77 protein-coding genes are annotated in these 92,977 nt (G+C 68.1%); 53 read left to right on the top strand and 24 right to left on the bottom strand.

The window, feature by feature from the left end; translation table 11 throughout:
• Positions 1-401: 401 nt before the first annotated feature.
• Entirely contained in the window at positions 402-1,679 is a 1,278-nt protein-coding gene (locus ACOGW9_RS01525) for an ATP-binding protein (RefSeq protein ID WP_419853897.1), read from the bottom strand.
• Positions 1,680-2,056: 377 nt separating this feature from the next.
• Here ACOGW9_RS01525 and ACOGW9_RS01520 point away from each other — a divergent pair, with 377 nt between their 5' ends.
• The 9 genes from ACOGW9_RS01520 (at position 2,057) to ACOGW9_RS01480 (ending at position 10,264) form a co-directional block, all read left to right on the top strand.
• The gene (locus ACOGW9_RS01520; RefSeq protein ID WP_419853896.1) at positions 2,057-2,917 is read left to right on the top strand and encodes a fibronectin type III domain-containing protein; all 861 of its coding nucleotides are present in this window, start codon (positions 2,057-2,059) and stop codon (positions 2,915-2,917) included.
• Positions 2,918-3,181: 264 nt separating this feature from the next.
• Positions 3,182-3,436, top strand: coding sequence for a helix-turn-helix domain-containing protein (locus tag ACOGW9_RS01515; protein WP_419853895.1), 255 nt, complete (start codon positions 3,182-3,184; stop codon positions 3,434-3,436).
• Positions 3,429-4,676 carry a HipA domain-containing protein gene (locus tag ACOGW9_RS01510; RefSeq protein ID WP_419853894.1) on the top strand — a complete coding sequence of 416 codons (1,248 nt, stop codon included), beginning with the start codon at positions 3,429-3,431 and terminating at the stop codon, positions 4,674-4,676. The genes ACOGW9_RS01515 and ACOGW9_RS01510 overlap by 8 nt, the downstream gene beginning before the upstream one ends.
• Before the next feature lie 14 nt (positions 4,677-4,690).
• The gene (locus tag ACOGW9_RS01505; RefSeq protein WP_419853893.1) at positions 4,691-4,909 is read left to right on the top strand and encodes a helix-turn-helix transcriptional regulator; all 219 of its coding nucleotides are present in this window, start codon (positions 4,691-4,693) and stop codon (positions 4,907-4,909) included.
• 244 nt (positions 4,910-5,153) lie between these two features.
• Positions 5,154-6,425 (top strand): ATP-binding protein, encoded by a 1,272-nt coding sequence (locus ACOGW9_RS01500; protein ID WP_419853892.1) that lies wholly within the window; start codon positions 5,154-5,156, stop codon positions 6,423-6,425.
• A gap of 443 nt (positions 6,426-6,868) precedes the next feature.
• Complete coding sequence (locus tag ACOGW9_RS01495) at positions 6,869-7,117, top strand: ribbon-helix-helix domain-containing protein (protein ID WP_419853891.1); 249 nt, start codon at positions 6,869-6,871, stop codon at positions 7,115-7,117.
• Entirely contained in the window at positions 7,114-7,422 is a 309-nt protein-coding gene (locus ACOGW9_RS01490; protein ID WP_419853890.1) for a type II toxin-antitoxin system PemK/MazF family toxin, read from the top strand. Before ACOGW9_RS01495 ends, ACOGW9_RS01490 begins: the two co-directional genes overlap by 4 nt.
• Before the next feature lie 228 nt (positions 7,423-7,650).
• Entirely contained in the window at positions 7,651-9,069 is a 1,419-nt protein-coding gene (locus ACOGW9_RS01485) for a hypothetical protein (RefSeq protein WP_419907703.1), read from the top strand.
• Between the two features lie 256 nt (positions 9,070-9,325).
• Complete coding sequence (locus tag ACOGW9_RS01480) at positions 9,326-10,264, top strand: fibronectin type III domain-containing protein (RefSeq protein WP_419907701.1); 939 nt, start codon at positions 9,326-9,328, stop codon at positions 10,262-10,264.
• A gap of 17 nt (positions 10,265-10,281) precedes the next feature.
• Here ACOGW9_RS01480 and ACOGW9_RS01475 read toward each other — a convergent pair whose 3' ends face one another.
• Together ACOGW9_RS01475 and ACOGW9_RS01470 are read right to left on the bottom strand one after the other, a co-directional pair.
• Positions 10,282-10,698: a hypothetical protein gene (locus tag ACOGW9_RS01475; RefSeq protein WP_419907699.1), complete on the bottom strand. Its 417-nt coding sequence runs from the start codon at positions 10,696-10,698 to the stop codon at positions 10,282-10,284.
• A 31-nt stretch (positions 10,699-10,729) separates the two neighbouring features.
• The gene (locus tag ACOGW9_RS01470; protein WP_419907697.1) at positions 10,730-11,893 is read right to left on the bottom strand and encodes an amidohydrolase family protein; all 1,164 of its coding nucleotides are present in this window, start codon (positions 11,891-11,893) and stop codon (positions 10,730-10,732) included.
• 102 nt (positions 11,894-11,995) lie between these two features.
• On the opposite strand from ACOGW9_RS01470, the gene ACOGW9_RS01465 reads away from it, so the two are divergent.
• The 5 genes from ACOGW9_RS01465 to ACOGW9_RS01445 all read left to right on the top strand — a co-directional run bounded on the left by ACOGW9_RS01465 (position 11,996) and on the right by ACOGW9_RS01445 (position 16,221).
• Positions 11,996-12,529, top strand: a complete 534-nt coding sequence (locus ACOGW9_RS01465) for a MogA/MoaB family molybdenum cofactor biosynthesis protein (RefSeq protein ID WP_419853885.1) — start codon at positions 11,996-11,998, stop codon at positions 12,527-12,529.
• Positions 12,529-13,662 carry a bifunctional diaminohydroxyphosphoribosylaminopyrimidine deaminase/5-amino-6-(5-phosphoribosylamino)uracil reductase RibD gene (gene ribD, locus ACOGW9_RS01460; RefSeq protein WP_419907694.1) on the top strand — a complete coding sequence of 378 codons (1,134 nt, stop codon included), beginning with the start codon at positions 12,529-12,531 and terminating at the stop codon, positions 13,660-13,662. The genes ACOGW9_RS01465 and ribD overlap by 1 nt, the downstream gene beginning before the upstream one ends.
• Positions 13,663-13,833: 171 nt before the next feature.
• A complete protein-coding gene (locus ACOGW9_RS01455) occupies positions 13,834-14,454 on the top strand; it encodes a riboflavin synthase (protein ID WP_419907692.1) in 621 nt (206 codons plus the stop codon).
• Positions 14,447-15,745 (top strand): bifunctional 3,4-dihydroxy-2-butanone-4-phosphate synthase/GTP cyclohydrolase II, encoded by a 1,299-nt coding sequence (locus ACOGW9_RS01450; RefSeq protein ID WP_419907690.1) that lies wholly within the window; start codon positions 14,447-14,449, stop codon positions 15,743-15,745. Before ACOGW9_RS01455 ends, ACOGW9_RS01450 begins: the two co-directional genes overlap by 8 nt.
• A 62-nt stretch (positions 15,746-15,807) precedes the next feature.
• The gene (locus tag ACOGW9_RS01445; protein WP_419907688.1) at positions 15,808-16,221 is read left to right on the top strand and encodes a hypothetical protein; all 414 of its coding nucleotides are present in this window, start codon (positions 15,808-15,810) and stop codon (positions 16,219-16,221) included.
• 81 nt (positions 16,222-16,302) lie between these two features.
• Here the strand turns inward: ACOGW9_RS01445 and ACOGW9_RS01440 are convergent, their stop codons facing one another.
• The 4 genes from ACOGW9_RS01440 to ACOGW9_RS01425 all read right to left on the bottom strand — a co-directional run bounded on the left by ACOGW9_RS01440 (position 16,303) and on the right by ACOGW9_RS01425 (position 18,746).
• The gene (locus ACOGW9_RS01440) at positions 16,303-16,836 is read right to left on the bottom strand and encodes a hypothetical protein (RefSeq protein WP_419907686.1); all 534 of its coding nucleotides are present in this window, start codon (positions 16,834-16,836) and stop codon (positions 16,303-16,305) included.
• A 109-nt stretch (positions 16,837-16,945) separates the two neighbouring features.
• The gene (locus tag ACOGW9_RS01435) at positions 16,946-17,431 is read right to left on the bottom strand and encodes a prepilin peptidase (protein ID WP_419907684.1); all 486 of its coding nucleotides are present in this window, start codon (positions 17,429-17,431) and stop codon (positions 16,946-16,948) included.
• Positions 17,428-17,985, bottom strand: coding sequence for a hypothetical protein (locus ACOGW9_RS01430; RefSeq protein ID WP_419907682.1), 558 nt, complete (start codon positions 17,983-17,985; stop codon positions 17,428-17,430). The genes ACOGW9_RS01435 and ACOGW9_RS01430 overlap by 4 nt, the downstream gene beginning before the upstream one ends.
• Before the next feature lie 8 nt (positions 17,986-17,993).
• Complete coding sequence (locus tag ACOGW9_RS01425) at positions 17,994-18,746, bottom strand: hypothetical protein (protein ID WP_419907680.1); 753 nt, start codon at positions 18,744-18,746, stop codon at positions 17,994-17,996.
• Positions 18,747-18,785: 39 nt separating this feature from the next.
• On the opposite strand from ACOGW9_RS01425, the gene ACOGW9_RS01420 reads away from it, so the two are divergent.
• The gene (locus ACOGW9_RS01420; protein WP_419907678.1) at positions 18,786-19,355 is read left to right on the top strand and encodes a hypothetical protein; all 570 of its coding nucleotides are present in this window, start codon (positions 18,786-18,788) and stop codon (positions 19,353-19,355) included.
• 7 nt (positions 19,356-19,362) lie between these two features.
• Here ACOGW9_RS01420 and ACOGW9_RS01415 read toward each other — a convergent pair whose 3' ends face one another.
• Genes ACOGW9_RS01415 through ACOGW9_RS01390 form a run of 6 tightly spaced genes read right to left on the bottom strand, consistent with a single transcriptional unit; the run spans position 19,363 to position 24,956 of the window.
• Positions 19,363-19,896: a hypothetical protein gene (locus ACOGW9_RS01415; RefSeq protein WP_419907676.1), complete on the bottom strand. Its 534-nt coding sequence runs from the start codon at positions 19,894-19,896 to the stop codon at positions 19,363-19,365.
• Positions 19,897-19,899: 3 nt separating this feature from the next.
• A complete protein-coding gene (locus ACOGW9_RS01410; protein WP_419907674.1) occupies positions 19,900-20,724 on the bottom strand; it encodes a hypothetical protein in 825 nt (274 codons plus the stop codon).
• Positions 20,721-21,668, bottom strand: coding sequence for a type II secretion system F family protein (locus tag ACOGW9_RS01405; protein WP_419907672.1), 948 nt, complete (start codon positions 21,666-21,668; stop codon positions 20,721-20,723). Before ACOGW9_RS01405 ends, ACOGW9_RS01410 begins: the two co-directional genes overlap by 4 nt.
• Positions 21,665-22,948 (bottom strand): CpaF family protein, encoded by a 1,284-nt coding sequence (locus ACOGW9_RS01400; RefSeq protein ID WP_419907670.1) that lies wholly within the window; start codon positions 22,946-22,948, stop codon positions 21,665-21,667. Before ACOGW9_RS01400 ends, ACOGW9_RS01405 begins: the two co-directional genes overlap by 4 nt.
• Positions 22,945-23,856, bottom strand: a complete 912-nt coding sequence (locus ACOGW9_RS01395; RefSeq protein ID WP_419907668.1) for a hypothetical protein — start codon at positions 23,854-23,856, stop codon at positions 22,945-22,947. Before ACOGW9_RS01395 ends, ACOGW9_RS01400 begins: the two co-directional genes overlap by 4 nt.
• The gene (locus tag ACOGW9_RS01390; RefSeq protein ID WP_419907666.1) at positions 23,841-24,956 is read right to left on the bottom strand and encodes an SAF domain-containing protein; all 1,116 of its coding nucleotides are present in this window, start codon (positions 24,954-24,956) and stop codon (positions 23,841-23,843) included. The genes ACOGW9_RS01395 and ACOGW9_RS01390 overlap by 16 nt, the downstream gene beginning before the upstream one ends.
• A 242-nt stretch (positions 24,957-25,198) precedes the next feature.
• Between ACOGW9_RS01390 and ACOGW9_RS01385 the strand changes: the two genes are divergently transcribed.
• From ACOGW9_RS01385 to ACOGW9_RS01340, 10 genes are all read left to right on the top strand, one after another.
• Positions 25,199-32,005 (top strand): hypothetical protein, encoded by a 6,807-nt coding sequence (locus ACOGW9_RS01385; protein WP_419907664.1) that lies wholly within the window; start codon positions 25,199-25,201, stop codon positions 32,003-32,005.
• A 288-nt stretch (positions 32,006-32,293) separates the two neighbouring features.
• On the top strand, positions 32,294-33,352 hold the full coding sequence (locus tag ACOGW9_RS01380; RefSeq protein WP_419907662.1) for a hypothetical protein: 1,059 nt from the start codon (positions 32,294-32,296) through the stop codon (positions 33,350-33,352).
• Positions 33,353-33,367: 15 nt separating this feature from the next.
• The gene (locus ACOGW9_RS01375; protein ID WP_419907660.1) at positions 33,368-36,943 is read left to right on the top strand and encodes a hypothetical protein; all 3,576 of its coding nucleotides are present in this window, start codon (positions 33,368-33,370) and stop codon (positions 36,941-36,943) included.
• A gap of 74 nt (positions 36,944-37,017) precedes the next feature.
• On the top strand, positions 37,018-38,565 hold the full coding sequence (locus tag ACOGW9_RS01370) for a hypothetical protein (protein WP_419907659.1): 1,548 nt from the start codon (positions 37,018-37,020) through the stop codon (positions 38,563-38,565).
• A gap of 162 nt (positions 38,566-38,727) precedes the next feature.
• Positions 38,728-40,167, top strand: coding sequence for a hypothetical protein (locus ACOGW9_RS01365; protein ID WP_419907657.1), 1,440 nt, complete (start codon positions 38,728-38,730; stop codon positions 40,165-40,167).
• Positions 40,167-41,486: a glycine betaine ABC transporter substrate-binding protein gene (locus ACOGW9_RS01360; RefSeq protein ID WP_419907655.1), complete on the top strand. Its 1,320-nt coding sequence runs from the start codon at positions 40,167-40,169 to the stop codon at positions 41,484-41,486. The genes ACOGW9_RS01365 and ACOGW9_RS01360 overlap by 1 nt, the downstream gene beginning before the upstream one ends.
• Positions 41,447-44,029: a hypothetical protein gene (locus ACOGW9_RS01355; protein ID WP_419907653.1), complete on the top strand. Its 2,583-nt coding sequence runs from the start codon at positions 41,447-41,449 to the stop codon at positions 44,027-44,029. Before ACOGW9_RS01360 ends, ACOGW9_RS01355 begins: the two co-directional genes overlap by 40 nt.
• 619 nt (positions 44,030-44,648) lie before the next feature.
• Entirely contained in the window at positions 44,649-45,656 is a 1,008-nt protein-coding gene (locus ACOGW9_RS01350; RefSeq protein WP_419907651.1) for a hypothetical protein, read from the top strand.
• A complete protein-coding gene (locus ACOGW9_RS01345) occupies positions 45,653-49,612 on the top strand; it encodes a phospholipase A2 (RefSeq protein WP_419907649.1) in 3,960 nt (1,319 codons plus the stop codon). The genes ACOGW9_RS01350 and ACOGW9_RS01345 overlap by 4 nt, the downstream gene beginning before the upstream one ends.
• A gap of 152 nt (positions 49,613-49,764) precedes the next feature.
• Positions 49,765-50,277 carry a hypothetical protein gene (locus ACOGW9_RS01340; protein WP_419907647.1) on the top strand — a complete coding sequence of 171 codons (513 nt, stop codon included), beginning with the start codon at positions 49,765-49,767 and terminating at the stop codon, positions 50,275-50,277.
• Positions 50,278-50,449: 172 nt separating this feature from the next.
• Here ACOGW9_RS01340 and ACOGW9_RS01335 read toward each other — a convergent pair whose 3' ends face one another.
• Positions 50,450-50,944, bottom strand: a complete 495-nt coding sequence (locus ACOGW9_RS01335; protein WP_419907717.1) for an RDD family protein — start codon at positions 50,942-50,944, stop codon at positions 50,450-50,452.
• Positions 50,945-51,836: 892 nt separating this feature from the next.
• On the opposite strand from ACOGW9_RS01335, the gene ACOGW9_RS01330 reads away from it, so the two are divergent.
• The 5 genes from ACOGW9_RS01330 (at position 51,837) to ACOGW9_RS01310 (ending at position 57,097) form a co-directional block, all read left to right on the top strand.
• On the top strand, positions 51,837-52,736 hold the full coding sequence (locus ACOGW9_RS01330; RefSeq protein ID WP_419907645.1) for a hypothetical protein: 900 nt from the start codon (positions 51,837-51,839) through the stop codon (positions 52,734-52,736).
• Between the two features lie 142 nt (positions 52,737-52,878).
• On the top strand, positions 52,879-54,408 hold the full coding sequence (locus tag ACOGW9_RS01325; protein WP_419907643.1) for a hypothetical protein: 1,530 nt from the start codon (positions 52,879-52,881) through the stop codon (positions 54,406-54,408).
• A gap of 115 nt (positions 54,409-54,523) precedes the next feature.
• A complete protein-coding gene (locus tag ACOGW9_RS01320; RefSeq protein ID WP_419856067.1) occupies positions 54,524-54,835 on the top strand; it encodes a hypothetical protein in 312 nt (103 codons plus the stop codon).
• A gap of 242 nt (positions 54,836-55,077) precedes the next feature.
• Positions 55,078-56,343, top strand: coding sequence for an ATP-binding protein (locus ACOGW9_RS01315; protein WP_419907640.1), 1,266 nt, complete (start codon positions 55,078-55,080; stop codon positions 56,341-56,343).
• A gap of 289 nt (positions 56,344-56,632) precedes the next feature.
• Positions 56,633-57,097 carry a hypothetical protein gene (locus ACOGW9_RS01310; RefSeq protein ID WP_419907639.1) on the top strand — a complete coding sequence of 155 codons (465 nt, stop codon included), beginning with the start codon at positions 56,633-56,635 and terminating at the stop codon, positions 57,095-57,097.
• Positions 57,098-57,164: 67 nt separating this feature from the next.
• Here ACOGW9_RS01310 and ACOGW9_RS01305 read toward each other — a convergent pair whose 3' ends face one another.
• The 3 genes from ACOGW9_RS01305 to ACOGW9_RS01295 form a co-directional block, all read right to left on the bottom strand.
• Positions 57,165-57,320 (bottom strand): hypothetical protein, encoded by a 156-nt coding sequence (locus tag ACOGW9_RS01305; protein ID WP_419907637.1) that lies wholly within the window; start codon positions 57,318-57,320, stop codon positions 57,165-57,167.
• Between the two features lie 163 nt (positions 57,321-57,483).
• Positions 57,484-58,359, bottom strand: coding sequence for an ATP phosphoribosyltransferase (gene hisG / locus ACOGW9_RS01300; RefSeq protein WP_419907635.1), 876 nt, complete (start codon positions 58,357-58,359; stop codon positions 57,484-57,486).
• Positions 58,360-58,464: 105 nt separating this feature from the next.
• Positions 58,465-58,968, bottom strand: coding sequence for a hypothetical protein (locus ACOGW9_RS01295; protein ID WP_419907633.1), 504 nt, complete (start codon positions 58,966-58,968; stop codon positions 58,465-58,467).
• 245 nt (positions 58,969-59,213) lie between these two features.
• On the opposite strand from ACOGW9_RS01295, the gene infC reads away from it, so the two are divergent.
• The 6 genes from infC to pheT all read left to right on the top strand — a co-directional run bounded on the left by infC (position 59,214) and on the right by pheT (position 64,872).
• Positions 59,214-59,714 (top strand): translation initiation factor IF-3, encoded by a 501-nt coding sequence (gene infC, locus ACOGW9_RS01290; protein WP_419907631.1) that lies wholly within the window; start codon positions 59,214-59,216, stop codon positions 59,712-59,714.
• Between the two features lie 104 nt (positions 59,715-59,818).
• Positions 59,819-60,013, top strand: a complete 195-nt coding sequence (gene rpmI / locus ACOGW9_RS01285) for a 50S ribosomal protein L35 (RefSeq protein WP_419907629.1) — start codon at positions 59,819-59,821, stop codon at positions 60,011-60,013.
• A gap of 43 nt (positions 60,014-60,056) precedes the next feature.
• The gene (gene rplT, locus ACOGW9_RS01280; RefSeq protein ID WP_419907627.1) at positions 60,057-60,434 is read left to right on the top strand and encodes a 50S ribosomal protein L20; all 378 of its coding nucleotides are present in this window, start codon (positions 60,057-60,059) and stop codon (positions 60,432-60,434) included.
• Between the two features lie 56 nt (positions 60,435-60,490).
• A complete protein-coding gene (locus tag ACOGW9_RS01275; RefSeq protein ID WP_419907625.1) occupies positions 60,491-61,267 on the top strand; it encodes a TrmH family RNA methyltransferase in 777 nt (258 codons plus the stop codon).
• Between the two features lie 82 nt (positions 61,268-61,349).
• The gene (gene pheS / locus ACOGW9_RS01270) at positions 61,350-62,402 is read left to right on the top strand and encodes a phenylalanine--tRNA ligase subunit alpha (RefSeq protein ID WP_419907715.1); all 1,053 of its coding nucleotides are present in this window, start codon (positions 61,350-61,352) and stop codon (positions 62,400-62,402) included.
• A 37-nt stretch (positions 62,403-62,439) separates the two neighbouring features.
• On the top strand, positions 62,440-64,872 hold the full coding sequence (pheT, locus tag ACOGW9_RS01265) for a phenylalanine--tRNA ligase subunit beta (protein ID WP_419907623.1): 2,433 nt from the start codon (positions 62,440-62,442) through the stop codon (positions 64,870-64,872).
• Positions 64,873-64,920: 48 nt separating this feature from the next.
• On the opposite strand, the gene ACOGW9_RS01260 is transcribed toward pheT, so the two are convergent.
• The 3 genes from ACOGW9_RS01260 to ACOGW9_RS01250 all read right to left on the bottom strand — a co-directional run bounded on the left by ACOGW9_RS01260 (position 64,921) and on the right by ACOGW9_RS01250 (position 69,863).
• The gene (locus ACOGW9_RS01260; protein WP_419907621.1) at positions 64,921-65,871 is read right to left on the bottom strand and encodes a D-isomer specific 2-hydroxyacid dehydrogenase family protein; all 951 of its coding nucleotides are present in this window, start codon (positions 65,869-65,871) and stop codon (positions 64,921-64,923) included.
• 47 nt (positions 65,872-65,918) lie between these two features.
• Positions 65,919-66,782: an SDR family NAD(P)-dependent oxidoreductase gene (locus ACOGW9_RS01255; RefSeq protein WP_419907619.1), complete on the bottom strand. Its 864-nt coding sequence runs from the start codon at positions 66,780-66,782 to the stop codon at positions 65,919-65,921.
• Between the two features lie 90 nt (positions 66,783-66,872).
• Positions 66,873-69,863: a cytochrome P450 gene (locus ACOGW9_RS01250; RefSeq protein WP_419907617.1), complete on the bottom strand. Its 2,991-nt coding sequence runs from the start codon at positions 69,861-69,863 to the stop codon at positions 66,873-66,875.
• Between the two features lie 69 nt (positions 69,864-69,932).
• Between ACOGW9_RS01250 and ACOGW9_RS01245 the strand changes: the two genes are divergently transcribed.
• Positions 69,933-70,661: a DUF192 domain-containing protein gene (locus ACOGW9_RS01245; RefSeq protein WP_419907615.1), complete on the top strand. Its 729-nt coding sequence runs from the start codon at positions 69,933-69,935 to the stop codon at positions 70,659-70,661.
• Between the two features lie 125 nt (positions 70,662-70,786).
• Positions 70,787-71,443 carry a GOLPH3/VPS74 family protein gene (locus ACOGW9_RS01240; protein ID WP_419907613.1) on the top strand — a complete coding sequence of 219 codons (657 nt, stop codon included), beginning with the start codon at positions 70,787-70,789 and terminating at the stop codon, positions 71,441-71,443.
• Here the strand turns inward: ACOGW9_RS01240 and ACOGW9_RS01235 are convergent.
• The gene (locus ACOGW9_RS01235; RefSeq protein WP_419907611.1) at positions 71,433-72,227 is read right to left on the bottom strand and encodes a nitroreductase family protein; all 795 of its coding nucleotides are present in this window, start codon (positions 72,225-72,227) and stop codon (positions 71,433-71,435) included. The two genes, ACOGW9_RS01240 and ACOGW9_RS01235, sit on opposite strands and share 11 nt — an antisense overlap.
• Before the next feature lie 86 nt (positions 72,228-72,313).
• On the opposite strand from ACOGW9_RS01235, the gene merB reads away from it, so the two are divergent.
• Both merB and ACOGW9_RS01225 read left to right on the top strand, forming a co-directional pair.
• Entirely contained in the window at positions 72,314-72,805 is a 492-nt protein-coding gene (gene merB, locus ACOGW9_RS01230; protein WP_419907609.1) for an organomercurial lyase, read from the top strand.
• A gap of 6 nt (positions 72,806-72,811) precedes the next feature.
• Complete coding sequence (locus tag ACOGW9_RS01225; protein ID WP_419907607.1) at positions 72,812-73,459, top strand: hypothetical protein; 648 nt, start codon at positions 72,812-72,814, stop codon at positions 73,457-73,459.
• Positions 73,460-73,514: 55 nt separating this feature from the next.
• On the opposite strand, the gene ACOGW9_RS01220 is transcribed toward ACOGW9_RS01225, so the two are convergent.
• The 3 genes from ACOGW9_RS01220 to ACOGW9_RS01210 all read right to left on the bottom strand — a co-directional run bounded on the left by ACOGW9_RS01220 (position 73,515) and on the right by ACOGW9_RS01210 (position 81,201).
• Positions 73,515-74,789 (bottom strand): M20 family metallo-hydrolase, encoded by a 1,275-nt coding sequence (locus ACOGW9_RS01220; protein WP_419907713.1) that lies wholly within the window; start codon positions 74,787-74,789, stop codon positions 73,515-73,517.
• A gap of 40 nt (positions 74,790-74,829) precedes the next feature.
• Positions 74,830-76,287: a glutamate synthase subunit beta gene (locus tag ACOGW9_RS01215; protein ID WP_419907605.1), complete on the bottom strand. Its 1,458-nt coding sequence runs from the start codon at positions 76,285-76,287 to the stop codon at positions 74,830-74,832.
• Positions 76,288-76,356: 69 nt separating this feature from the next.
• On the bottom strand, positions 76,357-81,201 hold the full coding sequence (locus ACOGW9_RS01210; protein WP_419907603.1) for a glutamate synthase-related protein: 4,845 nt from the start codon (positions 81,199-81,201) through the stop codon (positions 76,357-76,359).
• 259 nt (positions 81,202-81,460) lie between these two features.
• Here ACOGW9_RS01210 and argC point away from each other — a divergent pair, with 259 nt between their 5' ends.
• From argC to tyrS, 13 genes are read left to right on the top strand one after another with little or no spacing between them, the layout of a single operon-like run.
• On the top strand, positions 81,461-82,516 hold the full coding sequence (gene argC / locus ACOGW9_RS01205; RefSeq protein WP_419907601.1) for an N-acetyl-gamma-glutamyl-phosphate reductase: 1,056 nt from the start codon (positions 81,461-81,463) through the stop codon (positions 82,514-82,516).
• Positions 82,513-83,409 (top strand): acetylglutamate kinase, encoded by an 897-nt coding sequence (gene argB, locus ACOGW9_RS01200; protein ID WP_419907599.1) that lies wholly within the window; start codon positions 82,513-82,515, stop codon positions 83,407-83,409. Before argC ends, argB begins: the two co-directional genes overlap by 4 nt.
• Positions 83,406-84,662: an acetylornithine/succinylornithine family transaminase gene (locus ACOGW9_RS01195; protein ID WP_419907597.1), complete on the top strand. Its 1,257-nt coding sequence runs from the start codon at positions 83,406-83,408 to the stop codon at positions 84,660-84,662. Before argB ends, ACOGW9_RS01195 begins: the two co-directional genes overlap by 4 nt.
• Positions 84,662-85,576: an ornithine carbamoyltransferase gene (gene argF, locus ACOGW9_RS01190; RefSeq protein WP_419907595.1), complete on the top strand. Its 915-nt coding sequence runs from the start codon at positions 84,662-84,664 to the stop codon at positions 85,574-85,576. Before ACOGW9_RS01195 ends, argF begins: the two co-directional genes overlap by 1 nt.
• A complete protein-coding gene (gene argR, locus ACOGW9_RS01185) occupies positions 85,573-86,034 on the top strand; it encodes an arginine repressor (RefSeq protein ID WP_419907593.1) in 462 nt (153 codons plus the stop codon). Before argF ends, argR begins: the two co-directional genes overlap by 4 nt.
• 20 nt (positions 86,035-86,054) lie before the next feature.
• Positions 86,055-87,530 (top strand): argininosuccinate lyase, encoded by a 1,476-nt coding sequence (gene argH / locus ACOGW9_RS01180; protein WP_419907591.1) that lies wholly within the window; start codon positions 86,055-86,057, stop codon positions 87,528-87,530.
• Between the two features lie 7 nt (positions 87,531-87,537).
• Positions 87,538-88,158, top strand: a complete 621-nt coding sequence (locus ACOGW9_RS01175; RefSeq protein WP_419907589.1) for a DNA-3-methyladenine glycosylase — start codon at positions 87,538-87,540, stop codon at positions 88,156-88,158.
• Positions 88,155-88,847, top strand: coding sequence for an NUDIX hydrolase (locus ACOGW9_RS01170; RefSeq protein WP_419907587.1), 693 nt, complete (start codon positions 88,155-88,157; stop codon positions 88,845-88,847). Before ACOGW9_RS01175 ends, ACOGW9_RS01170 begins: the two co-directional genes overlap by 4 nt.
• Positions 88,848-88,898: 51 nt before the next feature.
• Entirely contained in the window at positions 88,899-89,147 is a 249-nt protein-coding gene (locus ACOGW9_RS01165) for a hypothetical protein (RefSeq protein WP_419907585.1), read from the top strand.
• A 53-nt stretch (positions 89,148-89,200) separates the two neighbouring features.
• Positions 89,201-89,518 carry a hypothetical protein gene (locus ACOGW9_RS01160; RefSeq protein WP_419907583.1) on the top strand — a complete coding sequence of 106 codons (318 nt, stop codon included), beginning with the start codon at positions 89,201-89,203 and terminating at the stop codon, positions 89,516-89,518.
• The gene (locus tag ACOGW9_RS01155; RefSeq protein ID WP_419907581.1) at positions 89,515-90,501 is read left to right on the top strand and encodes an ABC transporter ATP-binding protein; all 987 of its coding nucleotides are present in this window, start codon (positions 89,515-89,517) and stop codon (positions 90,499-90,501) included. The genes ACOGW9_RS01160 and ACOGW9_RS01155 overlap by 4 nt, the downstream gene beginning before the upstream one ends.
• Entirely contained in the window at positions 90,498-91,265 is a 768-nt protein-coding gene (locus ACOGW9_RS01150) for an ABC transporter permease (RefSeq protein WP_419907579.1), read from the top strand. Before ACOGW9_RS01155 ends, ACOGW9_RS01150 begins: the two co-directional genes overlap by 4 nt.
• Before the next feature lie 47 nt (positions 91,266-91,312).
• The gene (tyrS, locus tag ACOGW9_RS01145; RefSeq protein WP_419907577.1) at positions 91,313-92,584 is read left to right on the top strand and encodes a tyrosine--tRNA ligase; all 1,272 of its coding nucleotides are present in this window, start codon (positions 91,313-91,315) and stop codon (positions 92,582-92,584) included.
• Positions 92,585-92,977: the final 393 nt, after the last annotated feature.

The following is a 92,977-nucleotide window of genomic DNA, read 5'->3' as shown; positions in this document are numbered from 1 at the left end:
TGCGATTGTGCTCAATCGACACACCCACTTTCGTGCCTCAAGCAGCAACACCGGAGGCTGGTACCGCACCCCGTGTTTCGGGTCTGAGGAATACAGGCGACTGTACGATGCCTCGGTACGCGCTGGCTCACGGACTCAAGCGATCAAGTGGTACCCCAACTACCCACCCGACCCCATCTGCGTGGACGCCGGTGAAGGCGGTCGCGTTTATCATCCACAGACAGGCAAGCAAGTCTCGCTCTGGCGGTTCTACAACTGCCGTCCCCAATAGAACGCTGACGGCTTCGCCGGGCTGTTCCTCGATCCACGGGGAGCGGCCCGGCGTTGTCGCGTTCGCGCGAGACTCGCGCCATGAGACGGTTGATGCATCTCGCCGTCGCGCGGTGAGGGAATCGATGCAGCTAGGGGCCGAGGGCGGTGACGGGTATGACCGCGACGCCGTCGCGTCGCCGGTAGCCGTTTCCGACCGCGGTGATGACGGCGAGTGCATCCGGTGATCCTGCAGAGGCCGTATCTACCGTGTTACGCAGCTTGAGCAAGGTCCGCGCCGCGTGCGCAATTGCGGACTCTCCTCCCAGCTTGATCTCGATGGCCAGCCACGATCCGTCTCGCCGTTCGACAATTGCGTCCACCTCAAGACCGTTGCTGTCGCGGTAGTGCGCAAGCTGACCACCGAACGCCTGCGCATAGACCCGAAGATCCCGAATCACGAGCGATTCGAACAGCAAACCGAAAGTCTCGAGATCGCCGAGCAGTTGCGCCGGGCCGGCATCGAGGGCCGCTGCGGCAAGCGATGGGTCGGCCAAGTGACGCTTCGGTGTCTGTCGCAGACTTGCCCTTGAGCGCAAGGCTGTGGACCACGCCGGAAGGTCCTCGGTGACATACACGCGAGCGAGCGCGTCGAGGTATGCCGCCACGGTCCGCGGGTCGAGCGGCATCTCGCCGCCGACATCGGTCGCGAGCGTGCGCTGGGAGACCTCACTGGCGGTGTTGCGCGCCAAGGACCGCAGCAGGCGCCTGAGACGGACCGGGCTGCGGGATGCGCCGAGCTGCGGGATGTCGGCACGGCAGACTTCGTCGAGATAGGACGTCGCGTATGCCTGCGCAGCCACGACGTCGAGGCCGATGCTCGCCGGCCATCCTCCCCGGCACGCTGTCTCCACCAAATCTGCCAAGTTGACCGGTGATTGCTCGACATACCCGACTGGGCTCTCAAAAAGGCTGTTGAGGCCGACTTCTCCAGTCGACAATCCCGTCTCGAACAGCGACATCGGGCGCATGCGAACCCGCTTGATGCGACCGGCCCCAGTGTGGCGGGTGACGTCGTCGGCCGGAACTGCGGAACCGGTCAAGATGAAGCGCCCAGGTCGCCGACCGTCGTCGGCCGCGGCCCGCATCTGATTCCAGATCTCGGGTGCGAGCTGCCACTCGTCGAGCAGACGTGGCTCTGGGCCGGTGAGCAGCCCCACCGGATCCACGTCGGCCGCAATTCGAGCCCCCGCATTCCCAGCGAAGAGGACCTCGCTGCGAGCGTGCTCACGTCCTGTCGAGGTCTTGCCGCATGCGCGAGGGCCGTCAAGTACGACAGCAGGCAGTGCGCGCAGCGCCGACTCGATCTCTGCATCGACGACGCGCCGGACGTATCCCGTCGTCGGAGCATCGAGCCCGGTGTCGGTCACAAGATCGATTGTACTCAACGAAGACAAACTGATACATCATTTATGGCCAGCACAATGCATCAAAAAGGGAGTGTCGGATACACTGTTTGGGGACCAGGCATCCGAGCCGGCAAGGGCGAGCGGGCTTCGATGCAGACATTCAGCTGCTTGCATTGCGAGGGCCGGCTCGCCCTGCTGGCCGTCGAAGGAATAGCTGCGTTTGGGATGTGCCGCGCGGCCGTGTGCGTCTTGTAGCTTGTGGCGACCGGTGGGCCGGCTGCGTGCGTTAGCGGGCGGCCCACGAGAGTTCACGAACAAATCGGAGATCGTAATGAAGCTTCTGGGAAGGCCTATTGCCGGGGGGGGGGGGGCAGGCTAGCCCTTCCCGTTGTGTCGGCGTGATTCGCCGACGCATAGCCGCAGTGGCTGCGGTGGCGGCGCTGTTGCTGTTGCTGGCGCCTGCGTCAGTCGGTGCTCAGCAACCGGTTGAGCTGCCGCCCGCGCCGCCTACCGGGCTGCAGGTGGACGCGGCCGGGGACAGCCTCACCGTGAGTTGGCAGACAGCCGCGACCGGCAGCACCCCGACTCGCTACAACGTCAAGGTGAAGCCCGACTGCGGCCAGCCCATGCGCGAGACCGTCCCCGCAGACACGCTGACGGCGACGTTCCGCGAGGTCAAGCACTGCGACACCTACACGGTGTGGGTCCGCGCCCGCAACAGCGCAGGCACGAGCGGCAAGCTGACGACGACATGGCAGCGGCCCCAGCCGCAAGCACAGCCCCACCAGCCGCAGCCGCCGCAGCCGCAGCCGCAGCCGCAGCCGCAGTTTGAGGTCGAGGAAGTCCGAGAGCCGCAGCCAGCACAGCAGCAGTTCGAGGTCGAGGCGTACGAGGAGCCAGAAGCGCAGCCGCAGCAGCCGCAGCAGATCGAGGAAGTCGAGCAGCCGCGGCCGCAGCAGTTGGAGGTCGAGGAAGTCGAGGAGCCGGAGGCCCAGCCGCAGCAGTTGGAGGTCGAGGAGATCGAGGAACCCGCGAAACCTGCGATCCCGGAAGTCGAACCCGATCAGCCTGAGGCCCAGCCCCAGCAAGACAACACCCAGCGCAGCGGCCAACCCTGCCAAGACGAACAGTTTGCGGGGACCTACACAATCGTCGTCCCCGCGCACTTGGTCCCCAAAACCCCCGAGAACCCGAATCCCGTCGGCCACTGCATCGTCTCGGGCAACGGCGACGGTACCCACGACGTCTACTGCTTCTAGAACGCTGACGGCTTCGCCGGGCTGTTCGGCGATCCACGGGGAGCGGCCCGGCGTTGCTGTCGGGCGGCGTTGCAGCGAGCTGTTCGCCAGGGTGGGTGAGCGCAGGCGCTAGAGCATCACGCCGAACAGCAGCGCGGCTAGGCCGCACAGCAGCGACATACCCGCCCCGGCACCCCGCTTGGCCACGTTGTCGCCGGCATTCTGACGCACCAGCGCAACGAGCAAATTGTCAACGAGAAGCGTAAATTTGTTATACTATTTTGTATGACATACGAGGTTGTCGTTCTCTCTACGCCCGGGAGCGTTCGCCGTTGCGTGCGCTATCTGCGCCGGCACCGTGGCTGGAACCAGGCCCAGTTGGCAGAGGCCGTGGGACGATCCCAGCAGTGGGTCTCCAAGTTCGAAAGCGGGCGCTGCGAAGCGTCTCTGGGCGATGTGATGGCCGCCTTGTCCGCACTCGGCGCCGGCATCGCTGTGCGACCAGCCGAAGCCCATCGAGGAACGGTTGAGCATGGCTAGAGCGACACGAGATCTCTATGTGTTCTTGTACGGCGAGGCAGTCGGAAGCCTCGTGCAATTGCGGCGCGGGGCCGTGCATCTCCATTACGAAGCCCACCTCAGCCCGGCTGCTACGCCGCTGTCGCTGTCGCTGCCGATTGACCCGCGAGAGAGGTACGACGTCTCCGACTGGATAGACGGACTGCTGCCGGAGAATCCGCGAACGCGAACGCGGTGGGCGCGGGAGCTGGGTGCAGCGTCGACAGCACCGTTTGACCTGCTGTGCACCCAAGCGGGACTCGAGTGCGCCGGGGCGGTGCAGTTCTATCCGCAACCGGACCTGCCTGACCCGCAGATGGAAACCTTGGCACAGCTCACCGACGCCGATCTGGCGTCGCTCTTGCGTCTCATTTCGCGAGACGCCGAAGGCGACCCGGCAGCAGGGATGGGCGAACTTCGGCTGTCTCTGCCGGGCGCTCAGCCCAAGATGGCGTTGAGGTACAGCGACGACGGGTGGCATCTGCCCACCGGCTCGCTTGCTACCACCCACATTGTGAAGCCGCAGCGCGGGCATCTCAACCCGGCGCTGCGGGACTCGATCGCGGTGAACGAGCATCTGTGCCAGGCAGCGGCTTCGGCGTTGGGACTGGACGCGGCACGCACATCGCTGGAAGCGTTCGAAGACGAGATATGCCTGGTAGCGGAGCGCTTTGACCGGGCGGCACACCGAGACGAGGTGCGTCGCTCCCATTTTGAGGATCTGTGTCAGGCGCTGGGGATCGCTTCAGATCTGAAGTACCAAGAAGATGGCGGTCCCACCCCCGAGGCCATTATTGACATGCTGGAGCACGAGACAAGCCGCGACGGGGCGCGCCAGTTCTTTCTGTCGGTGTTCTACAACTGGCTGATCGGCAACACCGACGGCCACTCCAAGAACTACGGCCTGCTGTTCGACGGGCCACGCCCTCGGCTGGCCCCCCTCTACGACTTGAACTCGCTGACCCCGTACGTGGGCGCCGACGGCGAGCCGAGGCCCCCAGCAATGCGCTTCGACGGGCCGACTCCCACCACATCGCAGGAGTGGGAGCGAACTGCCGCACGGCTCGGGATAGACATCACCGCCGACGCGCTCTGGGGCATGGCCGAAGCGCTGCCCGATGCATTCACAGACGCAGCGGCGCAGTGTCCCGAATGGGCATCTGAGACCGCTCACCGCCTCTGTGAGAGCGTCGTGCGGGGCGATCGGAGGTCGGTGCTGTGAACAGCAGCCACCAGGTGGCATCGGCCGCGGGCGTCGGTGCGCTGGTACGCCGACAACGGCGTGCGGCGGCGATGACCCAACAGCAGCTCGCCGACCGGATCGGCGCCACACGGCAGTGGGTGATCCGGCTTGAGCAGGGCCGCCATGGCACAGCGATGAACACCGCGCTGATCGCATTGGAGGAGCTGGGGCTGGAAATGGTCGCACAGCTCGACCTCCGTTCCCCGCAGTAGGCGGGTGCCTTTGATCATGTACTCGTGATTGCCGCCCGGCCGCGGCCCGACCGTGCCGAGGTGAACCTGTCGAAGTTTGCCGCGAGCTTCGTCAGATGTGGCACCGAAGGCCGATGCATCCTTGAACTGTGGGTTGAGATTCCCGCAATCTGCGGCCCAATTGATTGGCAAAGTGCGGGTTGAGATTCTGATAATCTGCGGTGTCCTGTCAATTTCAAGGCATTGAAATATGCTTCCTTGCAAAATGGACGGCACACTCACACCAGTCGGCTACCGAACGCGTATCGCTGAGCGCGCGGTCGGCGAAGCACTGTCGTACATGCCGACGGTCGTGATCGAAGGACCCAGAGGCTGCGGCAAGACGTGGCTTGCCCGCCACTTCGCCCGCAGCGAAGTGCTGTTCGACCAGGACATCGATGCCCGCACCTCGGTATCGGTCGCACCGGGACGAATCCTTCGAGGCGAAGAGCCTCGCCTGCTCGACGAATGGCAACTCGCCCCCGAGGTCTGGAACCAGGTGCGCCACGCCAGCGACGAAGGGCGCGGCAACGGAAGGTTCATTCTGACCGGGTCCGCGAGCCCCCCCGATGATGCGACCAGGCACTCTGGCGCGGGCCGCATCTCGCGAGTGCGGCTGCGCCCCATGTCGCTGCTGGAGACGGGCGAGTCCACCGGCGAGGTGTCGCTCCGAAGCCTGTTTGCCGGCGAATCGGTTGCAGTAGCTCGGCCGGATGCGTCTTTGGAGGACATCGTCGATGCCGTCTGCCGCGGCGGATGGCCTCGGCTGCGGGGCGAATCCGTGCGAACCAGCCAGATGTTCCTGAATGATTACCTCGACGAGATCTGCCGGACCGACATCGCCGCAGTCGACGGAGTGGCCCGCGACCCCATCAGAGTGCGACGGCTGCTGGAGTCCTTGGGGCGCAATGTGGCCACGACCGCAGCATTCGCGACCTTGGCAAGAGACATCGATGGCGAGACGGGCGTAGACCGAGAAACCGTCTCTGCGTATGTGAGGGCACTGGAGCGACTGTTCGTCGTCGAGGACGTGCGTCACTGGTCCGTTCACCTGCGATCGAAGGCGAGGTTGAGGAAGTCAGCCAAGCGGCACTTCGTCGATCCGTCGCTGGCAGCGGCGGCCGTTGGCGCCACGCCCGACCGGTTGCTCAAGGAGCTGGCGACGCTCGGGTTCCTGTTCGAGTCTTTGGTGGTACGCGATCTGCGCATCTACGGCCAGGGCAGCGATGCCGCCGTGTACCACTACCGCGACAGCCACGATCTGGAGGCTGACGCCATCATCGAGACCCGGGACCGGCGATGGATTGCCGTCGAAGTCAAGCTCGGCGGCCAAGAGTGGATCGAAGAGGCCGCCGGGTCCCTGCTGCGGCTCAAGAACAAGGTCGACACCGAACGTGTCGGGGAGCCGTCCAAGCTGCTCATCATCACCGCCGCCGGCTACGGCTACGACCGCCCCGACGGCACCACCGTGGTCCCGATAACCGCGCTCGCCCCATGACCGCCGGCGAAGCCTGAGCCGAAGGAACCCTCGGAGACCCTCTGCACTGTCGCTGAACACCCCGACGGTCCGATGCCGAGGCGCACTGGGGTCTTGCCGGCTTGAATCACGCCGGGTTTGGTAGAGACTTTTTTGTTGAGTCGCAGCCGTCTTGGCTGTGACGTGTTGACGGTAGCAGCCGGTTTCGTGGTCTGCGGGGGTGGTGTAGGCGTAGCGGCCTTTGAGCAGCTGGCTGTGGCTGCGCCGGGCTGTTCCTCGACCCACGGGGAGCGGCCCGCCGATGCTGCATGGCGGTGTTGCAGCGAGCGGTTCGCCAGGGCGGGTGAGCGCTGGCTTGTGGCAGGAGTCGGTTGGTGCATCTCCCCGTCGGGCGGTGAGGGAATCGATGCAGCTAGCAGCCCGAAAGTAATGCACTGTGTAATGCGATTCGTTAGACTCAATATATGACGCAATTGGTAGCACGGATCGACGACAGCCTGCTCGCTCAGCTTGACGAGCTCGTAGCGAGCGGCGACGCACGGTCTCGTTCCGATGCGGTGCGGCGAGCGCTCGAGGAGATGCTCGATCGGCGGCGGCGGCGCCAAATCGGCGAGGCCATCGTCGACGCGTACCGCCGAATACCCGAGACCGACGACGAACTGGAATGGGCGGCGCGCAGCACCCGGACGATGATCGCCGAGGAACCCTGGTGACGCCTGCTCAGTGCGACGTCTGGTGGGCGGAGAGCGAGAACGAGGTTCGGCCGGTGCTCATCGTCACCCGCAACGAGGCGATCGGAGTGCTCAACAAGCTGGTCGTCGCCCCGATCACGCGCACCGTCCGGGGCATCCCGACCGAGGTAGCGCTCGACGCAGATGACGGTCTCCCCCAACCCAGCGCAGCCTCGTTCGACAATCTTCGAGTGGTGCTCAAGTCACACTTGACGGAGCGCATCAGCGCTTTGCCCCACCGCCGCCCAGAAGTCTGCGCCGCGCTCGGCGCCATGGCGGACTGCTGACCCGCAAGGGCTAGCTGCGCCTGCTGTGTCGGGCATGTGCCGTGCGGCGGCGGGTGTCCGGTAGCTTGTGGCGACCGGTGGGCTGGCTGCAAGTGTTCGCGGTCGGCTCACGAGAGTTCTCGAAGAAATCGGAGATTGCAATGAAGCTTCTGGGAAGGCCTATTGCCGGGGGGGGGGGGGGCTAGCCCTTCCCGGAGTGTCGGCGTGATCCGCCGGCGCATAGCCGCGGTGGCTGCGTTCGGGGTCTTGGCTATTGTCGGCGTGCTGTTGGTCCACGACGCCCGGCCCGCCGAGGCGGCGTTGGAGTCGCCCCTCTGGCAGGCGACGATGACACCGAACGAGTGGCGCGGCACCAGCTTGGCCGTGGTCGGTTGCTCGAACGCAGCCGGCAATGAAGATTGCTCCACGACGGCAAGCACGACGAACAGGCTGAGCGACGACGACTTCGTGATCGACGGCACCACCTACACCATCACGAAACTGATGTATATCGTCTACGACGGCGGTAGCCCCACCCCCGACGTGCGACTCGATATTGACCCGGTCGCCCCGGTGACGCAGCTACAGAATTACGTGTTGACCGATGGCAGTCAAACCCTGCCGCTGGGTTCCTGTCAACGCCACTCCACCAAACACGAGCGATTCGTGTGCGCCAGCGTCGGTTCGTTTTCGCTGACCGCCGGCTCGGCGGTCACATTGCGCCTGATACCCAAGCCGCCCGCAGCGCCGACGGGGCTGAGCCTGGCTCCCGGCCCCCGGGCTGACACGATCGCTGCGGCGTGGACGGCGCCCGACACCATGTCGACGGCGCGGGTGACGGGCTATGAGGTGCGCTACAAGGAGGTGCATGCCCCCAACGCCGCGGCTGCCGTGGCGGGTGATCCGCTCACGGGCTGGGTGACCGTGCGGGTGGGGACGACCCCGCGCGCGATCCTCGACGCGGAGTATGCCCTTCGCCGTGAGTACTACGGGCAGGTGCGGGCGTTGAGCGCGTCGGGCGCAAGCCCGTGGTCGGCGCAGGCGCAGGGCGCGCCGAAGGATCCCCCCGGCGGGCCCGCGGCGACGCCGCTGCGGCTGTTGAGCGCGAGCCGCACGTCGGTGACAGAAGGGGCCACGGTGACGGTCACCGCCCGCCTGCGCGTCGCCGTGGAGTCCGCGGTGAGCATTCCTTTGGTCGTGGAGGGCACGGCCGGCGCCGGCGACTACACGCTGTCGTCGCCTGCGGTCGCGATTGCGGCGGGGCAGCGCTCGGGCAGCGTGACGCTCACCGTCGTCGACGACAGCGACGCGGAGGGCGCGGAGATCATCTACATCACGCCCGACATCGGTGCGGTCCGCAACGAGGCCGTGCCCGACTCCGGCGCCGTCGCGTATCAGGTCGCGGCGCTGCGGATCGACATCGCCGCGAGCGACCAGCCCGCGCCCGCCGCGCCCGCCGGGGTTCCTCCGGCGGTGGGCGCCACGGTGGGCGGGGCCGACCCGGGGATCCCCTCGGGCACCCGCTCGACCTACGACGCCGACAACAGCGGGGTCATCGACCGCAGCGAGCTCGTCAAGGCCGCCCGCAAACTGGCCGAAGGCGAGATCGACATCGAGGAATACCAGCACGTGGCCATCTGCGTCCTGCGCCCCGCCGACTGCAACTGACATCGCCGGCCATCGCAGCGGGCTGCCGAGCATGAGCTGAGCGGTCTCGGGGCCGCACGAGGCGCCTCACCAGCCTGCGCCTCTGGCCTACGCGCGCAACCGGACCTGTCTCGATGCCGACAGCCGCCTCATGGAGCTGCCGGATTTCCTGCGGGCGCATGTCGAACCCGAGCACGATTCATCGGGAGAACTTGCGTCTTTTTTCGCATAAATGAAGGAAAAACCAATGAATTCTGAATATTTGGCCTGAACACGCATGGTTACCGTCTCAGCGACAACCCCCTACCACCAGATCGGCGGTACCCATGCTTTCAACACAGTTCGTTTCGGTGCGAGCACGAGCGCAGTCTGCGCTGGTCGCTCTCGTGGTCGCCATGGCCGCGGTGTTCGTGCCGTTGGCCTCGCCTGCTGCGGCACAGGCTGCCGTGCCCGACCCGCCCGGGGCGTCCAAGCTGGCGCTGCCTGGGTCTGCTGGCGCTCAGGAGCCGGCGGAGCTCCCGCCGGGCGCGCCGACCGGTCTGAGCGCGCAAGAGGCGGCCGGGACGCGGTCGCTGTCAGCTGGCAAGCCCTCGCGTCGGGCAGCGCGCCCGCCGGTTACATCGTGACGGCCGATCCCGACTGCGGCGGCAAGAAGCGCACCAAGAGGGTCAGCGCCGACACGACATCGGTGACGTTCAACAAGCTGCGCCGCTGCGACATCTACCGTCTGTCGGTACGCGCCAAGAACGCCGCAGGCAAAGGCGACAAGGCCGAGCTCATCTGGCAACGCCCCCAGCCCCAGAACAATGAGCTGGCATACCAAGGCGGCGCTTCAACTGTCGAGGTTGTCGACGCGTCCGTGACCTGGTCCGATCTCGGCTATGCGCGTGGTTGCTCAGGAGCGACGCAGTGCTCTACTGCGGTCGGGGGCGATCCGGTGTTGAGCGGACACAGCCCGCTCAAGATCACTGGGATATATGCCGTGACGGCCGACCACCTGCCGTCGGGTGCTCTCACCCAACCCGTTCTGTTCACGATTGTGCTGAGCGGCGACTGGCCCGATACCACGGACTGGACGGCGAGTCTCACCGACTTCCACGACCCGCTGCCGTTCAACGATGCGAACGTTCACGGGCGCTATGCCGTGTGGACGAGCCTCTCCGCCAACTCAGCATTCCAATTCCTTAGCACTCTCGAGATACATAAGCCTGCCTAGTCTGCGAAGGGCTGGCGCTAGAGCATCACGCCGAACAGCAGCGCGGTCAGGCCGCACAGCAGCGACACGCCGGCTGCTGCGCCCCGTTTGGCCACGTTGTCGCCGGCATTCTGATGCACCAGCGCGCCGATGCCGGAGATGAGCACGAGCAGCATCTTGATGCCGAGCAACATCGACCAGCCCGTGCTCGTCTCTTCGCTGGGAATGGCCAGCATGCCCCACAGGCCGGTAACGACCGCAATGCCGAATGCGGGCCACGCCACCCGTGAGAAGGCCTTCGCCGCGACCTTGCCGGAGCCCGGGAACGCCCGCCCCACCACGGGCACGACGGCTCCGACCACGATCTGGCCGCCGATCCACACCGTCACCGCCAGCACGTGCAGCACGACACGGACAGTGTCGAGATCGAACATGACAGTGCGAACTTCGCTCATCGGGTGGCCTCGCTGCTCTCGTCTGGGATGCTCAGGATCGTTCGCCGATCAGTTCCGCCATGTTGTCGGCGAAGAACCGGTCGAGCACCCCGCCCTCAAAGCCTTCGAGCGATGCGTTGAAGCGGCCCAGCGGGTTCCGACCTCCCTCGATGTGGGGGTAGTCGCTCGAGAACATGTACAGGTGCTCGTTGGATTCGCGGATCATGGCGCCGACGTCTTCGATGGGGTAGGGCGTAAAGGCCATCTGCCGGGTGATCTGCTCCGACGGCCGTTCGCTGAACGCGGCCAGCTCGGGCTCAGAGCGCTTCCAGGTCTCGACGGTCACGTCCAGCCGGCGCAGCATCTGGGGCACCCAGGCTGCGCCAAGCTCGACGACCCCGCCCCGCAGGTTCGGATGCCGGCTCAGCACGCCGTCGAGCACCATCACGCCCACGAACGTCTCGGCCGCATGGTGGAGCGCCACCATGTCCTTGCCGCGCACGTTCTCGCCGCCGCCCAGCCAGTCGGTCGGTGTCGGTCGGCCGGTGTTCATCCACTCCGGTGCTATCTGGAGCGGGTTGCCGCCGACGTGCAGCAGGAACGGCACGCCGGCTTCGGCCATGCGCGCCCAGACCGGGTCGAGGTCGTTGTGACCCGGCGAGCGGCCCCCCGCAGGCCGGTGCGGCACCCACATGGCGCCGAGCCCCGCTTCGAGCGCGAACGACATCTCGTCGATCGCCATCTGCGGATCGTCGAGCGGCAGCAGTGCCACGCCGATCATGCGATCGTCGTCGGCGCAGAACTCGGCCATGCCACGGTTGTGCGCACGGGCTGCCCCGTAGCGCACATCGAGGTCGAGCTTGGGGTCGAACACCACACCGGCGCTGAAGGTGGCGAACACGAACTGCCGGTCGAAGCCCAGCAGGTCAAGTGCAGTGGTGCGCTCGGCCGCGTTGAACGCTCCCAGCGCCTGGTACCCCTTCGGTCCCCGGATCAGATCGTCGCCGAGGGCCACGAGATCGGCCACGGTCTCGGGCGTATGCGAGCGGCTGCCGCCCGCTGCCTCGAAGTTGTTCACCGATTCGCCTGCGCTGGAGAATTCGATCTGTGGGAGGCGGCTGCGCATGTCCGCCTCAGCATGTGACTGCAGGAAATCCGGCAGCTCCATGAGGTGGCTGTCAGCATCGAGATAAGTGCGGTCGCTCGCGTAGGCCATGGCCGCAGGCTAGTGAGGAAGCCGATGGGAGTCGCTGAATGGAGAGGCTGCTTCGCTCTGTCGCCAGCGTCACGCTCAAATGGCCGTCGGTAGCCTGCCGCGATGGCCACCGATCACGGGGCGCACCGGCATCAGCACCACCAACAGCCTCACGCATCAGAGGCCGATCATCCGCTCGCGGCGAAGGTGCTGACGGTCTCGGATGGTGTCGTGGCGGGCACCCGCGAGGATCGCAGCGGCGAAGCACTTGGTGAAACGCTGGCAGCGGCCGGATACGAGGTCGTCGAACGTCGTGTCGTCGCCGACGGCGTCGACACCGTTGCTGAGGCGCTGACCGAGATGTCGGCCGGATTCGAGGGGCTGATCGTGTCGACCGGCGGCACCGGCTTCACCGAACGAGATCTCACACCCGAGGGCACCCGCGCCGTAATCGAGCGCGAAGCACCCGGCTTGGCCGAGGCCATGCGACTGGTGAATCCATTGGGCAGGCTGTCTCGAGGCGTCGCAGGCATCATCGGCAGCACGATCGTGCTGAACACGCCCGGCTCCACCAAGGGATGCGTGGAGTGCTTCGAAGCCGTGGCCGATGTGCTGCCCCACGCTCTGGCCCTGCTGGCAGGCGAACGGCTGCACTGATGCCCGCCGAGCATCCGGCTCCAACCGGCGCACCGGCGGATTCCACTGCTGACATCGCCCACATGCACCGTGCCACGCAACTGGGGGAGCGCGTGCGGGGCACCACTGCCCCGAATCCTTGGGTGGGCGCGGTGCTGGTCACTGTCGACGACGAGATCTACGAGGGTGCCACCGAACCGCCGCCGGGCCGCCATGCCGAGATCGTGGCGCTCGACGCAGCGCGCAGCGCCGGAGCGGATCCGGCCGGCGCGGCGCTGTACACCACGCTGGAGCCTTGTTCGCACACCGGCCGCACGGCGCCGTGCATCGACGCGATCATCGCCGCGAGCATCAGCCGGGTCGTGGTCGGAGTGACCGACCCCGATCCCCATGTGGCTGGCAGCGGAGTTGACGCGCTTCGGGCCGCGGGCATCGAGGTCGACGTGGGGGTTGCCGTCGAAGCCGTCTTGCTCTCGCTGCGCTCCTACCTGCACCAGCGCCAGACAGGTCGTCCGTGGGTGGTGCTGAAGCTTGCCGCCACCCTCGACGGCCGCACAGCAGCGCCCGACGGCACCTCGCAGTGGATCACCTCGCCTGAAGCGCGTGCCGATGCTCACGCGCTGCGAGCTCGCTGCGACGCCGTGCTGGTGGGAGCAGGCACCGTGCGTGCCGATGACCCGTCGCTCACCGTGCGTGAGCTGCCGCCCACCGATCCTCACCGCCCCCTGCTGGACATGCGCGAGGCACGTGACGAGCCAGCCGATGTGCCGTTCGCACGCACGGCCGCTGATCAGCTCGATCCGCGCCGCTTCGTGCTCGGCATGGCACCGGCGGAAGCCAAGGTGCAGCCGTGCATCGAAGTCAGCGGAGCGCTCCGGTCGGTGGTGCCCAGGCTGGCCGACGACGGCGTCGTGGAGCTGCTGGTGGAAGGCGGCGCCAACGTCGCGGGAGAGCTGCACCGAGGTGGATTGGTCGATGAGTACGTCGTGTATCTGGCACCGGCGCTCGCTGGAGGCGACGACGGGCTGCCGACTCTGGCGGGACCAGGAGCGCCGACGATTGCCGAGTTCTGGCGCGGCGACATCGCCGATGTCCGCACCGTCGGCGGCGACCTGCGCATCACCATGTACCCGGCCGCGCCGAACAACCCCTGACGCGCGGGGTAAATCGAGCGCGATCTCGCCGGCGCTACAGCTTCGCCATTCGGTTCGGCCTGTTGGCCCGGCGAGCGCCGGCGGACGCACCAGCAGGCTTCCCCCGGTACCGTTCGATACCGGCCTGTGACGAACAGACCGGACAATCCGTCTCTCCTGGAAGGAAGGGCGATGTACACAGGTCTCGTCGAAGAACTCGGCAGCTTCGCTGGCCGTAACGGCGAGCGCTACCGGTTCAACGCCGCCTTGGTGCTGTCCGACGCCGCCATCGACGATTCCATTTCAGTGAACGGGTGCTGCCTGACCGTCGTCGAGATGGGGGACGGCTGGTGGGAGGCCGACGTCAGCGCCGAGACCGAGAAGCGAACAGCACTGGGTTTGCTGTCCGAGGGCGACCCCGTGAATCTCGAGCGCTGCATGCGCTACGCCGACCGGCTCGGCGGGCACCTTGTGCAGGGTCACGTCGACGGGGTGGCGACCATCACCCATCCCGCCCCTGACCTGCGCGTCGCCGTTCCGCCCGAGGGCGGCCTGCGCCGCTACCTGGTGGAAAAGGGCTCGGTGACCCTCAACGGCATCAGCCTGACCTGTTTCGACATCACCGACGACGACGAGGGCGGCTGCGAGTTCTCAGTTGCGCTCATCCCGCACACCATGGCCATGACCACCATGGGCACCGCGCGGCCCGGCGACCCCGTCAACTTGGAGGTCGATGTGCTGGCCCGTTACGTCGAGCGTCTGCTGGGGCAGAATGGTGCTGTGACCGACGATGTGCGAGTCCGCCATGACTGACCGTCCCGCGACAGACGACGCGCGGGCTGCCTCGCCGTTCGCAGCGATCCCCGATGCAGTCGACGCCATCGGGCGTGGCGAGATCGTGGTGGTCGTTGATGACGAGGACCGCGAGAACGAGGGCGACCTCATCATGGCGGCCGAGCACGCCACACCTGAGGCGATGGCGTTCTTCGTGCGCTACACGTCGGGTGTCATCTGCGCCCCCCTGATGGGGGAGCGCCTCGACGACCTGGCGCTACCGCTCATGGTGACGGTCAACACCGAGTCCATGCGCACGGCCTACACCGTCACGGTGGATGCCGCCGACGGCACCACGACCGGGATCTCGGCGGCGGACCGCTCACTCACGCTCAACCTGCTTGCCGACCCCAAGTCGAGCGCGAACGACTTCAACCGTCCTGGCCACGTGCTGCCGCTGCGCTACCGGCCCGGCGGTGTGCTCAAGCGCGCAGGCCATACCGAGGCGGCCGTGGATCTGGCCCGGCTGGCCGGCTGCCACCCGGCGGGCGTGCTCTGCGAGGTGGTCAACGACGACGGGACCATGGCCCGCGTGCCCGACCTGATCGAATTCTGCGAGAAGCACGACCTGCTGCTCATCTCGATTGCCGACCTCATCCGTTACCGGCGCGTCAACGAACGCCTGGTCGACCCGATCTCGTCGGCGAGCATCCCCACCATCTACGGCGAGTTCACCGGACACGTCTTCCGCGACTTCGACGACACCGAGCACCTGGCGCTGACGTACGGATCTGTGATGGGCGCAGAGCCTGTGCTGGTGCGCGTGCACAGTGAATGCCTGACCGGCGACATATTGGCGTCGATGCGCTGCGACTGCGGCTCGCAGCTGCACGGTGCCCTAGAGGCCATCGCCGAAGCAGGTGCCGGCGTGCTCGTCTACCTGCGGGGCCACGAGGGCCGCGGCATCGGCATCGGCCACAAGATCGCTGCGTACTCACTGCAGGACCGCGGCCGCGACACGGTCGACGCCAACCTGGAGCTGGGCTTGCCGGTCGACAGCCGGGAATACGGCATCGGGGCGCAGATACTCGCCGAACTCGGCGTGCAGCGGATGCGCCTGATGACCAACAACCCCAACAAGATCGGCGGGCTGTCTGGCTACGGGCTCGAAGTGGTCGAGCGAGTGCCGACGTCGTCGAATGCGAATCCCTTCAACCGGGCCTACCTGCGCACCAAGAAGATGCGCCTCGGCCACCTCATGGAAGACGAGGTCGAAGGCGCGGCCGAAGCCGACACCGATCTCGAAGAGGCGCCCCCGCTCGCCGACTGATGCCCAACCTCGTCGCTACCCGGCGGTCCAGCAGCGGTCTGTCGACGTTGGGGTGGCTGTTGTTGACGGCTGCTGTGGCGGCGTTCACGGCTTCTGCGGTGGTTGCGGTGGGGTCGGTGGTGCGTGATGTGGGTGTGGATGCGGGGAGTTTCAGTGCGCGTTTCCGGGCGGCTCGGATCCATGCGGATTCGTTGACGCGGGAGTGGCGGGCGCACCATCCGACCAGTCAGTTCGAGGCCGATTCGCTGAACCGGCGCTACGGGGAGCGCTGCGCCCGTCTCGGGATCACGTATGCGGACACTGAGGCGCTGCCGTTCTGGAAGCCGGGTGTGCTCGACTCCGGGGGCGGCTGGTACGAGGTACACAAGCTGCCGGTGTGCAGCCTGCGCAACGTGCGTGGGGAACGGGAGCGTTTCGGCTCCCTCCCGGCGGCGCCCGCCGGTTCCGAGGGGTCGGCGATGCGCCAGACCGAGTGAACGTCATCGGCAGGCGCCCCTGGGCCGGCATCGGCGGCGCGGTGCCGACGATGTGCGGGTTCAGCGTGCCGGGTCAGAGCGTCAGGAACTCTTGCGCTCGCATTTTGCTTGGGGCTTGTTGGTGCCCGGGTCCTTCTTGTCGGCGCTGGTGAGGGCGGCTGCGTCTGTGGCATCCCCAGGGTTCTTGTTGGCGGGTCGTTTGAAGGTGGCGTCGACATCGAGGTTGGTGTCGCTGTAGAGGATTTCGAGGCGTTCGCAGCGGGCGGTGAAGTACAGCTCCCATCTCTGCCATGTGTTGAAGCGGGCGTCGTTGACATCGGCCGTGCGTGCTTCGCGGATGACTGTGTCGGCGGCGACGTTGGCTGCGGTGGCGCGTGCGCTGGCGCCGCCGAGCTGTTCGGCGGTGTCGTCGACGACGTTCTGGACGAGCACGACCGCCAGCGCGGCGAGTCCGGCGACGGCAGCCACGATGAGCAGCCATTCCAGCGTGGTGAGGCCGGCTTTGTTCCTGCGGCTGCGGCGCCCGGCACGACGCGACGGATCCGTGGCCTGGTCGGGTGCGGTCGGGGAGTCCTCCGGATGGGCGGTCGGCTGGGTTGTCGTGTATGTGCTCATGTGAGTGTTCCTTTGCTGTGTGGGTCGGCTGTGATGTGGGTTGGTGGGGGGACGGACAGGTCGGTGGGTTGCTCGGGCGGGCGCGCTGCTCGCTGGCCGCGGACGCGGGTCATGGGAGCGGTCCGACGGCGCTGAGGCGGGCGGTGAGGACGAGCCCGGCGCCGAAAGTGAGCGCGGGTGCGCAGCGCACTGCGGTGCCGCGTCCGCGGCGCAGCGTGGCGGCGAGTGCTTGGGGCACCGCGGCGGCGGTGCCGGCGGCGAGGCCCCACCATGGCCACGCCGGTCCCCACCAGCTGAGCAGGAGGCTGTTGACGATGATGAGGCGGATGTCTCCGTAGCCGATCGCGCCGGGCCGGGTGCGGTAGACGACCTCGGTGAGCGCGCCGACGGCGAAGGCGCCGGCGAACGTGGAGAGGCAGCGGCGGGGGTCGCTGAGCGCGAGCGCCGAAGCGCCCAGCAGCGCAGCGATGGCGATGCCCGCGGCCCAGCAGGCCCGCCGGCTGATGACAGCGTGGCGCAGATCGGTCCATGACGCGTGCGCGCCGAGCAGCGCCCACGTGCCCACGGAGGCCCAGACGCCCGCAGCGGCGCTCATTGCTGCTCGCTCTCGCCGAGGTCGCCGGGTGTGTTCTCGACCGGCGCCCGCGTGCCGGCGCGGACGATGACGTGGGCGCCGTGCCCGTGCACTGTGCTGCTCGCGAACAGGCCGCGTATGGGGGCGACGGCGCCGTCGGCTTCGCAGGTGACGTGGGTGGTCACGACGAGGACCCGCTGGGCGTGCTCGGCAGCCGAGCGGGCTTGCTCGAGGTCGACATGGGCTTCGGTGACGAACCCGGCGGTGCCGGGGGCGGGCCGCGGTCCGTTCGCGCAGAGGAGGTCCAGCCCCGGCCGGGTGCCCAGCACTGCTTCTGCGGTGAGTTCGCGTCGCTGGGCGTGGTCGAAGCCGCCGGGATGGGTCGCGCGGCTGTCGGCGCAGCACACTGCAGCGGCGACGGCTGCTTCCTGCGCGGCGAGGCTGGCGACGAGTTCGGCGCGGGCGCCCTGGCCTGCCCACAAAATGAACAGCACCCCCAGCGCGAGCATCGGCGTGAGCGCCATCAGCTCGAGCGAGGCGGTGGATCCGCGTTCGTCGCGTGCTGTGCATCGCATGGGCGCCCCTAGTTGCCGAACGCCGTGCGTGTGGGGAGCGTTTCGGCGAACGACAGCGCTTCGTCGCCGAGCCGCGGCAGTCCTTCGTGCTGCACCGTGTCGAACAGTGCGCCGCAGTCGGGCGGCTCGGCGCTGTCGTCGCCCGCTGGCAGCGTGATGCGCCCGATTGCTTCGCTGCGGATGGTGATGCCGTCCGGCCACACGCGGGCTGTGGCCCAGTCGCGGGTGCCCCAGTCGGCTGCGAGGGCGACATGGGCGGCGTCGGCGATCACGGCTCGGCCGCCTGCGCGGCAGGGCAGACTGGCCCGATGAGTGTCGCTGAGCGCCGTCGAGGCGGCCGATGCCGTGTAGGCGCTGCTGTAGAAGCCCGCGATGGCGGATTCGTCGAAGCCGCGGGCGCCCAGGCCGGCGAGCAGCGACCGCGCGAGGGTCTCGCAGGCGCGCTGCAGGTCTGCGTCGAGCGCGTCGGCGGCCCCGTCCGCGGCGCGGCCGGGGGCAGGGCCGCACTCGGGCGGGAACCAGCTGATGCCGCCGTGGTCGCGGCCTTGGGCGTCGCGCCACCCGGCTGCGAGCGAGGCGAGATTGGCGGCTGCGCTGTCTGCGGAGGCCTGCGCTGCGATCCTTTGCGGCACAGCGGCGGCGGTCACGGCTGCGAGCACGAAGACGGGCGCCATCAGGATCACCAGCAAGGTCACGGCGCCGCCGGTCTCGTCGCTGCGCGGCGGCGGCGGCTCAGCCGACGGCCGGGCACGGGCGCTCACGAGCGGCCTGCTGCTGTCGGGCGCGAGGAGCGTGGCGAGGTGCTGCCGTTGCTGATCCTGTGGCCCGGGATCATCGTGCTGCTGCTGATCCTCGCGGCGCACGCGTTCTTGGTGACGGGCGCCCGGGCGCAGGCCGAGGCCGCGGCGTCCGCGGGCTTGCGTGCGGCGTGGGCCGCGGTCGGCGACGCAGGGCTGGCGCATGCAGACGACGGCAGCGTGTACGCCGGTGCCGATCCGCATCCTGGTGTGTCGTCGATGTCGGCGGCTGCGAACGACGCCGCGGCGCACGCGGCAGGGGCGAGCCCCGACGGGTGGCGTTGGTGGACTCCCGAAGCGGTGACGGTCAGCAGCGATTGGTGCCACAGCGGCGCCGACGCGGGCCTGCGGCCCGGTCCGGGTGCTCCGGGATGGGTGCGGGTGGAGGTGTCGGGCGAGGTGGTCGGCCCCTTCAGCGCCCTGTGGCCCGGCAGGCTCGACCGGGTGCACGCGGCAGCAGCCGGGCCGGCGGTGCTGTCTCCGCTGCCTGATGCGAACGCCCCCGGTGCACAGGACGCGGCCGATCTCAGCGGCGGGCTGCCTGTGGTGCCCGCCGGCCTGCCTGAGTGCTGATCGGCGTTCATCGGGGCGGGCGGCTGATCTGGCACACCCAGCGTCCGCTGGTCTGCGGCGCATCGCCGGGAACGAGCGTGGTCGTGGGGCCAGGCGCGAGCGTCACGGTGGTCGGGGCTGTTGGGTCGGGTGCCGTCGTGGGTGTCGGCTCGGTGGTGGGCGCCGTGGTCGGCGGCGGGGGAGCGATGACGATGGGGACCGTGTTCCAGGTCCAGCTGGCTGCGGCGAGCGTGTCGGGGTAGGCCGATGGGAGGTCTTCGCAGTGGCGCTCGAGCGTCGCCAGGGCTGCTCGTGCGTCGGCCAGCGCGGTGTCGTCGGCGGAGGTCTCGGCGACGATCTGCGGGGCGGTCGCTTCGTCGGAGATGCGGGCAGCGTCGATGCCGGCGTCGATGAGGCGTCCGCCGGCGTCGACGGGGGTGCGGGCGCTTTCGTCGAGGAGGTGCTGGAAGGCGACCGTCATCGCGGCGGCGAAGCCGCCGGCGGCGGCGATGACGAGCAGCCATTCGAGGGTCGCGAGCCCGGCGAGGTCGTGGCGCGGCATCGTTCAGGGGGCCTGGGTGATGATGCCGCCGGTGAGCGACACGAACGGCGGGTAGATCAGGATGGCTGCGAGCGCCAGCGCGACTGCGGTGGCGGGCAGCACGATGATCTGGTTGCGCCGTTCGGCGGCTTCGCGTTCGCGCCCGAGGGTGTCGCGCCACAGGTTGTCGGCTGCGGCGAGCACGGCGTCGGCCATGCGGGTGCCGCGGCGCGCGGCGAGTTCGAAGGCGCCGACTGCGGCGGTGAGGCTTGTGAGGCTGTACCGCTCGACGAGGTCGGCGAGGCCTTCGGCGGCAGGGCGGCGCTCGTTCTGGGCTCGCTGCAGGTGCCGGTGCAGCAGTTTCCATCCGGCTCGGCGGCCGGCTTCTGCGGCGGTCAGCATCGCTGTGTGGGGGTCTGTGCCGGCGCTGACCTGCTGAGCGGCGAGCACGATCCACAGCCGCACGACTTGGTCGAGTTCGGCCCGGGCGCGGCGGGCGGCATCGCGGACGCTCTGGGCCGGCAACTGCCATCCCGCGACCGTGACCAATGCCACGGCGAGCACTGCGGCGACCGGCGTGGCGGTCCACAGGGCTGCAGCAACAGCACCGACGACTAGGCCGCCGACGAGACCAGCCGCACGCTGCGCCGCATAGATGCGCGGCGTGACCCCGGCAAGCCGCAGGTCGGCCCGGCGGCTCTGCCTCGGCTGGGGCAGCAGCCCCAGCATCGCCTCCGCGGTGCGCCGCCGCGCCGGACGCTCCCGCGGGGCAGCAACAGCCGCGATGGCGAGAGCGGCGCCTGCCGTGAAGACGCCTGCAGCGAGCAGTACCAACGCGGTCGTGCTCACAGCGGTTCCCGGGCGCGCCCGCGCCGTTTGGGATCGACCAGGACCGACGGGTCAGCGCGCACGACTGAATGGCGCACCAGGAATGCGGTGGCGCCCAGCAGCACGAAGGCGATGAGCATGAGCACGGCTTGGCCGGTGGGGGTGCGGTAGGGCTCGAAGTAGGCGGGGTTGTTGCGGTACATGAGCGTGATCACGCCGCTGGCCAGTGCCAGCAGCGCGATGGTCTGCGTCCACAGCTGCACGACGGCTTCGGTGCGGGTGCGGTGCAGGGCGACGATGTCGCCGATGCGCCCGGCGAGCTCTCCCAAGGGTCCCGCCAGCGACCCGCCGGAGGTCGCGGCGACCCGCAGCCCCGCGGCAACCTCGGGTTCCCAGGTCTGCCCGGCCGCGGCGAGTTCGCCGGTCGCCGCGCTGAGGCCGGCGAGGCGCGCAGTGCGGGCTGTTCGGGCGACGGTGTCGGCGATCTGGGGCGGGGCGTGGGAGGTGCTGGCGGCCAGAGCGTCGCCGAGCCCCGCACCGGACCGGGCCAGTTCGGCAATCTGACGCGTCCAGGTCTGCCACGCCACCGCCTCGGCGGTATGGCGCCGCCGCTGGGCCGGCGCTGCGACGAACGGCGGCAGCAGCAGCCCGAGGCCCCCGGCGAGCACTGCCATGCCCCACAGCCGCGTCGCCGCGAACCCCCCGGCGGCGCCGCACGCCGCGGCCACGCCCTGGATGATCCACAACCGCCGGCTAGGGCCCAGTCCCGACCTCGCAGGCACCGGCGAGCTGCGCGCCGAATGCGCTGCGGCAGCGGCGCTGGACTCAGGCTGCGCGTCGCCGCCCGGCGCGGGGGAGGCATCATGCCGCCTACGGGCCCGCCCCCCGATCACGCCGGTTCCGGCCAGCGCCGTCACTGCCGCGCCGGCTGCGAACAGCAGCCCGAACCACACAGCGCCGGTCATGGCCGGCGAGACTCGCTGGGCCACGCGGCGGTGTCGGCGCCGCCTTCGGCGAGCCGTTCGGCCAGCTCGGGGCTGCGCGGACGGCCGGTCATGATGAGCGGGTCTGCGCGGTTGGGTCGGGCGAAGATGTCGTGGACGTCGAACCGGTCGTCGGGAGCGCCGAGCACCTCGGTGATCTGGCGGATGCCCCGGAACCCGGTGCGCGGGTCGCTGCCCATGTGGACGACGAGATGGATCACGTCGGCTGCTTCTTGGATCAGCGCCGACTGCGCTCCTGCGAGGCCCGAGCTGAGGCAGTAGCGGACGATGCGGGCGAGGGCTTGGCGGGGCGACGACGCGTGGATGGTGGCCATGGAGCCGTCCGAGCCGGTGCCGCATGCGGACAGGAACGTCGCCGCTTCGGGTCCGCGCAGCTCCCCGACGATCACCCGGTCCGCGCCTGAGCGCAGCGAGCGGCGGGCGAGCTCGGTCATGCCGATCTCGCCCTCGCCGTCGCTGTTGGGCTCGCGTGTCTCGGCCGCGAACACGTAGGGGTGCGTGTCGCCCAGGAACAGCTCGAAGGTCTGCTCGAGGGTGCACACGATCTCGGTCGGGCCGATCTCGCCGAGCAGCGCGCGCAGCAGCGTGGTCTTGCCGGAGCCGAGCGCGCCGCAGATCAGCACGTTCGCGGGCGCAGGCGGCCGCACCGCGGCGGCGAGGAACTCTGCGGCCTCGTGCGTCAGCGACCCTGCGGCGACGAGATCGTCGAGCCGCACGATGCGGTGGCGGTGGCACCGCACGGTCAGGTACGGCTGCCCGCACACCTCCATCGCCGCGAACACCCGCTCGCCGCTGCGCAGCCGCAGATCCAGCAGCGGCGCCGACTGGTCGAATCGGCGGCCCGTCTGGCCGTGAGTGACGGCGAGGTGCGCGACGAAGCTGATCATCTCCTCGGCATCCGCGAACAGCCCCCCGATGGCCTCCTGGCGGCCGCCGACGAGGCCCAGCACCCCTGTGTGGGGGCCGAACAGCCAGATGTTCTCCACGTCGTCGCGTCGCAGGTACCGCTCCAGCGGACCAGTGCCGAGCAGTGCTTCGAGCCGGCTTCGCAGCCACGACAGCTCGTCGTCGCTCAGCGACTCGCCGCGTGCGTCGAGCGCTTCGGCCTCCCGCGCCCGGGTGATGTCCTCGGCGATCTGTCGGCATGCGTCCGCCACCGCCGGCAGCGGCTCGGCCGTGCTCAGCCGGCGCTCCTGAACCCGCGGCAGCACCTCGTCCCAGATCGCCGCCGCCAAGCTCATCGCCGCGCTCCGGTCGCCGCAGATGCCGACACGTCGGTGCGGGGCGGCTCCGGCGGGCTGTCGGCAGGACGGTGTGCCCACGGCAGCCCGTTGGTGCTCGCTGTGTCCAGCGACCGGCCGGCCGAGAGCTCTGCGCGACGGCGCAGATGGCCCGAGGCGGCGCCCAGGGCGTCGAGCGCGGCTCGGTCCCGCCTCCTCGCACGACCGCCCAGCAGCGCCGACTCGCTCACCGGCCCGAGCCGGCCGACGACCGGCAATCCCGCAGCAGCGCTCGCCGGCCGCGGACTCTCCGTGTCGCCTGCGCTGGCGTACACCAGCGTCAACGGGTCGGGATCGAAGCGCAGCCAGAACGCACCGAGCACGCCGCGCAGCCCGCCGGGCGGCGCAGTGCCCGCCGCAGGCGACAGCGTCACCTGCAGCGCTGCTGCGCGCGTCAGCGCCGCATAGGGCTCGGCGCCGGATCCGGGCATCGACACGATGACCGCCCACCGGCCGCCGAGTGCGGCGACCGCGTCGGCGCGTTCGGCCAGCCACGCCGCCGAGCGGCGGGCGCCGGCGGGATGGCCGGGTGCCCCCAGCAGCAAGACCGAGCCGCTCCCGTCGGCGGGCAGCGCCCAGCAGTGGGCCGGCACGCTGCGCTTGTCGAGGGGGGTGCGTGCTGCGATCAGCGACGGCAGGCCCCGCTGCGCGGCCGGCACCCCAGTCCGGGTCGCCGCGCTGATGCGCCTGGCGAGGCCGGTGCCGTGCGCGTCGGCGTCGATCACCAGCACGTCGCGGCCCGCTCGTGCCCACGAACGGGCGACGCCCACCGCGAAGGCGCCCGTGTCGAGCGTCCCCGCAGCGGGCTCCGGCGCGTCCGCGTCGGGGTCGCCGCCGGCGCGTACGGCGAGCATCAGCCCTGCTCCCATGCCCGCCGCCACCGGTCGTTGAGCTCGGCGGCGACGGCGTCGGTGTCGGAGCCCTCGGTGACGCGCAGCACCATCGGCGCCGCTCCGAGCCGCTGGGTAAGCGTCCTCCACCACACCCACTCGGCGGGCTCGGCCCACACGCCGAGCATGCCGTCGCGGTAGTGGTCGAGCCGCACCGCCCGCAGCACCGACCGAGGCCTGCCGCCGCCCGCGCCGTCGGCAGGCGCGCCGGGGTCGACCAGCAACGCCAGGTCGCCTTCGGTGATCGCCGATGCGGCCAGGCTCAGGTCGAGCGCGATGATCGCCTCCAGCTCGCCCGGCGAGGCTTGTGCGCGCCATTCGTCGCCGAAGGGATGCAGCGCTGCGGCCTCCTGCTCATAGGAGGCCGCCCACAGGCTGTCCAGATCGGCGGCCAGCGCGGCGGCGTCGCCGCCGAGCGGCACCGGCAGCACCATCGGCGGCGCGCCCAGCTCCGCGGGCAGCGCCCGCCACCGCACCCACTCCCCAGGCGGCACGAACAGTCGCATGGCCGAGCCGTCGAAGGACGTGAGCTCGAGCGAGCGGATCACCGACCGGGGCCGCCCCGCCCGCTCACGCGACGGCGCCACGCCGGGGTCGACCAGCAGCACCGTGTCGCCCTCGCTCACCCCCGACGGCGCCAGGCTCGCATCGAGCGGGACCACCACCTCGAGTGCGTCCCCGAACGCACCGGCGGACGGCTCGACGAGCAGATGCGCCCCGAGCAGCGACCCCGCCGGCACATCAGCCGACACAGCGAGCCCGGCCAGCGCCTCGGCCGCCTCCGCTGTCCACGCGATGTGCGGGACGTCGCCGAGCAGCACCCGTGCGGGCGCCAGATCGGCAGCGCTGAGCACGTGGCCCTCAGCCAGATCGCGGGCTGCGACCACCGCGGGGACGCGCTGGTCGAACGCGTCGGCCGTCGCCCAGAACCCCGTGACGCTGGCCGCCATCAGCGCCACCCCGCCCAGCCCCCACAGCGTCCGCTTCGCCGCGCGCGGCAGCCGCCGCCGGGTCCGCGCCGGCGCTGCCGCGCCGACGGTCCGCGCCCCCGCGGGCGGCACCTGGGCCCCTTCAGGCATCAGGGCAGGCAATGGTGCGGGCGCGGTCCACAGCGGGCCTGCGCCGGTCGGGGTTGTTGACGGCGATGCGGTGCGGGGTTAGCGTGCCCCGCTCATGACCCGCCTCCGCCGACAGTCCGCCCAAACGGGGGGGGGGGGGTCCCGGAAATCGCCCGCCCCGCCGCGCGAACCGACCGGGCCGGCTGGGCTGGGCGTCGCGGCTGGCGGTCGCGACGCTGGTCGCCTCCTCGGTGATCTCGGGCGTGGGCGCCGTGCCCTGGCTGGAGCGCTCCGATGCTGACGGCGACGGCGCCGAAGAGCTCGGCGTGGAATGGAACAGCCTCGCCGCCGAAGCAGGCGCAGCGGCAGCGTCGGGGGCGCCGGGTCTGAGCTGCCCCGATGGCATGGTGCTCGACGACGGGCTGTGCAAGACGCCCAAAACCGAGACCGTGCCCGTCACGCAAGTCTGCCCCCAGGCCGGCGACGGCTACGTGCCGGTCAGCGACATCGGCGAGCACGGGGAGTCTCATAGCTGCCAGAAGACCGTACCGGCGCACTGTGTGGGCGGCAAGGTGCTCCACGAGGGCAAGTGCCGGACCGCCACCGTCGAGCACGAGCCGGCGACGTGGGTCTGCACCGCCGGCACGCCGGTGACGAGCTCGGGCGATCACGGGGTGGCCCGCAACTGCGAGATCGCGCTCGACACGCCGACCTGCTCGGGCAAGCAGATCTATCGCACCAGTCCGCGCGAGGGCTGCTATGTGAGGAACGTGTCCTATGAGACCAAGCCGCACAGGCACAGGTGCCCGCCGGGTTATGCGCAGGGCCACGACGGGATGGCCGCGACGTGCACCATGACGGTGTCGCCGCCGCAGTGCCCTGCCGAGCAGACGTACCGGACGTCGCCGAGCCGGGGCTGCTATGAGCAGGAGGACTACTACAGGACCAAGCCGTACCGGTACCGGTGCCCGTCGGGGTATTCGCAGAGCCACGACGGGTTCGCCGCGACGTGCGTCAAGACCGTGCCGCCGTATTGCGCCGGCGGCGAGACATACCGGACGTCGCCGCGGCGGGGCTGCTATGAGCAGGAGGACTACTACAGGACCAAGCCGTACCGGTACCGGTGCCCGTCGGGGTATTCGCAGGGCCATGACGGATTCGCCGCGACGTGCGTCAAGACCGTTTCGCCGTATTGCGCCGGCGGCGAGACGTATCGGACGTCGCCGAGCCGGGGCTGCTATGAGCCCCGGGACTACTACCGGACCCGTGGCTATGAGTGGACGTGCAGCCAGGGCACGCGGGTGACGGCATCGGGCGATCACGGCGTGTCCTATTCGTGCAGGATCGCTGTGAGCCCGCCGACGTGCCCGAGCGGGCAGACCTATCGCACGTCCCCGGCCGCGGGCTGCTACAACAAGGAGAGCTATCGCAACTCGCGGCCGTACCGGTATTCGTGCCCGGCGACCTACACGCTGCAGACCTCGGGGATCGCCTGGTCGTGCACCAAGACCGAGACCTACCGCAAGCGGGTGTGCGCGTTCGACCCGATCGCCGGACAGCAGTGCTGGTACGAGAACCGCACCCGCACGCTGACAAAAGCGGCGACGCGGACGTGCCCGTCGGGATACTCCCCCGACGGGACCGGCTGCACCGCCGACACGGCGTCGACCCGGTGGAAGCGCACCCGCAGCACGCCCACGAAGCACCGCTACGAGGCGGCGGCCAAGTCGTGCCCGTCGGGCTACTCCGACAACGGCGCTTTGTGCCGGTCCGACACGGCGTCGCAGCGATGGAACAAGACGACCAGACAGCCGATCACCACGCTGACCCGCCCCGCCGTGCCCTACTGCGACACAGGATTCTCCGACAACGGCAGTCTGTGCCAGTCCGACGCGGCGTCGCAGCGATGGAACAAGACGACCAGACAGCCGATCACCACCCTGACCCGCCCCGCCGTGCCCTACTGCGACAGCGGCTACACCGACAACGGCGCTGTGTGCCAGTCCGACACGGCGTCGCAGCGATGGAACAAGACGACCGGACAGCCGATCACCACCCTGACCCGCCCCGCCGTGCCCTACTGCGACAGCGGCTACACCGACAACGGCGCTGTGTGCCGGTCCGACGTCGCCACGGTCACCTGGGACCGCACCGACAGGGCGCCCGCCAAGCACCGCTACGAGCCGGCGAAGCCCCGCTGCGCCACAGCAGGCTTCGAGTACTCCGCGACGGCGACCCGCTGCGAGAAGACCGCCTACACCGACCCCACCGAGCCGCGCACCAAGCACGTCGGCCGCCCGCCGGTGCCGACATGCCCCCACGGCTATGACGCCGCCGGCGCAGGCCGCTGCGAGCGCACCGTGCTCGGCGACCCCACCCGCGTGCCCGACGGCGCCGAGTGCATCGACCACCTCGGCACGCTGGGGGCGGGCACCGTGACGCGCAGCGGCACGCTGGTGGCGGGCACGGTGACCCCCAGCGGCAAGCGGGCGTCGGGCTGCGCGTCGCTGCGGCGAGGCGACGCCCAGTCGCCGCACTGGGCGCGCCGGTACTCGCTGTACGTGTCCGCGGCGTCGACTGCGACGGTCACCGCGTCGTCGGCGGCGGCTGACGTGTTCGTCTATGTGCTGTCGGGCACGGACGCCAGCCTCGTCGTGGAGGGCTCCGACGACGACTCGGGCCCCGGCACCGACGCCGAGGCCTCCGGCGTGGCCCTGGAGGCGGGCGTGCTGTACACGATCGAGGTCACCACCTCAGCGGACCGCGTCACCGGCGCGTTCACGCTCGCCGTCACCACCGCGCTCGGCGAGCCGCCGGTGGCCATCAGCGGCCTCGCCGACGCCGAGGCGACCGGACGCGGCACCCTCACCGCCGCCGACAAATTCACCGTCGAGCCCGCCGACGCGGCCTGCACCGCCACCGCTGCGGGGGTCACTCCGTCGGTGGCCAAGACCGCCACGCCCGCCGAGCGCACCGTGAGCGTGACGCTGACGGCGCCGTTCAGCCACGAAGTCACCGTCGCCTGCGACGCGCCGCGTCGGACCGCCACCTCTGTGAGGGTGACCCTGACCGGGCGCCTGCCGGAAGTGTCGGTGACCGGCTTGGACGACTCGGTGCCCGTCGGCAGCGCGAGCTACGCGCTGGACACCTTCACCGTCAACCCCGCCACAGCGCGCTGCACCGCCACCGCTGCGGGCCGCGGGGCGGGCACGCCGTGGGTGAGCAGCCTGTCCGCCACGCGCACCGTGCTGGTGCGCCTCGGCCCCGGCGGCGCTGCGGAGGTCACGGTGACCTGCACCGCCGCGGGCTACAGCCCCGGAACAGCCAAAGCCGTGTTCTCCGCCGAGCCCCGCCCCCAGATCGGCACCGTCGCCGCCAAGTTCGCACCCGCCGACGCATGCACCACAACAGCAGCGGCCCAACACGCCGACGCCGCTCACAGCTGCACCCTCGCCCAAGGCAGCACCCTCACCGTCACGCTCACCTCCACCGCCGACCACGCCACGATCGCCACAAGCTGGGACACCACCGGCGGCGTCGCCGCCACGCCCGGGAAGGCACGAGCGGCGACGCCGGTCATCGGCCCCGACAACGCCGCCACCGGCGACTGGCAGGCCACCCACACCGCCACACTCGCCTGCACCGCCCACGGCGCCGCCACCGCCACGGTCACCGCCGGCCGGCACCCCGCCGACGACACCCACACCACACGCATCGGCATCGACTGCAGACAGCAAGTCCGCATCAGCGGCCTCGACGACGCCACCGGCTACAGCACTACAGGCGCCAAAGCCACGGTCAGCGACGCGTTCACCGTCGAGCCCGCCACCGCCCACTGCACCGCCGCGCCCACAGGCACTGTCACCGCCCCCGACCCCCGCCGCCCAAAGGAGCGACTGCTCAGCGCACAGATCACCGCCGGCACCACCACCACCGTCACCGTCACCTGCACCAACAACGACCGCGCCGACGGAACCGCCGAGGTCGATCTGACCGCGGCGGTGCCGCGGGTGACCTCGGTGGCGGTCACCGCGGACTCGGGCGGGTCGTGTGCCGTGTCGTCGGCGCCGCTGCCTGCGGGCGCGGACGCGGCGTACCGGTGCACGGCGACGCGCGGCGCCGATCTGGTGGTGTCGGTCGCGGCGGACGCGAACACGAACGGGCCGTCGCTGGGATGGGATGCCAGCGGCGCGGTGCGGGTGGTGCGCAGCGCTCAGGATCGGCGTGCTGTTCCGCTGATCGCGCCGGGAGGGTCGCTGAGCGGCTGGCGGCGTACCGGCACTGCGACGCTGAGCTGCGCCGCCGGCGGCGCTGCGACGGTCACGACAGCCCTGCCGGGCGCGGCCGACTATGTGACCCGGGTCGATGTCTCCTGCGGGCAGCGGGTGCGCATCGGCGATCTCGACGACACAGCCGCTGCGGGCACTGCGACGGCGGCCGTGTCGGACACGTTCGCGGTCACGCCCGCCGCGGCGCGGTGCACCGCGACAGCGACCACGGGCACGCCGGTCGTGTCGGCTGGTGTGGGCGGGGTGCGCGCTGTGCGACTCGACGTGAGGGTGGGGGCGTCTGCTGTGGTGACGGTCACCTGCACCCACAGCGGCCACGACCCCGCCACGGCGACAGCGACGTTCGCTGCCACCCCAGCAGGCGGCTGCGGCGACCCGCTCGGAACGCTGGGCGTCGGCAGCGTGACGCGCAGCGGCACGATCGCCGCCGATGCGGCGTGCATCTCGCCTCAGCGCGTGCGCGACGGCGGCGACGCCAAGCGGTACTGGGCGCGCCGTCACACCTTCACGCTGGCCGCCCCGGCGAAGGTCACCGTCGACGCCGGCTCGCCGACACGACGCGGCCTGGACGCCTATGTGGTGCTGCTGGAGGGCCACAGCAGCGACGGCACCGGCACCGTGGCAGGCCGCGACAACAACTCAGGACCCCGCCGCGACGCCCGCCTGGCCGCGCTGGCGCTGCCCGCAGGCGACTACACCGTCGAGGTCACCACCGCCGGCAAACGCCGCACCGGCAACTACCGGCTGCAGGTCACCACAGCGGCCGCCCCCACGGCTTGCACCGACGACCTGGGCACGCTGGCCGCGGGCCGCTACACACGCACCGGCACCATCACCGACGCCTGCGTGTCCACACGCCGCGGCACCCCCACGGCCCGGCCCGGGGCGCGCTGGCACACCTTCACGCTGGCCGCCCCCGCCTGGGTCGACATCGACCTCGCCGCCGCAGCCGCCAGCCCCCTGGACCCCTACCTGGCGCTCATCGGCGCCGACAACGGCACACCCACCGTCATCGAGCAAGACGACAACAGCGGAACCGGCAACACAGCACAGATACAAGGCCGGTATCTCGAAGCCGGCACCTACACCGTCGAGGTCACCGCCGCAGCTGCGACCGGCACCACCGCCGCCGGCGACTACACCCTCACCGTCACCGTGCCCATCCACGGCCTCGCCCAGTCATACGACGCCACCGTCGACGAGCAAACCACCATCAACTTCACCTACTGGCCCACCAACGCAAGAATCGACGCACAGTCGGCGGAACTACTGACAGAACCAGCGGGACGAAATGGAAAGGGATCGGTCACCGCTACGCCGACGGTCGTGAAACAGCACTCGGTCTCGGTGTTGTTGACCACCAGTTCGGCTGCGAACGGCGAAACTTCTTCTAGGTATTATCAGCGCAGTTCCTCGCCTTCGGCGACGTCCACCAGGGTGTTCCCTTCAGGACTTGGCGCTGGCTGTCCGGATGGCAAAGTACTGAGTGAGGTCAATGGGATCCTGTGCGTGAATCCTAGGACTCAACCGCTGCCAGCGAAGCTTCATGAGGTGGTGCCCGATCCAAGCAGCGGTGTCAAGTACCGGGGTCCGTACCTAGTGACGCCGGGTGCCCTTAGAGGTATCAGCCACGCATCTGCGCGGGCGCTCAATCCGTACGGCACGACTTGCGGCATCACCGTACATGAGCTGACGGCGCTTCTTTTGGGTATCGGATTCCGGGAAATACCCAACAAGGTCTGGGTTGACACGAATGAGAACGGCGATGACGACGGCCCGGTCGACGACAACGGCAAGGAGTTCGAACGTGAGAACGCCCGTTACGACGCGAGATCGCTGATGACGCTGTCGCGCAAAGACCACAAATGGACGCCTGTCGGCGCAGGTGAAGACAATTCGCGGCTGTACTCGAACGACTCGCTTACCGATGGCCCATCGCGGGCGTTCTGGCACCCCGGTGTGGGAATGTGGCAGATCGATAAGTTCAGTTCGACAGACCTGAATCACGGCCAGCGGGCATCCACTCGGTTCGGGGCTCTCCGGGTCGCCCAAGTGTTACTCAACGCGTATTGCGGGCCGTCATCAGCGCCGCTCCCGGAGCCTTCGCTCAAGGAGTTGACCAATCTGATGTCCAAACAGTGGCACGCGTGTAGGCACCTCGGTGAGGAGAACCTCTGCTGGATAACGAAGAAGAACCTGATGCTCCACAACGATGATCTGTTCGTGCGGGTCAGCGCCAATGCGGACGATGACAGCACCATCGGCGGTGCCTTAGCCCGGAATTGCAGATGGAATACCCAAGACGGTCGGTCGCCTACTGCCCCTCTTGCGTGCTACTTCTACGACACGGCACATCCGGAAGGAGCCGTGCATAACAGCTTGCCATACGGGCATAAGTCCAAAGCGGCCCGTGAGGACTGGATGGACAAGAGCAGTCCGTATGCGGCACCGTTTGTTTCTCTGAATTACCAAAAGGGTAGGTTTGCCGTTTTTCCGAAGTCGTTGCTGCCGGGTTCAACCAAAACGCTGATCAAGCGGGTTCCCCTGAACCCTCGTCCTGGCAGAGATGCGACGACGGAGAAGATGTTCCAAGTTCGCCGAATAACGCACACGACATGGCACGAGAACGATCATTTCGACGGGCTCCAACTGGAGATGCTGATCTGTATCCGTCGTGCGCGTTCCTATTTCCCGTTGTGCGATTGGGTCAGTGTCAATGCCGACTCAGGATCGGTGGGTGGCAGTTTTGGCACACGTATCGCTCCCCAAAGAGGCCGCTGAGGCTGCCACATGTTCTTTCGTCGGCGTTCCTTCCTGTCCGTCGTTGCCGCGGCCACGGTCGTGGCGGGCGGGCTGTGCTTATGGTTTGTCGTGCCTCGTGCTAAGACGGTCGAGACGCCAGATTCAGCACCCATCAAGACTGATCTGCCCTCAATGATCTTCGATGACCGAAGTCGGTGGCGGCTGACGCCAAGTACCGGTTCGCTTGCACCGGGAGAAATCGACGGCACGAGAGCAGGGATCGCATGGACAGACGCTACCGGGCCCCTCAGGGCAACGACCTTCACGGTGCTCAGCGAGGCCATCGGCGAGATCCTCGACCTGTGCGTCACGGAAGATGCCGTTGCGGCCTTCTCGGGTGCCCGCGATATGCCTGCGGAGTCCGACATCGTCCAAGTCGTCACAGAGACTCAATACGCCTTGGGCTGCCGTGGCTCTGGCCCGGTCGTGATGAAGGGCCGCTACGCATATGTCCCGCCGTTCGGCGGGGAGCTTCAGTTCTTCGAGAGTCGGCACCAGGCCGTCATCTATGGCGAGGATCTTCAACGCCGCCTAGGCGTCGGTTGGCACGAGAATCCGTCGATTGGCTCGCCGTTGGGGTTCCACAGCGGAACCATGGGAACGGCAAGCTACGGCACCGGCGTAACGGCGGGTGCAGAAGATCTGCGCGTTATCCCCGGATCGGTGAGCGCCAACGCAGGAGTCTTGCGTGGCTTAGTCCGCAACCGGTCGGCAACCCACTTCGCGTATCGGGTTGAGGTTGCTGTTGGTGACCTAGCGTGGGAGTGGCCGTTGTCGGTGCAACCTGGCGAACTGGCACCTTTCGAGATTCAGGGGTGGAGATCCGACGAGATTCCACAGATGACAGAACTCGTCGTCTCTGCGGAGATGTCGACTGACGTGGACCTGTCGCGGCAATTCCAGTTCCACGAGATGTGGCAGCGTGGTGTCATAGCGAGGCAGGATTTCGCGACCTACTTGCCGCGCAGCGTGATCGCCGAGTTCCCAGCCGAGACCGAGGTAGCCACGTTCCTGACCGCGAACGATGTAGTCGCCTCATCGCACCCAAGCCTCGCGGAACCAACAAGGAACTTGGAGACGTTTCCGGTAGCGGCATATGTCGCTTGGGTTCGCAGCGACGGCAGCATCGCTGATATTGACCAGCTCATTCTCTCTGAATACGACGATTTCGTCGATTCGGATGGCCACTCGAGGACACGTCCCTTCGAGGTCCACCTCTACTCCAGAGCCGTCCATGCTGGCACCGTCAACCTCGCGTTTGCGGCGGACCCACGCGACCCCTTCCTTGATGGCTACCTGCTGTGGATCGGCGGCATCCACGAGTGAGTCTGTGGTAGGTCGATGGGCAGTCTGCACTTGCGTCGGCAGATCGACGCTGTCGTACAGCACCGGGCTGGCGTGGCCGCGCTGAGCCGCACCGGAGGCGGCACGCCGGTCGTGTCGGCTGGTGTGGGCGGGGTGCGCGCTGTGCGACTCGACGTGAGGGTGGGGGCGTCTGCTGTGGTGACGGTCACCTGCACCCACAGCGGCCACGACCCCGCCACGGCGACAGCGACGTTCGCTGCCACCCCAGCAGGCGGCTGCGGCGACCCGCTCGGAACGCTGGGCGTCGGCAGCGTGACGCGCAGCGGCACGATCGCCGCCGATGCGGCGTGCATCTCGCCTCAGCGCGTGCGCGACGGCGGCGACGCCAAGCGGTACTGGGCGCGCCGTCACACCTTCACGCTGGCCGCCCCGGCGAAGGTCACCGTCGACGCCGGCTCGCCGACACGACGCGGCCTGGACGCCTATGTGGTGCTGCTGGAGGGCCACAGCAGCGACGGCACCGGCACCGTGGCAGGCCGCGACAACAACTCAGGACCCCGCCGCGACGCCCGCCTGGCCGCGCTGGCGCTGCCCGCAGGCGACTACACCGTCGAGGTCACCACCGCCGGCAAACGCCGCACCGGCAACTACCGGCTGCAGGTCACCACAGCGGCCGCCCCCACGGCTTGCACCGACGACCTGGGCACGCTGGCCGCGGGCCGCTACACACGCACCGGCACCATCACCGACGCCTGCGTGTCCACACGCCGCGGCACCCCCACGGCCCGGCCCGGGGCGCGCTGGCACACCTTCACGACCGTGTCCGAGCCCTTCACCGTGTCGCCGTCGACCGCCGCGTGCACCGCCGCGCCTGCTGCGGCGTCGGTCACCGCGGGCAGCGGCAGGCGGCGCACCGTGTCCGCGACCATCGACGCCCCCGGGCCGCTGCCGGTCACGGTCACCTGCACTGCTGCGGGCCGCGGCCCCGCCCGCCAGCAGGCCACCCTCACCCACGCCGGCGCGCTCACCACCATCACCGCGCGCGCCGCCGGCAGCGGAGGCGAGTGCGAGACCGCAAGGACCCGCCGCGGCATCGACGCCGCGTATCGGTGCAGGATCGGGCGCGGCAACACCGTCACCATCGCAGCCGACGCCGTCGCCACCGGCCCCGGAATCGAGATCGCCTGGGCCACCACCGGCGCCATCACCGCCACGGGCCACCGGCTGGGTGCTGCGACGCCGACTTTCGGGCCCGACAACAGCATCGCCGCCTGGAAACGCACCGCATCGGTCGATCTGGCCTGCACCTCAGGCGGCACCGCCACCGCGAAAGCCACCCTCGCGGGCACCACCGCGAAGAAGACTGCCCGGCTGACTGTGGTCTGCGCTGACGCCGTGCAGATCACAGGCCTCGAGGACGCCTCGGCCGAGGGCACCGGCACCGTCGCGGTCACCCGCGGCTTCACCGTCACGCCCCCATCCGCTGAATGCAGCGCCGACCCCGCCGCAGCCACCGTCACCGAAGGCGTCGGCGGCGCCCGCACGCTCAGCGCCCGGGTCGCGGTGCCCGCCACGCTGGAGGCCGTCGTCACCTGCGAAGCCGACGGCTACGCGGACGCCGTCCGCCGGGTCGCGCTCACCGCCCGCCGGCCGTGCTCGACCCACCTCGGCACACTGGCCACCGGCACTGTCACCCTCAGCGGCACCATCACCAAGGGCCAATGCGCCGCCAAGGCCCGCCGCACGGCCACCGAGAGCGTGTTCTACGCGCAGGGACGCCACTGGGCCAAACGGCACACCTTCACCCTCGACACACCCGGCTGGGTCACCATCAGCCTCGACAACGCCCCCGCCAACGCCGAGGCGCTCGACACCTACCTCGTGCTGCTCAAGGACGACGGCAACACCGGCACCCCGGTCGCACGCAACGACAACCGCAGCCGCAACAACAAAAATGCCCGCCTGACCGGCGTCTTCCTGCGGCCCGGCCGCTACACCATCGAAGCCACCACCAAAACACCCCGAACCGCCGGCGACTACGACCTCGGCGTCCAAGCGACCGCGTCAGGGCTGCGAACCAGCTACACGGCGACCGTCGGCGCCCCGAAGTCCATCACCTTCAACTACTGGCCCCCACACGCCGAGGTCGCGGTGCGGGCCGCTGCCGCGGAGGAGTTCGGGCTCACCATCGCCGCTGACAGGAGCGCCGGCTACGGCACTGCCACGGTCGCGCTCACGCCGCGTCTGGTGCACGGCCACGAGCTGACAGTGCGAGTCAGCAGCGACACAACGCACGACCGGACCGTGAAATTCAAGCTGACAGCCAAATGCCCCACAGCGCCGTCGATTCCCAACGGGCCCGGACTCACCCTCACCACCAGCCCCCACAACGGCGTCCTGTGCATCCGCGCAGGCACCAGCGACGACGCGCCGGCAGCCTCGACCGGCACGTGGGGTGTCGATTACCGCTATGAGGTCACTCCGGGCGCGCTCAACGGGATTCGCGCATCGGCCGAGGCGGCGCTCGCGGCGCGTTCTGACCGGCGCGAATGCGGTTTGACGGTGAACAAGCTTGCCGCGTACCTGCTGGCAGTCGGCCACCACGAAATCCGCGCTACCCATGAGACCCGTGTGGACGGGGGGTTCAAGCACGCGTTCCGGCCGCGAACACCGGCGAGATCCGCCATGTCATTGGGCCGCGGCGACCACGTCGGCGAGGCGGATGGCAATGTGAATCTGTATTCGGGCGGGAAGCAGAAGAAGCTGCCTCACCGGGCTTTTTTCCATGCGGGCGTCGGCTGGTGGCAGATCGATGACCGTGGCGAGTGGCCGGGTCTCAATCACGGGGAGCGGTCGGACACCGGTCTTGGCCTCAACGGCACCTTCGACAGCGCGACAGAGGATGAGGATTCAGCGGATTCGGCGGGTGAGGCCATCGCCGAGAAGATCGCTGGCCAGTACTGCGACAACTCGGACGGGGACGTAGCGATGAGGAGGCTGTTCAGAACCAATACGTGGTATGGGTGCCTCGAGCCAGTTGATGGCTGTCACAAGAGTTCGGGCTTCCTTTACTTGGACAGCAGCGACGATCTGTATGTGACGATCGGCAACAACCGGGGTGACTACAGCAGTTCTGGCGGCGTGAAGGCGCATCGGTGCCGTTGGAATGTCGATCGCTCAGCCGAGCCGGTTGCGTGTTTCTTCCATGACCCGGATCCTGAGCGGCGCGAAGGCTGGCTGGACGACTGGGCGAAGACTACGACGGGGATGAAGGCGAATCCGCTGGCGGCGCCGTTCATCTCGTTCACCGATGGTCCAGAGGGCAGCGAGAAAAGGTTCGGGGTGTTCCCCGGGAAGATCCTGGGGATGTTCGAGTCGGGCACGTTTGAGACGCACTACAACGCGGTGCCGCGTGGCGAGGATGCACGTGCCCAGACGAAGTCTTGGTCGTCGGGCTCGTACAACTTGGGCACGGAATCGGCGCCGCGGCCGGCGATTTTGGAAGTCGAGGTGTGCGACGAGCCTGAGTGGGTGTCCTCGAGCAGCGGGCCGTGCCGGTGGCACAGCGTCGAAGATGAGCAGTTTGCCGACGCGATGAACGTGACGCGGTGATGAGCCTTCGGCCTGTGAAGCGCCCGATGGCTGTGGCCTGGTTGTGTCTCGCGGCTGTGGTGGGTTGCAGTTCAGTGTCGGTCCCCGGGACTGTGGCGCCGTCGGCGCCGGAGCGGGTTGCCGCGGCGCCGTCGACGTCGGCGGCGGTTCGAGCCGAGGTTCCTCGCGGCCATGGGGAGGTGGGCGTCGAAGCGGCCGCCGGGCCGGTCTCGCGTGTCGGGGCGTCTTCGAGCGCTGCCGGGTGGGGCGGCCCTTTCGGGGGCGCGGACCTGTGGCTGGGGGCGGGTGACGCGCCCAGCGGGCTGCAGCGGGCGCTGGGTCCCGCTGACCTGCCAGGCCCGCTGCTGCGGTTCGCGGCCGGCCGGCGGGATGAGGTTGCGGACCTGTGCGAGCGTCCCGACTGGGCCGACGGCCGCGCGGGCAGCTTCGGCACGCCGTTGCCTGAGTGGGGAATGTCGGCGCGGTCCCGACGGCGGGCAGAGCACGACTATGTCAACTGCACAATGGGCCGGTTCGAGATGGAATTCAGTGCCCCATCGCTTGCCCCGGTCCGACATGATGCGCGCGTTCGGCACTTCTGGACTCGTGAGGCTGCCGATGCGTGGTGGGGCGAACTCGTCGGCGCGGCCCGCCAGCGCATGACCGAACTCGAGGAGTTGCGGGGGTTTGTGTTCTCGAGGGGATACGTCTCGACCCCGGGTCCCCCGGACTGGCTGGAGATGCGTCTCGCTCCTGTGGACGCCCCGCTGGATGAGCTCAGGGTGGTGCCGAGGTCTATCTTGGTGCGCGACGGGGTGCTGCGGGGCTTGGTGCGGAACTGGTCGCGGCGTCTGTGGGCCTATGAGACAACCGTCCGCGTCGGCGGGCGCGAGTTCGTCTGGCCGCTGTCGGTCCAGCCAGGCGAGCTCGCGCCGTTCGAGATTCACGACTGGCGCGGCTCCGCGCAGCCCGACCCCTCCGAGATCGGCGTCACGGCCGAGATGTCGTGGCACGTCGACCCGTCGCGGGCATTCGGCGGGAACACCTTCAATGCGGGGGGCTATAGCAATCTCGAACAGCAACGCGTCCTGGTGACCGGGCAGGGCTGGGGCCGCTACAGCGACGTGTGGGATGACACGCAGGCCGGCACGATGTCGGTGGGCGCGTACACATGGGACCACATTCCTTTGCACGTGCCTACGTCCCATCCCAGCCTCGCGGAGGACATCGAGACGCTGTCAGTGCGGGATCTGCGCGGCTACGGCGCGAAGCTCGACGGCGACGGCCGCGTGCTCGAGGTAGGCCCTGCCTTCGTGGGCCACATCTCGCTGGTCCCGCTCGAGGACGCAGATCAAGAGCCTGACGAATGGCCAGAGCCTGTCGAATGGCGGTACACCGATGTGACCGAGATCCGCGACGGCGAGCCAGACATTGTTGATCTGTGGTACTGGGTCTTCGAGGAACTGCCCGAATGGGTCTTCGAGGAACTGCCCGAAGGCGCCCGCCGCACCAAGCGCACCAAGCTCATCGAGTCCTACCACGACTACGACCCGCTCACCGCCGAGTACCGGCGCCTTGTCAGCCACTACGGCGGGTTCATCGTGTGGATCGGTGCCGCGCACCCGACTCGGACCTCGGAGTGAGCGCTGTGGCGATGCGAGGGCGCTGCCCCCTTGACACATAGCGGACCTCACAGCACCGGGCGGCGCGTTCGTGTCTGTTCGCGCCTGGTCGGCGTTGCGGTGGCTGGCTTGCTGGCAGGGGCGTGTTCGGGAGAGGCGGCGGTGCAGCCGGCAAGCGATCCCGTGACGACTGCTGCCGCGCTGGAATCGCAGTTGCCGGTGCCGACGCTGACGACCTCGGCAGAAGACCCGGTCGAGGAAGCAGCGTCTGCTGAGGCTGTGCCGTCGACGACGGTGTCTGTGCCGTCCACGACTGAGGTGTTGGCGCCGACGAGCACGTGGGTGGTGTTCGAGGAGGTGGAGGAGCCGCCTGCTCCGAGAGTGTTCGATCGGGTGCGGGTGCCGCAGTCGGAGGGGGACGTGAAGGGCGCGTTCTATTGGTATCCGTCTGGGATACATGGCCCTACTGCTCCCCCGAAGGTGTTCGAGCATGCTGGGGCGGTGTTCGATGCCTGCCGCGTCGAGGACGGGTATTTCGAGGCTCATGGGAGGTATCGCGGTTTTGGGGCGGCGCCGTCGGGGGAGTTCAAGCGGGATTGGTTCCGCTGGAAGGCCCCCGATGATTGCAGGGGGCCTGCGCAGGTGCTCGAGCGGCCGTTGCTGGGTGTCTGGCCTGGGCGCTATTTCACTTTCGACGACGAGGGCCAGCAGAGCCCGTATCTGGTTTCGCCCCAGGAGGCCTTGGAGTGGTACGCCGCGGCGGTCGGTGAATATGGCGAGAACGAGAGCTCGATCCCCGCGGGCATGCTGCCGGCGGGGACGGGGGCCGCCGTGTCGTCGTATGGCGGGCCGGGAAGCGTTGGGAGCTCGGTGCCGACGGCGACGGCTTCCCTCATCGAGTACTCGGGCGTCGCCGATCTGCTCGATGAGGTGCGGGTGCTTCCCGGCACGGTCGCGGTCGGCGGCGACGGCGTGCTGCGGGGGCTGGTGCGGAATTGGTCGCGGACGATGTGGGCGTACGGGGTGACGGTTGCTGCGGGCGGCGCGGAGTGGGTGTGGCCGTTGTCGATTCAGCCCGGCGAGGCGGCACCGTTCGAGATCGAGATCTGGCGTGGCCCTGCCGATCCGGCGCTGATCGACTTTCGCGTGTCGAGCGAGATGTCGAATGATGCGGATCTGTCGCGCGCTTGGTTCTTCTGGTTCGACCACTTCTACCGTGACGACGAACACCACTTCGGGAATCGTCCGGCGGCGGATCGATACGTGTTCGAGCGTTTGTCGCCCTTGTCTCACCCGAGCGGGGGGGAGGAATGGGCGCCGTGGCTGGTGCTGGACTTGGCCCTGTATGTGGCCGACCTGAACCCTGACGGCACGGTCGCCGACGTTCGCAGTCCCGAGTTCGACGAAACGGGCCCTTTCAGGGACAAGGACCGGTACGACCCGCACGACGACTCGCAGCTGAGCTATTGCGACGGCCTGGACGTGGCCCGTTGTTTTCCGGGCGAGGAGCGCTGGGTTGGGGCGGTCAAGCTTTATGTTGACAACGCTGACGATTACTGGGAGACCGCTTTCAACTACTCGTTCGTGGCGTGGGTGGGCATGCCGCATCATCGGGCCGGCTGATGAGCTGCACGGCAGGCGAGGACCCGGTGGCGAGTTGTGGCGGCTTGGCGCCGAGCGCAGCCGGCCCCGCGCGCTGGCGCCGGTTGGGGGCGCTGGCGGCCGTGGCGGTGCTGGGCTGGAGCTGCGCGACAGATGACGCGGCGCCGGGTTCGGCTGCGACGCACCAGGGGGTCGTCCCCGCGACAGCGGCGATGGTCGGCCCGGCTCCGTCGGCGCCTGCTGCGACGGCCGCGACCGAGCCGGCTGTGCCGGTCGTGCTGCGCCCCGGTGAGGGTGTGCAGGTGAGAGCGGCTGGGGGGCCGCGGCCGGGGTCGGGCTTCGTCGGGGAGGTGTACCGGCAGATGCTGGGTGAGCTCGGCTATTCGGTGTCTGAGCCGCGCGACTTGGTGGTGCCGGGTTCGAGTGTGGCTTATCTGTATCTGGCCGAGGGCGAGTTCGACGTGTGGTTGGACGGCCGCTATCCCTACGACGAGGTGTGGCTGGACGGGCAGCGGTTCGACGGGTCCCGTGTGGGCGACCACGTCATGGCGCTGGGACAGGGTCACCCCGTCGACGCCTGGATGGGCTGGCTGATCAGCAAGGACTTCGCCGACGAGCACGGCGTGTACACCCTCGATGCGTTGAACGACGACCCGGCGGCGGTGGCAGCGTTCGACGTTGCCGATGCGGTGCCGGGCAACGGCAAGGCCGACATTCTGACGCTGCCCGAGGGAGTCCTCAGCGGTGATGTCCATGCCGCGCAGGTCGCGTTCTCGGGGTGGGATCGCATCGCTTTGGTGCGGCTGGGCTCTGAGGAGTTCTTCGCTCTCGACGAGCGCTTCGAGGAAGCGGCGTCCCGGGGGGTTCCGATGATCGCCGTGGCGAGCTCGCCGTCGGAGCTGGTCGCGAAGCTGCGCCCCGGCCACGAGGTGTACTGGCTGGGCGTCGAGGGCTTCTTGGACGATTCGAACCCGCTGGGCCATCCCGACGGGGAGCTGTTCTCACAATGGACTCGCGGCATCGACGGCACCGGCGGGCATGGGTCGCTCGGCCCAGACGAGTGCCCCTCAGCCGCAGCCGATCCACAAGGGCTGTGCCCGCTGGGCTGGGTCGCCAGCACCCGCACGGTCGCGGCCAGCACCGAGTTCGCTGCGTCGAACCCTGCTGCCGCGGTTCTGCTCGATGCCGTGTTCGTGTCAGCAGCGGACGTCTCACAGGCGCTCGTGCGCGAGGCCCAAGGCACCGACCCAGCAGCGCTCGCGTCTGAGTGGATCGCCGCCAACCGTGCGTCGGTCGATGAGTGGCTGACCGCAGCCCGAACAGCGGCTTCCGGCGGATAACAGTGTCTCGCGTCGGCGCGCCCACCTCCATCACGGCGCGCACCGCCACCAGCGGCGGCGAATGCAAGACCGCTGCGGTGTATCGGTGCAGGATCGGCCGCGGCAACACCGTCACCATCGCCGCCGACGCTGTCGCCACCGGTCCCGGCGTCGAGGTCGCCTGGGCCACCACCGGCGCCATAACCGCCTCGGGCCACCGGCTGGGTGCTGCGACGCCGACCTTCGGGCCCGACAACAGCATCGCCGCCTGGAAACGCACCGCCACGGTCGATCTGGCCTGCACCTCTGGCGGCACCGCCACCGCCAAAGCCACCCTCGCGGGCACCACCGCGAAGAAGACTGCCCGGCTGACTGTGGTCTGCGCTGACGCAGTCCAGATCACAGGCCTCCAAGACACCTCAGCCGAGGGCACCGGCACCGTCGCGGTCGCCCGCGGCTTCACCGTCACGCCCCCATCCGCTGAATGCAGCGCCGACCCCGCCGCAGCGACGGTCACCGAAGGCGTCGGCGGCGCCCGCACGCTCAGCGCCCGGGTCGCGGTGCCCGCCACCCTGGAGACCGTCGTCACCTGCACCGCCGACGGCCACGCGGACGCCGTCCGCCATGTCGCCCTCACCGCCCGCCGGCCGTGCTCGACCCACCTCGGCACACTGGCCACCGGCACCGTCACCCTCAGCGGCACCATCACCAAGGGCCAATGCGCCGCCAAAGCCCGCCGCACGGCCACCGAGAGCGTGTTCTACGCACAGGGACGCCACTGGGCCAAACGGCACACCTTCACCCTCGACACACCCGGCTGGGTCACCATCAGCCTCGACAACGCCCCCGCCAACGCCGAGGCGCTCGACACCTACCTCGTGCTGCTCAAGGACGACGGCAACACCGGCACCCCGGTCGCACGCAACGACAACCGCAGCCGCAACAACAAAAATGCCCGCCTGACCGGCGTCTTCCTGCGGCCCGGCCGCTACACCATCGAAGCCACCACCAAAACACCCCGAACCGCCGGCGACTACGACCTCGGCGTCCAAGCGACCGCGTCAGGGCTGCGAACCAGCTACACGGCGACCGTCGGCGCCCCGAAGTCCATCACCTTCAACTACTGGCCCCCACACGCCGAGGTCGCGGCGCGGATAGTGGCAGCGCCGGAGCTGCTGCCCGTTGTCTTCGCCCGCGACGGCAAAGCCACCATCACCCTCACGCCGCGCTTCGCTGGCGTCGATCGGTTCACCGTGCGCATCCGCAGCGGGGTTGGCGCCAATCGCCAAGACCGCCTGTTGAGCACCGGGCTTGCGGCAGCGTGCCCGGCCGACAAGTGGCTCAGTGCCTACAACGGCTTGTTGTGCGTCGGCAGCCTGCCCGCTGACCCGGTTCCAGCGGTGGGGCAGTACCGCCTCACTCCGGGCACGCTGCTTGGGGTTCTCGAAACTGCCCAGGCCGTGATCGACGCACGTGGCGAGTCCGATGCCTGCGGGCTGACTGCGAACAAGCTCGCCGCATTCATGCTCTCCATCGGCTATCGCGAGATTCCGCACAAGTCTGGTGGTCGCATCTCGCCGTCGCCGGCGCGATCCCCGATGACCTTGGGCCGAGCGGACAGCCATACGAACATATTCCTCAGCGCGTCGCAGAAGAAGAGGAACAAGCGACTCTATTCCGACGACAGTCCTGCGAAGGAACCCAAACGAGCGTTCTTTCATGCAGGCGTGGGCTGGTGGCAGATCGACGACTACAGCGAATGGGGAACGCTGAACCACGGCCAGCGAGCTGAGACCGGGCTGGGTCCCGATGGTCAATTCGACAGCAACATGCCGGGTACGGGCGGTGAGATGATGGCGGATTTGTTCGCGGGCTTGTATTGCGGAGCCGCGAACGATGCGCAGGGCATCCTCAAGGTCGGCAACAAGATGAAGGCGAAGTGGGTCGCATGCAAGTTTGGTAAGTGCATGAGCGAGCAATACGAGGAGATCTACCTCGACAACACCGACGATCTGTACGTGACCATCGCCGAGAACGAGGGGCAGTACGCCACTGCGGGCGGCGTCGGCGAGCGCGTGTGCAAGTGGAACTACCCGCAGCCGAGTGGGGGCAGTTTCGGTGATGAATTCAGTTGCTGGTTCTATGACACGACGCGCCCGGAAGGACGCATGCATGACTTGAATCCCGAAGGTGACACATCGATACCGCTGGTCACCCGCCAAAGCCCGCTGGCGGCACCGTTCGTGTCGTTCACCTATGACTCGAAGCGGTTCGCGGTGTTCCCCGGGTCGATCCTGTCTGTCCTCAGCGGTGGCGCTGTGCCAGTTGATTCTTCGCGCATAAGGACGGTGCCAGTGGCGAGCGACGCGCGCGGGGTGGCTAAGGCGTGGCAGGGGAGCACGTACAGCCACACGGTTGACGGCAGGCCGGTCGAACTCACATTGTCGGTTCGGCTCTGCGAACAGACTGGTTGGATTCACGCGGGGCGCTCGAATGCGCCATGTCGTTGGGTGAGCGTGAACGCTTCCGATTTCGCGTCACGGGCAGGCATCCGTGCGGACTGAGGGCGGGCGCGGGAACTGTCGAACATGGCAAGCGATGGCGGCGCTGTTGGCGCTCGCGGTGGCTTGCAGCCCGGCGCCAGACTCCCAACAGGCCGAAGTATCGGCGCCGGAGCCGGGGGTTTCTGTGCCCAAGCCGTCGATTGGGCAGGCCGCCGTCTCGCACACTGCAGAAGAATCGGCCGTTGGTGTCCCAGAAACGGCAGCGAGGGGCGAGACTACTGCCCAACCGTCGCAAGCAGCGCTGCCGTGCAGTGCGGACTCGGCTGGACTGCCCGGACCGGCTGGACTGCTCGGCGAGCCTGATGTGTTGCTGAGCGCAGGTCTGCCACCGAAGGGCCTCCAGCGGCACCTGGGGGCGGGCGATCTCCCGGGGCCCCTGCTGTTCTTCCCGTGGAGTCCGGCGGGCGGCCGCTATTGCGTGTTTGACATGTGCGGCCGCACAACGGTGTCGTTCCTCCGGGGTGGCGACTTTGAATCGTTCGCAGACTGGTACGGCGACAACCAAGCGAACAGGGCGCATAGGGGCTGTCTGGAAGAGCGATTCCTGGCGATCGCGAGCGGGCTATGGACTGGGTCCGCGCAGCGGTACTTCGAGTATCGCGGGACGGCTGCTGGCTGGGTGACAGAACGTGCCGACGAGGAGGCCTCGCTGCGGCGCACGCGACGCAGCAGCGGGAAACTGCCCCCGAGTGTCGAGGCGTACGGGTTCACTGGCAGCTCGTCTTGGACAGGCGTGGGCGAGCCGTTCGGGCTGGTGTATCCGCCCGTGGATGCGGCGGCCGACGAGGTGCGGATCTTGGCGGAGACCGTGGAGGTGCGTGATGGCGTGTTGAGGGGGCTAGTGCGCAACTGGTCCAGGCAACTGTGGGCGTACGACATGACGGTGATTGCCGAAGACCTGAGCTTCATGTGGCCGCTGTCGATCCAGCCCGGCGAAGTCGCGCCGTTCGAGATCGCCGGTTGGAGCGCCTCCGCGGACCCGAAGCAGATCGAGTTTGCCGTCACAGCAGAGATGTCACTTCACGCGGACATGTCGCGGGCGTTCAGAGCCGGGCATAGACCTACGTTGTGGGCACAACCCGAGACGCGACGGTTGCTGCCTGCCGGGCTGCGCGACAGTCACCCCGGCCTCACAGCGGACGTGGGCGTTGATTCGGTCTCGCTGGGTATCGTCGCCGCAGAGTTCGTCCTCGACGCCCCGGCCTCGCACCCGAGCCTGAGCGATGACATCGACGACCCCGTCATCGGCGACCTACGCGCCTACGGCGCTGTGTTCGACAGCCAAGGCCGTGTGGTCGAACTCAGTCCGGCTGAAGTGATCGCCGCTGGCGTGTGGCTGCCGGATCTGTTGAAACAGTCGCGCGACGCCGAAGGAGGCGTGTCATTGCACAGCCTGCCGCACGCCGACTACGACGCTCGGCACGGGGTGAGCGTCGTGCTTGACGTGCATACGCCCCATGCTGAAGTCGAAGGCGACCGACGCCTTGATGCCTCGGATGACGCAGACCCATACTGGTCATGCATTGAGAGCATGCACGACCAAGTTCGCTGCCCGCGCCTGTTCGAAGGAGGGTTCATCGTCTGGATCGGCGGTGCGAACCCGGCCCGTAGTGTCCTCGAGCGGTGACATCCAGCAATACGGTCACTGCCGGCCGGCATCCCGCCGATGACACCCACACCACCCGCATCGGCATCGACTGCCAGACCCCCGTGCGCATCAGCGGCCTCGGCGCCGCCACCGGCTACAGCACTACAGGCGCCAAAGCCGCCGTCAGCGACGCGTTCGCCGTCGAGCCCGCCACCGCCGACTGCACCGCGTCGCCCGTGGGCACTGTCACCGCCCCCGACCCCCGCCGCCCAAAGGAGCGACTGCTCAGCGCACAGATCACCGCCGGCACCACCACCACCGTTACCGTCACGTGCACCGACGACGGCCGCGCCGACGGGACGGAAGAGGTCGATCTGACCGCCGAGGAGCCGGGCCTGTCGGCGGTTGTCGGCGGGCAGACCTGTGCTGCGGTGTCGCCGGCGCCCGCGGGCGCGGACGCGGGCTACCGATGTGTGCTGTCCGATGAGCATCGGCTGGTGCTGGCGGCGACGGCTGATGCCAAGGTGCGCGGCATCTCGATCGGCTGGTCGGCCTCAGGGGGAGCTGCGGTCAGCAGCCGCCGCACCGACGCGGTCGCGGCGGTGGCGGCGCCGAACGGGGAGCTGACCGGCGTATGGCGCCGGGCCGGCTCGGCCGTGCTGGAGTGCACAGCGGACGGGTCGGTGACAGTCACCGCCAAGGCCGGCTCGGGCACAGGCGCGGTCACCCATGTGTCGAACGTGAGCGTCGTGTGCGAGGACCAAGGCGCCATTGCCGACCTGGAGAACGCCGTGGGCGCCGGCACCGGCACCGTGACAGTGTCCGACGTGTTCACCGTGACGCCGGCCGCAGCACGGTGCACGGCCTCTTCGGCGCAGGGCAAGCCGAAAGTGACAGAAGGCATCGCCGGCACCCGCACGGTGTCGATGGGTCTCGCGGCGGTGCCGGGTCGGGTCGTTGGGGCGAAGGTGAGCGTGGACTGCACCCCGCCGGGGCACGCCCCGGTCACCGCAACTGCCGCCTTCACGGTGAGCTATGTGGATTCCTGCGACGACCCGCTGGGCACCCTGGCCGACGGCGTCACGACCCGTTCGGGCACGATCGCGCAGAACCCCGCATGCGTGTCGCCCCAGCGTGTGCGCGACGGCGGCAGCTCCAAGCACTACCCGGCGCGCCGCCACACCTTCACGCTCGCCAACCCCGCCACGGTGCGCATCGACGTCGGGCCGCCGACGCGGCGCGGCCTGGATGCCTATGTGGTGCTGCTGGAGGGGCACTCCCAAGACGGCACCGGCACCGTGGCGGGCCGCGACAACAACTCAGGGCCCCGCAACGGCGCCCGCCTGACAGCCATACGGCTCGCCCCGGGCGACTACACCATCGAGGCCACCACCGCCAAGAAACGCCGCACCGGCGGCTACGACCTGCGCGTCGACGCCCAGCTCGACGTGCTCATCGCCAACCTCAACGGCAACTCCATCGTCGGCACCGGCACCGCCAACGACCACTTCACCGTCCTGCCGGCCGACGCTGCCTGCACCTCCAACGTCGGCATTGTCACCGACCCCGGCGGCGGACGGCGCATCCTCAGCGCCGACCTCACCACGCTGGGCGACACCGACATCACCGTCACCTGCCGCCGCACCGGCTACGGCACATCCACCGCCGCCTCCACCCTCACCGCCCTCACCCCCGTCAGCGACGTGACCGTCGAGGCCGCCTCAGGCGGCACCTGCAAGCCCTTCACCGGCCCGCTCGAACCCGGCGTTGACCGTCCGCTTGTCTGCACCATGACCCGTGGTGCCCAGATGACCCTCAGCGCCCGAGCCACCGGATTCTCGAGCCAGACGGTCTTCGGCTGGGCCGCAGCGACTGGGGTGCGGGTGGTTCCCGCGCTTGAGGGCCTTGATGCGTCTGTGGTGGGTGACGCGGTGGTTTTCACACGGACCGGCACCGGCACCGTGACCTGCACTACCGGCGGGGACATCACAGTGACGGCCTTGATCTGGGGCACTGTGCATCACACGACGACGGTGTCGGTCACCTGCGAACCGCCCGTGGAGGTCACCGACTATGTGCCAGGCAGCCGCAACGGCGCGGGCCCCATGACCGGCACGTTCAGAGTCGTCCCCGCCACAGCACAGTGCAAGGCGCGCCACGCCGACGGCATCCCAGGGCAGCCAGCCCCCGGAGGCACCGGCACGAGCCGCACCGTGTCGGTGACCACTACGACAACGGGCTGGCTTGACATCGAGGTCGAGTGCAGCAAATCGGGCTATGCGACGGACAGTGCGACGGCGCGTTTCCGGGCGGATGACGATGCAGTGTGCGCCACCGACATGGGCACCCTCGGCCACGGGACGCGGACCCAGTTCGGCACCATTGCACAGCACATCACTCGCCTGAGATGCAAGTCGTTCCGGCGCGATGCAGCCGATACCCAGAGCACCTATTACGTCCAGCGATACACGTTTACGATGGCGACCTCGGGATGGGTCAGCGTCGATCTCGACGCCACTGGTACCGGCCAAGACGAGATTGATCCGTATGTACTGTTGCTGTACGGGCATGGCTCGGGCGGCGCCGAGCGTGCTCGCGACGACAACAGCGGCGCAGGGGACAACGCGCGGCTCACCGACCTGTTCTTGGCGCCAGGTGAGTACACGATCGAGGCCACCACCGCGACCGCCGGTGACAGCGGCAAATACCGGCTCAGCATCGACGCCGACTTCACCGCTCGTGCACCCGACCAACTCGCCCGCATCGACGCTCGCGTGGGCCAGGCCATCACTCGCGCATGGGCCTACCTGCCAGCAGGCGCCACTGCGGCAGTGCAGGCAATCACTCCCTCCGGGCTCACTGCCACAGTCACCTCCGACCAAGGCAATGCCGCCCTCACCGCCACGGCCAGCCGCGCAGGCGACTACACCGTCACCGTTGCCTATGCTGCGTCGGGGCACACCTCGACGATCGCGACCGCGGTCAAGATCCTGTGCCCACCCAGGCATGTCACCACCACCACTCGCACCTGCACTCCGCTCGCCACGGCACTGCCCGCCGGATGCACGGTGACATCGCTCAACACGAATGGCTACTGGGGTGCCAACACCGCGGTCGCAAGGTATTCCGAATACAGCACAAAGGCGCCTGCCGCCTGCGAATCGCTGTCCGAGCCCGGCGCCGCCGCCTATTTCAGATTCACAGTGCCGGACCGACCCGGACGCTTACCGGTTCGAATCGCCCTCGACTCCGCAGAATGGCGCGGCACCCCAGGCCGTGTGCATGTTGATGGCGGACAACCGTCGTTGACTCTCTGGCAAGAGCAAGGGGGATCGCTGTCCTTCCATGGTCATGCGTCGGCACACAGCGCAGAGGGGCTGTTCTTCGAACGGGACTTGGCACCGGGGCAGTATGTGGCCGAAGTGGCGCCCTCGCGATCCGTTTCACGTCCGCACCACCGCTACCGCATCACGGCAACTGTCCCCACGGGCCAAAGACAGTACGCAGAGGTTCAACGTCTCGGCCATATAGGCAGCGCTGCAGGCCAATTGACTCTCGCCGAATTCGTGAGAACTCGTGCTCAAGACCACGGCAACTATCCATACCTCAATTGGACTTCGGATCAATGTTCCACATCGCCTGATGAAGCAACTTACAATACGCTCGGCGATGCATGGATTGACATCGGATTGCCGCGCAAAAGAGTGCTGTTGTATCACGCGTGCTGGCGTCATGACTTCAATTGGCGCAACTTGACACGCATCCAGCATCATGTCGATGCGAGAACTGAAAGTTGGACGGACGATACGAGAGAACAAGCAGACGAGAGAATCGAACTCGATATGCGAGAGCTATGCGACGCTAACCTACCGGGCTCGGCATGGGCTGTTGCGCGATTCTCTTGCTATCGTGATGCGGCGATATATCGGTTTGTGATTAGCAAGGCGACTGTGTCAATAAGCTCAGAAATCGGACCACCGGAGCGCATAGAATGACCGCGACATGGGAACGGGCGCTCGCGAAGCAGACAGATGCACATCGAGGGGAAACGAATACGTCGGCTGTCGGCTGTCGACGCGTCCGCTTGTGCTCGTTGTTGCCCATTCTACTGTGCATCCTCTTAGGAGCATGTTCTGGGAATGGATCCGTGCGCTCCGCCGATCCATTCTGGACTGAATCACTGAGATATGAGCTGGAGGAGCATGTGACCATCAACATCGATTCAATAACCTCCGCCCACCGCAACGACGGCCCTTCTGCGGAAGCGATTACTCTCGATGTTAGCGATTTCATAGGCTCTCTGAAAGAGATTGTTCGATATACAACTGTAGTAGCGATACCAGATATAGCACGCTCCGGTCAGTTCGATGGTGCCACTTTCGACTCTGACGATTCAGAAATGCTCGGTGATTTGGATAGTTGGATTGAAAACAACTTTGCCTATCAAGACGCAACACATCAGAAGTACGTCTCTGGTCTATTGACGGCAATTCTGCATCCACCAGCGTCATTTAACTTTGCGTTGCAGGAACAATTCGGTGCCGAATGGGCTTCGCATAAGTTTGACGAAGTGTACGATGAATATTATGTCCAATTGGCGCATGAGTGGCTCATACTGACATCTGCTAATGTTCCGCCCGGCCTCGAGATCGTCGAATAGTTGGTTGATTTTACAATTCTCAATCGTTGGGCGGCATTTTCGGGGCGTGACGTTATAGACATATTGTCAGAATAGACATATTGTCAGACAACTCGATTGGATGCTGCGGCATCCTGGCTTGAGATGTCGGCACCTCGGCTTGAAATGAGTCGGCGCGTATCCAATTTTGGTCTTAGGAAGATGATTTGTCTTTGACGACCAATGTTTCAGCAGACTTGTCGTGTAGCCCTTGGCGAGATTGGCTTCCGAATATCGTGGCAAGCGTCGCCACCAAGATCGCTGCCGGGGGGACAGAAGCTGCGACAACCATCGGTAGTTTGGCCAGTTTTGCCGCTGCCGCGAAGAGAAATACTGCCTGTGCAAGAACCAGCATCAGCATAAGAGACATAGAGCGTATGAATGAGTTCAGGACGTTTGGCTTGCATCCCGTCGTAGAGTCGATGACGCGGATTCCCACGATCAACTTTCCGAGTTGTTTTCCGCATACCGCTACAGAAACGAAATCGTAGAGCAGTGTCAGCGCAACCCAAGCAAGCCAGTACAAGTGGGGTGACAAGGATCCTGAAGGTGCCAGCGTGACGACAGCGGCTAGGTAAAGAACAAGAAGACCGTCGACTATGCGCGCAACGATACGTCTTGCGGCACTAGCCAGTGTTAGTGGGCACATAGCGTCCACAAAGATGAACCCTTTTCAAGCTGGACAATCAGAAACAGAGCTTGCTACCCTGCCATTGACCGATGATCTTAGGGGATCCGCCACAGGACAGCTGCTGCCGTTGAAACGCGCGATACCCGCTGCCCTGCGGCCTTTGGAGGGGACTGTCAGACGCTCCCTTGTCAAGTGGGGTCGTCAGGCGGCCTGAGTACGGTGTTGCGGATGGAGATCTGCGAGGAGCCTGACTGGGTCACGAGCGGCGTTACACCCGCCTGCAGTTGGCCGAGCGCCGTCGATGACGATTTCGATGTCAGAGCAGCGATCAAGACGGACTGAGGGCATGACGGCGTGCAGCCTGCGATGTGTCGTTGGGTGCGCTGCAGGTTTGCTGCTCGCCAGTTGCGCGGCTGACCTGGGGCCACCTCCGTCGACTACGGCCGGCCGAGGTCCCGGTCCGACGGCGACTGCAGTTGCCCAGACAACGCAGGCCGAGGATTCTGAGACCTCAGTTGTCACAGAAGGCGGAGTTGCCGAACTGCCCGCGCCGCCAGTGCCGTCAAGGAGTGCCGCGGCAACCATGCCGCTCAGCACCGGCGAACTGTTGCCCGGCCCGGGGCATACGCCGCCGATGGGTTTGCAGCGGCCCTTGGAACTGACTGACCGGCCTGGGCCGCTGCTGAAGCTGCTTGGCTCAACTCTTGGGTTCGAATACTAGGTGACTGACCATTGCGGCGATGCCGGACAGTCGCAGAGCACCGGGCCGGCTTGCGGTCGTGAGCGCTTCTCGGTCAGGTTCCCAGATGGAGAGCGGTACTACTGGACGCTGCAAGCGGCCAGAAACTCGATACGGCTGAGTAAGTACGAAGCAGCCCGCGCTGCGGCACTGCCTCACCCCACTTACACAATGGGGTTTACCGCGCTGTGGGACGAGCCTTTCGGAACGGTGTTCGCACCGTGGGACGCGCCAGTCGATGATGTAGGGGTGCTTCCGGAGACGGTAGCTGTGCATAGCGGCGTGCTGCGAGGTCTGGTCCGGAACTGGTCGCGGTATCTGTGGGCCTATGAGGTGACAGTCAGCGCCGGCGGACATGTATTCGTGTGGCCATTATCGGTGCAACCAGGCGAGATAGCGCCCTTCGAGATTCACGGCTGGGACGGCCCGATGGATACCGATCTGATCAAGTTCACCGTGGAAGCCGACCTGTCGTGGCACATCGACCCGTCGCGGGCGTTCTACAGCGGCGACGGGCCGACCTTGTGGGTCGGGACCACTACACAGCGGATACTGCCCGAGACCTTGCGTCAGCGCTACCCGACGCTCACCGCCGACATAGCGCTGGGTTCGGTATCGCTGGGGATCGCGCAATGGCGCACCGGTCTGCTCAGGCCCGTCTCGCATCCGAGCCTCGCCGAGGAGATCGGCGACAACTCTGCGTTCGGTGACCTGGAGGTCGAAGACTTACGCGGGTACGGCGTTGTCTTCGACTACGCAGGCCGCATTCTCGATGTGGGCCCTGCGACGCTCACCGACCTTCGCCAGTCACTCGTGAGAGCTGAGCCCCCAGAAACGGAAGTGCGCAGTGTGCCGATCCGAGGCCGCGAGAGCCGCCTGCCGTATGGGCTTGATGTCTTGTTGGACGTACATGTCGCGGAAGTGGAACCTGAGGAGGGAATCGACGAGTACTTCTACGCGGACCGGAAGAACATTGCGGAAGAAGGTGAGATCGCTTGGTACCGCGACACGTACGACGGCGGGTTCGTCTTGTGGGTCGGAGCGGCGTATCCAGCTCGGAATGCTGAATGAGTAGCGCTCGGCACACCAGATTGCGCCGTTCGTGCCGGTGGTTGGGCGTGAACGAGGTGAGGTTTGCGAGCCAGATGGGATTCAGCGGTGTGCCCCAGCCCGGCGGTGTGCTGTGAGGCGCGTCTGCGGGGGCGTTTCTGTGGTGCTGCTGGCGTTAGCAGCGGGGTGCAGTGCTGCGCCGGACGGCCCGCAGGCCGATGCATCGCCCACGCCTGCGGCTGCTGAAGTGTCGGCGACCTCTTCGGGGCCGAGTTCACCGTCGACCTCGGATGCTGGCTCCGCGCGCCGATCAGCGTCGAGCAGCGGAGAGGACGGCGGCTCTGCGCCCACCGGTCCATCGCGCACGGCGAACGCAGGCGGGCCCTTCGGCGACGAGGATCTGTGGATCGGCGCCGGTCCGCTGCCGACGGGTTTGCAGCGAAGTCTCGGCGCTGGCGACTTGCCCGGGCCGCTGCTGGATTTGCCGCACGGCGGGGTGGGTTTGTTTCGGGTGTTCGACATGTGCGGGAGGACCGAGGCTTCGTTTCATGACGGGGCTGATTTCTCGTCGTTGGCGTACTGGTACGGGTACGACACCGCGCGGCGATGGCACCAAGGCTGCACTGCGGGTCGGTTCTTGGCGGTGGCGCGAGGAGCGTGGACAGAAAGAGCGCGTGAGTACTTCGCGCAGCGGCCGGCTGCTGAGTCTTGGGTGGCGGACCGGCGCACGCGTGAGGCGGCGCTGCGGCGCAAGGGCGGCCCGCCGGAGTTCGCGTACGTGATGGGCTTCGTTGACAGCGAGCTGCACGGCTATCCGGGGCCGAGGTTGGAGTCTGCTCCTGCGCACCTACCGGCCGATGAGGTGCAGGTGCTGCCCGAGACGGTTGCGGTGCGTGAGGGTGTGCTGCGGGGTCTGGTGCGCAACCGGTCGCGTCGGCTGTGGGCCTACGAGGTGACGATTGCCGCGGGCGGCCGGGAGTTCAGATGGCCGCTGTCGATCCAGCCCGGCGAGGTTGTCCCGTTCGAGATCGCGGGCTGGGCCGGTTCGGGGGACCCGGAGGCGATCGACATCGCCGTCACAGCGGACATGTCGTGGCACGCGGACCCGTCGCGGGCGTTCGCCGAAATGTCCGGCGGCCAATTGAAGCTGTGGGTTGGGGAGCTCGCGCGGCGTGCGATGCCGGACGCGGTCCGCGACCGCTATCGGCACGTTGTCGCCGACACAGATCCCGGCTCGGTGTCGGTGGGCACGGTGTCGTGGACCGTCGCGCCGATCGAGCCGCCCGGGTCGCACCGGAGCCTGGCCGACGATCTCGAGCGCCTCGCAGTGCCGGATCTGCGTGCCTACGGCGTGGTGTACGACGGTTTCGGCCGGGTGATCGAGGTAGGCCCAGCAGCGATCCTCGACACTCCCGCATGGGGCCCCTTCGACGAAATGTTCTTCCCTGACGTATCGCCCACCGACATACGTGCTCTGTCGGGCTCGGAGGACCTCACGACATCGACGATGTCTGTGCGCTTCGATGTGCACGCCGACGTCGCGACCGACACCAGGTTCGCCGAAGGCGCGCAGGGCACCTACAGGACCAGAGCCGACTTCTACGAACGAGACGGACACGAGGCGGATGGCTTGGTCGAGGGCGGGTTCATATTGTGGATCGGCACCGCAGACCCGGCCCGGGCTGCTGAGTGAGCGCCGCTCAAGTCGTCATCGGCATCGGTCGTGAACCGCGCCGTATGGCGCATCGCGACCGGATGATCCGAAAATCGCTTGCAGAGGCATGGCCGGTGGTGGTTACGCTGGGGTCATGAGCGATGAACCGGCGCCGCAGGGAATGCCCTCGGTGGGCGAGATGCTCGACGAGACCTTTGCGGTTCAGCGAAGGTCGCTGCAGCGCATCGAGGACTCGCAGAAAGAGCTGGAGCGGTCGCAGGGCGAGACGAATGAGCGTTTGGGCCGGCTTGAGGACTCGCAGCGCGAGACGAATGAGCGTCTGGGCCGGCTTGAGGACTCGCAGAGGGAGCTGGAGCGGTCGCAGCGTGGCGTCAGCGAAACGCTGAGCGGCCACAGCGCGCTCTTGGAGGGAATCGCCAGCAAGCTGGACAAGCTCGCATCTTGAGGCCGCCCCGCGGGAGCAGGGAAGGCGCTCAGGGGGACGATTTTGGAGATCGGCATCTCGACGATGTCCGTCGCGCCCTGTTCGATCAGTTCGATTGAGAACGATTCGATGGATGTATGGGGATGCAGTGGACAAAACTGCTAACAAAGTAGCAACAAAAATTGTTGTAATGCTAAGACGAAATTACTGATAACGTTTCGACGAATATGCAAGTAAGGGGCCGGGAAGGCGAGTTCTCCGGTATGGACGAGTTGCCGCGGCGCCTTGAGCCGGTCATTCGGCAGGCGCTGTCGAGCTTCCGGGTGGTGGTGGTCAGCGGTGCGCGCCAGGCGGGCAAGACCACGCTGGTGCGGCGGACGCTCGACGGTGCGGGCACGTTCGCCCGCTTGGACCACGAGGCGACCCTGCGGGCTGCCTTGGAAGACCCGGCGGGCTTCGCGGCGTTCGGGGACACCCCGCGGGCTATCGACGAGGTGCAGCGGGCGGGGGAGCCGCTGATACGCGCGATCAAGAGCATCGTCGACGACGACGCCGGCCGTGGGCAGTTCCTGCTCAACGGGTCGGCCGATTTTCTGACCGTGCCGAGCATCTCGGAGTCGCTGGCTGGGCGAGCGGCTCTGTTGGAGCTGTGGCCGTTCACCCAAGGCGAGCTTGGAGGGGCGCCGGACGGCTTTCTCGAAGCGGCGTTCGCCGACCCGGACCTGCTGCTCGATGCCGAGCCGTCATCGCTGGGCCTAGCGGACTACCTCGAGCGCATCTGCGCGGGCGGCTTCCCCGAACCGGCGCTGATGGCGCCGCGGATGCGCGGAGCGTGGTTTCGCGACTATGTGCGCACCGTCACCCAGCGCGACATCAAGGATCTGACCGGCGCGCGCCGCGTGCGCGAACTGCCCAAGCTGCTCGCGCTGCTGGCTGCGCGCACATCAGGCGAACTGGTCACGGCGAGCCTGCTGCGCGCCAGCGACCTGGGCAGCCGGGACACCATGGAGGCCTATCTGGGCTACCTCCAGATGACCTACCTGGTGCTGCTCGTTCCCGCTTGGTCGCGCAACCTGTCGGCCAAAATCATCCGCCGGCCCAAGGCGCACCTCACCGACAGCGGGCTTGCCGCACACTTGCTCGGCCGCGACCCCCGCTCACTGGCCCGACCCACCGACACAGCGCGGGGACAGCTCCTCGAGTCGTTCGTCGTCAACGAATTGCATCGGCAGGCGTCTTGGCTCACCGACGAAGTGCGCCTGCACCACCTGCGCGAACGCGGCGGCCCTGAAGTGGACATCGTCGCCGAATCCCTCGACGGCCGATTCGTCGCTGTCGAGGTCAAGTCCGCCCCCCAAGCAGACCGTCACGACGCCCGACATCTCCTCTGGCTGCAGGACAAGGCCCCCGACGACTTCGTGTGCGGCGTGGTGCTGCACACCGGCGCACGCGCCTACCGCCTCGACGACCGCATCCTCGCCCTGCCCGTCTCGCGCCTGTGGACGACCGACCGTCTCAGCGACACCTAGCCCCCCAGATTGCGCAAGCGTCCCAGGAAACACCAAACGCTGAGTCGGAGATGTCGGTCGCGCCGCGTTCGATCAGCTCGGGGATGAGCACGTTGATCGTCTGCTTCGTACGGTGCGGTCGACGCGGTCTGCGAGCTTGGTGCGTGACGTGGCGGCGTGCGGCAAATGGGTTGCGGGCGTGCAGCGCGGGGTGGCTAGCTTGTTGGGTGCCATCGTTGCCCGGCATCAGCGGCGACCGATTCTGAACCACTTGTGCGCTCTCCAGCGCCGTGACCTGCAGCGAGGGCCGATGTCCGCTCCTCTTGAATCGATCGCCGCGATGACCGACCAGGCAGACGCCGACGACCTGTCGCCCGCCGATGTCGAGCCACGCCCGGCCGCCCAGCCGCCGACGGGGACTGTTGCTGCGGGTGTGCTGTGGCGGGAGCCGCGGTCGGTGTCGCCGAACGCGATCATCGGGCTGCTCGGCACCTTGCTTGCAGGCGTGTTGTTGTGGGCGCTGACGTACATGTCGTCGCAGATGAACTCGCTGGGAGACCGCATCGACGGCCTCGGCGACAAGATCGACACCGAGATCGGCGAGCTGCGGGCGGAGATGCGGGATGGCTTCGGTGAGGTGAACGCGACGCTGCTGGATCACACCGAACGGCTGGCTCGCCTCGAGACAAGTGCCGGCCTCTCTCGACCTGCGGATGACCCCGCAGATGCGGAAGCCACCGCAGATGACGAATCGAATGACGGCAACAGAGGTTGAGTGATGGCGGCCTGATAGTCGCTCCAGCTGTTGCGGGTTCGCGGTTGTTGCGTCATCTCTTGTCGGGTCACAGCCATGGCGTGTCGCCGCCGAGGATCGACCCGGGCTCCGCCAGCGCCGAGCGGCGTGCGTTGGGAACCTCGTCGAGCGATACCTCGCTGGCCGCGAACTGCCGGGCGCTGGTGGTCTTGCCGCAGGCTTCAGCGTACGTGGTGAGAGGCATCTGATGGACGCTTTGGGAAGATTCCAATGGATGATTTAGGAACAATTTGATGGATGTTCTGAGGCGCGTTCGATACGTTCTCGATCTCAGCCCCCAACCCAAGGCTGCGACCCCTCAGATCACGCCCGACACACAAAACCCGAGTGTCACTGTTGGGTTTGGCTCAGGGGACGATCTTGGAGATCGGCATCTCGACGATGTCCGTCGCGCCGCGTTCGATCAGCTCGGGGATGAGCACGTTGATCGTCTGCTTCGGGGCCACTGTCTCGACCGCGTAGGCCTCGCCGCCCCAGAGCTCGTTCACGGTCGGCGCCTTCATCGAGGGCAGCACGTCCACCACGGCGTCGAGATGCTCACGGCCCACGTTCAGCTTCACCAGCACCTTGCCCCGCGCGTCCAGCACACCGTCGAGCAGTGTCTTGATTTGCGTCATCGCACGCTGCTTGTCGGGGTCGTCGTAGGCAGCCTGGTTGGTGAAGATCTCGGTGTAGCTCGTGAGGATCTCGTCGATGATCCGCAGGCCTGCCGCGTGCAGGGCCCGACCAGTTTCGGTGAGGTCGACCACGGCGTCCACGATCTCAGGCGCCTTTGCCTCGGTAGCGCCATAGCTCAGCCGCACGTCGGCATCCACGCCGCGCTCAGCGAAGAACCGTCGGGTCAGCTCGGGATACTCGCTCGACACCCGCACCCCGTCCGGCAAGTCGGTGAGCGCCCCGAACTTGCTGTCGTCGGGCACCGCCACCACGATGCGCACCGGCCGCGAAGTCGCCTTCGAGTAGCGCAGCTCGCCGAGCGAGACCACATCGCTGTTTGTCTCCTCGATCCAGTCGCGCCCCGCGATGCCCAGGTCGAACAACCCGTCCGCGACATAGGACGGGATCTCCTGGGGTCGCAGGATGCGCACATCGTCAATGCGCGGGTCGTCGATGCTGGCGCGGTAGTCCACCGCCGAGCCCCGCCGCACCGGCAGGTCTGCATCTTCAAAGAGCTGCAGGGTCGCCGCTTCGAGCGAGCCCTTGGGGAGCACGAGCTTGAGCACGGGCGGTAACGGTACCCGCAGCGCTTCACTGCGCCCTGCTGATTTTTCTCGCGCCGGATGGCGGCGTGCCCGAGCCCCGAGGCCGCTTTGCTTCAGGCGCCTCGTCTATTCGCCTGCTGTCTGGCGCTTGTGGATCTCGACGTAGGCGAGGCGAATCTGCTGCAGCGCACCTTGCAGCGTGTCGCCGGCCGGCAGTTGGTCGGCGAGGTTGTCCACCAGCAGGCCCAGGGCGTCGATCGGGAGACGTGCCTCAGCAAGATCGGGAGGGTCACGCCGCAGATGCAATGCCGCAAGCTCGAACAACCCCATCATGTGGTTCTGCACGATCTCGGCCGCAGGCACCGAGACGAGCTGTTCCTGGGCTTCGCGCAGCTGCTCCTGCATCGCGGCGAGCTCTTCGGGATCGAACGGCTCGCCCGTACGCGGATCGATCGGGAGCCCGGTCTCGGGGTCGATATCGAGTTCGCCGGCGAAGGCACCGCCCTCCCCGTCGTCGGCCGGGCCGTATGCGCCTCCTCCGTCGGCCGGGGGAGGAGGACCGCTCGGCGGCTCGTCGGTGCTCTCGCGAGGCACCCGGTGCTCACCCCCCGGTGTCCACAACGTGCTCATCGGCGACCTCTCTGGCTGTCTCGCAGTGCTGCATATGGCCTGCGCTGTTACCCTACGGCCCCTACAACTGGAACAAGCGGGGTCATGCCCCCACCGAGCCGCTCAAGGGCGAGTCTCGGTACCGGGCTCGCAAGAGGACGCCGCGTGGACGAGGAGCGTCCTTTGGACAAGCGAGTACGGCCATAGCACGCGCCAGCGACGGTGACGCCCGGATCAACGAGGACATCAGGGTCCGCGAGGTCCGCTTGGTTGCACCCGACGGCGAGCAGATCGGCATCAAGTCGTTGCCTGAGGCCCTGCAAATCGCCCGCAATATGGATCTCGACCTCGTCGAGGTGGCTCCCAACGCCGCCCCACCGGTCTGCCGGATCATGGATTACGGCAAGTACAAGTACGAGGCGGCACAGCGGGCGAAGGAATCGCGGCGCAAGGCGACGCACACGGGGCTCAAGGAGATGAAGTACCGGCCCAAGATCGGGACCGGCGACTTCGGTACCAAGACAGCAAAGATCTGCAAGTTCCTCGAGGACGGCCACAAGGTCAAGGTCACCGTCATGTTCCGGGGGCGTGAGGTATTCCATCCCGAGCTGGGCGGCCAGATTCTCGAGCGAGTCGCCGAGGCAGTCGCCGACATCGGGAAGGTCGACCAGTTCCCGAGGCTGGACGGGCGCAACATGACCATGTTGCTGAGTCCAGATCGCGCCTCTCGTCAGCGTCGCAAGGCAGCCGATCGGCCAGCCGACTGACTCCCGGCCAGACGATCTGCCGACCGGCGGGCGCTCTGCCCCCCGGTCGTCGGGCTCGCGCTCAGCAAAGCCAACTCAGCCTCAAAGAAGCAAAGCAGCACACCATGCCCAAAATGAAGACACACAGCGGCGCCAAGAAGCGCTTCAAGACGACGGGTTCCGGCAAGCTCGTTCGGCGCAAGCGCAACCGCAACCACCTGCTCGAGAAGAAGTCGTCCAAACGCAAGCGGCAGCTGGCGATGGAAGGCGACGTGTCAGCAGCCGACGCCAAGCGCGTCAAGCGGATGCTGGGCCGCTGAGGCCCGCACCCAGGTCCGATCCAAGCAACACCGGAGGATCAACGTGGCACGAGTCAAGCGATCAGTGGCCAGCCGTACCCGCCGCAAGGCCACCCTGGCTCAGGCGAAGGGTTACTACGGCAACAAGAGCAGGTCGTTCAGGGCTGCCAACGAGCAGCTCATGCATAGCGGCCAGTACGCGTTCCGCGACCGCAGGGCGCGCAAGGGCGAGTTCCGGCGGTTGTGGATCCAGCGCATCAACGCTGCGGCACGCCAAAACGGCACCACCTACAGCCGGCTCATGCATGGACTGGGCGTGGCTGGCATCACCGTCGATCGCAAGAACTTGGCCGACCTCGCCGTGAGCGATCCAGCAGCATTCGCAGCGATCGCCGAGCGCGCCGAGGCTGCCCTCGGCGGCGCAGCCGACACAGCAGCCTGAGCACTCCCGAGCCAACAGCGCCCTCCAAGGCCGCGCTGTCGCGGCTGTCACGTCTGGTGCGCGACCGGCGCCAGCGCGATGCGACCGGTCTGGCGGTCGTCGAAGGGCCTAGGGCAGTCGACGGGGCGCTGGCCAGCGGCGCCACCCTCGAAGCCGTGTTCGCCCGCCCTGAGCTGGTCGACCGCTACGCGCCCGCGAGCACGCCCGACGCCCATCCGGATGCAACCCGGCTCGGCCCTGGCTACCCCGAGCGGATCGGCGCGATTCACCCAGTCCCTGCTGATGAGCTCGATCCTTTGGCAGATGCCATGAACCCCCAAGGCGTGCTGGCGATTGCACGCTTCGCCGACGCGCTGCTCAGCGATGCGGTGAGCGCGGAGCGGGTCGTGGTGCTCGAAGCAGTACGCGACCCGGGCAACGCCGGTGCCGTGGTCCGCAGCGCGGTGGCCGCAGGCTTCGGAGCCGTCATCGCGACCGAAGGCACGACCGATCTGTGGAGCCCCAAGGCACTGCGCGGTGCTGCAGGGCTGACCTTCGGGCCGATGGTCAGCCGCGGGCACTCGACCTCGGAGGTGCTCGATGCTCTCGCCCACGCCGGACACCTCCGGGTGCGCGCTGCGCCCGACGGCGAGGTGACGCTGGACGACCTGCCTCGCTCGGACCGCATGACGCTCGTGGTGGGCAACGAGGCCCACGGGCCGTCCGACGATGCCGTCGCAAGCACCGACATCGCCGTCGCGATTCCCATGCAACACCCCGTCGACTCGCTCAACGTCGCTGTCGCCGCCGCCGTGCTGATGTACGCGATGCGGGCGCAGGCAGAAAATCACTGACCATTCGGCTCTGCGGCGTCGTACCCTGCCTGCCGTGAACGGTCCGGCCGCCGACGCGGGCCTCGACACGCTGCTCGCCGATATCGACACTGCACGTAGCCAAGGACTGGCTGATATCGCCGCCGCGTCCACCGCCGACGAGCTGGCCCAGACCGAATCCGGCCTGTTCGGGCGCAAGTCGGTGCTGGGCCAGATCAAGCAGGGATTCGGCTCGCTGCCCGTCGAGATGCGCGCCGCTGCCGGGCGGGCGCTCAACGAAGCCCAGCAGGAGCTGCGCACGGCGCACGCCAACGCAGCCGACGGGCTCGCTGCCGCAGCGCGCCGCACCCAGCTCCAGCAGGAGTGGCTGGATCTCACCGAGACGCCGCCGGGCCCGGGGCGGGGCCACCTTCACCTGGTCACCCAGACCACCGAACGCCTCGAGGACGTGTTCGTCGGCATGGGGTTCACCGTCTCTGAAGGTCCGCAGGCGGAGACCGACTGGTACAACTTCGAGGCGCTCAACCTGCCCGCTGCGCACCCCGCCCGCTCCATGTGGGACACGCTCTATCTGGACTTGGGCGAGCGCACCGAGCTGGGCGACGGCGAGGGCGGCGAGGCCTCCAACGTGGTGCTGCGCACCCACACCTCCCCGGTGCAGATCCGGGTCATGGAATCGGGGGCGCCGCCGATCTACACGATCTGCCCGGGTCGCGTCTTCCGGCGCGACACCGCCGATGCCAGCCACATGCCCGTGTTCCATCAGATCGAGGGCCTGGTGGTGGATCGGGGCATCTCCTTCGCCGACCTTGCGGGGACGCTGGAGGAGTTCACCTCGGCGTACTTCGGCAAAGCCATCTCGTCACGTCTGCGCCCCTCGTACTTCCCCTTCACCGAGCCGTCGGCGGAGTTCGACATCACCTGCGTGATCTGCGGAGGCGCAGGCTGCCAGACCTGCCAGCGCACCGGCTGGATCGAGCTGGGCGGCTGCGGCATGGTGCATCCCAACGTGCTCGCGAACTGCGGCATCGACTTCGAGGAATGGACCGGGTTCGCATTCGGCTTCGGCATCGACCGACTGGCCCTGATGCGCCACGGCATCGACGACCTGCGCGACATGTACACCAACGACATCAGGTTCTTGAGACAGTTCTGATGCTCGCGGAATCGTTCTGGCGAGGGGGGCAGCCCCGATGAAGGTGCTGCTGAGCTGGCTGCGCGAGTTCGCCCCCATCGAGGGCGAACCCGCCGAGCTGGCCGATCACCTGAGCGACTTGGGCATGGCTGTCGAGGAGATGCGGGTTTTGCCACCGCTCGACGGTGTGCTAGTTGCCCGTGTCGCAGGATTGCGGCCGCATCCCGAGGCCGACCGCATCCAGCTCGTCGACGTGGAACTGCCAGGTGCGACGGGGGAGGGAACCGGTGGCGCGCTGCAGGTGTGCTGCGGCGCGTTCAACATGACCGAGGGCGATCTCGTGCCGCTCGCGACGGTCGGCACCACGATGCCCGGCGGGCTGGAGATCGGCGAGCGCCGGCTGCGCGGCCAGCTCTCGCAGGGGATGTGCTGCTCGGCCGCCGAGCTGGGATTGGGCGATGACGCCGAGGGCATCATGATCCTGCCCGGCAACCTCGAGCTCGGTGCGCCGCTGATGGACCAGCTCGGCTTGGCCGGCGACGTGCTGTACGACCTCGAGGTCAACCCGAACCGTCCTGATGCCATGTCGGTGGCCGGCGTGGCCCGCGATTTGGCTGCCCGGCTCGGCGTCCCGTTCCGGATTCGGGAACCGGCCGTCAGCGAGACCGGCGAGGACATCTCGACGGTGGCATCGGTGGAGATCATCGACGCTGATCTTTGCGGTCGGTTTGGCGTGCGCGTCATCCGGGACGTGTCCATCGGCCAGTCGCCGCTGTGGATGCAGTTGCGCCTCGTGCTGTGCGGGATGCGTCCGATCAACGCTGTCGTGGACGTCTCCAACTACCTCATGCTCGAATTGGGCACGCCGAACCACACCTACGACCTGGCGCTCGTGCCCGACGGTCACCTCGGAACGCGGCGCAGCCTTGGTGGCGAGCGCGCCGTGACACTCGACGGCACCGAACGCGAGATGCTCCGGGGCGACGGCGTGATCGTCGACCGGGACGATCGGATCATCGGCATCTCGGGCGTGATGGGCGCCGAGAACACCGAGATCAGCGACCGCACGACGGCGGTGCTGCTCGAGCTGGCCTGGTGGGATCGCCTGTCGATCTCGCGCACGTCCCAGCGCTTGGGCCTGCGTTCGGAGGCCTCGATGCGCTTCGAGCGCGGCACCGACCATGAGCTCGTGCCGACCGCATTGGATCGGTTCTGCGAGCTGCTGGACCGGGTGACCCCTGGCGGCGTGTCGGTATGCCGCGGCCGGCTCGACGGCCGGGGCGACCTGCCCGAGACCACCCACGTCTCGGTTCGCCCCGCTCGCATGACACACCTGCTCGGGAGGCCATTCAGCGCCGATGAGCTGCGCGGCCTGCTCGACCCGATCGGCTTGCAGTGCGCGGCGCTTGACGGCGACGCCGACGGAGCGCTGCAGGTGACCATCCCGAGCTTCCGTCCAGACATCGAAACCGAGACCGACGTGGCCGAGGAAGTGGCCCGCCACTACGGCTACGGGCGGCTCGGCCGCACCGTGCCCCGCTCGCCGGAGCCTGGCCGCCTCACCCCGACGCAGCGCCTGCGTCGCGACCTGCGCCGGGTGCTGGTGGGCGCCGGACTGTCCGAGGCGATGCCGAACCCGTTCTTGGCGCCCGACGCGCTCCGGCGTGCGGGCATCGACGGGGTGGAGCCGGTGCAGTTGCTGAACCCGCTCGCCAGCGAGGAATCCGTGATGCGGCCGTCGCTGCTCCCCGGCCTGCTCACCGCAGCGGCGTACAACTCCTCGCACCGCAACGACACCGTGTCGCTGTTCGAGATCGGCGTGGTGTTCGGCCCCCCGCAGCCGAAAGGCGCTGACCCAACCGGCACAGGCACGGCTGCTGCAGACGTACTGCCCACCGAGACGGAGCACCTCGGCATTATCTGGGCTGGCGGCGAAGCGGCCGACGCAGTGCATCTCACCGAGTTGATCGCAACTGCATTCGGCCTCGATGTCGAGCTCACGAACGCGAACGACATCGACGCCATGCACCCCGTTCGCGCAGCGGTGGTCATGCTCGGCGAGCAGACCATCGGGGTCGTGGGCGAGGTCGACCCGGTGGTGTGCGAACGCCATGGCCTCGCACAACGCTGCGCCTGGCTCCAAGTCAACGTGGAGCCCCTGCTCGCGGCGGCAACCGAAGCCGCCGACCGCCCCTACCAACTCGTCTCCACCTACCCGTCCAGCGACATCGACCTGGCATTCGCAGTCCCCGACAGCGTCCAGGCATCGCAGGTGTGCAGCACGCTGCTGGCTGCAGGTGGCGACGAACTGCGCTCGGTCGAGCTGTTTGACATCTACCGGGGCGATCAGCTGGCTTCGGGCACCCGCTCGCTGGCCTATCGCCTGCGGATGCAGGCCGACGACCGCACGCTCACCGACGAGCAAGTGGCCGACATCCGTCAACGCTGCATCGACGCTGTCGAGAACTCCCACAACGCTGCCCTGCGTTGAAGCACCGGACGCGACGACTCGCCCCCGCCGGGCGTTGACGAAGCGGCCTCAGTAGCCCAGGTCGAGGTACACGGGGCCGATCAGCGGCTCGCCCGCAACCCGCAGCGCCACGTTGGCGGTGACCCGCTCGGCCAGCAGCACGAGGCCCATCTCGGGGGTGTTGCCGATGTGGGGCGTGATGAGGCAGTTCGGCAGGCTCCACAGGGGATGGCCGTCCGGCAGGGGCTCGGGGTCGGTGACGTCCAGCGCTGCGCCGCCGATCTGGCCGGCCTGCAGGGCAGCGACGAGATCGTCGGTGACGATGTGCCCGCCGCGGGCCACGTTCACGACCCAAGCATGGTCAGGCAAGGCGGCCAGCTCGGCTGCTCCGATGATGCCGGTCGTGGCCGGCGTGAGCGCCAGCGCCAGCACCAGCACATCAGTGCCCGGCAGCACCTGTGCCAGCTCGCTTGGTCCGACCACGCGTGAAACTCCAGCTGTGTCCGATGTCGCCGCACTATGCGGCGCTGTGAGCCCCGGGCGGTTGCGCACCACCGTCACGTCGCACTCGAATGGCGCCAGCAGGCGCAGCAGCGACTCGGTGATGCCGCCGCCGCCCAGCACGGTCACTGAGGCGCCGAGCAGATTGCGGCCCTGCGGCTTCTCCCACCGCCCGGCACGGGCGTAGGTCGCCATGCCGCGCATGCCCGCCAGCGCCAGCATCAAAGCGTGCTCTGCAACGGGCTCGGCGTATACACCCTTGCCGCAGTACCACTCGATGGCGGGCCGGGTGGTCACGACATCGACGACGGGCTCGATGCCGGCATAGGGAAGCTGCACCCATTGGATTCCAGGGTTGGCATCCACCACCTCGCCAATCAAGTTCGCCTGGGTGGGCTCGGCCCACACGAGTGCCGACGCGCTGTCGGGCGTGCTGACCGTGCCGCCGCCGCGCTCGACCGCCTCGGCCAGCACCGATCGCCGCCAGCAGTCCGGTTCGACGGCAACGCGCACGCTCACCGCGCCGCCGTCCTGCCGCCCTGCGGGAAGCGCACCGCCGGGGCTCCTCAGCGGCCGGCAGCCATGACGCCGCCGTCGGGGAAGATGATCTCGCCGGTCACGAAGCTGGCGTCGTCGCTGCACAGGTACAGGCAGGCGTTGGCGATGTCGTCGGGCACGCCGAGCCGGCCCAGCGGGGTCTCCCGCTCGCGTGCCTGCACCCACCGCTCGTTGCCGAGCACCGCACCGCTCATCGACGTCTGGATATATCCGGGCCCGACGGCGTTCACTCTGATGCCATAGCGGCTCAGCTCCAGCGCCGCGCAGCGGGTCAGCATCCACACGCCGGCCTTGGATACGCAGTAGTCGGAGCTGCCTTTGAGCACGTTGGTGCCGGCGACCGAGGAGATGTTGACGATGGCGCCGCCGCCGTTGTCGCGCATTTTGCGGGCCACGGCTTGGTTGGTGAGCATGACCCCGGTGAGGTTGACGTCGAGCACCCGTTGCCACGATTCGAGCGACTTGTCGATGAAGAACATGTCGCCCCGGTCGAAGAGATCCTGGCCCTGCTGTTCTTCGATTTCGCGGCTGACGTAGCCCGAATGGGAGATGCCGGCTGCGGCGACGCACGCGTCGATGCGCCCGAACGCGTCGACGGCCGCATCGGCCATCGCATCGTTCTCGGACTGGTCGGAGGTGTCCACCCGCACGGCGATGGCATCGCGGCCCAGCGCGTTGATCTCCTCGACGACGTTCGCCGCACGGTCAGGGTTCAGGTCGGCCACGACGATCGATGCGCCCTCGGCGGCAAAGCGAAGCCCGCACGCCCGCCCGATGCCCGACGCCCCGCCGGTGATCACCGCCACCTTGCCCGCCATGCGTCCCGCTGTGTCCGATGACGCCGCTCCATGCGGCGCTGTGTCCAAAGTCATCGCCCCTCCCCGTGCTGCCAGTCAGCTTGTGCCGTTGAGCGAGCAAGATCATGCCCTAACTGCGGAACCCAAGTCGGCTGGAGCAGTAGTTCAGCTCTTGTTGCCCACCCGGGCCTTCAGGTTCTCCCGGCGCCCGCGGATGAGCCGCCAGGTGACCCGCTCGTGGCGCGGCGAGATGCCCATGGCCTGGCGGATGATCTTCTCGTCGACGTCATCGGGTGCCGGCGAGAAGCCGATCTCGGTGGCCATGCGCACCCCGTTGCGAGCGAAGAACGACGACGCGATCCGCTCAAACTGCGCCAGCACCTCCATGTCTGGCTCCAGCTCGCCGGTCACCGAGCACAGGTAGGCGAAGTTCTTGATGAACAGCATCAACTCTTTGGGGATGCGGGCCCCGTTCGCTAGCAGCCCCGAGATCAGGGCCCTGAACTCGGCGGTGAACTCGTCCTCGGTCAGCTCCAGCGGGTCGAACGCGGGCCGGTCCAGGCGCAGGTCGGCGATCACGCGCTCGGGGCTGCTGCCGGGGCCGAACGCCCCTAGGTCGATCATCCCGGCGACCTGGGACTGCAGGTCGCCGGTGAGCAGGCCCACGACGTAGCGCAGGAACGCCACCCGCTTGGGCCCCTCGAGGCGGCCGGTGATGCCGAAGTCGACCAGCCCGATCACCGGCGGTTCGCCAGGCGATATCGCCTCGGTGTCGACGAACACGTTGCCGGCGTGGAAATCGCCGTGGAAGACACCCGACATGCATGCCCCGTGCAGCAGGGCGTCGTTCATCTGGCGGAAGATCGCTGCCGCATCGCCGTCGGAGAGATCGTTGGGGCGCAGCTCGCTGAGCGGCCTGCCGCCCACAGGGCTCATGACGATCACCCGCTCGGTGACGCCGTCGAGCATCACCGAGGGCAGCTCCCAGCGACCTGAGGTGGTCGCTCGCAACGAATGGTCCACCTCGAACAGGTTGGCCACCTCCACCCGGAAGTCGAGTTCCTCGGTGATGGTCTCAGCGAAGAGCTCCACGAGCGCCGGCGGATTGGCGAGCGCGGTGATCGGGATACGGCCGACGAGCTTGGGAGCGATCCATGCCAGCACCGCCAGGTCCCGCTCGACGCGTCGCCGGATGCGCGGTCGCTGCACCTTGACCATCACCCGTGTGCCGTCGGTGAGCCAGGCCTCGTGCACCTGTGCGATCGAGGCTGCCGCTGTGGGCTCGGTCTCGAATCGTGAGAACCGGTCATCGAGCGGACCCAGCTCGTCGGTGACCAGTTTGCGTATCGCCGGCCACCGCTCGGCCGGCACCCGGTCGCGGCACATCCTGCACTCGGCCACGAGCGCGTCGGGGAAGACGCCCTCACCGGCAGCGATCAGCTGCGCGAGCTTGATGTATGCCGGACCGAGCTTCGTCGCCGCGATGCGCAGTCGCCGGTAGATGCGCTCCCGCCGCTGGTCGGCGTCGAGGCGGCGGTCGAGCAGACGACCTGCGTAGGTGGCCCACCCGATGCGAGCCGCGGTGACGACGAGGCGCCGCAGCGGCGGGAACCGCGGGCGGTCGATCAGCTCGGGAACGCTGGCGTGGATCGCTTGGCGCAGCGGTGCCACCGAGGCCAGAAAGCTGTCGCGTTCGGGGGAGACGCCCCCGCGGACCTGACTGTCCGCCGCTGGCAGCGTGCCGGCTTCGATGTACGACTCCGATGGGGGAGCGTTCAGCTGCAGTTGCATGCGCTCGGGCCCCCAGATGCCCATCGACAGCGGCTTCCACATCACCGGCTCGCTCACTTCGAAGCGCTCCACCCGATCGACAAAGGCGCGCAGCGCCTCCTGCAGCTCGGCACGCGCCAAGAACGCGCCGAGGCAGTGGTGAGCGCCACTGCCGAACGCCAAGTGCGGGTGCTCACGGGGGATCGACGGATCGAACTCGTAAGGGTCCGCGTCGGCAGGTGCGATATCCGAACGCGCTTCCGAGGCAGCAACGGCATGTTCCGGGCATCCGCCCGACAGGCTCGCGGCGTGCAAGCCGATCATCACCACTGTGCCGGCCGGGAACAGCAAGCCGTCCACCACGATGTCGTCCGTGGCGATGCGCATGGCGGTTCGGACGGCACCGATGTAGCGCAGCGACTCTTCTACGTAGGCCGGAATCCGGTCGGGATCCGCCCGCAGCGCCGCGTACTGGCGGGGCCGATCCGCGAGCACCGCGAGCGTGGCGCCGAGCTGGTTCCGCGTCGTGTCGGTGCCGGCGATCAGCAGCGCCTCGACCATGCCGATGAGCTCGTCGGCGCTCAGACTGTCGCCTTCATCGGAGACACTGATCAGCTCGGTCAGCAGGTCGTCGGCGGGTTCGCGGCGCCGTTGGGAGATGAGGTCCACCACGTACGCACCCAGTTCGGCCTGCGCAACGGCAATGTCGCCCAGCCGCTCCAGAACTGCCTCGGCGTCGCCGTCGAAGAGCCCGAAGATGGTCTCTGCCCAGCGACCGAACTGGGACCAGTCATCGTCGGTCACCCCCAGCAGGCGGCAGATGACCGGCACTGGGTACGGATCGCACAGCGCCGAGACGATCTCGCCGCCGCCGGCGGACACCAGCGGGTCGATCAGCCGAGCCGCATGCGCAGCCATGAAAGGCCGCAGCCGATCTGCAGCCGCGGGCGTGAAGGCTCGGCCGAACAGCCTGCGAAGCCGGCGATGATCAGAACCTTCCAGCGCCAAAACGTTGGGCCGGGCCCGCATCGCGTCGTCGCTTGCAGCGGGTGAGCCGTCGCGGCGGGCTCGAGCCATGAATGCGTTGAAGTTCACCGTGGAGCGGCCACCGTCGCGCTCGCCGGACCCGTCGAGCATCGCGACACCGGCCAGCATCGAGATCCAGGCGGGTTCGCGCAGGATCGTGCGCGCCTGGTCGTAACCGTGGACGAACAGCCCGAACGGCGTGCGCACCACCCAATCACCCGTGCGGCTGAGCTCCCGGCTCATCTCGACCAGGTCAGCGAACGCCCCGATGGCGAAGTCCGCGTACGGCACCGTTGCCTCATCGTCGACCGAACGGATCGGCACCTCCGTCAGGTGCAGCGCTGCTGCGGTGCTGTTCACAGCCTCTATCTCATCATGATCCGCAGGCACTCCCACCGCGCGCCGGGCGCTCGACGGCACACTCTCGGGGTGAGTGCGGTTCGCTGGACGGCGGCAGGCTGCGTTGCCCTGCTGGCGGCCGCTGGCTGCTCGGTCACCGAGTCGACGAGGACCGGAGGACTCGTCCCGCCGGCCAACACCGTCGCCGCCGACTCAGGACCGGCCGTTGTGACGGCCGGTCCAGGCGACGACCTGGCCGCCGCAATCTCCGGCCCCAGCCACATCGCGGTAACCCGTGCGCCGCAGGCCAGCGAGGACGAGACCCCCGAGACCAGCCCGGCCGCGCCTGCCAGCACGAGCGACGCGCCCGAAGCAGCGGCGCTGGCCGTGCTGGCGACAGCGGTGCCCTTCGAGGGCTTTCGCGAGGGCCTGCTGGGCGTCAGCGGACCGGCGGGTACCCAGGTGTGGCCGGTCATCATCGCTGACACTCCGGCTGCCCGGCAGCGCGGCCTCATGGGCGTTGCCGACTTCGCCGCGCTGGGCGGCTACGCCGCGATGGTGTTCGTCTTCCCCGCGGACACCGGCGGCGCATTCTGGATGCGCGACACGCCGCTGCCGCTGCGCATCACCTTCGTGACCGCAGACGGCTCGGTGGTCTCGGGCACCGAGATGGTGCCCTGCTTGGCCCCGACACCTGCCGACGAATGCGAGCGCTACTTCCCCGAGGGGTCCTACCGGCTGGCAATCGAGCACCCGGTCGGACCGGAATACGACCTCAGCCTTGCCAGCGCTGATTTCGTTGAAGTGACCATCGAATAGCACCGAATCATCCGGCAAGGGTCCATCGGAACGAATCCGAGTCGCGCTGCTGCCAACTACGCTTCGGGCCGCGGCCGCTGGATGCGGCACCGCTGAGCCGTCACGACAGGAGTTGAGCCGGAACCATGCTGAGATTCGCCGAAGAAATTCTCCTCCTGCTGCTGCGAGACGAAGACGGCAAGCTGATCCACGTGCCCGAGCGCACGCTCGACCGCGTCATCGCCGGCTCGGTGCTCATGGACCTGGCGATGGAGAACCGGATCGACACCGATCTCGAGAAGCTCATGCTGGTCGATTCCACGCCGATCGGCGACGGCCTGCTCGATCCCACTCTGGCGCAGATCGCCGCGCAGCAGGAGGAAAGCGATTCGCGCTACTGGGTGGAATTCGTTGCGGCGCGCGCCGAGGGAATCCGCGAGGAGGCGTTCGCCCGTCTCGTGGACAAGGGGATCCTCGAGCGCAAGGACGATCGTCATCTGTGGGTGTTCCGTTCCCGCCGCTACCCGATGATCGACGGCAAGGCCGAGCGCGAGGTGAAGCTGCGGATCATGGGCGTCCTGTTCAGCGACGAGATTCCCAGCCCGCGCGACATCGTGATCATTGCGCTGACCGATGCCTGCGGCATCTTCGGCGAACTGCTCTCGAAGGCCGAGCTCGAGCAGGCGGCGCCGCGCATTGAGCAGGTGCGCAAGCTGGATCTCATCGGCCAGGCCATGACCCAGGCGATCCGCGACATCGAGATGTGGCTGGCCAGTTCGACGGTCAGCCGCTTCATGCTTTAGAGCGCACCGGCGCCCGGGCTCCGTCCTCGAGCGTCTCGCTGCCGCGGTACATGGCTTGGCGGCGGACACCGCTGACGTAGGTCTGCACGGCATCGTCCGCGGGCGTGCGTTCGGGGTCCCAGCGGCCCCAGTGGATGAGCTCGTCCAGCGGGTGGCGGTAGCGCGACTCGGCACGGCGGTGCGGCCAGCCGATGGGGACGGTGGCGATCGGCACCAGCGGTTCGGGCACGCCGAGCAGGTCGCGCAGCTCGCGTGCGGTGGTGTCCTCGCCGCCCCCGCTCAGCCACGCCGTCGTGAGGCCGTACGCGGCCGCTGCCAAGTGCATGTTCTGCGCTGACGCTCCCACGGAGGCCAGCAGGATCTGCTCGTTGTTGGCCGCGTATTCCTCGTGCCAGCCCGGGTGATCGCTCACGGGATACGAATCGACCCATCGAGGGTCACAGAAGATCAGCACGATCGCCAGCGAGTTGTGCAGCCAGTGCTTCTTGTGCACATGCGGGAAGCCGCGGCAGTGCTCCACCAGCCGGTCCGCCTGCCGCACGAACACATCAGATACGGCCAGCACGTCATCGCGGTCGGCCGCAACGACAAAGTGCCACGGCTGGGTGTTTGCACCTGATGGTGCCCAGCGGCCGGCCTCGCAGATGCCACGCAGCACGTCTGGGGGCAGCGGCTCTGCCGGCGGCTCGAAGCTGCGGACCGAACGGCGCAGCCGGATCACCTCCATGAGCGAGCCGAAACGCGAGGCGGTCAGGTCGGCATTGGACGGGATCGGGCCAGCCATGGCCGCAAGCTACATGTGACGAGGAGTCGCACCGCTCCTGCCAGTCGCTGACAGCGCCCCCTTGTGCCCCCTTCTAGAGTCGAGATATGGCGGCAGGGGCGATTGACCCGGAGCAGCTTCAGCTCACCGAGCTCGACGCCATCTACACCGCGATCATGGGCGAGGTGGTGGCCACCGGCGTGGCGCCTCACTATGCAGAACTGTCCCGCACGCTGGGCATCGAGCCGCTGCGCGCCAAGGCGCTCATCAAACGGGTCATCGACCTCACGCCGGGCTGGCTGCATCCCGGCACCGACTGGATCGCATCGTTCCCGCCGTTCAACAACCAGCCCACTCAGTACCGGATCAGCGTCGACGGCGAACAGCGCTGGTTTGCACAGTGCGGCTTCGAGGCACTGGCGTGCCGCTGGCTCTTCCCGGGACGCACCGTCACCGTGGATGCGCCGTGCCTGATCGGCGGCGAACCACTTCGGATCGAGATGCGCGACGAAGAGATCACGCTGATCGACCCGCCGACCATGGTCGGCTACACCCGCAGCATGGTCGGCGGTGATGCCGCAACCCGGCCGTTCCGCTGAGCGGGCATGAACCTCTTCCGGTCGGAAGAGCACGCCCGCGATTGGGAAGAGTACGAGCCCCGCCTGGCTCACCTGCTAAGGCCCGTCGAGTGGTGGGCCGACACATTCGCCGCGCCGATGTTCCGGGCGAGAGCACGCGCCGACTTCATCAGCTGGGCCACGGGTCCCGAAGGCGCCGCGGCCTTCGAGGAATTGCGACAGCGCATGGCGCCGCCCCGCCCCGACGTGCGGGCCACCGCGGCGGCGGCTGCGGCACTCAGCAAGGTGGACCTCAGCGTGATCGACGGGGCGTCGGCCGAGGACCGCAGCGTCGAAGAGCACCTATTGGGCACATGGCCGGCAGCGGTACCCGTCGAAACCGCCCGTCACTGGCGCAACGCGGCACGGGGGTTGATCGTCGCCATTCCCGCCGACCCCTTGCCGGATGTCGAAGCGCAGGCCTGGATCGAGACCCGCAGATCAGCCGTGCGCGATGTGCAAGCGGCGACCGGCTGGCTCGCGCGCGCCGATGTGGGTGCAGGCGACGTGCGCCTCACTCATCGGCTGGCACAGATGGGTTGGCAGGGCGACGTTGCCGACCAGCCTGCCTGGACGGCCATGGAGCAGTCGGCCCGCGCGGTGCTGAAGTGCCGCGCCCTGGCGGAACTCACCTGAGCGACAACCGGCTCAACACCGAACGAGTCACAGCGAGCCGGTGTGCTGCGGGGCGTCAGCCCGCCAGCGCGAGCACCGCGTTGAGCGTTGCCTGAGCTCCTGCCGTCGCATGTTCTGGCAGGATCGACTCGGCCTCGTTGTGCGACAGGCCGTCGGCGCACGGGATGAACAGCATCGCCGTCGGTGCAACCATGGAGACGTAGCACGCGTCATGCCCGGCACCCGATGTGATGTCGACCGGCTCGAAACCCGCGGCTGCCGCCCCGGCGCGCACAGCGTCAACGACGGCGTGGTCGAACACGATGGGCGGCGAGTACCAGATCTGCGAGATCGTGGGCCTCGGCGGCAACCCGCGGCCGGGTCCGTGCGCGAAGCGCTCGGTCGTTGCGAAGGCCAGCAGCTCGCCGTGCATCGATTCGAGTTCGACAGCGTCGGGATGCCGCAGATCGATCGTCAGCTCCACCGTGCCTGCCACTGTGTTGCGCGAGCCGGTCCCGGTGACCAGCGTGCCGACCGTGGCGCGGCCCTCCGGCGCCCTGCGGCGTGCAATCGCATCGGCCTCGCCGACCAGCAGCGCGGCGCTCACCATCGCGTCGGATCGATGCTCCATCGGCGTGCTGCCTGCGTGCGCCGATTGGCCTTCGATCGTCACGTCATACCAGCGGATGCCCTGCACGCCGGTCACTGCGCCGAGTGTCGCACCGGCAGCCTCCAGGATCGGGCCTTGCTCGATGTGCGGCTCGATGTAGTGCCCGATGGGTCGGCGGCCGGCACCGCCCGGCTGGCCGCACGGCTCGGGGCCGTCATAGCCGATGCGTGCGAGCTCGGCGCCCAGTGTCGTGCCGTCCACCCCCGGGGCTGCCAAACCCTCCTCCAGGCTGAATGCGCCTGCGTAGACACCCGATCCGATCATCGCCGGCGGGAAGCGCGCCCCCTCCTCATTCGTCCACGACACGACTTCGATCGGCGCCGCAGTGCTGATGTCGCCCTCGGCCAGCACCCGCAGGATCTCCAGCCCCACCATCACGCCGTATGCACCGTCGAAGCGCCCGCCGGTCGGCTGGCTGTCGAGGTGGCTGCCGATCACCACCGGCAGGCGGTCGGGATCGGTTCCCTTGCGGCGCGCGAACAGGTTGCCCATCTGGTCGATATGGACCGAACAGCCCAGCGCACGCACCCATGCCACGAACTGGTCACGACCGGCCAGATCCTCATCGGTGAGGGCGACGCGGGCGACCCCGCCAGCGGGTGTGGCACCGATCTCTGCCAGCTCGCTGAGCGTTCGCCACAGACGGTCCCCGTCAACTGGGAAGGAAGATGCGCTCACGATGGTCACCTCCGGGCAGGTCGGCTGAGTTCCCGACTGGACCTCAGTTGAGCGGGCGGGCCGACGGCGGGATCGGGCGCGGGAGCGCAGTGTGGCCCATGAGCGCTTCGTCCACCGCGGCGGCACACGCCCGCCCCTCGGCAATGGCCCACACAATCAGGCTCTGGCCGCGCCCCATGTCGCCGCACACCCACACGCCGTCGACGCTGGTGCGGTAGTCGTCGTCGCGTGCCACGTTGGAGCGAGCATCGGTCTCGACGCCGAGCTGGGCCACGAGGCCTTCCTGCTGGGGTCCCACGAAGCCCATGGCCAGCAGCACCAGCTCGCACTCGAGCTCGAACTCGGTGCCCTCGACCTTTCCGAAGCGGCCGTCGCTGAACTCCACTTCGTGGGCCTGCAAGGCTCTCACCGCGCCGTAGGCGTCACCCAGGAACTGCTCGGTGTTCACCGAGTACACCCGGTCGCCGCCCTCCTCGTGGGCCGAGGAGGTCCGGTAGATCATCGGGTACGTCGGCCACGGGTTGGCGGCGGATCGCTCGTCGGGCGGGCGCGGCATGATCTCGAACTGGTGGACCGACGCGGCGCCCTGGCGGTGGGCGGTACCCAGGCAGTCGGCACCGGTGTCGCCGCCGCCGATGATGACGACACGTTGGTCCTTGGCGCTGATCGGCACCTCGGAGGGATCCAGGTCGCCTTCCTGGGCCATGTTCGCCCATGGCAGGTATTCCATCGCCTGGTGGATGCCGCTCAGCTCGCGGCCGGGTATCGGCAGATCACGCCACTGGGTCGCACCGCCCGCGAGCACCAGCGCGTCGAAGTCGGTCTGCAGGTCCGCCACGGGGATGTCCACGCCGACTTCGACACCGGTGCGGAACTTCGTGCCCTCGGCGCTCATCTGGTCGAGCCGCCGCTCGATGTGGCGCTTTTCCATCTTGAACTCGGGGATGCCGTAGCGCAGCAGCCCGCCGAGGCGGTCCGCACGCTCGAACACCGTTACGTCGTGGCCGGCTCGGGTGAGCTGCTGGGCAGCGGCGAGCCCGGCAGGTCCCGAGCCCACCACTGCCACGCTGCGGCCGGTGTGGGCGGCCGGCAGCTCAGGCTGCACCCAGCCCATCTCGAACGCCTTGTCGATGATCGCGACCTCGACCTGCTTGATCGTCACCGGATCGGCGTTGATGCCGAGCACGCAGGCGCCCTCGCACGGCGCGGGACACAGCCGGCCGGTGAACTCGGGGAAGTTGTTGGTGGCATGCAGCCGCTCGATGGCGTCCTGCCAGCGGTCCCGGTACACGAGGTCGTTCCAGTCCGGGATGATGTTGCCGAGCGGGCAGCCCGAGTTGCAGAACGGCACGCCGCAGTCCATGCAGCGGCTGGCCTGGATGCGCAGGTCCTCGTCCGCGAAAGGCTCATACACCTCGCGCCAGTCGCGCAGGCGCACGGGCACGGGCCGCCGCGTCGGCAGCTCGCGGTCATGCCGCATGAATCCCCTGATGTCACCCATCTAGATCACCCATGCTCAGCCCCTGTGCCTGCCTGTTGGCGGCCGCGCTGTGAGCGCTGAGAGACGTGTCTAGCCATGCGCAGCCGCCATGACCGCTTCGTCGGGGTCCTGGCCGAGTTCGGCAGCTGCCGCCCGAGCCTCGAGCACCCGCCTGAAGTCCTTGGGCATCACCTTGCGGAAGCTGCGCACCTCGCGGTGCCAGCGATCCAGGATGCGCTCGGCCGGCACCGAGCCGGTCTCGGCAAGATGTCGGCGCACCAGCGACCGCACCGACTCGGCATCGGCGTCGTCGAGCTGGGGTTCGAGGTCGACCATCTCAGTATTGAGATGGCGCCAGAAGACATCGTCGGGGTCATAGACGTACGCCACGCCGCCCGACATGCCCGCACCGAAGTTGCGCCCGACGCTGCCGATCACCACGACGGTGCCCCCCGTCATGTATTCGCACGCGTGGTCGCCGACGCCCTCGACCACGGCGGTGGCTCCTGAGTTGCGCACGCAGAACCGCTCGCCGACTGTCCCCCGGATGAATGCCTCGCCACCGGTGGCGCCGTACAGGATCACGTTGCCGGCGATGATGTTGTCCTCGGCAATGAAATCAGGGTGTGCGTCGCGCGCCGGCCGCACCACCAGGCGTCCGCCCGAGAGACCCTTGCCGAGATAGTCGTTGGCGTCGCCGTACAGCCTCATCGTGAGCCCGCGGGGCACGAATGCACCGAAGCTCTGCCCGGCGGATCCGTCGAACGTGAAGTCGATGGTGTCGTCCGGCAGACCCTCGCCGCCGTGCGCTGCGGTGATGCGATGGCCGAGCATCGTGCCGACCGTGCGGTTCACGTTGCTGATCGGAAGCTCAGCCCGCACCAGCTCGCGCCGCCCTGAGCTGATGTGCTGACTGGCGAACCCGTCCGCCGAGTCACCATTCGCTTCCCGCTCTCGTTCCCCGTTTCCATTCGATACGGGCTCACGGGCCGCTCGGGCCACGGCTTCGCCTATCGGCTCAGCCTCCAAGGCCGGCGCTGCCAGCTCCATGAGCTGCTGATCCAATGCCCGATCCAGACCGTGGTCCTGGCTCTGGGTGCAGTAGCGATCCTGTGGCCATGGCGTCTCGGGCTCGGCCAGGATCGGCGACAGGTCGAGGCCGTGGGCCTTCCAGTGCGCCACTGCCGCGGTGATGTCGAGCCGGTCCACCCGGCCGATGGCCTCAGGCAGCGAGCGGAATCCCAGCATGGCTAGGTACTCGCGGACCTCCTGGGCGATGTACTCGAAGAAGTTGACGACGAATTCGGGCCGCCCCCCGAAGCGCTTGCGCAACTCACGGTTCTGCGTCGCGACTCCCACGGGGCAGGTGTCGAGGTGGCAGACCCGCATCATGATGCAGCCCGACACCACCAGCGGCGCCGTGGCGAAGCCGTACTCTTCGGCTCCCAGGAGTGCCGCGACGATCACGTCCCGGCCGGTCTTGAGCTGCCCGTCGGTCTGCACGACGATGCGGTCGCGCAGCCCGTTCAGCAGCAGCGTCTGCTGCGTCTCGGCCAGGCCCAGCTCCCAGGGGGCGCCGGCGTGCTTCAGCGACGTCAGCGGTGATGCGCCAGTGCCGCCGTCGTGCCCGGAGATCAGCACCACGTCCGCCTTCGCCTTCGAGACGCCGGCCGCGACGGTGCCCACGCCCACTTCGGCGACCAGCTTCACGTGGACGCGGGCGGCCGGATTCGAGTTCTTGAGGTCGTGGATGAGCTGCTTGAGGTCCTCGATGGAATAGATGTCGTGATGGGGCGGCGGGCTGATCAGGCCCACCCCCGGCGTGGAATGGCGGGTCTTCGCAATCCACGGCCACACCTTGGGCCCCGGCAGCTGCCCGCCCTCGCCGGGCTTGGCGCCCTGGGCCATCTTGATCTGCAGGTCATCGGCGTTGGTGAGGTACTCCGACGTGACGCCGAAGCGTCCAGACGCCACTTGCTTGATGGCTGAACGCCGCAGGTCGCCGTTGGGGTCTGCCACGTAGCGCTCGGGATCCTCGCCGCCCTCGCCGGTGTTGGACTTGCCGCCGATGCGATTCATGGCGATCGCCAGCGTCTCGTGCGCTTCGGCCGAGATCGAGCCGTAGCTCATCGCCCCGGTCGAGAATCGCTTCACGATCTCGCTGACCGGCTCGACCTCGTCGATCGGGATCGGACCGCCGGGTGCCGGCATCAGCTCGAACAGGCCTCGCAGCGTGGCCAGCTCATTGGACTGGTCATCCACGAGTTGGGTGTATTCCTTGAAGATCTCGTAGCGACCGGCTCGGGTGGAGTGCTGGAGCTTGTAGACGGTCTCGGGATTGAACAGGTGGTACTCGCCCTCGCGCCGCCACTGGTACTCGCCTCCCGCCCACAGGTCGCGATGTGCCGCCTCGGTCGGGTTGTCGAGATAGGCGAAGCGGTGACGCTCGGCCACCTCGGCTGCGAGCACATCGAGGCCGACGCCGCCGAGCTTGGAGGTGGTGCCGCAGAAGTAGCGATCGATGAGCTCCGGCCCCAGACCCACTGCTTCGAAGACTTGCGCCCCGGTGTAGCTGGCCACCGTCGAGATGCCCATCTTGGACATCACCTTGAGCACGCCCTTGGTGCATGCCTTGACGTAGTTGCGCTTCGCGGAGCGCTCGTCGACTTCGGTGATGACGCCGTGGCGCACCATGTCGTCGATCGACTCGAACGCCAGGTACGGATTCACCGCGCTGGCGCCGTAGCCCAGCAGCAAGGCCATGTGATGGACCTCTCGGGCGTCGCCGCATTCGGTGACCAGGCCCACCATCGTGCGGGACTTGTTCCGTACCAGGTGATGGTGCACCGCACCGGTCAGCAGCAGCGAAGGGATCGGCGCGTGCTGCTCGTCGCTGTAACGGTCCGACAGGATGATGATCCGCGAACCGTCGGCGATGGCATCGTCGACTTGCTCGCACACACCGGCGATCGCCCGTTCCATACCCCGACCGCCCTCGGCAACCGGGTACAGGCCGTCCACGGCAAACGGACGGAACTGGCGTGCCGCGCCGTCCGATGCTGTGCCGTTCAACCCTGCGCCGTTCGCCCGGGCCGGTGCGTCTCGCAGGTCCTCGTCGATGTAGAGGATCTTGGCCAGATCCTCGTTCGACAGGATCGGGTATGGCAGCACGATCTGTCGGCATGAGTCGGGACCGGGCTGCAGCAGATTCCCTTCGGGACCGATTTTGGCCTTCGTGGAGGTGACCAGTTCCTCGCGGATCGCGTCGAGCGGTGGATTCGTCACCTGGGCGAACAGCTGGCTGAAGTAGTCAAAAAGCAGCCGCGGTCGCTTGGACAGCACCGCAATCGGCGTGTCGGTGCCCATCGATCCGATCGGCTCGATGCCGGTGCGGGCCATAGGCGCCACGAGAATCCGGAGCTCCTCCGTCGTGTAGCCGAACGTGCGCTGGCGCCGAGTCACCGAGGAATGCTGTGGCGTCAGGCCGAAGCGCGGCGGCAGATCCTCGAGGTGAGCCAGACCGTCAGCCAGCCAGTCTCCATATGGCTCGGCGGACACCAGGTCGCGCTTGATCTCGTCATCGTCCACGATGCGGCCCTGCGAGGTGTCGACCAGGAACATGCGCCCCGGCTGCAGGCGGCCCTTCTGGACGATCCGGCCCTGGTCGATGTCGGCGACACCCACCTCTGATGCCATCACCACCAAGCCGTCAGAGGTGACCCAGTAGCGGGACGGGCGCAGTCCATTGCGGTCGAGCACGGCGCCGATGACCGCGCCGTCGGTGAACGCGATGCTGGCCGGGCCGTCCCACGGCTCCATCAGTGAGGCGTGGAACTCGTAGAAGTCGTGCTTGTCCTGCGGCATGCGTGCATGGTTCTCCCACGCCTCTGGGATCATCATCAGTACGGCGTGCGGCAGGCTCCGGCCGCCGAGATGCAGCAGTTCGAGCACTTCGTCGAAGCTGGCAGTGTCTGATGCGCCGGGCGTGCAGACGGGGTAGGTGCGCTCGAGCTGATTGCCTCCATCAACGTCAGCGAACAGCGGGCTCGACAGCGTGCCCTCGCGGGCTCGCATCCAGTTGCGATTGCCCATCACCGTGTTGATCTCGCCGTTGTGGGCGAGCATCCGGTAGGGGTGGGCGAGGGGCCACGACGGGAAGGTGTTGGTGCTGAAACGGGAGTGCAGCAGTGCCAGCGCCGATTCCATCCGGGGATCGAGCAGGTCCGGATAGAAGCCCGCGAATTGGCTGCACGTCAGCATGCCCTTGTAGACCAGGGTGCGACACGACAGCGAGGGGAAATACGGGGCGGGATCGATCTCGTGCTCGGTGCGCTTGCGCGCGACATAGACCAGGCGTTCGAGCTCGAGGCCATTCAGGTCCTTGTGGGCTGGTGCAGCCACGAACAGCATCCGGAAGACCGGCATGGGGTCGGTGGCGAACTGGCCCAGCGCCGAGGGATCGGTCGGCACGTCGCGCCAGCCGAGCACCTCGAGGCCTTCGGAGGCCATGATCTCGGCGATCGCGGCCACGGTGCCATCTGGGTCAGCGCGAGGCAGGAACGCCGTGCCGACCGCGTAGCTGCCCGCTGGCGGGAGCTCGAAGTCGCACACCGCTCGCAGGAACCGGTCGGGCACCTGGGTGGTGATGCCTATGCCGTCGCCGACATTGGCCTCCGCGCCGGTCGCGCTGCGATGGTCGAGATTGACGAGGCACTGCAGCGCCTGATCCACGACGGCGCGGCTTGGGACGCCCGACATGTCGGCCACGAATCCGACGCCGCACGAGTCGTGCTCGAATGCGGGGTCGTAGAGCCCTTGAGCCTCGGGCGGCGACTGGCGTGGCCCCTGATGCACGGCAGGTCGCGCACCGGCGGCTGCGCACGCCTCGGCGGCGCGGCGCGCAGTTCGAGCGGTCGCAATGTCAGTAGTGGGCATCGGCGACGTCCCAGTGAGTGAACCGAATCGGTGTGCCACCACGCTGTGGCCGCAGGGACGTCGTTGGCCCTTCGGGGCAATCCTACTGAGCCGGTCCTGCAGTGAGCGGCACAGCGCGGCCCCACTCGATGTGAATAAATTTGCAAATCAACGAATACAACGGTCGGATTGCTGCTAGCCTGTCATGTGGCGCCGCAGGCGGCGCTGGGAATTTGCTGGTTCGCCAAGAACCAGTTTCGAACGGATCGGCATCGCGGCGATGAGCTCACACACCGCAACACAGCAGGGCGCGGCTGCGCCGGTACGCATCGGCATCGTCGGTGCGTCGGGTTACACGGGCGCGGAACTGCTCCGCCTGGCTGGGATGCACCCGTCGTTCGATGTCATCGCTGTCGCCGGCGACACGCAGGCTGGGGCAGCTGTGCGCGACCTGTACCCGAGCTTGGCGGCCGACTACGGCGAGCTTCGCTACTGCGCGTACGACCCCGACGTCTTCGTCGGCCTTGACGCGGTGTTCCTGGGGCTGCCCCACATGGCGAGCGCACCGGTCGTCGCCGACCTCTACAAGCGTGTGGGCTGCGTGATCGACCTCGGTTCGGACTTCCGCCTGACCGACGCGGCGCACTACCCGCAGTGGTATGGCACTCCCCATCCGATGCCCGAACTACTGGGCGAATTCTCCTACGGGCTGCCCGAACTGGGCCGCGAGGCGTTGCGCGGGGCGGCGGGCATTGCGGTTCCGGGCTGCTACCCCACGGCAGCAGCGCTGGCTCTGGCCCCGTTCGCCCGCGGCGGCCACATCTCCACCAGCGGGGTCGTCGTCGACGCGGCGTCGGGCGTCAGCGGCGCGGGCCGTGCCCCCAAGGCCAACACGACCTTCTCCATGGTCGATGAGGATTTCGTGGCCTATGGCCTGCTCGACCACCGCCACACGCCCGAGATCGAGCAGGCGACTGGATGCCAGGTGCTGTTCACACCGCATCTCGCGCCGATGGTGCGCGGCATCCTGGCGACCTGTTACGCGAGGCCGACTGAGGGCATGACGACGGAGGACGCCCTCGGGCTGCTCGCCGAGTTCTACGCGGACGAGCCGTTCGTGGTGGTCCACCGCGACGCCCCGCACACCAAGGCCACCCTGGGCGCCAACACCTGCCATCTGAGTGCCCGGGTCGACACCCGCACTGGATGGCTGATGGTGCTCAGCGCGATCGACAACCTGGTCAAGGGTGCATCGGGCGGGGCGGTGCAGTGCGCGAACGTCGCACTCGGCCTGAGTGAGACAGACGGCCTGCCGACGACGGGGCTGATGCCATGAGCGACACAGCTCACGCCGCGCAGATCGAGCGCGCCGAGCTTCTCGTGGAGATGCTGCCGTACATCAGCCGATGGCGGGGAAAGGTGGTGGTCATCAAGTTCGGCGGCAATGCCATGGTCGACACGACGCTGACCGACGGTTTCGCCGCGGACATGGTGCTGCTGCGCCAGATCGGTCTCGCTCCCGTCGTCGTGCACGGCGGGGGACCGCAGATCGGCGACCTCATGGCCCGTCTGGGCAAGACATCGGAGTTCCGCGACGGGCTGAGGGTCACCGACGCGGAGACGCTCGACATCGCGCGCATGGTCTTGGTCGGCAAGGTCAACCGGGACATCGTCGGGGCGATCAATGTGCACGGCCCGATGGCCGTGGGGATCTCCGGCGAGGACGGCCGGGTCATCACTGCCACGGCCCGCAACCCCGACCTCGGCTTCGTGGGCGAGGTCACCGACGTCAACACCGACCTGCTGGAGCGACTGCTGGCCGAGGGGCTGATCCCGGTCATCTCGACGATCGGGGCCGACGCGAAGGGGCAGGCCTACAACATCAACTCCGACACCGTGGCAGGCGCCGTGGCCGAGGCACTCGAGGCCGAGAAGGTGGTGTACCTCACCGATGTGGCGGGGCTGCTGGAAGATATCGACCAGCCCGATTCGCTGATCCGTCGCACCACGGCTGGCTCACTGGCGGCGCGCATGGCGAGCGGGAAGATCGTCGGCGGGATGATCCCCAAGATCGAGGCATGCATCAGTGCCGTCCGCAACGGCGTCAACAGCGCGCACCTGCTCGACGGCCGGGTGCCCCACGTGGTGCTCGTCGAGCTGTTCACCGATGCGGGAGTCGGCACGATGATCACCGACGACCGACCGACCGAGAGGTTCACTGCGATATGACCGACGCGACACAACCGCACGCTGCACACGCCGCGGCAATGGGCGGCTCGGCGCTCGAGCACTGCCCGCTCATGCCGACCTACGGGCCGCCTCCGGTCCAGTTCGTGCGGGGCAGCGGCTGCGAGCTCTTCGACCGCGACGGCAAGCGCTACCTCGACTTCCTGGCGGGCCTGGCGGTCACGTCGCTGGGTCACGCCCACCCGGCGATCGCCGAGGCCCTGTCCGAGCAGGCGCGCACGCTGCTGCACGTGTCGAACCTCTTCGGCACCGAGCCCCAGACCGAAGTGGCCCAGACGATCGACCGGCTGCAGGGCGGCGGGGGACAGGTGTTCTTCTGCAACAGCGGGGCCGAATCGCTCGAAGGGGCGATCAAGCTGGCTCGCAAGTACGCGGGCCGCGGCCGCTATGTGGTCGTCAGCGCGCTGCGCTCATTTCACGGCCGGACCTTGGCGACGCTGCACGCCACCGGCCAGCCAGAAAAGCACGAGACGTTCCAGCCGTTGCCGGAGGGCTTCCGCCACGTTCCCTACAACGATGCCGAAGCGCTCGAGGCCGCACTGGATCCGAGCTGCTGTGCCGTGCTGCTTGAGGTCGTCCAGGGCGAGGGCGGCGTGAACGTTGCCGACAGCAACTACCTGGGTCGGGTACGCGAGCTCTGCGACGAGCGCGGCCTGGCATTGATCATCGACGAGGTCCAGACCGGTCTGGCACGCACCGGCAAGTGGTTTGCCTGGCATCACCATTTCGATCCCGCCGGCGGGCCCACCACAGCCGCAAGGCCCGACATCGTCACAATGGCCAAGGCGCTGGGCAACGGCGTGCCGATCGGCGCCGTGTGGGCGCGCCGCGAGGTAGCCGGCGCATTCCAGCCCGGAGATCATGCCACCACCTTCGGCGGGCAGCCGCTGGCTGCCAGCGCGGCTCGAGCGGTGCTGCGGACCATGGAGGCGATCGATGCCCCAGCGGTCGCCGCAGCCCGCGGCGAGGAGCTCGCAGGCAAGCTCATGGGCGTCCCCGGCGTCACCGACACCCGCGGCTTGGGCCTGCTGATAGCGGCCGAGCTCGACGCGGAAGCGATCGGCCGCAGCGGCCCCGAAGTTGCCGCGGCGTGCTTGGATGCCGGGTTGGTCGTCAACGGCATCACGCCCACGGCAGTGCGCTTCGCTCCGCCGCTGGTGGTCTCGTCATCGGAGATCGACGAAGGACTGTCGATCTTCGCCAAGGTGCTCGCCGGCAACGTGGGGCCGGATTGATGCGCCATTTCCTGGAAGTGGACGATCTGTCGGCCGGCGAGCTGCAGTGGGTGCTCGACATGTCGTCGCGCGCCTCCGAAGCCGCGCCCCAGGTGCTGGAGGGCAGCGGCGTCGCTCTGGTCTTCGAGAAGGCCTCGAACCGGACGCGCAACTCGATGGAGATGGCGGTCCGCCAGCTCGGCGGGCATCCCGTCTACATCCGTCCCGAAGAGGTGGGCATGGACGTTCGCGAGCCCGCGGAGGACATTGCGCGGACGCTCGCCTGCTTCCACGACGTCATCGCTGCGCGCGTCTTTCGCCACAGCCACCTCGAGCGAATGGCGGCCTGCGCGGCGGCACCGGTCATCAACCTGCTGTCTGACGATGCACACCCGTGCCAGGCCATGGCAGACCTGCTCACCGTTGCGCAGTGCATCGGCCTGGACCGCACCGAGCGTGTCGCGTTCGTGGGCGACGCCAACAACGTATGGCGATCGCTGGCCATCGGCTGCGCCATGGCAGGTATCCCGAGCACGCTGGCGGTGCCAGACGGCTACGGGCCGTCGGAGGCGACGCTCGATCGCATAGCCGCACTCGGCGGCGAGTGCATGGTCACCGACGATCCTGCAGCGGCAGCGACGGGCGCCGACGTCGTCTACACCGATGTGTGGACCTCGATGGGCCAGGAGGACGAGCAGGCCGAGCGCTTGGCCGCCTTCGGCCCGTACCAGGTCACGCCGGAGCTGATGTCGCTCGCGGCCGACGGCGCCATCTTCCTGCATTGCCTGCCGGCGCACCGGGGCGAGGAGGTGGCCGCGGACGTCATCGACGGCCCGGCCAGTCGCATCTGGCAGCAGGCCCGCAACCGCATGCACGCTGCACGTGGCCTGCTCGCATTCCTCGCGGGACCAGCCCAGTCTGGAGCGGCGCCATGACCACCAAAGCACAGCGCCAGCACCTCATCCGCGAACTGCTCGCGAGCCGCGAGATCGGCAGCCAGGCTCAGCTTGTAGCGCTGCTGGGCGAGCACGCGGTCGACGTCACCCAGGCCACGGTGAGCCGCGATCTCGACGAGTTGGGTGTCGCCAAGATGCGCACCGCGGGCCGCACGGTGTACGCGGTGCCCGAGACCGACGCGCCCGAAACCCTGCCCACCAACACGCTGCGTCGCGTGTTCGGCGATTGGGTGCTAGCTGTGGAGTCCTCGCAGAACATCGTGGTGCTGCGCACTCCCCCCGGCTCGGCCCACGTGGTGGCCGCTGCCATCGATCGCAGCGATCTCGACGGCGTGATCGGCACCGTGGCGGGCGACGACACGCTGCTCATCGTGGCTGCCGAGCCACCGGGCGGCGCAGTAGTCGCCGACCATTGCCGCGAACTGGCCGATCTGTGAACGTGTGAACGGCTGAGACTGTGTCTGTTGAAGAATCGTCTGCACAAGATCCCGGACCTTCCGCCGAGGCGGGTGCCGCTGAAGGCGGAGCGTCGCCGACCGGCGCGACCACGCTGTGGCACGGCCGGTTCGCCGCGGGTCCGTCCGATGCGCTCTCGGCACTGAGCGATTCGCTGCCGTTCGACCAGCGAATGTTCGCCGAGGACATCGCCGCGTCGCGCGCCCACGTGACGATGCTGTGTGATGTCGGGTTGCTGAGCGCTGACGAGCGCGACGGCATCGGCGAGGCGCTCGCGCAGGTGGAAGCAGAGATCGCCGAAGGCCGTATGGCGTGGGCCCCCACCGACGAGGACATCCACACCGCTGTCGAGCGTCGTGCCACCGAGCTCTGCGCGGCGGCAGCCAAGATGCACACGGGCCGCAGCCGCAACGATCAGGTCGTGACCGATCTGCGCCTGTGGACACGCAGCGCCATCGACGAGGTGGCGGCGTCGATGGGTGGCCTTGCTCGAACGCTGGCCCAACGAGCCCGCCAGGCGCATGACGCGGACGTGCGGCTGCCGGGCTACACGCATCTGCAGCGAGCCCAGCCGGTCGGCCTCGCGCATCATCTGGCCGCTCATGCCTGGGCGCTGCTGCGCGACCTCCAGCGCCTCGGCGACGCCAGGCGCCGCACGGACGTGTCTCCGCTGGGCGCCGGGGCGTTGGCAGGTTCGTCGCTGCCGCTCGACCCGCATCGCACCGCGGCAGAGCTCGGCTTCGCCGCGGTGTTCGAGAACTCGCTCGACGCCGTCAGCGACCGCGACTTTGTGGCCGACACCCTGTACGCGCTGGCGATGGCCGCGATGCACCTGTCGCGCCTGGGCGAGGAGATCGTCCTGTGGTCGAGCGCCGAGTTCGGGTTCGTGGAGCTGGACGACGCCTTCGCCACCGGTTCGTCGATGATGCCGCAGAAGAAGAATCCCGACGCTGCCGAGCTGGCCCGGGCCAAGGCGGGACGGTTGATCGGGCACCTGGCCGGGTTCCTTACGACGCTCAAGGGCCTGCCGCTGGCCTACAACAAGGATCTCCAGGAAGACAAGGAGCCGCTGTTCGACGCGGTCGACACGGTGCGCCTCACCGTGATGGCGCTCGACGGGTTGCTGCGCACCGCCAGGTTCGACGCCGGCGCCATGTCCCGTGGCGCCGACGATCCATTCGCAGCCGCCACTGATGTGGCCGAGTGGCTCGTGGCGGAGGGGATGGCATTTCGCGACGCGCACGCGCTGGTCGCGGGGCTGGTGCGCGAGGCGCTTGAGAACCCAGACCCGCACGCCAGTGCCGCTCGCTTGATCGATCTGGTGTCGCAGCACCCTGATCTGGGACCGTCCGCAGCGCAACGGCTGGCACCGGGTGGCGCGTACCGTGCTCGCAGCACGCCCGGTGCCGGCGGCCCCGACGCGGTGTCGCGCCAGCTCGACCGGCTCGATGCCGCACTCGCCGCAGCCGCAGGTTGACCCTCCAGTGGCTGACGGCCCGTCGCTGGCAGACGTGGCGGCCCGTGCGATACAACCGGAGTTCTACGAGCGCCCCGCAACCGAGATAGCCCCCGAGCTTGTCGGCAAGCTGCTGGTGCTCGACGGCGGATCAACCCAAGCCGGCCGCATCGTCGAGGTCGAGGCCTACTGCGGTGACGGCGATCCCGCTGCGCACTCGCGCAGCGGCCCGACCGCTCGCAACGCCACCATGTTCGGCCCGCCGGGGCGCCTGTACGTGTACCTGATCTACGGGTTGCACTGGTGCGCCAACGCGGTGTGCGCACCGGCGGGCACCGGGGATGCCGTGCTGCTGCGTGCGCTGGAACCCGTCCGGGGGTTCGATGCCATGACGGCGCGCCGCAGTGCCAGCGGCCGCACCGTGGCCTTCGCTGAACTCTGCTCGGGTCCCGCCAAGCTCACCCAGGCGTTCGGCATCGACGGATCCCATGACGGCTGTGACCTCACGACGGCCGGCGGCCTCAGCATCTGTGACGACGGCTGGTCTCCGGGGAAGCTGGCGCAGTCATCGCGCATCGGGATCAGTCGCGGCACCGACCTGCGGTGGCGCTGGTACGTCGCCGGAAACCCCCATGTGAGCGCGCCGTGACCGCGGAGCGCGTCGAGCCCGCTGCCCGGAGCGCAGGCGCAACCAGGCCGCGCTGGCTGTCAGCCGCATCCGCGGTGCAGCGGCCCGTCCACGCCGATGAGCCGGACGGCCTCGCCGAGGCCGTCGAGACGGTCCGGCGCTTCACCCCGCAGGATCGCATGCAGGCCCAGAACCGGCGCCGGCTGCTCGCCTTCGCGGCGCGCCACCCGGACGCACTGCATCGCTCCTGTGAAGCCGGTCATCTGACGGCCTCGGCCTGGGTGGTGGATCACAACGCAGTGCGCGGCCTGGTGCTCCTGCACGCCAAGATCGGCCGCTGGCTGCAGCCGGGCGGCCACGCGGACGGCGAGTCCTCGCTATGGGCGGTCGCTCGGCGTGAGGCCAGCGAGGAAACCGGCATCGACGGCTTGGAGGTCTGGAGCGAACCCGTTGACGTCGACGTGCACCTCTTCGTCAATCGCCGTGACGCAGAGCCCTCTCACATGCACTTCGACGTCCGCTACGTGGTCCGGTGCCCGCCGGGTGCGTTGCCGCGACCCAATCACGAGTCCGATGCGCTGCGTTGGGTGACGCCCGATCAGCTCACTGATGCCGACCTGGGCCTCGATGCCAGCACCCGCCGGCTGGCGAAGTACGGATTCGGAGTCGCTCGTGCCGTGATCGGGTCCCATCAGCCTGAGGATGATTAGGAGGCTGAGCCGCAGAACCTCGCGTGGCCGAGGTGCGCGTACCGTGAGTCCGTGCGCGCAGTGGTGCGGCTGGTCGAAGACGTTGTCCTGGGCTTGTGCGGCCTCGTTGCAGGTTGGATTGTCGTGTCCTACGTTCCGGGCCGGGTATTGCCTGCCATCGCTGCGACGGTCGTGCTGGCCGTGGGCGGCCGCCTGCTCTTCAGCGGCACGATCTGGACCGCCGGCATCGGCCTTGTCGTCGCCGGCGCAGCGGGCGCGGGCGTGTATGTCGCTGACTTGGTGGGTTCCTTGGGAACCTGATGCGATGCCGGCGGCGGCCTCTCAATATTGAGGCGCACCACTAGCGTGACCCGGTGGACTCGGGCATCGTGCTGATCGTCGCAGCCGCGCTGGCGGCGCTGATCATGGCCGGTGGGATCGTCGACATCGGACGGCTGGGCCGCGCGCGGTTCGAGGCGCTGGGCAAGCGCCGCTGGCATTGGGTCCTGCTGATCATCTTGTTCGGGCCATTCGCCGTACTTCTCTATGCGGGCGCGGTACGGCCGCAAGTGATGCATCCCGAGCGCTACGCCGACGAGATCTTCGACGACCCTGCCGCCGACGCCGACGATCTCGCTGACGGCCTCGCCAGCCATCCCGGCAGTGCCGCAATCGGCGAGCAGGCAAGATGAGCGACGCCGCGCAGCTCGCCATCGAGGTCGCCGGGCTCCGCAAGCGGTACGGAGACATCGAGGCGGTTGACGGCGTCGATCTGTCCGTCGAGACCGGCGAGGTCGTGGCGTTCCTTGGTCCGAACGGTGCAGGCAAGACCACGACGGTCGAGATTCTCGAAGGCCTCCGCACCCGGACCTCGGGAGACGTGCAGGTGCTGGGCGTCGATCCGGCGGAGGCCACTGCCGAGTGGAGAGAGCGCATCGGGGTCGTATTGCAGGGGGCCAAGCACGAAGGCGACTTCACGGCTGCGGAGATCGTGACGATGTGGTCGGCGTATTACCGGTCGCCCCGACCGACGGCCGACGTGCTGGAACTCGTCGGACTTGCTGATGCAGCTGGGACTAGGACTCGCCGCTTGTCGGGCGGGCAGCAGCAGCGCCTGGCCGTGGCGCTCGCGCTCGTGGGCGACCCCGAGCTGGTGTTCTTGGACGAGCCGACGACTGGTTTCGACCCTGCTGCTCGCCGCGAGGCGTGGCAGACCATCGGCGGCCTGCGGTCGCTGGGCGTGAGCGTGCTGCTGACTACTCATTACATGGACGAGGCCGATCAACTGGCAGATCGAATCGTGGTGATCTCGCGGGGCCGCATCGTTGCCGACGGCACAGCCGTCGAACTGGCGGCACACGTCGCCATGCCGTCGCAGATCAGCTGGAATGCCGCAGAGCTGAGCCCTGCGGCGTTGCCTGATCGGCTGCGCGACCTGCTCAGCGGCGACGTTGCGTCGGTGGCGTCGATCGCCGCTGCCGGCACGGCTGCCGCCGAGCCCCGGGATGTACGGCCTGCGATCGCCACGCGCGATGTCGGCGAGGTGCTGCGCGAGCTGCTGGCTGCCGCCGATGCGGCCGGGACCCGGCTGGACTCGCTGGCTGTGCAGCCGCCGACGCTGGAAGACACGTACCTGGCACTGACCGGAGAGGCGTTGTCAGGAGACGGCTCGTGACCCGCTTGGCGCAGCTGCGCAGCGAAGCGCGTTTCAACTTGCTGGGCTTCCGGCGCAGCCCGGCGGCCACGTTCTTCACGGTGGTCCTGCCGATCATCTTCCTGGTGATTTTCACCTCGATCTTCGGCAACGAGATCATCAGCTCGACCGGCGCGCGGGTCGCGACGGTGTACGTCCCGGGGATCCTGGCGCTGGCGCTGGTCTCGGCGAACTTCATGAACGCCGCCATCGTCACGGTCATCAGGCGCGAGAACGGCGTGCTCAAGGCCATGCGGGCCACACCGCTGCCGCCGTGGGTCTACGTGGGCGGGCAGCTCGCCGCGTCGCTGGTGCTGACCGCGTTCATGACAGCGCTCGTGATCTGCATCGGCTGGCTCGGTTACAGCGTCGAAGTCCAACCAGGTGCGGTGCCGAGCCTGCTCATCACGCTCGGAGTGGGCGCGGCGGCGTTCTCGGCCTTGGGGCTCGCTATCACCTGCGTGTGCCCCAGCGAGCAGGCAGCGCCGGCGATCACGAACATGTGCGTGCTGCCGCTGTACTTCGTCTCGGATGTGTTCATCCCCTCGGAGGGCGCGCCGCGTTGGATGACCCTCATCGGCGACATCTTCCCCATCAAGCACCTGGCCGTTGCGCTGGGACGCACCTTCGACCCATTCAGCGAAGGCGTGCCGATGCCGGCATGGCGCTGGCTGATCCTGGCGGCGTGGGGCGCCTTCGGGGTGCTGGTCACGCTGCGCTTCTTTCGCTGGACGCCCCGCAACTAGCCAACCGACGCGACCTGAGGACGCAACCTGTCCGGCAGACTGGCGGCGTGGACGTATTGGCCGACCTCGACGCGCGTGGACTGATCCATCAGACCACGGACCGCCAGGCGCTCGCGCAGCGCCTCGAGTCCGGACCGATCACGGTGTACTGCGGCTTCGATCCCACCGCCGCGAGCCTGCATGTGGGCAATCTCATGGGGCTGCTGACGCTCCGGCGGCTGCAGCTCGGCGGGCATCGCCCCATTGCGCTGGCCGGCGGTGCAACCGGCATGGTCGGAGATCCCAGTGGGCGCTCGACCGAGCGAAACCTGCTCGATGACGATGCACTGGCCGGCAATCTCGAGGGAATCGTTCCCCAGCTGCGCCAGTTTCTCGACTTCGACGACGGGCCCTGCGCAGCGCGACTGCTCGACAATCGCGCCTGGACCGTCGGCGTGGGCGTGCTCGACTTCCTGCGAGACGTCGGCAAGCACGTCACGGTGCAGCAGATGGTGGGCAAAGAGTCGGTCCGCAACCGGCTCAATGAGGGCGACGGACTGTCCTACACCGAGTTCAGCTACATGCTGCTGCAGGCGTACGACTACCTGTGGCTCGCTGAGAATGTCGAGTGCGAGCTGCAGGTCGGCGGCTCGGACCAGTGGGGCAACATCGTGCTCGGCATCGACTTGATCCGTCGCCGGCTGGGACGCGCTGCCCACGCACTGACGTGGCCGCTGCTCGCCCGCAGCGACGGCACGAAGTACGGCAAGACGGCGGGCGGCGAGACGCTCTGGCTCAGCGCGGAAGCCATGAGTCCGTACCGCTTCTACCAGTCGTGGATCGGCGTCGACGATGTCGACATCGCGAGGCTGCTGGCCCAGCTCACGTTCCTCGACATGGCCGAGGTGCGCGAGATCGCCGCCGCGCACGACGCCGATCCGGGACGGCGCTCGGGACAGCGGCGTCTCGCGGCCGAGATCACCCGCATCGTGCACGGCGACGGGGCGGCCACGGCTGCCGCAGGCGCCAGCGAGGTGCTGTTCGGCGGCGGCGTGCCTGTGCGACAAGCTTCGGCGGCTGCGCTGGCATTCGTCTCCGAAGAGGTCCCTTCCGGGCCGCTGCGCGCGCTCGGCGCATCGGTCGTGGACGTGCTGGTCGATGCCGAGCTGGCACAGAGCCGCAGCGAGGCGCGCAGGGCGCTGGCCGAGGGAAGCGTGTACATCAACGGCGAGCGGACCAGCGATCCGGACCGCGTCGTGGACGCCAGCGACCTGCTGCATGGCCGGTACGTGCTGCTGCGACGGGGCAAGAAGCGCTGGCACGCCGCAACCGCTCCCTGAATCCTGCGCGATCGCGCTGAATCGGCTGCTGAGGATGGTTGCGGAGGTACGTCGCCGCCTGTAGTGTCATGCGTCCCCCTCAGGGGCGGAACTGCCGTCCAGGAGGGGTTCGACACCTCCGGCGGCGTCTTTCGCAGCACTCCTTCGCAGAGAGCAGCAGGCGCCGATCGAGTGTCAGCTGCCGGCGGCTTCGCCTGCGCAGCGCTCCTTGACAACAGAACAGAGGACGAAAACGCCAGTGCGGGCGATCGGCTGCTGGTTTCCAGCCGCCGGTCGAACCACACAGCCGGTTCTCGGTCTACCCATGACCGGGAGCCAACTTGTTCGTGCCGTCCCATCAGGCCTGCCTTGTGCGGGCCGACATGAGACGGTGCACCAATTCCAGCCAGCTGC

This window comes from Candidatus Poriferisodalis sp. (assembly GCF_965203655.1).
Lineage (GTDB): Bacteria > Actinomycetota > Acidimicrobiia > Acidimicrobiales > Poriferisodalaceae > Poriferisodalis.
The sequence above is the reverse complement of the archived record's forward strand: the minus strand, read 5'-3'. Positions and strand labels throughout refer to the sequence as shown.

Bases quoted from the DNA above. Each gene is read 5' to 3' on its own strand.
- ACOGW9_RS01515 (WP_419853895.1), top strand. From the start codon at position 3,182: ATGACATACGAGGTTGTCGTTCTCTCTACGCCCGGGAGCGTTCGCCGT.
- ACOGW9_RS01510 (WP_419853894.1), top strand. From the start codon at position 3,429: ATGGCTAGAGCGACACGAGATCTCTATGTGTTCTTGTACGGCGAGGCA.
- ACOGW9_RS01500 (WP_419853892.1), top strand. From the start codon at position 5,154: ATGGACGGCACACTCACACCAGTCGGCTACCGAACGCGTATCGCTGAG.
- ACOGW9_RS01495 (WP_419853891.1), top strand. From the start codon at position 6,869: ATGACGCAATTGGTAGCACGGATCGACGACAGCCTGCTCGCTCAGCTT.
- ACOGW9_RS01480 (WP_419907701.1), top strand. From the start codon at position 9,326: ATGGTTACCGTCTCAGCGACAACCCCCTACCACCAGATCGGCGGTACC.
- ACOGW9_RS01475 (WP_419907699.1), bottom strand. From the start codon at position 10,698: ATGAGCGAAGTTCGCACTGTCATGTTCGATCTCGACACTGTCCGTGTC.
- ACOGW9_RS01470 (WP_419907697.1), bottom strand. From the start codon at position 11,893: ATGGCCTACGCGAGCGACCGCACTTATCTCGATGCTGACAGCCACCTC.
- ACOGW9_RS01465 (WP_419853885.1), top strand. From the start codon at position 11,996: ATGGCCACCGATCACGGGGCGCACCGGCATCAGCACCACCAACAGCCT.
- ribD (WP_419907694.1), top strand. From the start codon at position 12,529: ATGCCCGCCGAGCATCCGGCTCCAACCGGCGCACCGGCGGATTCCACT.
- ACOGW9_RS01455 (WP_419907692.1), top strand. From the start codon at position 13,834: ATGTACACAGGTCTCGTCGAAGAACTCGGCAGCTTCGCTGGCCGTAAC.
- ACOGW9_RS01450 (WP_419907690.1), top strand. From the start codon at position 14,447: ATGACTGACCGTCCCGCGACAGACGACGCGCGGGCTGCCTCGCCGTTC.
- ACOGW9_RS01440 (WP_419907686.1), bottom strand. From the start codon at position 16,836: ATGAGCACATACACGACAACCCAGCCGACCGCCCATCCGGAGGACTCC.
- ACOGW9_RS01435 (WP_419907684.1), bottom strand. From the start codon at position 17,431: ATGAGCGCCGCTGCGGGCGTCTGGGCCTCCGTGGGCACGTGGGCGCTG.
- ACOGW9_RS01430 (WP_419907682.1), bottom strand. From the start codon at position 17,985: ATGCGATGCACAGCACGCGACGAACGCGGATCCACCGCCTCGCTCGAG.
- ACOGW9_RS01415 (WP_419907676.1), bottom strand. From the start codon at position 19,896: ATGCCGCGCCACGACCTCGCCGGGCTCGCGACCCTCGAATGGCTGCTC.
- ACOGW9_RS01405 (WP_419907672.1), bottom strand. From the start codon at position 21,668: ATGACCGGCGCTGTGTGGTTCGGGCTGCTGTTCGCAGCCGGCGCGGCA.
- ACOGW9_RS01400 (WP_419907670.1), bottom strand. From the start codon at position 22,948: ATGAGCTTGGCGGCGGCGATCTGGGACGAGGTGCTGCCGCGGGTTCAG.
- ACOGW9_RS01395 (WP_419907668.1), bottom strand. From the start codon at position 23,856: ATGGGAGCAGGGCTGATGCTCGCCGTACGCGCCGGCGGCGACCCCGAC.
- ACOGW9_RS01390 (WP_419907666.1), bottom strand. From the start codon at position 24,956: ATGCCTGAAGGGGCCCAGGTGCCGCCCGCGGGGGCGCGGACCGTCGGC.
- ACOGW9_RS01375 (WP_419907660.1), top strand. From the start codon at position 33,368: ATGGGCAGTCTGCACTTGCGTCGGCAGATCGACGCTGTCGTACAGCAC.
- ACOGW9_RS01360 (WP_419907655.1), top strand. From the start codon at position 40,167: ATGAGCTGCACGGCAGGCGAGGACCCGGTGGCGAGTTGTGGCGGCTTG.
- ACOGW9_RS01335 (WP_419907717.1), bottom strand. From the start codon at position 50,944: ATGTGCCCACTAACACTGGCTAGTGCCGCAAGACGTATCGTTGCGCGC.
- ACOGW9_RS01330 (WP_419907645.1), top strand. From the start codon at position 51,837: ATGGGGTTTACCGCGCTGTGGGACGAGCCTTTCGGAACGGTGTTCGCA.
- ACOGW9_RS01320 (WP_419856067.1), top strand. From the start codon at position 54,524: ATGAGCGATGAACCGGCGCCGCAGGGAATGCCCTCGGTGGGCGAGATG.
- ACOGW9_RS01315 (WP_419907640.1), top strand. From the start codon at position 55,078: ATGGACGAGTTGCCGCGGCGCCTTGAGCCGGTCATTCGGCAGGCGCTG.
- ACOGW9_RS01310 (WP_419907639.1), top strand. From the start codon at position 56,633: ATGTCCGCTCCTCTTGAATCGATCGCCGCGATGACCGACCAGGCAGAC.
- ACOGW9_RS01305 (WP_419907637.1), bottom strand. From the start codon at position 57,320: ATGCCTCTCACCACGTACGCTGAAGCCTGCGGCAAGACCACCAGCGCC.
- ACOGW9_RS01295 (WP_419907633.1), bottom strand. From the start codon at position 58,968: ATGAGCACGTTGTGGACACCGGGGGGTGAGCACCGGGTGCCTCGCGAG.
- rpmI (WP_419907629.1), top strand. From the start codon at position 59,819: ATGCCCAAAATGAAGACACACAGCGGCGCCAAGAAGCGCTTCAAGACG.
- pheT (WP_419907623.1), top strand. From the start codon at position 62,440: ATGAAGGTGCTGCTGAGCTGGCTGCGCGAGTTCGCCCCCATCGAGGGC.
- ACOGW9_RS01255 (WP_419907619.1), bottom strand. From the start codon at position 66,782: ATGACTTTGGACACAGCGCCGCATGGAGCGGCGTCATCGGACACAGCG.
- ACOGW9_RS01240 (WP_419907613.1), top strand. From the start codon at position 70,787: ATGCTGAGATTCGCCGAAGAAATTCTCCTCCTGCTGCTGCGAGACGAA.
- ACOGW9_RS01235 (WP_419907611.1), bottom strand. From the start codon at position 72,227: ATGGCTGGCCCGATCCCGTCCAATGCCGACCTGACCGCCTCGCGTTTC.
- merB (WP_419907609.1), top strand. From the start codon at position 72,314: ATGGCGGCAGGGGCGATTGACCCGGAGCAGCTTCAGCTCACCGAGCTC.
- ACOGW9_RS01225 (WP_419907607.1), top strand. From the start codon at position 72,812: ATGAACCTCTTCCGGTCGGAAGAGCACGCCCGCGATTGGGAAGAGTAC.
- ACOGW9_RS01215 (WP_419907605.1), bottom strand. From the start codon at position 76,287: ATGGGTGACATCAGGGGATTCATGCGGCATGACCGCGAGCTGCCGACG.
- ACOGW9_RS01210 (WP_419907603.1), bottom strand. From the start codon at position 81,201: ATGCCCACTACTGACATTGCGACCGCTCGAACTGCGCGCCGCGCCGCC.
- argC (WP_419907601.1), top strand. From the start codon at position 81,461: ATGAGCTCACACACCGCAACACAGCAGGGCGCGGCTGCGCCGGTACGC.
- argB (WP_419907599.1), top strand. From the start codon at position 82,513: ATGAGCGACACAGCTCACGCCGCGCAGATCGAGCGCGCCGAGCTTCTC.
- ACOGW9_RS01195 (WP_419907597.1), top strand. From the start codon at position 83,406: ATGACCGACGCGACACAACCGCACGCTGCACACGCCGCGGCAATGGGC.
- argF (WP_419907595.1), top strand. From the start codon at position 84,662: ATGCGCCATTTCCTGGAAGTGGACGATCTGTCGGCCGGCGAGCTGCAG.
- argR (WP_419907593.1), top strand. From the start codon at position 85,573: ATGACCACCAAAGCACAGCGCCAGCACCTCATCCGCGAACTGCTCGCG.
- ACOGW9_RS01155 (WP_419907581.1), top strand. From the start codon at position 89,515: ATGAGCGACGCCGCGCAGCTCGCCATCGAGGTCGCCGGGCTCCGCAAG.